At 66.1% G+C, this 115343-nt stretch carries 107 protein-coding genes, 1 tRNA gene and 1 pseudogene (1 of these 109 cut by a window edge); 61 read left to right on the top strand and 48 right to left on the bottom strand.

Features of this window, described 5'->3' with window-relative positions:
• Positions 1–47 precede the first annotated feature (47 nt).
• Positions 48–1100 carry an NAD(P)-dependent alcohol dehydrogenase gene (locus CFB24_RS12455; protein ID WP_088520935.1) on the top strand — a complete coding sequence of 351 codons (1053 nt, stop codon included), beginning with the start codon at positions 48–50 and terminating at the stop codon, positions 1098–1100.
• Here the strand turns inward: CFB24_RS12455 and gor are convergent.
• The 5 genes from gor to CFB24_RS12430 all read right to left on the bottom strand — a co-directional run bounded on the left by gor (position 1097) and on the right by CFB24_RS12430 (position 6169).
• Positions 1097–2473, bottom strand: a complete 1377-nt coding sequence (gene gor / locus CFB24_RS12450) for a glutathione-disulfide reductase (RefSeq protein WP_088520934.1) — start codon at positions 2471–2473, stop codon at positions 1097–1099. The genes CFB24_RS12455 and gor overlap by 4 nt on opposite strands.
• Positions 2474–2959, bottom strand: coding sequence for a DUF2059 domain-containing protein (locus CFB24_RS12445; RefSeq protein ID WP_088520933.1), 486 nt, complete (start codon positions 2957–2959; stop codon positions 2474–2476).
• A 3-nt stretch (positions 2960–2962) separates the two neighbouring features.
• Complete coding sequence (gene rpiA / locus CFB24_RS12440) at positions 2963–3676, bottom strand: ribose-5-phosphate isomerase RpiA (RefSeq protein WP_170068146.1); 714 nt, start codon at positions 3674–3676, stop codon at positions 2963–2965.
• Positions 3677–3740: 64 nt separating this feature from the next.
• Positions 3741–5633 (bottom strand): ABCB family ABC transporter ATP-binding protein/permease, encoded by a 1893-nt coding sequence (locus CFB24_RS12435; RefSeq protein WP_088520931.1) that lies wholly within the window; start codon positions 5631–5633, stop codon positions 3741–3743.
• 56 nt (positions 5634–5689) lie between these two features.
• Entirely contained in the window at positions 5690–6169 is a 480-nt protein-coding gene (locus tag CFB24_RS12430; RefSeq protein ID WP_088520930.1) for a hypothetical protein, read from the bottom strand.
• Positions 6170–6351: 182 nt separating this feature from the next.
• On the opposite strand from CFB24_RS12430, the gene CFB24_RS12425 reads away from it, so the two are divergent.
• Entirely contained in the window at positions 6352–6870 is a 519-nt protein-coding gene (locus CFB24_RS12425) for a GNAT family N-acetyltransferase (RefSeq protein ID WP_088520929.1), read from the top strand.
• A 73-nt stretch (positions 6871–6943) separates the two neighbouring features.
• The gene (gene ppa / locus CFB24_RS12420) at positions 6944–7480 is read left to right on the top strand and encodes an inorganic diphosphatase (protein WP_088520928.1); all 537 of its coding nucleotides are present in this window, start codon (positions 6944–6946) and stop codon (positions 7478–7480) included.
• Between the two features lie 53 nt (positions 7481–7533).
• On the opposite strand, the gene glk is transcribed toward ppa, so the two are convergent.
• Positions 7534–8502, bottom strand: a complete 969-nt coding sequence (gene glk, locus CFB24_RS12415) for a glucokinase (protein WP_244593160.1) — start codon at positions 8500–8502, stop codon at positions 7534–7536.
• 158 nt (positions 8503–8660) lie between these two features.
• On the opposite strand from glk, the gene CFB24_RS12410 reads away from it, so the two are divergent.
• The 3 genes from CFB24_RS12410 to leuB all read left to right on the top strand — a co-directional run bounded on the left by CFB24_RS12410 (position 8661) and on the right by leuB (position 13542).
• Complete coding sequence (locus tag CFB24_RS12410; protein ID WP_088521021.1) at positions 8661–10376, top strand: SulP family inorganic anion transporter; 1716 nt, start codon at positions 8661–8663, stop codon at positions 10374–10376.
• Positions 10377–10775: 399 nt separating this feature from the next.
• Positions 10776–12293 (top strand): porin, encoded by a 1518-nt coding sequence (locus CFB24_RS12405; RefSeq protein WP_088520927.1) that lies wholly within the window; start codon positions 10776–10778, stop codon positions 12291–12293.
• Positions 12294–12435: 142 nt separating this feature from the next.
• Positions 12436–13542, top strand: a complete 1107-nt coding sequence (leuB, locus tag CFB24_RS12400; protein WP_088521020.1) for a 3-isopropylmalate dehydrogenase — start codon at positions 12436–12438, stop codon at positions 13540–13542.
• 30 nt (positions 13543–13572) lie between these two features.
• Here the strand turns inward: leuB and CFB24_RS12395 are convergent, their stop codons facing one another.
• On the bottom strand, positions 13573–14214 hold the full coding sequence (locus tag CFB24_RS12395) for a GyrI-like domain-containing protein (RefSeq protein ID WP_088520926.1): 642 nt from the start codon (positions 14212–14214) through the stop codon (positions 13573–13575).
• Between the two features lie 103 nt (positions 14215–14317).
• Between CFB24_RS12395 and dapF the strand changes: the two genes are divergently transcribed.
• From dapF to trmB, 17 genes are all read left to right on the top strand, one after another.
• On the top strand, positions 14318–15202 hold the full coding sequence (gene dapF, locus CFB24_RS12390; RefSeq protein ID WP_088520925.1) for a diaminopimelate epimerase: 885 nt from the start codon (positions 14318–14320) through the stop codon (positions 15200–15202).
• Entirely contained in the window at positions 15195–16433 is a 1239-nt protein-coding gene (gene mtaB, locus CFB24_RS12385) for a tRNA (N(6)-L-threonylcarbamoyladenosine(37)-C(2))-methylthiotransferase MtaB (RefSeq protein ID WP_088520924.1), read from the top strand. Before dapF ends, mtaB begins: the two co-directional genes overlap by 8 nt.
• 92 nt (positions 16434–16525) lie before the next feature.
• Positions 16526–17629, top strand: a complete 1104-nt coding sequence (locus CFB24_RS12380) for a hypothetical protein (RefSeq protein ID WP_088520923.1) — start codon at positions 16526–16528, stop codon at positions 17627–17629.
• A gap of 63 nt (positions 17630–17692) precedes the next feature.
• Positions 17693–17962 (top strand): hypothetical protein, encoded by a 270-nt coding sequence (locus CFB24_RS12375; protein WP_088520922.1) that lies wholly within the window; start codon positions 17693–17695, stop codon positions 17960–17962.
• 204 nt (positions 17963–18166) lie between these two features.
• Positions 18167–19201 carry a tryptophan--tRNA ligase gene (gene trpS / locus CFB24_RS12370; protein WP_088520921.1) on the top strand — a complete coding sequence of 345 codons (1035 nt, stop codon included), beginning with the start codon at positions 18167–18169 and terminating at the stop codon, positions 19199–19201.
• Positions 19202–19303: 102 nt separating this feature from the next.
• Positions 19304–19864 carry a NifU family protein gene (locus CFB24_RS12365; protein WP_088520920.1) on the top strand — a complete coding sequence of 187 codons (561 nt, stop codon included), beginning with the start codon at positions 19304–19306 and terminating at the stop codon, positions 19862–19864.
• Between the two features lie 17 nt (positions 19865–19881).
• Positions 19882–20574, top strand: a complete 693-nt coding sequence (gene tsaB, locus CFB24_RS12360) for a tRNA (adenosine(37)-N6)-threonylcarbamoyltransferase complex dimerization subunit type 1 TsaB (protein ID WP_088520919.1) — start codon at positions 19882–19884, stop codon at positions 20572–20574.
• Positions 20575–20585: 11 nt separating this feature from the next.
• Complete coding sequence (rimI, locus tag CFB24_RS12355; RefSeq protein WP_088521019.1) at positions 20586–21086, top strand: ribosomal protein S18-alanine N-acetyltransferase; 501 nt, start codon at positions 20586–20588, stop codon at positions 21084–21086.
• Between the two features lie 48 nt (positions 21087–21134).
• Positions 21135–21917 (top strand): lysophospholipid acyltransferase family protein, encoded by a 783-nt coding sequence (locus tag CFB24_RS12350; protein ID WP_088520918.1) that lies wholly within the window; start codon positions 21135–21137, stop codon positions 21915–21917.
• 93 nt (positions 21918–22010) lie between these two features.
• Entirely contained in the window at positions 22011–23420 is a 1410-nt protein-coding gene (gene miaB / locus CFB24_RS12345) for a tRNA (N6-isopentenyl adenosine(37)-C2)-methylthiotransferase MiaB (protein ID WP_275936868.1), read from the top strand.
• A 1-nt stretch (position 23421) separates the two neighbouring features.
• Entirely contained in the window at positions 23422–24444 is a 1023-nt protein-coding gene (locus CFB24_RS12340; RefSeq protein ID WP_088520916.1) for a PhoH family protein, read from the top strand.
• The gene (gene ybeY / locus CFB24_RS12335; protein ID WP_088520915.1) at positions 24441–24929 is read left to right on the top strand and encodes an rRNA maturation RNase YbeY; all 489 of its coding nucleotides are present in this window, start codon (positions 24441–24443) and stop codon (positions 24927–24929) included. Before CFB24_RS12340 ends, ybeY begins: the two co-directional genes overlap by 4 nt.
• Before the next feature lie 2 nt (positions 24930–24931).
• A complete protein-coding gene (locus tag CFB24_RS12330) occupies positions 24932–26011 on the top strand; it encodes a hemolysin family protein (protein WP_088520914.1) in 1080 nt (359 codons plus the stop codon).
• Positions 26012–26081: 70 nt separating this feature from the next.
• Complete coding sequence (lnt, locus tag CFB24_RS12325) at positions 26082–27650, top strand: apolipoprotein N-acyltransferase (protein ID WP_088520913.1); 1569 nt, start codon at positions 26082–26084, stop codon at positions 27648–27650.
• A gap of 55 nt (positions 27651–27705) precedes the next feature.
• The gene (locus CFB24_RS12320) at positions 27706–28116 is read left to right on the top strand and encodes a helix-turn-helix domain-containing protein (protein WP_111390637.1); all 411 of its coding nucleotides are present in this window, start codon (positions 27706–27708) and stop codon (positions 28114–28116) included.
• Positions 28117–28264: 148 nt separating this feature from the next.
• Positions 28265–29461, top strand: coding sequence for a methionine adenosyltransferase (gene metK, locus CFB24_RS12315; protein WP_088520911.1), 1197 nt, complete (start codon positions 28265–28267; stop codon positions 29459–29461).
• Between the two features lie 15 nt (positions 29462–29476).
• Positions 29477–30169: a tRNA (guanine(46)-N(7))-methyltransferase TrmB gene (gene trmB / locus CFB24_RS12310; RefSeq protein ID WP_088520910.1), complete on the top strand. Its 693-nt coding sequence runs from the start codon at positions 29477–29479 to the stop codon at positions 30167–30169.
• On the opposite strand, the gene CFB24_RS12305 is transcribed toward trmB, so the two are convergent.
• Entirely contained in the window at positions 30156–30938 is a 783-nt protein-coding gene (locus CFB24_RS12305) for a M48 family metallopeptidase (protein ID WP_088520909.1), read from the bottom strand. The genes trmB and CFB24_RS12305 overlap by 14 nt on opposite strands.
• A 21-nt stretch (positions 30939–30959) precedes the next feature.
• Positions 30960–31805, bottom strand: coding sequence for a bifunctional DNA-formamidopyrimidine glycosylase/DNA-(apurinic or apyrimidinic site) lyase (mutM, locus tag CFB24_RS12300; RefSeq protein ID WP_088520908.1), 846 nt, complete (start codon positions 31803–31805; stop codon positions 30960–30962).
• A gap of 87 nt (positions 31806–31892) precedes the next feature.
• Between mutM and ubiE the strand changes: the two genes are divergently transcribed.
• From ubiE to CFB24_RS12220, 16 genes are all read left to right on the top strand, one after another.
• Positions 31893–32672 (top strand): bifunctional demethylmenaquinone methyltransferase/2-methoxy-6-polyprenyl-1,4-benzoquinol methylase UbiE, encoded by a 780-nt coding sequence (gene ubiE, locus CFB24_RS12295; RefSeq protein ID WP_088520907.1) that lies wholly within the window; start codon positions 31893–31895, stop codon positions 32670–32672.
• Between the two features lie 7 nt (positions 32673–32679).
• Positions 32680–34239, top strand: coding sequence for a 2-polyprenylphenol 6-hydroxylase (ubiB, locus tag CFB24_RS12290; RefSeq protein WP_088520906.1), 1560 nt, complete (start codon positions 32680–32682; stop codon positions 34237–34239).
• Between the two features lie 7 nt (positions 34240–34246).
• A complete protein-coding gene (coaBC, locus tag CFB24_RS12285) occupies positions 34247–35479 on the top strand; it encodes a bifunctional phosphopantothenoylcysteine decarboxylase/phosphopantothenate--cysteine ligase CoaBC (protein ID WP_088520905.1) in 1233 nt (410 codons plus the stop codon).
• On the top strand, positions 35469–35915 hold the full coding sequence (gene dut, locus CFB24_RS12280) for a dUTP diphosphatase (RefSeq protein ID WP_425332081.1): 447 nt from the start codon (positions 35469–35471) through the stop codon (positions 35913–35915). The genes coaBC and dut overlap by 11 nt, the downstream gene beginning before the upstream one ends.
• A gap of 78 nt (positions 35916–35993) precedes the next feature.
• Complete coding sequence (cysK, locus tag CFB24_RS12275; protein ID WP_088520903.1) at positions 35994–36959, top strand: cysteine synthase A; 966 nt, start codon at positions 35994–35996, stop codon at positions 36957–36959.
• Positions 36960–37027: 68 nt separating this feature from the next.
• On the top strand, positions 37028–37801 hold the full coding sequence (locus CFB24_RS12270) for an enoyl-CoA hydratase (RefSeq protein WP_088520902.1): 774 nt from the start codon (positions 37028–37030) through the stop codon (positions 37799–37801).
• Positions 37802–37937: 136 nt separating this feature from the next.
• Positions 37938–38210, top strand: a complete 273-nt coding sequence (gene rpsT, locus CFB24_RS12265) for a 30S ribosomal protein S20 (protein WP_088520901.1) — start codon at positions 37938–37940, stop codon at positions 38208–38210.
• A gap of 277 nt (positions 38211–38487) precedes the next feature.
• Positions 38488–40209: a 30S ribosomal protein S1 gene (gene rpsA / locus CFB24_RS12260; protein WP_088520900.1), complete on the top strand. Its 1722-nt coding sequence runs from the start codon at positions 38488–38490 to the stop codon at positions 40207–40209.
• A gap of 142 nt (positions 40210–40351) precedes the next feature.
• The gene (gene sppA / locus CFB24_RS12255) at positions 40352–41320 is read left to right on the top strand and encodes a signal peptide peptidase SppA (protein ID WP_088520899.1); all 969 of its coding nucleotides are present in this window, start codon (positions 40352–40354) and stop codon (positions 41318–41320) included.
• A gap of 39 nt (positions 41321–41359) precedes the next feature.
• Entirely contained in the window at positions 41360–41650 is a 291-nt protein-coding gene (gene ihfB / locus CFB24_RS12250) for an integration host factor subunit beta (protein WP_088520898.1), read from the top strand.
• A gap of 24 nt (positions 41651–41674) precedes the next feature.
• Entirely contained in the window at positions 41675–42028 is a 354-nt protein-coding gene (locus CFB24_RS12245) for a lipopolysaccharide assembly protein LapA domain-containing protein (protein ID WP_088520897.1), read from the top strand.
• Positions 42029–42035: 7 nt separating this feature from the next.
• Entirely contained in the window at positions 42036–42710 is a 675-nt protein-coding gene (locus CFB24_RS12240; protein ID WP_088520896.1) for a phosphoribosylanthranilate isomerase, read from the top strand.
• A 29-nt stretch (positions 42711–42739) separates the two neighbouring features.
• Complete coding sequence (gene trpB / locus CFB24_RS12235; RefSeq protein ID WP_088520895.1) at positions 42740–43957, top strand: tryptophan synthase subunit beta; 1218 nt, start codon at positions 42740–42742, stop codon at positions 43955–43957.
• A gap of 61 nt (positions 43958–44018) precedes the next feature.
• Positions 44019–44846, top strand: coding sequence for a tryptophan synthase subunit alpha (gene trpA, locus CFB24_RS12230; RefSeq protein WP_088520894.1), 828 nt, complete (start codon positions 44019–44021; stop codon positions 44844–44846).
• 15 nt (positions 44847–44861) lie between these two features.
• Positions 44862–45722, top strand: a complete 861-nt coding sequence (accD, locus tag CFB24_RS12225) for an acetyl-CoA carboxylase, carboxyltransferase subunit beta (protein ID WP_088520893.1) — start codon at positions 44862–44864, stop codon at positions 45720–45722.
• Positions 45722–47038 (top strand): bifunctional folylpolyglutamate synthase/dihydrofolate synthase, encoded by a 1317-nt coding sequence (locus CFB24_RS12220; RefSeq protein ID WP_088520892.1) that lies wholly within the window; start codon positions 45722–45724, stop codon positions 47036–47038. The genes accD and CFB24_RS12220 overlap by 1 nt, the downstream gene beginning before the upstream one ends.
• Before the next feature lie 10 nt (positions 47039–47048).
• Here the strand turns inward: CFB24_RS12220 and CFB24_RS12215 are convergent, their stop codons facing one another.
• Entirely contained in the window at positions 47049–47513 is a 465-nt protein-coding gene (locus tag CFB24_RS12215) for a cyclic nucleotide-binding domain-containing protein (protein WP_088520891.1), read from the bottom strand.
• A 57-nt stretch (positions 47514–47570) separates the two neighbouring features.
• Entirely contained in the window at positions 47571–48257 is a 687-nt protein-coding gene (locus tag CFB24_RS12210) for a response regulator transcription factor (protein WP_088520890.1), read from the bottom strand.
• Here CFB24_RS12210 and CFB24_RS12205 point away from each other — a divergent pair.
• A pseudogene (locus CFB24_RS12205) lies at positions 48181–48867 on the top strand (L,D-transpeptidase family protein); the annotation flags it as partial. The gene CFB24_RS12210 and the pseudogene CFB24_RS12205 sit on opposite strands and share 77 nt — an antisense overlap.
• A gap of 62 nt (positions 48868–48929) precedes the next feature.
• Here CFB24_RS12205 and CFB24_RS12200 read toward each other — a convergent pair.
• On the bottom strand, positions 48930–49625 hold the full coding sequence (locus CFB24_RS12200; RefSeq protein WP_244593159.1) for a YggS family pyridoxal phosphate-dependent enzyme: 696 nt from the start codon (positions 49623–49625) through the stop codon (positions 48930–48932).
• A 178-nt stretch (positions 49626–49803) separates the two neighbouring features.
• Between CFB24_RS12200 and leuS the strand changes: the two genes are divergently transcribed.
• The 3 genes from leuS to holA are packed head-to-tail and all read left to right on the top strand — an operon-like array spanning position 49804 to position 53959.
• Positions 49804–52413 (top strand): leucine--tRNA ligase, encoded by a 2610-nt coding sequence (gene leuS / locus CFB24_RS12195; protein WP_088520889.1) that lies wholly within the window; start codon positions 49804–49806, stop codon positions 52411–52413.
• The gene (gene lptE, locus CFB24_RS12190; protein WP_088520888.1) at positions 52400–52933 is read left to right on the top strand and encodes an LPS assembly lipoprotein LptE; all 534 of its coding nucleotides are present in this window, start codon (positions 52400–52402) and stop codon (positions 52931–52933) included. The genes leuS and lptE overlap by 14 nt, the downstream gene beginning before the upstream one ends.
• A gap of 6 nt (positions 52934–52939) precedes the next feature.
• Positions 52940–53959, top strand: coding sequence for a DNA polymerase III subunit delta (gene holA, locus CFB24_RS12185; protein WP_088520887.1), 1020 nt, complete (start codon positions 52940–52942; stop codon positions 53957–53959).
• 6 nt (positions 53960–53965) lie between these two features.
• Here the strand turns inward: holA and CFB24_RS12180 are convergent, their stop codons facing one another.
• The 6 genes from CFB24_RS12180 to CFB24_RS12155 form a co-directional block, all read right to left on the bottom strand.
• Positions 53966–54556 carry an ActR/PrrA/RegA family redox response regulator transcription factor gene (locus CFB24_RS12180; protein WP_088520886.1) on the bottom strand — a complete coding sequence of 197 codons (591 nt, stop codon included), beginning with the start codon at positions 54554–54556 and terminating at the stop codon, positions 53966–53968.
• A 98-nt stretch (positions 54557–54654) separates the two neighbouring features.
• Complete coding sequence (locus tag CFB24_RS12175) at positions 54655–55956, bottom strand: ActS/PrrB/RegB family redox-sensitive histidine kinase (protein ID WP_088520885.1); 1302 nt, start codon at positions 55954–55956, stop codon at positions 54655–54657.
• Between the two features lie 60 nt (positions 55957–56016).
• Positions 56017–57828: a translational GTPase TypA gene (gene typA, locus CFB24_RS12170; RefSeq protein ID WP_088520884.1), complete on the bottom strand. Its 1812-nt coding sequence runs from the start codon at positions 57826–57828 to the stop codon at positions 56017–56019.
• Positions 57829–57994: 166 nt separating this feature from the next.
• Complete coding sequence (locus CFB24_RS12165; RefSeq protein ID WP_158255191.1) at positions 57995–59293, bottom strand: type 2 periplasmic-binding domain-containing protein; 1299 nt, start codon at positions 59291–59293, stop codon at positions 57995–57997.
• Between the two features lie 62 nt (positions 59294–59355).
• Positions 59356–60585, bottom strand: coding sequence for an argininosuccinate synthase (locus CFB24_RS12160; RefSeq protein WP_088520882.1), 1230 nt, complete (start codon positions 60583–60585; stop codon positions 59356–59358).
• Positions 60586–60663: 78 nt separating this feature from the next.
• Positions 60664–62949 (bottom strand): NADP-dependent malic enzyme, encoded by a 2286-nt coding sequence (locus CFB24_RS12155; RefSeq protein WP_088520881.1) that lies wholly within the window; start codon positions 62947–62949, stop codon positions 60664–60666.
• Between the two features lie 185 nt (positions 62950–63134).
• On the opposite strand from CFB24_RS12155, the gene mutS reads away from it, so the two are divergent.
• The 3 genes from mutS (at position 63135) to CFB24_RS12140 (ending at position 69263) form a co-directional block, all read left to right on the top strand.
• Positions 63135–65873 carry a DNA mismatch repair protein MutS gene (gene mutS / locus CFB24_RS12150; protein ID WP_425332082.1) on the top strand — a complete coding sequence of 913 codons (2739 nt, stop codon included), beginning with the start codon at positions 63135–63137 and terminating at the stop codon, positions 65871–65873.
• A 59-nt stretch (positions 65874–65932) separates the two neighbouring features.
• Positions 65933–67471: a YifB family Mg chelatase-like AAA ATPase gene (locus CFB24_RS12145; RefSeq protein WP_088520880.1), complete on the top strand. Its 1539-nt coding sequence runs from the start codon at positions 65933–65935 to the stop codon at positions 67469–67471.
• A gap of 70 nt (positions 67472–67541) precedes the next feature.
• Positions 67542–69263, top strand: coding sequence for an ATP-binding protein (locus CFB24_RS12140; protein ID WP_088520879.1), 1722 nt, complete (start codon positions 67542–67544; stop codon positions 69261–69263).
• On the opposite strand, the gene cmk is transcribed toward CFB24_RS12140, so the two are convergent.
• From cmk to ccmA, 7 genes are all read right to left on the bottom strand, one after another.
• Entirely contained in the window at positions 69250–69879 is a 630-nt protein-coding gene (gene cmk / locus CFB24_RS12135; protein WP_088520878.1) for a (d)CMP kinase, read from the bottom strand. The two genes, CFB24_RS12140 and cmk, sit on opposite strands and share 14 nt — an antisense overlap.
• Positions 69876–71219, bottom strand: coding sequence for a 3-phosphoshikimate 1-carboxyvinyltransferase (gene aroA, locus CFB24_RS12130; RefSeq protein ID WP_088520877.1), 1344 nt, complete (start codon positions 71217–71219; stop codon positions 69876–69878). The genes cmk and aroA overlap by 4 nt, the downstream gene beginning before the upstream one ends.
• Positions 71220–71221: 2 nt before the next feature.
• Complete coding sequence (locus CFB24_RS12125) at positions 71222–71821, bottom strand: DsbE family thiol:disulfide interchange protein (RefSeq protein ID WP_244593158.1); 600 nt, start codon at positions 71819–71821, stop codon at positions 71222–71224.
• On the bottom strand, positions 71818–71961 hold the full coding sequence (gene ccmD / locus CFB24_RS12120; protein WP_088521015.1) for a heme exporter protein CcmD: 144 nt from the start codon (positions 71959–71961) through the stop codon (positions 71818–71820). The genes CFB24_RS12125 and ccmD overlap by 4 nt, the downstream gene beginning before the upstream one ends.
• A complete protein-coding gene (locus CFB24_RS12115) occupies positions 71958–72701 on the bottom strand; it encodes a heme ABC transporter permease (RefSeq protein ID WP_088520876.1) in 744 nt (247 codons plus the stop codon). Before CFB24_RS12115 ends, ccmD begins: the two co-directional genes overlap by 4 nt.
• 61 nt (positions 72702–72762) lie before the next feature.
• Positions 72763–73434 (bottom strand): heme exporter protein CcmB, encoded by a 672-nt coding sequence (gene ccmB / locus CFB24_RS12110; protein ID WP_088521014.1) that lies wholly within the window; start codon positions 73432–73434, stop codon positions 72763–72765.
• Complete coding sequence (gene ccmA, locus CFB24_RS12105; RefSeq protein WP_244593157.1) at positions 73434–74093, bottom strand: heme ABC exporter ATP-binding protein CcmA; 660 nt, start codon at positions 74091–74093, stop codon at positions 73434–73436. The genes ccmB and ccmA overlap by 1 nt, the downstream gene beginning before the upstream one ends.
• A gap of 146 nt (positions 74094–74239) precedes the next feature.
• On the opposite strand from ccmA, the gene acnA reads away from it, so the two are divergent.
• Positions 74240–76966 (top strand): aconitate hydratase AcnA, encoded by a 2727-nt coding sequence (acnA, locus tag CFB24_RS12100; RefSeq protein ID WP_088520875.1) that lies wholly within the window; start codon positions 74240–74242, stop codon positions 76964–76966.
• A gap of 71 nt (positions 76967–77037) precedes the next feature.
• Here acnA and mepA read toward each other — a convergent pair whose 3' ends face one another.
• Positions 77038–77922: a penicillin-insensitive murein endopeptidase gene (mepA, locus tag CFB24_RS12095; RefSeq protein WP_338064175.1), complete on the bottom strand. Its 885-nt coding sequence runs from the start codon at positions 77920–77922 to the stop codon at positions 77038–77040.
• 173 nt (positions 77923–78095) lie between these two features.
• Here mepA and CFB24_RS12090 point away from each other — a divergent pair, with 173 nt between their 5' ends.
• Positions 78096–78656 carry a L,D-transpeptidase gene (locus CFB24_RS12090; protein ID WP_338064174.1) on the top strand — a complete coding sequence of 187 codons (561 nt, stop codon included), beginning with the start codon at positions 78096–78098 and terminating at the stop codon, positions 78654–78656.
• Positions 78657–78659: 3 nt separating this feature from the next.
• Here the strand turns inward: CFB24_RS12090 and CFB24_RS12085 are convergent, their stop codons facing one another.
• The 9 genes from CFB24_RS12085 to hisB all read right to left on the bottom strand — a co-directional run bounded on the left by CFB24_RS12085 (position 78660) and on the right by hisB (position 84647).
• Entirely contained in the window at positions 78660–78932 is a 273-nt protein-coding gene (locus tag CFB24_RS12085; RefSeq protein WP_088520873.1) for a SemiSWEET family sugar transporter, read from the bottom strand.
• An 82-nt stretch (positions 78933–79014) separates the two neighbouring features.
• The gene (gene hrcA / locus CFB24_RS12080; protein ID WP_088520872.1) at positions 79015–80106 is read right to left on the bottom strand and encodes a heat-inducible transcriptional repressor HrcA; all 1092 of its coding nucleotides are present in this window, start codon (positions 80104–80106) and stop codon (positions 79015–79017) included.
• A gap of 23 nt (positions 80107–80129) precedes the next feature.
• The gene (gene coaA / locus CFB24_RS12075) at positions 80130–81104 is read right to left on the bottom strand and encodes a type I pantothenate kinase (RefSeq protein WP_088520871.1); all 975 of its coding nucleotides are present in this window, start codon (positions 81102–81104) and stop codon (positions 80130–80132) included.
• 31 nt (positions 81105–81135) lie between these two features.
• On the bottom strand, positions 81136–81468 hold the full coding sequence (locus CFB24_RS12070) for a phosphoribosyl-ATP diphosphatase (protein ID WP_088520870.1): 333 nt from the start codon (positions 81466–81468) through the stop codon (positions 81136–81138).
• Positions 81465–82247: an imidazole glycerol phosphate synthase subunit HisF gene (gene hisF, locus CFB24_RS12065; RefSeq protein WP_088520869.1), complete on the bottom strand. Its 783-nt coding sequence runs from the start codon at positions 82245–82247 to the stop codon at positions 81465–81467. The genes CFB24_RS12070 and hisF overlap by 4 nt, the downstream gene beginning before the upstream one ends.
• Before the next feature lie 11 nt (positions 82248–82258).
• Complete coding sequence (gene hisA / locus CFB24_RS12060) at positions 82259–82999, bottom strand: 1-(5-phosphoribosyl)-5-[(5-phosphoribosylamino)methylideneamino]imidazole-4-carboxamide isomerase (RefSeq protein ID WP_088521011.1); 741 nt, start codon at positions 82997–82999, stop codon at positions 82259–82261.
• Positions 82996–83646 carry an imidazole glycerol phosphate synthase subunit HisH gene (gene hisH / locus CFB24_RS12055; protein WP_088520868.1) on the bottom strand — a complete coding sequence of 217 codons (651 nt, stop codon included), beginning with the start codon at positions 83644–83646 and terminating at the stop codon, positions 82996–82998. The genes hisA and hisH overlap by 4 nt, the downstream gene beginning before the upstream one ends.
• Entirely contained in the window at positions 83643–84041 is a 399-nt protein-coding gene (locus tag CFB24_RS12050; RefSeq protein WP_088520867.1) for a DUF2628 domain-containing protein, read from the bottom strand. The genes hisH and CFB24_RS12050 overlap by 4 nt, the downstream gene beginning before the upstream one ends.
• A 15-nt stretch (positions 84042–84056) precedes the next feature.
• Positions 84057–84647: an imidazoleglycerol-phosphate dehydratase HisB gene (hisB, locus tag CFB24_RS12045; RefSeq protein ID WP_088520866.1), complete on the bottom strand. Its 591-nt coding sequence runs from the start codon at positions 84645–84647 to the stop codon at positions 84057–84059.
• Between the two features lie 160 nt (positions 84648–84807).
• On the opposite strand from hisB, the gene hslV reads away from it, so the two are divergent.
• Positions 84808–85374 carry an ATP-dependent protease subunit HslV gene (hslV, locus tag CFB24_RS12040; protein WP_088520865.1) on the top strand — a complete coding sequence of 189 codons (567 nt, stop codon included), beginning with the start codon at positions 84808–84810 and terminating at the stop codon, positions 85372–85374.
• Between the two features lie 16 nt (positions 85375–85390).
• Positions 85391–86692 carry an ATP-dependent protease ATPase subunit HslU gene (gene hslU / locus CFB24_RS12035; protein WP_088520864.1) on the top strand — a complete coding sequence of 434 codons (1302 nt, stop codon included), beginning with the start codon at positions 85391–85393 and terminating at the stop codon, positions 86690–86692.
• 33 nt (positions 86693–86725) lie between these two features.
• Here hslU and efp read toward each other — a convergent pair whose 3' ends face one another.
• Positions 86726–87295 carry an elongation factor P gene (gene efp / locus CFB24_RS12030; RefSeq protein WP_088520863.1) on the bottom strand — a complete coding sequence of 190 codons (570 nt, stop codon included), beginning with the start codon at positions 87293–87295 and terminating at the stop codon, positions 86726–86728.
• A gap of 146 nt (positions 87296–87441) precedes the next feature.
• Between efp and epmA the strand changes: the two genes are divergently transcribed.
• From epmA to CFB24_RS12010, 4 genes are read left to right on the top strand one after another with little or no spacing between them, the layout of a single operon-like run.
• On the top strand, positions 87442–88473 hold the full coding sequence (epmA, locus tag CFB24_RS12025; protein ID WP_088520862.1) for an EF-P lysine aminoacylase EpmA: 1032 nt from the start codon (positions 87442–87444) through the stop codon (positions 88471–88473).
• Complete coding sequence (locus CFB24_RS12020) at positions 88470–89540, top strand: lysine-2,3-aminomutase-like protein (protein ID WP_088520861.1); 1071 nt, start codon at positions 88470–88472, stop codon at positions 89538–89540. The genes epmA and CFB24_RS12020 overlap by 4 nt, the downstream gene beginning before the upstream one ends.
• Positions 89541–89559: 19 nt before the next feature.
• Complete coding sequence (locus CFB24_RS12015) at positions 89560–92082, top strand: DUF3772 domain-containing protein (RefSeq protein WP_141098436.1); 2523 nt, start codon at positions 89560–89562, stop codon at positions 92080–92082.
• A gap of 24 nt (positions 92083–92106) precedes the next feature.
• Positions 92107–92622, top strand: coding sequence for a CAP domain-containing protein (locus CFB24_RS12010; RefSeq protein WP_088521010.1), 516 nt, complete (start codon positions 92107–92109; stop codon positions 92620–92622).
• A 72-nt stretch (positions 92623–92694) separates the two neighbouring features.
• On the opposite strand, the gene CFB24_RS12005 is transcribed toward CFB24_RS12010, so the two are convergent.
• The 5 genes from CFB24_RS12005 to CFB24_RS11985 form a co-directional block, all read right to left on the bottom strand.
• Complete coding sequence (locus CFB24_RS12005; RefSeq protein WP_088520859.1) at positions 92695–93453, bottom strand: glutamine amidotransferase; 759 nt, start codon at positions 93451–93453, stop codon at positions 92695–92697.
• Positions 93450–94292 carry an SDR family NAD(P)-dependent oxidoreductase gene (locus CFB24_RS12000; RefSeq protein ID WP_088520858.1) on the bottom strand — a complete coding sequence of 281 codons (843 nt, stop codon included), beginning with the start codon at positions 94290–94292 and terminating at the stop codon, positions 93450–93452. Before CFB24_RS12000 ends, CFB24_RS12005 begins: the two co-directional genes overlap by 4 nt.
• A complete protein-coding gene (locus tag CFB24_RS11995) occupies positions 94289–94798 on the bottom strand; it encodes a tellurite resistance TerB family protein (RefSeq protein WP_088520857.1) in 510 nt (169 codons plus the stop codon). Before CFB24_RS11995 ends, CFB24_RS12000 begins: the two co-directional genes overlap by 4 nt.
• A 187-nt stretch (positions 94799–94985) precedes the next feature.
• Positions 94986–95762 (bottom strand): hypothetical protein, encoded by a 777-nt coding sequence (locus CFB24_RS11990; RefSeq protein WP_244593156.1) that lies wholly within the window; start codon positions 95760–95762, stop codon positions 94986–94988.
• A 6-nt stretch (positions 95763–95768) separates the two neighbouring features.
• The gene (locus CFB24_RS11985) at positions 95769–96497 is read right to left on the bottom strand and encodes a P-loop NTPase family protein (RefSeq protein ID WP_088520856.1); all 729 of its coding nucleotides are present in this window, start codon (positions 96495–96497) and stop codon (positions 95769–95771) included.
• Between the two features lie 226 nt (positions 96498–96723).
• Between CFB24_RS11985 and CFB24_RS11980 the strand changes: the two genes are divergently transcribed.
• The 3 genes from CFB24_RS11980 (at position 96724) to CFB24_RS11970 (ending at position 100364) form a co-directional block, all read left to right on the top strand.
• Positions 96724–98337, top strand: coding sequence for an AMP-binding protein (locus CFB24_RS11980; protein WP_088521008.1), 1614 nt, complete (start codon positions 96724–96726; stop codon positions 98335–98337).
• Positions 98338–98386: 49 nt separating this feature from the next.
• Positions 98387–99019, top strand: a complete 633-nt coding sequence (locus CFB24_RS11975; RefSeq protein WP_088520855.1) for a hypothetical protein — start codon at positions 98387–98389, stop codon at positions 99017–99019.
• A gap of 409 nt (positions 99020–99428) precedes the next feature.
• Positions 99429–100364: an alpha/beta fold hydrolase gene (locus tag CFB24_RS11970; protein WP_088520854.1), complete on the top strand. Its 936-nt coding sequence runs from the start codon at positions 99429–99431 to the stop codon at positions 100362–100364.
• On the opposite strand, the gene CFB24_RS11965 is transcribed toward CFB24_RS11970, so the two are convergent.
• From CFB24_RS11965 to CFB24_RS11950, 4 genes are all read right to left on the bottom strand, one after another.
• Complete coding sequence (locus CFB24_RS11965) at positions 100336–101646, bottom strand: ABC transporter ATP-binding protein (RefSeq protein WP_088520853.1); 1311 nt, start codon at positions 101644–101646, stop codon at positions 100336–100338. The genes CFB24_RS11970 and CFB24_RS11965 overlap by 29 nt on opposite strands.
• A 10-nt stretch (positions 101647–101656) precedes the next feature.
• The gene (locus CFB24_RS11960; protein ID WP_088520852.1) at positions 101657–103396 is read right to left on the bottom strand and encodes an ABC transporter permease; all 1740 of its coding nucleotides are present in this window, start codon (positions 103394–103396) and stop codon (positions 101657–101659) included.
• A 163-nt stretch (positions 103397–103559) separates the two neighbouring features.
• Positions 103560–106721: a helicase-related protein gene (locus tag CFB24_RS11955; RefSeq protein ID WP_088520851.1), complete on the bottom strand. Its 3162-nt coding sequence runs from the start codon at positions 106719–106721 to the stop codon at positions 103560–103562.
• Positions 106722–107300: 579 nt separating this feature from the next.
• Complete coding sequence (locus CFB24_RS11950; RefSeq protein WP_158255190.1) at positions 107301–108107, bottom strand: DUF3108 domain-containing protein; 807 nt, start codon at positions 108105–108107, stop codon at positions 107301–107303.
• A gap of 209 nt (positions 108108–108316) precedes the next feature.
• On the opposite strand from CFB24_RS11950, the gene CFB24_RS11945 reads away from it, so the two are divergent.
• Positions 108317–108393: transfer RNA gene (locus tag CFB24_RS11945), tRNA-Pro, on the top strand.
• Between the two features lie 330 nt (positions 108394–108723).
• Positions 108724–109017: a 50S ribosomal protein L28 gene (rpmB, locus tag CFB24_RS11940; RefSeq protein WP_088520849.1), complete on the top strand. Its 294-nt coding sequence runs from the start codon at positions 108724–108726 to the stop codon at positions 109015–109017.
• Positions 109018–109086: 69 nt separating this feature from the next.
• Here rpmB and CFB24_RS11935 read toward each other — a convergent pair whose 3' ends face one another.
• Both CFB24_RS11935 and CFB24_RS11930 read right to left on the bottom strand, forming a co-directional pair.
• A complete protein-coding gene (locus tag CFB24_RS11935) occupies positions 109087–109749 on the bottom strand; it encodes a L,D-transpeptidase (protein WP_244593155.1) in 663 nt (220 codons plus the stop codon).
• A 78-nt stretch (positions 109750–109827) separates the two neighbouring features.
• Entirely contained in the window at positions 109828–111291 is a 1464-nt protein-coding gene (locus CFB24_RS11930) for a lipopolysaccharide biosynthesis protein (protein WP_088520848.1), read from the bottom strand.
• A gap of 181 nt (positions 111292–111472) precedes the next feature.
• Here CFB24_RS11930 and CFB24_RS11925 point away from each other — a divergent pair, with 181 nt between their 5' ends.
• The gene (locus tag CFB24_RS11925) at positions 111473–112678 is read left to right on the top strand and encodes an O-succinylhomoserine sulfhydrylase (protein WP_088520847.1); all 1206 of its coding nucleotides are present in this window, start codon (positions 111473–111475) and stop codon (positions 112676–112678) included.
• 27 nt (positions 112679–112705) lie between these two features.
• Here the strand turns inward: CFB24_RS11925 and CFB24_RS11920 are convergent, their stop codons facing one another.
• Positions 112706–113083, bottom strand: coding sequence for a DUF2147 domain-containing protein (locus CFB24_RS11920; RefSeq protein WP_176440438.1), 378 nt, complete (start codon positions 113081–113083; stop codon positions 112706–112708).
• Positions 113084–113291: 208 nt separating this feature from the next.
• Here CFB24_RS11920 and CFB24_RS11915 point away from each other — a divergent pair, with 208 nt between their 5' ends.
• Positions 113292–115343 carry the 5' portion of a bifunctional acetate--CoA ligase family protein/GNAT family N-acetyltransferase gene (locus tag CFB24_RS11915; RefSeq protein ID WP_088520846.1) on the top strand. 669 nt of this gene lie beyond the right edge of the window, so the window shows 2052 of its 2721 coding nt (coding positions 1–2052); the start codon lies at positions 113292–113294; its stop codon lies beyond the right edge, outside the window.

Here is a 115343-nt window from a genome sequence, read left to right as displayed (position 1 = left end):
CCAAGCCGGTCCCCAAGAGGGGCCGGCGGCGCGACTGAGGAGCATCCATGACCGATATACTCGGCTTCGCCGCCCAGGGCCGCAAGCAGCCGCTGGGTCCGTGGCGATTCGCCCGCCGCGCCCTGCGCGCCGACGACGTGCAGATCGACATCAAATATTGCGGCGTCTGCCATTCCGACCTGCACCAGATCGACGACGACTGGGGCATCGCGTTCTATCCGCTCGTGCCCGGCCACGAGATCATCGGAATCGTCTCGGCGGTCGGGCCGAAAGCGGTGCGCTTCAAGGTCGGCGACCGCGTCGGCGTCGGCTGCATGGTCGACTCGTGCCAGGCCTGCGACCCCTGCGCCAAGGGGCTGGAGCAATATTGCGAATCGCTTCCCGTTTACACCTATGCCGCCCGCGACCGGCATGACGGGTCGCCGACCTATGGCGGCTATTCCGAAAAGATCGTGGTGACCGAAAAATTCGTGGTGCGCGTGCCGGAAACGCTCGATCTCGCCGGCGCCGCGCCGCTGCTGTGCGCGGGCGTCACCACCTGGTCGCCGCTGCGGCATTGGAAGGTCGGGCCGGGCAGCCGCGTCGGGGTGATCGGCTTGGGCGGTCTCGGCCATATGGCGCTGAAGCTCGCCAAGGCGCTTGGAGCCGAGGCGACGCTGTTCACCCGCTCGCCCGGCAAGGAGGCCGACGCCCGCCGCCTCGGCGCGGAACAGGTGGTTCTGTCCACCGATCCCGCGCAGATGAAGGCTGTGGCCAACAGGTTCGATCTGATCATCGACACCGTGCCCAACGACCACGACGTCAACCCCTATCTGCCGACGCTGGCGCTGGACGGAACGCTGGTTCTCGTCGGCTTCGTCGGGCAGGGCAAGGATGCGCTCAGCACGGTGCCGCTGGTGTTCGGCCGGCGCTCGGTGGCCGGCTCGATCATCGGCGGCATCCGCGAAACCCAGGAAATGCTCGATTTCTGCGGCAAGCACGGCATCCACGCCGATATCGAGACGATCCGGATGCAGGACATCAACGACGCCTACCAGCGCATGACGAAAAGCGACGTCAAATATCGCTTCGTCATCGATATGGCGTCGCTGGCCGCTTAACGGGTGTAGCGCGCGCTCCGCGTCCGCAGGGTGACCAACTCTTCGGCCGCGGAGGGATGCAGCGCCATGGTCGCGTCGAAATCGGCTTTTTTCGCGCCGAGACGCAGCGAAATCGCCAGGGTCTGCGCCATTTCGCCGGCGTCCTCGCCCAAAATGTGGACGCCGAGCACGCGGTCGCTGTCGCCATCGACCACGATTTTCATGCGGGTGCGCCCCGCGCCGCCGGAAATGGTCGCCTTCATCGGCCGGAACGCCGTCTGGTAAATATCGACAATGGCGTATTTTTCCCGCGCCTCGGCTTCGGTCAGGCCGACCGTGCCGATTTCCGGCGTGGTGAACACGGCGGTCGGAATGAACGCGTAATCGACGCTCTGCACGCCGCCGCCGAATAGCCGGTCCGCCAGCAGATGGCCTTCGCGGATCGCCACCGGGGTCAGGTTGATGCGATGGGTGACGTCCCCGACGGCGTGGATCGAGGGTACATTGGTGGCGCTTTCGTCATTGACGCGGATCGCGCCGTTCCACTCCAGTTCGACGCCGGCCTGTTCCAGCCCGAGTCCGGCTGTGTGGGGCGCGCGTCCCGTGGCCACCAGAACCTGGTCGGCGACAAGCCCCTCGCCGTTGGACAATTTCACGCCCAAGCCCTTGGCGGTCTTTTCGATCGCCGTCGGCAGCACGCCGGCCAATTGCCGCACGCCCGCCGCCGTCAGTTCTTCGCTCAAACCCTCGCGCATAAAATCGTCAAAGCCGCGCAAAATGCGGTCGGCGCGGAACAGCAGCGTCACGTCCGCGCCGAGGCGGGCGAAAATGCTGGCGAATTCCACCGCGATATAGCCGCTGCCGACAATGACGAGTTTTTGCGGGAAATCCGGCAGGTCGAACACCTCGTTGGAGGAGATGGCGTGTTCGATTCCCGGAATTTCCGGGTGCATCTGCGGCGCGCCGCCGGTCGCCACCAGAATATGCCGGGCGGTCAGGCGGCGGCCGGAACCGACCAGCCGGATTTCGTTCGGCCCGGCGACCTCCGCGCGCTCCTGAACGATCTCCACGCTGGATTTGGCGAGATTGGCCGCATAGAGCCCGGACAAGCGGGTAATCTCGGCTTCCTTGGCGGCGACCAGCTTGCGCCAGTCGAATTCCGGCTTGCCCGGCAGGCGCCAGCCAAAGCTTTCGGCCGCAGCGAAATCGCCGGCGAAGCGCGAGGCGTAGACATAGAGTTTTTTCGGCACGCAGCCGCGAATGACGCAGGTTCCGCCAATGCGGAATTCCTCGGCCACCATCACCTTGGCGCCATGGTTGGCGGCGATGCGCGCGGCGCGCACGCCGCCCGAGCCGGCGCCGATGACGAACAGATCGACGTCATATCCAGTCATCTAGAAATCCTTGCCTTTGGCGCGCAGCTTTTCGCGCAATCGGGTCATCAGGCTGACCGAAGCCGCGCCGCGCCATTGCGACACCGCCAGACCGAGATCGCCCAGCAGCGCCGGTTGCGCCGCCACATAGGCCTTGCCCGACGCGCCGCCGAAGAACACGGCGCAATCGGCGAGTTCGCGCCGCGACAGTTTTTGCGCGTAGAGCGCGGCGGCCCGCGTCGTCATCGCATCGGTCTCGGCGTCGAAATCCGGCTGCATTTCGGACAAAGCCGTCTGCAGATCCTTGGCGAGTTCCGGGCGGGTTGTGGCGCCGCGCGCCATGTCGGCGCGCATGGCGTCGGTCAGCGCGCGGAACGAGCGCGCGAGGCCGGAGCTTTCGACCACCAACCGCGCCAGCCGCAGCGAATCCGCTTCAGGCGCCGCGTCTTCGGCGTGGACAGGGAGGGCGAGCGCGAGCGCCAGCAGCGCGGCGAACAGGGGGCGCATGGGTCAGGCCGAGAGATCGCCCAACACGCGAATCCCCGCAGCGTCGGCGATGATCACGGCCGTGGCCAGACCGATGAACAGCCCGTGCTCGACCACGCCGGGAATGGCGTTGAGGGCCAAAGCGAGTCCGTCGGCGTCGGGAATGACGCCGAAATCGCAATCGAAAATGGCGTTGCCGCCATCGGTGAGGAAACGCCCGCCGTCCGCCGTCTTGCGCAGCACGATCGGGCCGGCGCAGCCGGTCGCCTTGGCCGCGGCCTCGATTTTGCGGGCGGTCGCGGTGAGGCCGAACAGGTCGGCTTCGACCGGCAGCTTGAACTTGCCGAGCAACTTCACCTCTTTCGAGGCGTCGGTGATCACCACCATGCGTTTTGACGACGAAGCCACAATCTTTTCGCGTAAAAGCGCGCCGCCGCCGCCCTTGACCAGTCGCAGCGCCGGATCGAATTCGTCGGCGCCGTCCACGGTGAGGTCGAGCTCCGGAGTCTCGTCGAGCGTCGACAGCTTGATGTTCCAACCCTGCGCCTGCAGGCGGGTGCGTTCGGACGTGGGCACGCAGACCACATCGAGTCCGTCGCGGACCTTTTCGCCGACGCAATCGACGAAATGGGCGGCGGTGGAGCCGGTGCCGAGGCCGAGCTTCATGCCCGGCTTCACCAGGGCGGCGGCGCGCTCGGCGGCCAATCGTTTCAATTGTTCGACGGGAGAAAGGGACAAGGCGCGAACCTCCAATTTTGAAACTAGGCCTAAAGGCTCGCGCCGGGAAAGGCAATCGGGCGGCTCACAGCTCCGAGGCGCCGAACAGCAGTTCGTCGTCGCCCTTCTTTTCGCGCGGCGTCTCCGTCTCCAACTCGGCGTGGGCCGCCGCCTGCTGTTCCGCGCGCTGGCGGTTCCACAGCGCCGCATAGACGCCGCCCTGCGCCAGCAGGGTCGCGTGGTCGCCGCGCTCGACAATGGCCCCCTGGTCGATCACCAGGATTTCGTCGGCCTTGACGATGGTGGACAGGCGGTGGGCGATGACGATGGTGGCGCCCTTGCGCGGCAGATCCTCCAGCGTCTCCTGGATTTCGCGCTCGGTCAGCGTGTCGAGCGCGCTGGTGGCTTCGTCGAGCACGAGAATGGACGGGTTCTTCAGCAGGGTGCGGGCGATGGCGACGCGCTGCTTCTCCCCGCCCGACAGTTTTAGGCCGCGCTCGCCGACCTGGGCCTCATAGCCGCCGGGCGCCAGCTCGACGAATTTGTCGATCCGCGCCAGGGCGGCGGCGGCGCGCATCTCCTCCTCGCTCGCTTCGGGGCGGCCGTAGAGGATGTTGTAGCGGATGGTGTCGTTGAACAGCACATTGTCCTGCGCCGCCATGCCGAGACAGGCGCGCAAGGATTCGAGCGAGACTTTGGAAATGTCCTGCCCGTCGATGAGGATGCGGCCCCGCTGCGGCTGGTAAAACCGGAAGATCAGCCGGGAGATCGTGGATTTGCCGGCGCCGGAGGGGCCGACGAGCGCCAGCGTCTTGCCGGCGGGCGCCTCAAAACTCAGGCCGCGCAGGATCGGGCGCGCCGGGTCATAGGCGAAATGCACGTCGTCGAACCGCAGCGATCCCGCGCGCACGACCAGGGCGGGCGCATCCGGCGCCTCGGCGATCTCGTTCGGCTGTTTCAGAATGTCGAACATCATGGAAATGTCGATCAGCGCCTGCTTGATCTCGCGATAGACCATGCCCATGAAGTTGAGCGGCTGGTAAAGCTGGATCATCATGGCGTTGAGCAGCACGAAATCGCCGACGCTGTTGCGGCCCTGCTGGATGCCCGACACGCACAGCGCCATCAGGGTGGCCATGCCGAGGGTGAAGATCAGCGTCTGGCCGAAATTCAGCACGTTGAGCGAGATGTAGCTCTTGACGCTGTTGCGCTCGTAGCGGGCCATGGTGCGGTCGTAGCGCGCCGCTTCGCGCTTTTCGGCGCCGAAATATTTGACCGTCTCGTAATTGAGCAGCGAGTCGATGGCCTTGGCGTTGGCGTCGGAATCGCTCTCGTTCATCGAGCGGCGGATCGAAATGCGCCAGTTGGTGGCCACGAACGTATAGGCGAGATAGGCGACGATGGTGACGAGGACGATGGCGGCGTAGCGCGCGTCGAACTGGAACAGCAGCACGCCGAACACCAGCGCCAGTTCGAAAATCGTGGGAACGCCGGTCAGCATCACCATGCGGGTCAGCGTTTCGATGGCGTTGCGGCCGCGCTCCAGCACGCGGGTGAGGGCGCCGGTCTTGCGTTCGAGATGGAAGCGCAGCGGCAGGGCGTGAAGATGCACGAACACGTCGAGCGCCAGCCGCCGCACCGCATTCATCGCGACTTCGGCGAACAGCGCGTCGCGCGCCTGGGTGAAGCCGGCCATGGCGATGCGCAGCCCGCCATAAAGGAAAGTGAGCGCGATCGGGCCGGCGAAAATCTCCGTCGCGGGCGGGGCGCCCTTGGCCAGTTCGGTCAGCGCGTCCGTCGCCCATTTGAAGGCGTAAGGCATGGCGATGGTCGCCAGCTTGGCCAGAATCAGCAAGATGAAAGAGATGAAAATACGGATTTTGAGGTCGCCGCGCCCGTTGGGCCAGACATAGGGCGTAAGCTCTCGAAGCACGGACCACAGACGGTCCGGCCCGCGACCGGAATCATGTTCGTTCAAGGCGGCACCAGTTTGTTTCTGCCTGGATATAGGAGCCAGGGGGGCGGCGGCAAGCTTCAGACGTGCAATCCCGCCGCTTCGCCTCGCTCGGGCACGCGTTTCGCCCGGGGCTTGCGCCGACCGAAATCGCCGTTGAAGGCGGACTTCCAGATCGCCAGCGCCTCGTCCTCGCTGGCGGCGGTGATGAATTGCGGCGTCGTCGACGGCAGACCCTTGCGGTCGAAACAGGCGACCATGAACACGGCGAGATGGTGGGCGTTGCTGGATTTCGCCTGTTTCAACAGGTCTCCGGCGTCGCAGATCGCGTCCTGCAACTGGGTCAGCTCCTCGCGGGTCTCGGGCGCGGCGGCCTCGATCGCCTCCGCCCACAGGCGCAGGCCGGCCGCCTGATAGAGGTCGCCGGCGAGTTTTCGCGCGCGCGCCAACGAAAGGGCGAGGGTCAATTTGCCGGAGCGGCGCTTCTTCTGTTTGCCGAGAGGAGATACGCTGGAGGCCGCGCCGGCTTTGGGCGCTTGCGCCTTAATCTTTTTGGGCATGCGAAGACAAACTCGTGAGAAGGGCGATTTTGGCCATTTTACGGAAAAATCTGCTCCGCAACATGACCTGCGTCTAAGCTTTCGTTGATTCCTCGGCGAGCCGCCGGTTGGCGCGCGCGCAATGAGGGTTTCGCGCCGAACCGGCTTGCCAGCCTCCGGCGCTTGGTCGTAACATCCTTATCATGTCGCAGGCGCTCATAACGATCAGACGCGCAATCCCCGGCGATGCGGATCACATCGCCGCCGTCCATGACGCGGCGTGGCGCGAGGCCTATCGTGGCGTGATCCCGGGAGAGGAGCTGGAGCGGCTGATCGCCCGGCGCGGCCCGACGTGGTGGCGGCGCGCCGTTTTGCAGGGCAGCCGTCTGCTGGTTCTGTCCATGCACGGGCGAGTCGGCGGCTATGTTTCCTACGGGCGCAACCGGGCGCCGTCGCTGGACTATGACGGCGAAATTTTCGAGCTTTATCTCGCCCCCGAATATCAAGGGCTTGGCTTTGGCCGGCGGCTGTTTCTGGCTGGCCGTCAGGATCTCGCCGTCAATGGGCTCGACCGGACGCTGGTGTGGTCGCTGGCGGACAATGCCCGCGCGCTCGATTTTTATCGCAGGCTTGGCGGTCGGGAGATTCGCCGCGCGAGCGAACTTTTCGCCGGCCTGCGGCTCGGACGCGTCGCCTTCGGGTTCGAGAGCCCTTGCGGGTAGTAGCGTAAAGTTCCGGTTGCGATCGTCGAGTGAATGACTAAACAGGGGCTCAGGATAAATATCGGAGAGTCCCATGCGTCTCGACGCCATTAGCATCGGCAGAAATCCCCCGGAAGACGTCAATGTCGTGATCGAAGTTCCGATTGGCGGGGAGCCGATCAAATATGAAATGGACAAGCCGTCGGGCGCGCTGATGGTGGACCGCTTCCTCTATACGCCCATGCGCTACCCCGGCAATTACGGCTTCATTCCGCACACCTTGTCCGAGGACGGCGACCCCTGCGACGTGCTGGTCGCCAACACCCGCCCGCTCATTCCCGGCGCCGTCATCAATGTCCGCCCGATCGGCGTGCTGAAGATGACCGACGAGGCCGGCGGCGACGAGAAAATCCTCGCCGTGCCCAGCCCCAAGCTCACCAAGCGCTACGAGCGGGTGAAGAATTACACCGATCTGCCGGAGATCACCTGGAAGCAGATCGAGCATTTCTTCACCCACTACAAGGATCTGGAACCCGGCAAGTGGGTCAAGTTCGCCGGCTGGGGCGACGCCGACGAGGCGCGCCGCATCATTCTCGAAGCCGTCGATCGCGCCAAGACCGAAAAGAAGTAAAGTCAGCCGTCTGACTTGATGTAAGGGCGCGGCGCGAACGGCCGCGCCCTTTTTCATGGCGTGAAGGCGGCGGCGGCCCCGAACAGCCCGGGTTGCGGATGGGTGATCATCCAGACGGGAATGTTGCTCATCGTCTCGCGATACCGCCCTTTGGCGCGAAACCTGTCGGCGAATCCGAACGCGGTCAGCATGGGCGCGAAGCGCGGCGCCAGCCCCCCGGCGAGGATGACGGCTTCGGCGCCATGGACCAGCGCGAGGTCGCCCGCGACGGCGCCGAGGCAGAGGCAGAATTTCTGCAAGGCGGCGCGCGCGATTTCGTCGGCGCCGGAAATGGCCGCCGCCCACAGCGCCGGATCGGCCGGCCGCTGCGCGGGGGCGCCCGGCATGGCCGAAAAGATTTCGGCGAGGCCCGGCCCCGACAGCACGCGCTCGATCGAGACGCGGCCGAATTTTTCGCGCAGCCGCGCCAGCAGCCCATCTTCAAAGGCGTCATGCGGGGCGAAGTCGATGTGGCCGCCCTCGGTTTCGACCACCCGGTAAGCGTCGCCGTCGCGGATCAGCTGGGCGACGCCGAGGCCGGTGCCCGGACCCAGGATCGAACTCACGCCAGCGTGCGGCGGCGGGCGGTTCGGCCCGCAAATATGGGTGAAATCGCGCGGATCGGCCTTGGCGGCGGCATGGCCGACGGCGCCGAAATCGTTGAGCAGGCGCACCTCGTCGAGGCCGATCTCCCCGGCGAGACTCGCCGGGCGCAGCGTCCAGGGATTGTTGGTGAATTTCAGCTTTTCGCCGCGAATCGGGCAGGCGAGGGCGAAGCTGCCGCGCCGCGGCCGCACGTCGAGCTTCGCGACGAAGGCGCCAAAGGCCGCGCCGAGATCGGGATAATCCGCCGTTCGCAACACCATGGGCTCGCCGAGTTCCGGCCGGATGTCGCGTCCGACCCGCGCCAGCGCGAAGCGGGCGTGGGTGCCGCCAATATCGGCGACGGCGATGATCTCTTGGTTGGGACCGTTGGCGATCACGCAAAATCCTCCCTTGGGCTGACGTCATGCTAACGCAAATCGCCGGCGATGGACGCCCCCGACGAACATTCTTCCGCGCCGCGGGCAAAACGCGCGCCAGACGGCCGGCTCTTTCCTTCGCGCGCGCCATCGGACAGATTGGCCCGACGGAGGCGCGCATGAGCGGCACACAGGCGAGCGGGCGGTCATTTGTTGCTTTGCGCGGCGGCGCCCGGTCGTGGCGCGCCGATCTGCTGGCGGGACTGACCCTCGCCGCCATCGCCGCGCCCGAGCAAATGGCCACGGCCCGCATGGGCGGCTTCGCGCCCTCGATCGGGTTCCTGGCGTTTATCGCGGGCGCGCTGGGCTTCGCCCTGTTCGGCGCCAGCCGCCGGATGTCCGTGGGCGCGGATTCCACGATCACGCCGATCTTCGCGGCTTCGCTGGCGACGGTGGCGGCGGCTGGGTCGGCGCAATATGCCGCGCTGGCGGTCCTGCTGGCGCTGTTCGTCGGGGCGATGATGATCGCCGCCGGCCTGTTCCGGGCCGGATGGGTGGCGAACCTGTTGTCGATTCCGGTGATGACCGGCTTTCTCGCCGGCGTCGCCGTCCATATCGTGCTGTCGCAGACGCCGGCTCTGCTCGGCCTTCCCTCTGGCGTCGCGGTTTTCAGCCATCTCGCCGACATCCGGCCGGATTCCGCGCTGATCGGCCTGGGCGCGCTCGCGGCCATTCTGGCCATGGAGAAATGCGGGCCGAAGGGCGTCGCGCCCTTGCTCGCCATGACCGGCGCCGCCGCCGTTTCCGTCGGCTTCGGCCTGGAGGCGCGCGGCCTGCCGGTGATCGGCCCGTTCTCCGCCATCGCGCCGGTTCAGCCGATCGGCGCCGTCAGCCTCGACGATCTTTCGCGCGTCGCGGGCCTCGCGGTTCTCCTCACTTTGCTTGTCATGACGCAGGGCGCCGCCGTGAGCCGCGCCTATGCGGAGGAGGGCGAGAGCAACGGAATCGACCGCGATTTCATTGGCCTGGGCGCCGGCAGCGTGCTCGCCGGGCTGATCGGCGCCTTTCCCGTCAACGCCAGCCCGCCGCGCACGGCGATCGTCGCGGAAAGCGGCGGCCGCAGCCAATGGGCGGGGCTTACGGCCGCCGCCGTCACGGCGCTGGTCGCCGCCTTTGGGGAACCGGCGCTGCGCCATGTGCCCGAAGCGGCGCTGGCCGCCATTCTGTTCTATATCGCCGGGCGTCTGATCCGCCTTGAGGCGATGCGCGACATTTTCCACCGCTCGCCGGCCGAATTTCTGCTGATTCCGGCGACGGCGGCGGCGATGACGCTGCTTCCGGCGCAAATCGGCGTGGCCCTGGCGATCATCCTGTCGCTGATCAATGGCGCCTGGGCCACGACCCGCGCCGACCTGCGGATTTTCGAGCGTCTGCCGGGCGAAACCGTGTGGTGGCCCCGCGGCCTCGTCAGCGCGGGCGAAACCCTGGCGGGCGTGGCCGTGGTCGGGTTCCAGGCGCCGCTGTCCTTTCTGAACGCCGACCAGTTCCGCGCGCAATTGCTGGAGGTCGCGGGGCGGCCTCCGACGCGGCTGATCGTGCTGGAAGCCGCCGCCATCGTCTCCATTGACTATACAGCCGCGCGGGCGCTCGCCCTGGCGATCGACGAGTGCCATGCGCGCGGCTGCGATTTCGCCATCGCCCGGCTCGAATCCGTGCGCGCCGAGGCCGCGCTGCGCGCCTCCGGCGTGATGGAGGCGCTGGCCCGCCATGACGGCGGCGGCCAAAGGCGTATTTTTCACAGCGTTGACGAGGCCTTGCGTCAACTGGCCGGCTCCGCGGAACGGGACGCGGTCGATCACGGCGAGGGCAAGGCGCCGGGAGACGCGGCGCCATGACGGCGTGAGAGGCTCGAGCGTCCCGGCCGCGCTTTGCGTCGCCCCGGACCGGAGAAGAACTTTACCTTCAAGACGTGATTCGTGGCATAGCATGACATTTTTATGAATAAATTCAGATGCGGCGCCGCATTATGTTGTCGCAACGGTTCGACTATAGTTACATGCCGGTCTCGCGCCCCGGTTTAGCTATTGCATAAAAGCAACACCCGCTGCCTTTCGCCCCTGATCCCTCCTATTTCCCGAGTCCCCTGATTGCAAAAAGCATGGGCGCAATTTATCGGTTTATTAGGGGTGGGCGGAAAATTTCCGTCTGGTCGAATTTTTGGGCGCTGTGGCTGCGGCGCAGGGGGATGGGACGGATTGCGTCGCGCGAGCGTCCCAAAAAGATTGGAGACGGAGATGAAAAGCAAATTTATGACCGCGGTGGCGATCGCCGCGCTCGTGACCGCGGCCGGCGCCGTGTCCGCCGAGGCGAAGACGAAGAAGGTCAAGCACGCCAAGGCTCCGGCCCCGGTCGCCGCTCCCGTCGTCAAGGGCCCGGCCGTGGAAGGCCCGAGCCGTCTCGACGCGTTCGTGACCACCGGCGACGCGCTGGCGTTCCTCACCGACTCGCGCGACATCAGCTGGAACGGCGTCACCATCTTCGGCGCGCTCGACTTCGGCGCCGGCTGGATGGCCCACGCCACCGATCTGGAAAAGACCGTGCCGCAGGGCCAAGCTTATCTCGGCTCGCGCAACAACCAGCACAACAGCGGCTTCCGCTTCATGCCGGGCGGCCTCGGCTATAACCAGGTCGGCATCAAGGGCGCCTGGACCATCGCGGAAGGCACGAAGTTCATCTTCAACGCCACCACCAACTTCGATCCCTACACCCTGTCGCTGCTGGACGGCCCGCGCTCGCTGCAGCGCGCCGCCGGCAAGTATCAGAACGCCTATCCCTATTTCGACTCCGACTCGTCGCGCGGCGGCCAGCCCTTCAACAACGAACTCTACGCCGGTTTCAAGAACGACACCTTCGGTCAGCTGACCTTCGGCCGTCACACCAACATGGTGGCTGAAAGCACCGGCAACTTCGATCCGCTGAAGAACGCCGTGGCCCTGTCGCTGATCGGCTTCTCCGGCAGTCTCGCCTCGGGCGGCACCACCGAAGCCGGCAAGCTCGACAACAGCTTGAAGTACAAGGTCGCCTACGGCCCGGTTTACGGCGGCGCCATGGTGACGCTGGCCGATTCGCAGGGCGTCGCCAGCCAGGGCGTCTCCTACGGCTTCAACCTGGGCGGCACCTACGCCGGCTTCGCCTTGGACGGCGCCTACCAGCACACCACCGACGCCATCGCGCTCGGCGCCATTCCGAACGCTTCTGGTACGGTCAACGGCGTGTCCGTCGCGAACGCGACCGCCGCCGCCAACGGCTGGCTGGTCGGCACGCTGTCTGACAACGACGCCTTCTCGATCGGCACCAAATACACCTGGACGCAGTGGACCGGCTTCTTCGGCTATGAGAACATCAGCCAGACGAACGCCACGGATCGCAAGGCGGTCAGCTCGACCACGTCGTACTATGATGGCAACGACTATCGTTACTTCATCACCACGGCCAATCCGTTCCCGCACACCAAGCACATCGACCTGTTCTGGGGCGGCGTCAGCTACGCTTACAGCGACAAGCTGACCCTGACCGGCGCGTATTATCACGCCGAGCAGAACGCTTATGGCACGACGAAGTGCTCCACGCCGACCAACGGCAACTGCTCGGGCAACTACGACGTCGCCAGCTTCCTGACCCAGTACGCCTTCAACAAGCGCATGCAGGTTTACGGCGGCGTGTCCTACAGCGCGGCGACCGGCGGCTTCGGCGCGAACTGGAACGAGCGCGTCAACTGGAACCCGATGGTCGGCTTCCGCATGACCTTCTGATCTCGCGCAAGCGATATCGAGAGAATTGGTCCCGCAGGCTCCGGCCTGCGGGATTTTTGTTGGCCGGTTGCGCCGGGCGATTCTTGCCAAGCTGGGCGCGCGGGTTTAGCAAGGCCGCAAATCCCGCAAAATGAGGCTGATGATGGCGAGCTACAATATTCTCCTGCTTCCCGGCGACGGCATCGGGCCGGAAGTGACGGCGGAAGTCGAAAAGGTCGCCAAGGTCGTTTCCGACGCCGGTCTCGCGAAATTCGAGTTCGAAAAGGGCCTGGTCGGCGGTTCGGCTTATGACGCCCATGGCAAGGCCATTTCCGAGGCCGACATGGCGCGCGCGCAGGCCGCCGACGCCGTGCTGCTCGCCGCCGTGGGCGGCCCCAAATGGGCCAATGTGCCCTATGACGTGCGCCCCGAAGCGGGCCTGCTGCGCTTGCGCAAGGATTTGGGCCTGTTCGCCAATCTGCGCCCGGCCCTGTGCTATCCCGCGCTCGCCGAAGCCTCCTCGCTCAAGCAGGAGCTGGTCGAGGGCCTCGACATCATGATCGTGCGCGAACTGACCGGCGGCGTGTATTTCGGCGAGCCCAAGGAAATCACCAACCTGCCGAACGGGCAGAAGCGCGCCGTCGACACCCAGGTTTACGAGACCTACGAGGTCGAGCGCATCGCGGCGGTGGCGTTTGAACTGGCGCGCAAGCGCAACAACAAGGTCACGTCGTCCGAAAAGCACAATGTGATGAAGTCCGGCGTGTTGTGGAAGGAAGTCGTCACCGACGTCCACGCCAAATCCTTCCCCGACGTGCAGCTCGAACACATGCTGGCGGACGCCCTGGGCATGCAGCTGGTGCGCCGGCCCAAGCAGTTCGACGTGATCGTCACCGACAATCTGTTCGGCGATCTGCTGTCGGACGTCGCCTCCATGCTTACGGGCTCGCTGGGCATGTTGCCGTCCGCCTCGCTCGGCGCGGCCGACGCCAATGGCAAGCGCAAGGCGATGTATGAGCCGGTGCATGGCTCGGCGCCGGATATCGCCGGCAAGGGCATCGCCAACCCGATCGCGATGATCGGCTCGTTCGGCATGGCGCTGCGCTATTCGTTCGGCCTGATCGAAGCCGCCGACCTGATCGACAAGGCCATCGCCGACGTGCTCGCGGCGGGTCTGCGCACCGCCGACATCAAGGGCGACGCGCCGTCGAGCGTTTCGACCTCGGCGATGGGCGACGCCATCGCCAACGCGCTCAAGAAGGCGCTCTGACTTTACGGGCGGCGCGAAAGCGCCGCCTGCTCATTTGATAAAGACGTAGATATCGACCTTGAGCGCCTGGTCGCTGGCGTCCTTGCCTTCGACCCGGTAGTCCTCAAGGTAGATATTGGTGGCCTCCAGACCCTTCTCGTCGAGATAGGCGGTGATGGCGTCATAGGTGGTGTCGATGTCGTCGTAGCTGCCGGTGTGCGCGAACTTGATCGCCTTGCCGGCGGGCGTGGCGGCGAGCACCGCGCCGTTGATCAGCTCCGGCTTGGCGCCCGACGGGGCTTCGACCGGCAGCAGCGCGTCGAACTTGAACCCGGCGTCGTCGGTCTCGGTGAAGGCGGCCATGGCGTGGTCGACGGGTTTCAGGCCGGCTTTTTGCGCAGAGGCGCGCAATTTTTCCAGGGCCTCCCGGATTTTGGCGTAGCCGTCCTCCCAATTCGCCGAACTGTGCAGCACGAGGGCGGGCCGCGCCGCGATATCGGCGGGCTTGAGCGATTCGTCGGTGGGAACGGCGGGGGGCGGCTCGGTGACCGTGGGTTTGGCCGGCGTGGAAGCGCTGGAAGGCGGCGGCGCCGGCGGCGTTTGCGTTTCCGCGCTGCTGGAAGCGGACGCGACGGCCAGCGCCAGGGCGCCGAACAGCGGCGCGCCGCAATAACCCCAAAGGCCGTTCTTCATGGCAAGCTCCAAAGGAAAAATCCTGACGGCGCCAGGACGCGGTGGCCCCGCGTCGGCTTTTCTCTTATATACGGCCTAAACCGGACATGAATGGCGGGCAAGCATGGACGACAGGCGCTCCAACGCTTTTGCGGAAAATCCTTTGGTCGGGCGCGCGGTTCATAAAATGAACGGCGCCGGCAACGCCATTCTCGTGCTGGACCTGCGCGGCGCCGGCTTTTTGCCCCGCCCCGAGGACGCCCGCGCCCTCGCGCGCGCGCCGGGCCTCGGCTATGACCAGATGATGGTGCTGGGTGACGCGGCCGACGCCGGCGAAGCCGCGTTCATGACCATTTTCAATCAGGACGGCTCGCTGTCCGCCGCCTGCGGCAATGGCACGCGCTGCGTCGCGCATTATCTCGCCGAGCAGACCGGCGCGACCGAATTGCGGCTCGCCACCTCGGCCGGCAAGCTGTTCGTGCGTCGCGAGGGACCGCTGGCCTATATGGTCGACATGGGCGCGCCGCGCCTCGATTGGCGCGACATCCCGCTGGCGCGCGAGGCGGACACCGCTTGCGTCGATCTCGCCGCTTTCGGCCTGCCGCCCGCCTCGTGTGTAAGTATGGGCAATCCCCACGCCATTTTCTTCGTGGAGCGGATCGAGGATTTCGATCTGGCGGCGATCGGCCCCAGGCTCGAACACGACCCGATGTTTCCGCAGCGGGCCAATATCTCGCTCGCCCAGTCGCTTGCGCCCGACCATATCCGCCTACAAGTGTGGGAGCGGGGAACCGGCCTGACGCTCGCCTGCGGCACGGCGGCTTGCGCCACGGGCGTCGCCGCCGCGCGCGCCGGACGCGCCGGACGGCGGGTGAAGATTTCGCTTCCCGGCGGCGACTTGCTGATCCATTGGCGCGAGGCCGACGATCACGTCGAAATGACCGGGCCGGTGCAGGTCGAGTTCAGCCAGACGCTCGACGCGGCGATCTTTTCGGGGCGCGATGACTGAGCGGCCCGAGGTCGTCACCTTCGGCTGCCGCCTCAACATGGTCGAGTCCGAGGTCATGCGCGATCTCGCCGGGCAGGGGCGCGAACAGAATCTGGTGATCGTCAACACCTGCGCCGTCACCGCCGAGGCGACGCGGCAGGCGCGGCAGGCCATCCGCCGCATCGCCCGCGAAAAGCCCGACGCCCGCATTGTCGTCACCGGCTGCGCCGCGCAAATCGCGCCGGAAACGTTTTCCGCCATGCCGGAAGTGGCGCATGTGCTCGGCAATGCCGAAAAGACCGTCGCCACCACCTGGGACCATTTCGCAACCCGCGAAAATGTCGGCGCCATTGCGCAGGCGCGGCGCGGCAATGCGCCGGCGCCGCTGCTGTCGGCGCTCGAAGGCCATACGCGCGCGTTTCTCGCCGTGCAGAACGGCTGCGATCATTCCTGCACCTTTTGCGTCATTCCGCAGGGGCGGGGACCGTCGCGCTCGGTGGCCGAGGACGACGTCGTCGCGCAGGCGCGCCGCTTTGTCGAGACCGGGCACAAGGAACTGGTGCTGACCGGGGTCGATCTGACCTCCTGGGGCGGCGATCTCGCGGGGGCGCCCAGGCTGGGCCGGCTGGTGCGGCGGCTGTTGCGCGAAGTGTCGGGCCTGCCGCGCCTGCGGCTGTCCTCGATCGACTGCATCGAGGCCGACGACGATCTGCTCGCGGCCTTCGCCGGTGAGGAGCGTCTCACGCCCTATCTGCACCTGTCGCTGCAATCGGGCGACGATCTCGTTCTGAAACAGATGAAGCGCCGGCACAGCCGCGCCGAAGCCGTGGATTTTTGCGCGCGGTTGCGGGAGTTGCGCCCGGATATGGCGTTCGGCGCCGATCTGATCGCGGGTTTTCCGACCGAGACCGAGGCGGCGGCGGCGCGCAGCCGCGCCCTGGTCGAGGACTGCGGCCTGGCCTTCCTCCACGTCTTCCCGTTTTCCGCGCGGCCGGGCACGCCGGCGGCGCGGATGAAGCCGGTTCCGTCCAGTGCGGTCAAGGCGCGGGCCGCCGCCCTGCGCGAAGCCGGCGATCTGGCCCTCGCGCGCCATCTCGGCCGGCAGGTCGGCCGACGGGTTCAGATCCTCGCCGAGCGCGGCGGCATGGGGCGGGCCGCCGATTTCACCCCGGCGAAAACGCCGGGCGTGGCGCCCGGCCATCTGTTCGCCGCCGAAGTCGTCGGCGTCTCCGCCGGTTCGCTCGACATTTAATCCGATTCATCATGAATCCAGAAGCTCCGCGCCCGGTAACGGCATTTCCGGCCCTTTGAGGCAAATTGTCCGGGTTTCGGAGCGCGAAGGACATGGCGGACAGCACGACATTTGGCGGCGGCGGCGGAGACATTCCGCTCTTTGTCGCGGAAAAGCCGCGCCGGCGCGAGCGCGCCCATATCGACACGCTTCGCGCGCGGGTGCGCGAACTCGGGTTGGACATCAAGAGCAACTGGAGCGAGGCGGGACGGCCGCCGGAGCCGCAGGCGGTTCGGGCTGAGCGGACAGCCCGCAAGCCCGCGTCCGCCGAATGGGTTGACCGGCTCGCCAGCGAACATCGCGAAGACATCGCCGCCCAAGCGCGGGGCGCGCCCGCTCCGGCGCCGGTGGAGGATGAGGCGGTTCATCCGCTGGCGTCGGGCGCCTATGCGGCGGGGCGGGCCGCTTTCGCGCTCGACGGCGCGCTCAGGCCGCCGGCCGTCCTGCTGTCGGGCTTGCTGTCGTCCTATGGCGGCCTCGCGCTCAAAGGCCTGCTCGGCGCGCTGCTGCTGCTGGCGGGGCAGGGCCTGTTGCGCGACTGGCCGAAACCGGCCGAGCCGGCGTCGCCGCGGGTGCGGCCCGTCGCCTGGGTCGAGATCGCCAAGCCCTATCCGCTGTTCGATCTGTCCGCGCCGCTGTTCGGCCATGCGCCGCCGCTTTACAGCGCCCGCCGTCACGCCGCCGGCGGCGGCCGCGAGGACGTGCTGACCTTCGGCCAGTTCGGCGGCGTCAAGCCGTTCCTGCGCTTGGGCGTCTATCGTCACGGGACCGAGGATGTCGCCGCCTCTCCCTATTTTGTCGATATGGCGCGCCGCGCCTCGGTCCTCGGGCTGGGCGTCTCCGAAGTCGAGCTGCCGCAGGCCTTGCCGACGCGATTCGGCGATCTCGAATCGGGGGGGCTGGAGCTGTCCGGGCCGGAGGGCGTGAGGCGGGCGAATTGCCGGGGCTTCCGCCTGGAGATCGCGACGCCGGCCTTGACCATGGGCGGGTTCATGTGCGGCGCCGGCGAGGACGCTCTCAGCCCCGCCGATCTCGTTTGCGCCGTCGATCGGCTCGATCTGGTCTCCGCCGGTCAGGATCGCGCGCTCGCCGATTTCTTCGGCGCGGCGAGCGGCCGGAAAAGCCGCGCCTGCGCCGATTCGCCCCGAAGAAAGTAGCCGGCGCCGCTATCGCGGACCCGTTTCAGGCGTTAGACTCGCGCCAATCAGCAGGAGTATCCCATGCGCAGAAAATCCTTTTTCATCCTGGCGATCGCCGTCGCTGGCCTGGGGGCCTGCTCCGCCGTCGCCCAGAGCCACGAAATCCAGGTGCGCAAGCACCGCAGTTTCCTGGAGTCGGGCAATGTCGTCCCGGTCGGGACGGAAAACCGCTATGTCGTCGACAGCGCCCGGCTGAATTATGGCGCCCCCGGCGGCGCGGCGCGGCGCGACGAATTTCATCAGGGGCTGCTGCCCCAGCCGGGCGAACCCATCGGCGAATCGCCGCGCTGAGGATTTGCTCAAGCGATTCGCGCGGGAGATCCGGCGGTTAAGCGGAGCGGCGCGCGCCGCTCCGGGCCGCGCGGCATATCCGCGCAGCGCGGGGCGCGCGACGGGCGTTTCCGGCTGACAAAAACCGGCCGCGCGCGATCGCCCCTTGCCAGTCGGGTCTTCGACGGCCATAAGACCGCAAGTTTCAGATTGTGCGGTCCTGTCATGGCGAACTTCCCCGAACGCGTGTTTTCCGGCATCCAGCCGACTGGTAATTTGCATCTCGGCAATTATCTCGGGGCCATCGTCAAGTTTGTCGCGCTGCAGCAGACGCATGAATGCCTGTTTTGCGTGGTCGATCTGCATGCGATCACCATGCCGCAGGCGCCCGGCGAACTGCGCGAGGCGATTCGCCGCATCGCCGCCGCCTATATCGCGTCGGGGGTCGATCCCGTCAAAAACATCATCTTCAACCAGAGCCAGGTCTCCGAACATTCGGAGCTGGCCTGGGTGTTCAATTGCGTCGCCCGCATGGGCTGGCTCAACCGCATGACGCAGTTCAAGGACAAGGCGGGCAAGGACCGGGAGAACGTCTCCATCGGCCTGTTCGCCTATCCGACGCTGATGGCGGCCGACATTCTGCTCTATCGCGCCACCCATGTGCCGGTGGGCGAGGACCAGAAGCAGCATGTCGAGCTGACCCGCGACATCGCGCAGAAATTCAACAACGATTACGCCGAATCGATCGCGGCCCAGGGCCATAACGGCGGCTTCTTCCCGCTGCCGGAGCCGCTGATCCAGGGGCCGGCGGCCCGCGTGATGAGCCTGCGCGACGGCACGAAGAAAATGTCGAAATCCGATCCGTCGGAATTTTCGCGCATCAGCCTCGCCGACGACGCCGACGCCATCAACCAGAAGATCCGCAAGGCCAAGACCGATCCGGAGCCGCTGCCGACCGAACTGGAAGGCTTGAAGGGGCGCCCGGAAGCGGAAAACCTGATCGGCATTTATTCGGCATTGTCCGGCGTCGCGGCGGAAAAGGTGCTGCTGGAGTTCGGCGGCGCGCAGTTTTCGTCGTTCAAACAGGCGCTGGCCGATCTCGCCATCCACAAGCTCGGCCCGATCGGCGCGGAAATGCGCCGGCTGGAGGGCGACCCCGGCTATATCGACCAGGTGCTGCGCGAAGGCGGCGCGCGCGCGAAAGCCATCGCGCAGCCGATCATGAACCAGGTCAAGGATATTGTGGGGCTTTTGCGCTGAGGGGGCGGGGGAACGAAGTTTTCCCTTCCCTTGCCTCGCTTTGACCCTATCTTAACAGCATCCCGTCGCCGGCCTTGAACCGGCTGATTCCGGAGGCCCGATATGTTCATCCAAACCGAAGCCACGCCCAATCCCGCCACTTTGAAGTTTCTCCCCGGCGCGTCCGTCGCGCAGGAGGGCGTGTGGGATTTGCGTTCGCCGGACGAGGCCGGCGTGTCTCCGCTCGCCCAGGCGCTGTTTTCCATCGAAGGCGTCAGCGGCGTGTTCCTGGGGTCGGACTTCATCTCGGTCACCAAATCCGAGGGGGATTGGCAGAACCTCAAGCCGGCGATTCTCGGCGCGATCATGGAGCACTTCCTGTCGGGACGGCCGGTGTTGTCGGCCGAGGCCGGCGCGTCGGGCCAGACGTCGGCGGAGCAATTCGCCCCCGAGGACGCCGAGACGGTCGAGGCCATCAAGGATCTGCTGGAAACGCGCGTGCGACCGGCCGTCGCCGGCGATGGCGGCGACATCGTGTTTCGCGGCTTTAAGGACGGCGTCGTCTATTTGCAGATGAAGGGCGCCTGCTCGGGCTGCCCGTCGTCGACGGCGACCTTGAAACGCGGCATTCAAAACCTGATCTGTCATTTTCTTCCTCAGGTCAAATCTGTCGAAGAAGTCTGAGGTTCGGTTTCCGACTCATGCGCATATTGGCGATAGACACATCGCTGCCGGCGGTCTCCGTCGGCGTCTTCGACAGCGAGACGCCGCAGGCGTTGGTTCGCGAAACCGTTCCGATGCAGAAGGGCCACGCCGAGGCCCTGATGCCGATGATCGAGCGCGTCGCCGCGCAGGTCGACGGCGGTTTCGCGTCGCTTGACCGGGTCGCGGCGACCGTCGGACCCGGCTCGTTCACCGGCATTCGCATCGGGGTGGCGGCGGCGCGCGGCATCGCCCTGGCCTGTGGCGTTGAGGCGGTCGGCGTCTCGGCCCTCACCGCGCTGGCCGCGCCGCTGCTGTTTTCCGACGAGGCGCAGATCGTCGCGGCGGCGATCGACGCCCTGCACGGCAATGTCTATTTCTCCGCCTACGCCGCGCGGGGCCGCGTTCTGGCCTCGCCGCGAATCGTTGGCATCGCCGACGCCTGCCGCCTGCTCGGCGCCGGCCAGGTCGTCGCCGTCGGCAGCGGCGCCGAGGCGTTGCGCGAGGCGGCGAAGGAACTGGGCCAGGATCTGGCCGTCGCCGAGCGGGATCCCTGGCCGGATATCGCCGCCGTCGCCAAACTGGGGATCGCCGCCGATCCGCAGACCGCGCCGGCGCGGCCGCTCTATCTCAAGGCGCCCGACGTCACGCGGTCCACAAAACCTTCGGTTCTCGCGCGCGCGGCCCCATGAAGATCCCGGAAATGAAGATCCCGGACCTGAAAATCCCGGAACTGTTGCGGCGCAAGCCGGATTTCGGCCTTCCGCGTCTGCTCAAGGTCGGGGACGCCGCCGATTGCTCCGCCCTTCACGCCACCGGCTTCGCCCATTCCTGGAGCGCCAGCGAATTCGAGGCCTTGTTGAGCGATCCCGCCTGCCTGAGCGTGGGCGTGGACGCCAAATGGGGGCTTGCGGGCTATCTGATGTCGCGCGTCGCCAGCGACGAAGCCGAAGTGCTGACCGTCGTCGTCGCGCCGGCCTTGCGCCGGTTCGGCTGCGCCCAGCGCCTGCTGCTGGACCATTTGTCGCGGCTGGCGGCGCGGGGCGTCGCCATGGTGTTTCTCGAGGTGGACGCCGAGAATGAAGCGGCGCTGTCGCTCTACCGCCGCAACGGTTTTGAGGAGGTCGGCCGGCGCAAGGCCTATTATGCGCGGGCCGACGGCGCCCGGGCCGACGCGCTGGTGATGCGCAGAAACCTGGGCTGAACCGGGCGGGCGTCATAAAACTGTAATGATCCCCGCCTAACGGGCGCTATGGCTTACTTTCGCGCTTGTCTGCTGATCCTCGCCCTCGTCGCTTTCTATGTCATCGGCACGCCGCTGCAACGATTGGCGCGCCGCCGCGGCTGGAGGCTCGCCGCGCGCATCCCGCCGTTTTTCGCGAAAACCATGTGCTTCCTGCTTGGGTTGCGCGTGGTGTTCGAGGGCGCGCCGCTCGGCCCGAAGCCGCGCATGATCGTGTCCAATCATGTGTCCTGGAGCGACATTCTGGTGTTCGCCAGCCGCGAGACGCCCTGTTTCGTCGCCAAGAGCGAAGTGGCCGACTGGCCCATTCTCGGCGCCTTCGCCCGCGTGCAGGACACGATTTTCGTCAAGCGGGAGAGCCGGTCGGACGTCGCCCGCGTCAACGCCGCCATGGCCGCAAAGATGAAGGCGGGCGAGGATGTTCTGCTTTACGGCGAGGGCACCTCCAGCGACGGCGCCGACGTGCTGGCGTTCAAGCCGTCGCTTTTCGCGTCCGCGCGCGATCTGCTGCGGCTCTATCCCGAGGTCGCCGCCGTGACCGTGCAGCCCGCCGCCATCGCCTATGTCGCCGCGCGCGGCAAGATTTTGAACGCGGAGGAGCGGCGCGCGCTCGCCTGGTATGGCGACGCGGATCTGGCGCCGCATATCTGGACCCTGCTCAAGCACGCGCCGGTCGAGTGCCGCGTGCGTTTTGGCGAGGCGCTCGACTATCGCGCCGAGGCCGACCGCAAGGCGGTGGCGCTGGAGACCGAGGCGCGCGTCCGGCGTCTGGCGGCGTCGATGGCGTCCTGAAAGCCCGGCAACAATTTGCGCCGCGCTTCTTATCGAAAAAAGCGAAATCGGCTATAAGACGGAGAGGCTCTCTTCCGAGGACGTTCCAAGATTTTGAAACCTGCATCCGATGGCGCCGATCCCGCCGCGAACGAGGCGACCGCGCCGAAGAAACTGTTCATCAAATCTTTCGGCTGCCAGATGAACGTCTACGACGCGACGCGCATGGCCGACGTCCTGGCGCCCGAGGGGTATCAGGAAACCGCGCAACCGGAAGAGGCGGACCTTATCGTCCTGAACACGTGCCACATCCGCGAACGGGCCGCCGAAAAGGTGTTTTCGGAGCTGGGCAAGCTGCGTCAGCTCAAGCAGGAGCGCGCCGGTCTGGGGCAGGAGACGCGCATCGCCGTGGCGGGATGCGTGGCGCAGGCGGAAGGCGCGGAGATTCTGCGCAAGCAGCGCGCGGTCGATCTGGTGGTCGGGCCGCAGAATTATCACCGCCTGCCCGATCTGGTGCGCCAGAGTTTTAACGCCCCGGTCGTGGACACCGATTTTCCGGTCGAGGACAAGTTCGATCATCTGACGTCGCCGAGCGAGGCGAAAATCCGCGAGCGCGGCGTGGCCGCCTTTCTCACCGTGCAGGAAGGTTGCGACAAGTTCTGCACCTTCTGCGTTGTGCCTTATACGCGGGGCGCCGAGGTTTCGCGCCCGGTCGCCAGGATCGTCGCGGAGGCGGAGGTTCTGGCCCGCGCCGGGGTGCGCGAGATCACCCTGCTCGGGCAGAATGTCGACGCTTATCATGGGCTTGGAGAAGACGGCGAGAACTGGACGCTGGCGCGGCTGCTGCGGCGGCTGGCGCGGATCGAGGGCGTGGCGCGGCTGCGCTTCACCACCAGCCATCCCAATGACATGACCGACGACCTGATCGAGGCCTTCGCCGATCTGCCGGCGCTGATGCCGTTCCTGCACCTGCCGGTGCAGTCGGGTTCGGATGCGATCCTGCAGGCGATGAACCGCCGGCACAGCGCCGAGGACTATGTCCGGCTGATCGAGAAAATCCGCAAGGCGCGCCCCGATCTGGCGCTGTCGTCGGACTTCATCGTCGGTTTTCCCGGCGAGACCGAGGCCGATGTTCAGGCCACGCTCGATCTGATCGCCGAGGTCGGGTTCGCTTCCACCTTCTCGTTCAAATATTCGCCCCGGCCGGGCACGCCGGGGGCCGAACTCGCCGATCAGGTCGACGAGGCCGTCAAGACCGAGCGGCTCTATCGCTTGCAGGCGCTGGTCGAGGCGCAGCGGCAGGCGTTCAACGCCGCCATGGTCGGCCGGGTCACGCCCGTCCTGTTCGAGAAGCTCGGGCGCCACGCGGGCCAGGTCGCCGGAAAATCGCCTTATCTGCAGCCGGTGCAGGTCGAGGGCGGGGCCGGGCTGATCGGGCGGGAGGCGCCGGTCGAAATCGTCCGCTGCGGCTCGAATTCCCTGTTCGGCCGTTTGGCCGCGCCTGAAACCGTGGGGGCGGCCTGACATGCCCGCGCCTTCCGATCGGCTCGCCGAATCCGAACAGACGCTGTCGCTCGACGACAATCGCACGGCCTCGATGGTGTTCGGCCATTACGACCAAAATCTCGCCCGCATCGAGCGGCGGTTGAACGTCTCGCTCAACGCCAATGGCAATCACGTCGTCATCAAGGGCGCGCCGGACGCGATCGGCCGCGCGCAGCGCGTGCTGCAAATCCTGTTCGACCGGGCGCGGGCGGGGCAGCCGGCGACGCTCGGCGACGTCGATGGCGCCATCGAGGAATGCGCCTTGCAAGGCAGCCTGTTTCCCGGCGAAGCGCCGGCGTCGCGCTCCAATTTCGAGCAGGTTTCGACCCGCAAGAAGGGGGTGCGCGCCCGCACCGCTTCGCAGGATTTCTATCTGCGCGAGCTGAAGCGGCGCGAACTGGTGTTCGCCGCCGGACCCGCCGGCACCGGCAAAACCTGGCTGGCGGTGGGCCATGCGGTGTCCCTGCTGGAGCAGGGCGTCGTCGAGCGCCTGATCCTGTCGCGCCCCGCCGTCGAGGCGGGCGAGCGGCTGGGATTTCTGCCCGGCGACCTGCGCGAAAAGGTCGATCCCTATCTGCGGCCGATCTACGACGCGCTGCAGGATTTCATGGATCCGCGCATGGTCGAGCGCGGCATGCAGACCGGCATGATCGAGGTGGCGCCGCTCGCCTTCATGCGCGGGCGCACCCTGTCCAACGCCTGCGTCCTGCTGGACGAGGCGCAAAACGCCACGACCATGCAGATGAAAATGTTCCTGACCCGTCTGGGCGAGGGCTCGCGGATGATCGTCACCGGCGATCCCAGCCAGACCGATCTGCCCACCGGGCAGAAATCCGGCCTGAGCGAGGCGATCCATCTCCTGTCGGGCCTGGAAGGCGTCGGCCATGTGACCTTCACCGAGGCCGACGTGGTGCGGCATGATCTGGTGCGGCGCATCGTCGCGGCCTACGAATCCTCCGAGCGGAAGCCGCCCAATCGCGGCGGCAAGGATGCGCCGGCATGAACCTGTCGATAGAAACCAGCGTGGAATGCGAGAGCTGGCGTGAGGTCGCCGATCTCGACGGCCTGATCCGGCAATGTCTCGACGCCGTTCTCTCCGAAACCGGCGATGAGTTGCGCGAGGGCGCCGAAGTCAGCCTGCTGCTCTGCGACGACGCCCGCATCCGCGTGCTGAACGCGCAGTTCCGGGGCATGGACAAGCCGACCAACGTGCTGTCCTTTCCGGGGCCGGAGCCGCTCGAAACCGCGCATGGGATTGGCGACATCGCCATCGCCTACGAGACGGTGGCGCGCGAGGCCGCGGAGCAGGGCAAGCCGCTGCAGCACCATCTGCGTCACATGGTCGTCCACGGTTTTCTGCATCTGCTGGGCTACGACCACGAGACCGACGAGGAAGCCGAGGCGATGGAGGCCGACGAGACGCGCGCGCTCGCGCGCATGGGCGTCGCCGATCCCTATCGTGAACTTTCAACCCCCGAGGGGCATTGATCATGGCCGCGCCGGAACGCGACAGTGACGAATCCAATGTGGTCGAGCGAAGTTCGAGCCGGGGCAGCATCGTCGAGCGCCTGCGGGCGATGTTCGGCCTGTCCGGCGCCTCGATCCGCGACGATATCGAGGATGCGTTGGACGACGACGCGATCTCGGAGGACTTCAGCCCCTACGAACGGGAGATGCTGAAAAACGTCCTGGCGCTGCACGATCTCAAGGTCAGCGACGTCATGGTGCCGCGCGCCGATATTGTCGCGATCTCCATCGAATCCCGCCTGAGCGACGCGCTGGCGACCTTCCGCACCGCCGGCCATTCGCGTTTGCCGGTGCATGGCGAAACGCTGGACGACCCGCGCGGCATGGTCCACATCCGCGATTTCGTCGATTACGTCGCCTCGTCGGCCGAAAAGGCGCTGGCCTCGCCAGGGGGGCCGGCGCAGGACGGGCAGGTCCAGGACGGGAAAGAGCGGGACGGGCAGGCCCAGAACAGGAAAGAGCACGCCGGGAAAGTCGGGGCGCTTTCGCCGAAAGGGCCGCAATTCGTGCGCGTCGATCTTTCGGTCCGGCTGGAGACCGCGGGCATCCTGCGTCCCGTCCTCTACGCGCCGCCGTCGATGCCCGCGCTCGACCTTCTGGTCAAGATGCAGGCCACGCGCACCCATATGGCGCTGGTCATCGACGAATATGGCGGCACCGACGGGCTGGTGTCGATCGAGGACATTGTCGAGATGATCGTCGGCGACATCGAGGACGAGCACGATCTCGACGAGAACCCGAAGATCGAGGCGGTCGCGCCCGGCGTCTTCATCGCCGACGCCCGCGTCGGGCTGGAAGACGCGGCGGAGGTCACCGGCCTCGATCTCACCGGCTACGGCGAAAAGGAGGAGGTCGACACGATCGGCGGCCTCGCGACGGCTTTCGCCGGCCGGGTTCCGATTCGCGGCGAAGTGGTGGCCTGTCCGGACAAGACGTTCGAATTCGACATTCTCGACGCCGACCCGCGCCGGTTGAAAAAACTCAAGATTCGCGTCAGCGCGGTCGAGACGGTTCGCAGCCGGGGCGCCGACGACGAAACGTAAGCTATTTTGCCAACCGCCGCGCTTTTTGCATTAGTGTCGAAATCGATTCGGCCCTCGCTCAAGGCGCGCAATGCTTACTTTTTCGCAAAAGGTGATGCTGTCCGACGGGTGGTCCCGGCGGCTGATCGCGTTTTTCAGCGGCGCCGTCGGCGTGCTGGCGCTGGCGCCTATCGGATTCTTTCCCGCCTTCTTCGTTCCCATGACGGCGGCGGTCTGGCTGATCGACGGGTCCGCCGGCGAAAATCGCTGGGCGAGCTTACGCCGCGCCGCGGCGGCCGGCTGGTGGCTGGGGTTCGGCTATTTCGTCGCGGGCCTGTGGTGGCTGGGCGTCGCCTTTCTGGCCGAGGCCGATCGCTTCGCCTGGGCCTTGCCGCTGGGCGTGCTCGGCCTGCCCGCGGGCCTCGCGTTCTTCACCGCCCTGGGTTTCGCGCTGGCGCGCCTGTTGTGGTCGCCCGGCGCGGCGCGGGTGTTCGCGCTGGCGGCGGGCCTGACCGTGGCCGAATGGCTGCGCGGCCATATCCTGACCGGCTTTCCCTGGAACGATTTCGGCATGGCGTTGGGCGACAATCCGCTGTTCGCGCAATTCGCCTCGGTCGGCGGGCTCTACAGCCTGACCGTGCTGTCCGTCCTGCTGTTCGCTGCGCCGGCGCTGCTCGGCAAGGGCGGGCGCGGCCGCAAGGCGGTCGCTTTGTCGCTGGCGGGCTTTGTCGCTTTGGCGCTGTTCGGCGCCGCGCGCCTGCAGGGCAAGGTCGAGACGGTGAAGGGCGTCAAGCTGCGGGTGGTGCAGGCCAATGTCGCCAATGACGAGTTTCGCGCCGACCGCAGGAGCGAATTGCTCGACCGCTATCTGAAACTGTCGGACCGCTCGACCTCGCCGCAAACCACCGGGCTGACCGACGTCACCCATGTGTTCTGGTCGGAATCCGTCTTCCCCTTCCTGCTGGCGCAGGACCCGGCCGCGCTGTCGGCCATCGCGGCGCGCATGCAGACCGCCATCCTGTTCACCGGCGCCGCGCGGGCCGAGATCGAGGCGAGGCGGCCGCATTATTTCAATTCCTTGGCCGTCATCCAGAAGGGCGAGATCAAGGAATGGTTCGACAAGATGCATCTCACGCCTTTTGGCGAATACATGCCTTTGGCGGGGGCGCTGGCGCGGCTGGGCCTCAGCCCGTTCGCCTGGAGCCCGGGGACGTTCGACGCCGGCGAATATTCGCGCGTGCTGACGGCGCCGGGATTGCCGGCGGTTTTCCCTTTAATTTGCTATGAATCCATATTCCCGGAGGAAGTCGCCGCACGTTTATCCGATCTCAACGCGCGTCCTGGATTGATCCTGAACGTCACGAACGATGGCTGGTTTGGCGTGACTTCGGGTCCTTATCAGCATTTGTCACAGGCGCGGCTGCGCGCGATCGAGCAAGGTCTGCCAATGGTGCGTTCCGCCAATACGGGGGTCTCGGCGATTATTGATCCCTATGGACGTCTCCTCGCCTCGACTTCGTTGGGAACGGAAGCGGTGCTCGATGGAAGCTTGCCGAAGGCGCTGCCCGCGACTTTTTACTCGCAACATTGGCGTCTTGCGCCTGCCATTGCATGGTTAATTGTTTTGGCCGCTGCTTTGATTCGCCCACGGAACATTTGACTTTAGGTAAACTATTATTGCAAATAGGCGCGAAACGATAGGACGGAAGACAGCCGTGACCAAAGTCCCTAATCCCATCGATCGTCATGTCGGCGCGCGCGTGCGCATGCGCCGGATGATGATCGGCATGAGCCAGGAAAAATTGGGCGAGGCCTTGGGTCTGACGTTCCAGCAAGTGCAGAAATACGAAAAAGGCACCAACCGGATCAGCGCCAGCCGCCTGCAGCAGATTTCCGAAACCTTGAGCATCCCGCTCGCCTATTTCTTCAAGGGCGCGCCGGTCTCCGAAGGCGCAGGAAACGCCGGCTTCGCCGAAGCCAGTCCCGATGAGGGGTTCGCCAGCGATTTCGTGATGACCGCGGAGGGCCTGAGCCTCAACCGCGCCTTCGCCCGAATCACCGACGCGAAAGTTCGCAAGCGGATCGTCGATCTCATCGTCACGCTGGCCGAAGGCGGCGGGGCCTGAGCTTTAACTGCCGTGTTCGTTTTATCGAACGAAAACGCGACAAAGGCTTGACGAAAAGAACGCGCCGCCTGTAGGTTCCCTCCCACAACAGCGACGAGTTCATCGACGGCCGGTCCTGGACCGCTCGTCCCGATCAAGGAGATGCCTTGTGGCGCGCAGCGATTATCTGTTCACGAGCGAATCCGTTTCTGAAGGACATCCCGACAAGGTCGCGGATCGCATTTCCGACGAAATTGTAGACCTTTTCTACCGCGAAGGCGCCAAGGCCGGCATCGATCCCTATCAGATCCGCGTCGCCGCCGAGACGCTGGTGACCACCAACCGCGTCGTCATCGCCGGCGAAGTGCGCGGCCCCGCGCTGTCGCACGCGCAGATCGAGCAGGTCGCCCGCGAGGCGATCAAGGACATCGGTTACGAGCAGGACGGCTTCCACTGGAAGAACGCGGAGGTCGAAATCCTCCTGCACGCCCAGTCCGCCGACATCGCCCAGGGCGTTGACGCGGCCGGCAACAAGGACGAGGGCGCGGGCGACCAGGGCATCATGTTCGGTTACGCCACCAACGAAACCGAAGCGCTGATGCCGGCGCCGATCTATTATTCGCACAAGATTCTGGAAGTGCTGGCCAAGGCCCGCAAGAGCAAGGACGGCGAAGCCGCCAAGCTCGGCCCCGACGCCAAGAGCCAGGTGACCGTGAAATATGTCGGCGGCAAGCCGGTCGGCGTCACCCAGATCGTGCTGTCGACCCAGCATGTCGATGAGACGCTGACTTCGGAAGATGTCCGCCGCATCGTCGAGCCCTATATCGTGGCCACTCTGCCCAAGGGATGGATCACCGACGCCACCGTCTGGCACGTCAACCCGACCGGCAAGTTCGTGATCGGCGGCCCGGACGGCGACACCGGCCTCACCGGCCGTAAAATCATCGTGGACACTTACGGCGGCGCGGCCCCGCATGGCGGCGGCGCCTTCTCCGGCAAGGATCCGACCAAGGTGGACCGCTCCGCCGCTTATGCGGCGCGCTATCTCGCCAAGAACGTGGTCGCGGCCGGTCTGGCGGATCGCGTCACGATCCAGCTGTCCTATGCGATCGGCGTCGCCGAGCCGCTGTCGATCTATGTCGACGCCCACGGCACCGCCAAGGTCGACGAGGCCAAGCTGGAAGAGGTGCTGTTCAAGATCGTGCGCCTGTCGCCGCGCGGCATTCGCGAGCATCTCCAGCTCAACAAGCCGATCTATGCGCGCACCTCCGCCTACGGCCACTTCGGCCGCCAGCCCGACGCCGAGGGCGGCTTTTCCTGGGAAAAGACCGATCTCGTCGAAAAGCTCAAGGCGCATTTCGCCTGACATCCCGAGTGTAGCGTGAGCGAGACGATCGGACGCCGCGAGTCCGCATTCTTTGGGCGCCGCAAGGGAAAAGCCTTGCGCGCCCATCAAGCGGGCCTGATGGAAACCCTGCTGCCGACCGTTCAGGTCGATCTGTCGGCGCCGCTGTCCGATCCCGCCGCGCTGTTTCCCGGTCATCCCGCCGACCTCCGTCTGGAAGTCGGCTTCGGCGGCGGCGAGCATCTCGCCGCCGACGCGTCCGCGCATCCCGAGCGCGGCTATTTCGGCTGCGAGCCTTTCGTCAACGGCGTGGCCAAGCTGATGGCCCAGGTCGAGACGCGCGATCTGCGCAACATCCGCGTCCATCCCGGCGACGCCGGCGAGTTGATCGACGCGCTGCCGGACGCGAGCCTGTCGGGCGTCTGCATCCTTTATCCCGATCCCTGGCCGAAACGGCGCCATCGCGAGCGGCGCTTCGTGTCCGACCAGATGCTGAGTCGTCTCGCCCGCGTCATGCGCAGCGGCGCCGAGCTGCGTTTCGCCTCGGACATTGACGATTACGTCGGCTGGACGCTGGCCCGCGCGCTGCGCTCGCCGGATTTCCTCTGGCCGGCGACCGCCGAATCCGACTGGCTGACGCCTTATCCCGACTGGCCCGGCACCCGCTATGAAGCCAAGGCGCTGCGCGAGGGGCGGCGTCCCGTCTATCTCACCTTCATTCGTCGCTGACGCCGCGCCCTTTGCGCCCGTAGCGGTGCAGTTGCGCGCCATAGAGTTTCAGCCACGCTTCCGCCTTGGCGGTGGCGGGGCAGAGGGTTTTGGTCAGGCCCCAGAAATCGTCGGAATGGTTGTGGTGGCGCAGATGCGCCATTTCATGCGCGACCAGATAATCCAGCACGAACGGCGGCGCCAGGATCAGCCGCCAGGAGAAATTCAGCGCGCCCCGCGCCGAACAGGAGCCCCACCGGCTCGTCGTATCCTTCAAACTGATGGAAATCGGCGCGCGCCCGACAGCCGCGACATGGCCGCGCGCCGCCGCCTCGATCTCGCGGCGGGCTTCGCGCCGGAAGAAATCGGTGATTCGCCGCTCGAAATGCGCGGCCTCGCCGCTGGCGCAAATGGCCGGAGGCTGGCGCGCCGCGTCGATCCAGACGGGACCTCCGCCACGGGCGGGCCGCGCCTCCGGGCAATGCGCCAGCTGATGCGGCGCGCCCCGGAACGGGATCACCGCGTCCGGAACGAAAGCCTGACAGTCGGGCAGCCGCGCCAGCCTGTGCGCGATCCATTCGGCGTGGCGCTGGGCGAATTCTTCGGCGTCGCGCAAGTTGGCGCGCGCCGGCAGGGTCAGCACGACGTCCTGGGTGGCCGCGCGCACGCGCAGGGTGAAGCGCCGCGCCGAGTCGAGGCGCTTGAGCGCGACGCGAAAGCGCCGCTCCTCGTGCACCACGAACAGCTCGTCGACGGGTCTGGCGCGTAATCCGAATTTCAGGTTCAGCATGGCCGCGAAGCAGTCCGATTCTCAACTCTGGCAGCTTGAACAATAAAAGGTCGAGCGTCCATTTTGCGCGCGCCGAATGATGATCCCGCGACAGGCGGGGCTGGAGCAAGCTTGTCCTTCACGGTCATAGACCCGAAAATTGTGTTGAAAATATCCCAGCGCGCCGTCGGCCTGGCGATGGTCGCGCAGGGAGGATCCGCCGGCCTCGATCGCCTCGGCCAGCAAGGCGCGCACGGTCCGGGCGAGCTTTTCCGCCGCCGCGCCCAGATCGCCGGCGGCGCGCAGCGGCGACAGGCCGGCGCGATGCAGCGCCTCGCAGACATAAATGTTGCCGAGGCCGGCGATATTGCGCTGGTCGAGCAGAGCCGCTTTCAGCGAAGTCGCCTTGCCGGCGAACAGCCGCGCCAGCGTCTCGCCGTTGAAATCGTTCGATAACGGCTCGACGCCAAGCCCCGCGAAAAACGGGTGATCCGCCAGCGTGTCGGTCGTCGCCAGCGTCATGAAGCCGAAACGCCGGGGATCGTTATAAGTGAGCTGGCCGGTTTCGAGCGAGATGACGACGTGGTCATGCGCCGGAATTTTGCCGCGCGGGAATTTGAACGTCCCGATCGGGCCGGCCTCCATCCGAAACGAACCGCTCATCCCCAGATGCGCGATCAAAACCTGCTCGTCGTCGAGCACGGCCTGCAGATATTTGGCGCGGCGGTTGAGAGCGACAATTCGCCGCCCCTGCAAACGTCCGGCGAAATTGTCGGGAAAGGGAAACCTCAAGTCCTTGCGGCGCAACTCGACCTGCAGGATTCGGGAGCCGACCAGAAACGGCGCCAGCCCCCGGCGCACCGTTTCGACTTCCGGCAGTTCAGGCATTGCTATCCCTTCAGTTTACGCGACAAACAGAATAAATAGCCAGTGAGCGAAGGGCGCGCTATGGTCCCGCGCGCAGAAGAGGTTCCAATGATTGACGTCAAATCGTCCGGCAGCGAGACGCAGGATCACACCCATTTCGGATTTTCCGAGGTTCCCCTCAACGAGAAGCAGGGGATGGTCGACGACGTCTTTCACAAAGTGGCGCAGCGCTACGACATCATGAACGATCTGATGTCGGGCGGCCTGCATCGCGTCTGGAAGGACATTTTCGTTTCCCGCGTGCATCCGTCCAAGACCGGGCCGTTCAACCATCTCGACGTGGCCGGCGGCACCGGCGACATCGCCTTCCGCGTGGTTCAGGCCGGCGGCCCCAAGACCAAGGTGACCGTGCTCGACATCAACGGCGACATGCTCGGCGTCGGCCGCGAGCGCGCCCAGAAGAAGGGCCTGGCGAAAAACCTGGAATTCGTCGAGGCCAATGCGGAATCGCTGCCGTTCGAGGACGGCCAGTACGACGCCTACACCATCGCCTTCGGCATCCGCAACGTGCCGCGCATCGAGCGGGCGCTGGCCGAGGCTTACCGCGTGCTCAAGCGCGGCGGCAAGTTCATGTGCCTGGAGTTTTCGCAGGTCGAGGCGCCGGCGCTGGCCAAGATTTACGAATCCTATTCCTTCTCGGTGATTCCGCAGATCGGCCGCATGGTCACCGGCGACGGCGAACCCTACCGTTATCTGGTCGAATCGATCCGGCAGTTCCCGGCGGCGGAGGATTTCGCGGCCATGATCGAGAACGCCGGCTTCCAGCGCGTGTCCTTCACGCGGTTGACCGGCGGCATTGTCGCGATCCATTCCGGCTGGAAGCTTTGAGGTTTTAGTGATTTCCTCGATCGGCCATGTGATCCGGCTCGCGCGCGCCGGATGGATTCTCGCGCGCGAGGGCGTGTTTTCCGGCGTCGAAACCGCCGGTCTGCCGCTGGAAATGCGGGTCCCGCTGTTTCTCGCCGGGCTGATCGCCCGACGCGGCGGCGGTCTGCAACGGATCGCGCCGGCCATCGCCCGGCTCGGGCCGTCCTATGTCAAGCTGGGCCAGACGCTGGCGACCCGGCCCGACGTGGTCGGCGTCGCGGTGGCGCGCGAACTGGAAGCCTTGCAGGACCGCATGGCGCCGTTCCCGCGCGAGGTCGCGGTCGGGGTGATCGAAAAGGCGTTTTCCCGGCCGATCGGCGAGATTTTCGCTGAATTCAGCGAGCCGGTGGCGGCGGCTTCCGTCGCCCAAGTGCATCGGGCCAAGATCGTCGCGGACGGCAAGGAGCGCTGGGTCGCGGTCAAGGTGCTGCGGCCTCGCATCGAGCGGCGTTTCCGGCGCGACCTCGGCGACATGTTCTTCGCCGCGCGGCTTGTGCAGAAATATTCGGCGGAGGCGCGCCGGCTGAAACCCGTCGAAGTCGTCGAGACGCTGGCGCGCTCGATGAAAATGGAGATGGATTTTCGGCTGGAGGCCGCCGCCGCCTCGGAATATTCCGACAACACCCAGGGCGACGCCGACTTTTTGGTCCCGGCGGTCGATTGGAACCTTTCCGCACGCGAAGTCCTCACGCTGCAATGGATCGACGGCACGCCGCTGTCCGACGTCGAGGCCCTGCGCCGCTCCGGCGTCGATCTGCCCGGTCTCGGGCGGACCATCATCCAGTCGTTCCTACGCCATGCCGTGCGCGACGGCTTTTTCCACGCCGACATGCATCAGGGCAATCTGTTCCTGACGCGCGAGGGCCGGCTCGCCGCCGTGGATTTCGGCATTATGGGCCGGCTCGGCGTCAAGGAGCGCCGGTTCCTGGCCGAAATCCTGTATGGGTTCATCACCCGCGACTACCAGCGCGTCGCCGAAGTGCATTTCGAGGCCGGCTATGTGCCGCCGTCCTATCGGGTCGCCGATTTCGCCCAGGCGATTCGCGCCGTGGGCGAGCCGATCCATTCGCGCCGCGCCGATGAAATCTCGATGGCCAAGCTGCTGTCGCTGCTGTTCGAGATCACCGCTCTGTTCGACATGCAGACCCGCACCGAACTGGTGATGCTGCAAAAGACCATGGTGGTGGTGGAAGGCGTGGCGCGGTCGCTCGATCCGCAGCTCGACATGTGGTCCACCGCCGAGCCGGTGGTGCGCAGCTGGATCGAGGAGAATCTCGGGCCGCTGGCCAAGATTTCCGACGCGGGGCAGGGGATCGCCTCGATGGCGCATCTGGTGTCGCAGGCGCCGGCGATCCTGTCGCGCGGCGCGCGCATTTCCGAACAGTTGGAAAGCTGGACCGCCGAGGGCCTGACCCTGGCGCAGCCCACCGTCGAGGCCTTGGCGCGGGCCAACGCTGCGAGGAACCGTTTCTGGCGCTACGGTTTCGCTTTTTTGCTGCTGCTGCTCGTCGTCCATATCTGGCGCTGAGGTTGTCATGAACGCTCCCGGCAAGGCGCCGTCCATCCTGCTCATCGTCGGTGGCGGCATCGCCGCCTACAAGAGTCTGGAGTTGATCCGGCTGATGCGCGGCGTCGGCATGGCGGTGCGCGTCGTGCTAACCAAGGCGGGCGCGCAATTCGTCACGCCGCTGTCGCTGGCGAGCCTGAGCGGGAACAAGGTTTATGACGACCTGTTCTCGCTGACCGACGAGACCGAAATGGGCCATATCGAGCTGAGCCGGCAGGCCGACGCCATCGTCATCGCGCCCGCCACCGCCGATCTGCTCGCCAAGGCGGCCAACGGCCTCGCCAACGATCTCGCCTCGACCCTGCTGCTGGCCGCCGACAAGGCGGCGCTCGCCGCCCCCACGATGAACTGGCGGATGTGGACCCATCCGGCGACGCGGCGCAATGTCGAGACCCTGCAAGGCTATGGCATGACCTTTGTCGGGCCGAACGAGGGCGCGATGGCTTGCGGCGAAACCGGCCCCGGCCGGATGGCCGAGCCGGAGGAGATTTTCGCGGCGCTCCGAGCCAAACTTGCGGGCGTCCCGCAAGTTTTGGCGGGCCGCAAGGTCGTCATCACCGCCGGTCCCACGCATGAACCGATCGACCCCGTGCGCTACATCGCCAACCGCTCCTCGGGCAAGCAGGGCTACGCGCTCGCCGAGGCCGCGCGCGACGCCGGGGCCGAGGTGGTTTTGGTGTCCGGGCCGGTGAACTTGCCCGCGCCGCCGGGGGTGCGCGTCATGTCGGTCGAAACCGCGCGCGAAATGGCCGAGGCTGTCGAGGCCGCGTTGCCCTGCGATATTTTCATCGCCGCCGCCGCCGTGGCGGACTGGCGGGCGCAGAGTGACGCCGCGCAGAAAATCAAGAAGGGGTCCGATGGCCCGCCCATGCTGGCCCTGGTGGAAAACCCGGACATTCTGGCCGGCGTCGCGCGGCGCGTCGCCCAGCGTCCGCCCCTCGTGGTCGGCTTCGCGGCCGAAACCGAGCATGTGCTCGACCACGCCCGCGTAAAACTGGCGAAAAAGGGCTGCGACCTGATCGTCGCCAATGATGTCGGGGCGGGATCTGAGGTCATGGGCGGCGCCGAGAATTCGGTCGTGCTGGTGAGCCGCGATGGCGAGCAGGCGTGGCCGCGTCTGCCGAAATCCGAGGTGGCGCGCCGCCTGATCGCCCATATCGCGGGCTTGCGTCCGGACGGGGAGACTGCGCGTGGAGCTTAAGATCAAACGCCTGCCGCATGGCGCCGACTTGCCCCTGCCGGCCTACCAGACCGCCGGGGCCGCCGGCTTCGACCTGCGCGCCGCCGTGCCGGCCGATGCGCCGCACATCCTTCCGCCGGGCGGCCGCGCGCTGATTCCGACTGGCCTCGCCATGGAGATCGCGCCCGGCTACGAGGCGCAGACGCGGCCGCGTTCGGGGCTGGCGCTGAAACACGGGGTCACCGTGCTCAACGCCCCCGGCACCATCGACAGCGATTATCGCGGCGAGGTCGGCGTCATCCTGATCAATCATGGCCGCGACCCCTTTGAAATCCGGCGCGGCGAACGCATCGCCCAGATAGTGGTGGCGCCGGCCCCCCAGGCGCGGCTGATCGAGGTCGATCAGCTTTCATCCACGGCGCGCGACGCCGGCGGGTTCGGCTCGACCGGCGTCTGACGCGGGGGCGAGGCTCAAGACTGTAATCGACATATTTTGTCAGCTTTGATAGCCTGCCGCCCAACTGGAGGAACAGCGATGTCCGAAGTGGTCAAGAAGCCGGGGCGGGGCCGGATTTACGATTCCATCACGCAGACGATCGGCGACACGCCGCTGGTGCGGTTCGACCGCATCGCGGCCGAGCGCGGCGTCAAGGCCAAGCTGCTGGCCAAGCTTGAGTTTTTCAATCCGATCGCCTCGGTGAAGGACCGCATCGGCGTGGCCATGATCGACGCGCTGGAGGCCGAGGGCCGCATCGCGCCCGGCAAATCCGTGCTGATCGAGCCGACCTCCGGCAACACCGGCATCGCGCTGGCCTTTGTCGCGGCGGCGCGCGGCTACAAGCTGCAACTGGTCATGCCGGAATCCATGTCGATCGAGCGGCGCAAGATGCTGGCCCTGCTCGGCGCGGAGCTGGTGCTGACGCCGGCGGCGCAGGGCATGAAGGGCGCCATCGCCAAGGCGGCGGAGCTGGTCGCCTCGACGCCCGGCGGGATCACGCCGGCGCAATTCGAGAACCCCGCCAATCCCGACATTCACCGCCGCACCACGGCGGAGGAAATCTGGAACGACACCGACGGCGGCGTCGACATGGTCATTTCCGGCGTCGGCACGGGCGGCACCATCACCGGCATCGGCGCGGTGTTGCGGGCGCGCAAGCCCGGCCTGAAAATGATCGCGGTGGAGCCGGTGGAATCCCCGGTTCTTTCGGGCGGGCAGCCGGGGCCGCACAAGATTCAGGGCATTGGCGCGGGATTCGTGCCGCCGGTGCTCGACCGCGGCGTGATCGACGAGGTCGTGACCATCGACAGCGCCGCCGCGCTGGAGACGGCGCGGCAGGTCGCGCGGATCGAGGGCGTGCCCGTCGGCATTTCCTCCGGCGCGGCGGTGGCGGCGGCCTTGCAGGTCGGCGCCCGGCCGAGTTCCGAGGGCAAGAACATCGTGATCATCATCCCGTCCTTCGCCGAGCGTTACCTTTCGACGGCCCTGTTCGACGGCGTGTGACCGTCGTCCCTGTTGCAATCCCTCCCGGCTGCTATAAGCCTGCGCGCAGCAAGCCGGGAGAGCGATCCATGAGCTACGAAAACATCATTGTCGAAGTCCACGGCGCCGTCGGCCTGATCCGCCTCAACCGCCCGAAGGCGCTGAACGCGCTCAACACCGCGCTGATCCGCGAGTTGAACCTGGCCTTGGGGGCGTTCTCCGAAGACCCGCAGATCGGCGCGCTCGTGCTGACAGGCTCCGAAAAAGTGTTCGCGGCGGGCGCGGACATCAAGGAGCTGCAAACCCTCACCTATATGGACGCCTATCTGGGCGACGCCATCCGCACCTGGGAGCGGCTGTCCTATTTTCGCAAGCCGGCCATCGCGGCGGTGGCGGGTTTCGCGCTCGGCGGCGGCTGCGAGCTGGCGATGATGTGCGATTTCATCCTGGCGGCGGAAAACGCCAAATTCGGCCAGCCCGAAATCAAGCTGGGCATCCTGCCCGGCGCGGGCGGCACCCAGCGGCTCGCCCGGTTCGTCGGCAAGGCCAAGGCGATGGAATTGTGCCTGACCGGCCGGATGATGGACGCGCAGGAAGCCGAGCGCTGCGGCCTGGTCTCCCGGATCGTCCCGTCCGAATCCTTGCTGGAGGAGGCGCTGCGGACCGCGAAGGCCATCGCCTCCATGTCGCTGCCGATCGCCATGCAGATCAAGGATTGCATCAATTCGGCCTATGAGACGACCATGACCGAAGGCGTGAAGTTCGAGCGCCGCAATTTTCACGCGGCCTTCGCGACGCAAGATCAGAAAGAGGGCATGGCCGCCTTCATCGAGAAACGCCCGGCCAAATTCGTCAATCGCTGAGGCGCCTGACGATTCTGGCGTTGACGACTTGGCGCTTTCCTGCATATAAGCGTCCACTCTCGGCGCCAGTAATCGGCGCCGTCATGGTTTTACGCGCGGCCCCCTGGATTGGGCATGCGTTTGTCCGGGGAACACAATGGCCAATACCAAATCGGCTAAAAAGGCCGTCCGTCAGATCGACCGCCGCACCGCGGTGAACCGTCAGCGTCGCAGCAAGATGCGCACCTTCCTGCGCAAGGTCGAGGAAGCCATTTCCTCCGGCGACCAGACCGCCGCCAAGACCGCGCTCGCCGTCGCCGAGCCGATCCTGATGCGCGCCGCCCAGAAGGGCATCGTTCACAAGAATACGGCGTCGCGCAAGGTTTCGCGCCTCAGCGCCCGCGTCAAGGCGCTCGGCGCGACCGCCTGAGCCTTCGCGACCGCGTCGCGCCCAAAACCCCGGCCCCGCCGGGGTTTATTTTTAAGCGGCGCCCCGCCGTTCACATCTGCAAGACCGCGCCGCAAGCGCCTTGTGGAAAAGCCGCACCTTTGTTAAGGAACGGTACAACCCGCTTTCTGTTCGCTGGCCCGCGCCGGCCGCCCTTCAGGACGGGACGCATCCCTCGGGATGCGCGCTCGCGGACGAAAGCAAACGCAACACCAACCTTATTCCGGCGCGCGCCCGAAAGGGCATTTCAGGAGAAAGTATGTCCTCTGCCAACAACACGGGTATGAACCCGTCCCGCGACGATTTTGCCGCCCTGCTCGCCGAATCCTACGGCGAGAGCGAAGCCTTCGAAGGCTCGGTGGTCAAGGGACGTGTGGTCGCCATTGAAAAGGACGTCGCGGTCATCGACATCGGTCTGAAGACCGAAGGACGCGTCGCCCTCAAGGAATTTACCGGCCATGGCCGCGATCCGGCCCCCGGCGTCGGCGATGAAGTCGAAGTTTATCTGGAGCGCGTCGAGAATGCGCTCGGCGAAGCGGTGATCTCCCGTGAGAAGGCCCGCCGCGAAGAGAGCTGGGTCAAGCTCGAAAAGGCCTTCGAGGCCAACGAAAAGGTTGACGGCGTCATCTTCAACCAGGTCAAGGGCGGCTTCACCGTCGATCTCGACGGCGCCGTGGCCTTCCTGCCGCGCTCGCAGGTCGATATCCGCCCGATCCGCGACGTCACCCCGCTGCTGGGCGTGCCGCAGCCGTTCCAGATCCTGAAAATGGATCGCCGCCGCGGCAATATCGTCGTGTCGCGCCGCACCGTGCTCGAAGAGAGCCGCGCCGAGCAGCGTCATGAGATCGTCGCCAACCTCGAAGAAGGTCTGGTGATCGACGGCGTCGTCAAGAACATCACCGATTACGGCGCGTTCGTGGATCTCGGCGGCATCGACGGCCTGCTGCATGTCACCGACATCGCCTGGCGTCGCGTCAACCATCCGTCCGAAGTGCTCAACATCGGTCAGACGGTCAAGGTCAAGATCATCAAGATCAACCACGAGACCCACCGCATCTCCCTGGGCATGAAGCAGCTTCAGGACGATCCGTGGCAGGGCATCGAGGCCAAGTACCCGATCAACGCCCGCTTCCATGGCCGCGTGACCAACATCACCGACTACGGCGCGTTCGTCGAGCTGGAGCCGGGCATCGAAGGCCTGATCCACGTCTCCGAAATGTCCTGGACCAAGAAGAACGTCCATCCCGGCAAGATCGTCTCGACCAGCCAGGAAGTCGACGTGCAGGTGCTGGAAGTCGATTCCGTCAAGCGCCGCATTTCGCTGGGCCTCAAGCAGACCCTGCAGAACCCCTGGGAAGCCTTCGCCGAGAAGCACCCGGTCGGCTCTGACGTCGAGGGCGAGGTCAAGAACAAGACCGAATTCGGTCTGTTCATCGGTCTCGACGGCGACGTCGACGGCATGGTCCACCTGTCCGACCTCGACTGGAACCGTCCGGGCGAGCAGGCCATCGAAGACTACAAGAAGGGCGAGGTCGTCCGCGCCCGCGTTCTCGACGTCGATGTCGAAAAGGAGCGCATCTCGCTCGGCATCAAGCAGCTTGGCGGCGACCCCTTCGCTTCCGCGCCGGTCGGCGAGGAAGGCGAAGTCAAGAAGGGCGCTGTCGTGACCTGCGAAATCCTTGAGGTCAAGGAAGGCGGTCTTGAAGTCAAGATCATCGGCACCGACCTCCAGGCCTTCATCAAGCGCAACGAACTCGCGCGCGATCGCGCCGACCAGCGCCCCGAGCGCTTCGCCGTCGGCGAGAAGGTCGACTCCCGCGTCACCCTGTTCGACCGCAAGGCGCGCAAGATCTCCGTGTCGATCAAGGCGCTGGAAGTGGCCGAGGAGAAGGAGGCCATCGCGCAATATGGCTCCGCCGACTCGGGCGCTTCGCTCGGCGACATTCTCGGCGCCGCGCTCAAGGCTCGCGAAGGCAAGTAATTCCGCCTCTCGCGTGACAGATTTGGCCCCGTGCGCGTCCTGCGCACGGGGCTTTTTCATGCCGTTCGAACGGGTTGGCGCGGCCGACGCATTGAGCTTTGCCGATCGAACGCCTAAATGGGGACGGCAAGGGAGTTCCGCCATGAGCCAGACGACGCCTGTCGAAACCGTTCTCGATCGCCGGCAGTTGCGCCGCAAATTGACGCGCTGGCGCCTCGCCGCGCTGGCCCTCGCCGTCGTCGCGCTGCTGGTCGCCGCCGGCCGCTTCGCCGGGGACGCCGGCCATTTGGCGCCCCATATCGCCCGGCTCGAAATCAACGGCCTGATCACCGGCGACCGCGACACGCTGAAGCTGATCAAGTCGATCGACGAGTCGAGCGCGACCGCCGTTCTGGTTCAGGTCTCAAGCCCCGGCGGCACGGTAACCGGCTCGGAACATATTTATGACGAGCTGCGCCGCCTCGCGCAGAAGAAGCCGGTGGTGGCGGTGGTCGACACCATGGCGGCCTCCGGCGGATATATTGTCGCGCTCGGCGCCGATCATATCGTGGCCGACGGCAATTCGCTGATCGGCTCGATTGGCGTGCTGTTCCAGATCCCCAATGTCGCCAAATTGCTCGATACGATCGGGGTCAAGGTCGAGACGATCAAGTCCTCGCCGCTCAAGGCGGCTCCCAACGGGCTGGAGCCGACCAGCGAGGCGGCCAAGGCCGCCGTCGACGCCCTGGTGGCCGACAGCTATTCCTGGTTCAAGTCCGTCGTGAAGGAGCGTCGCGGCCTCGACGACGCCCAATTGGCCGCCGTGTCCGACGGCCGGGTCTTCACCGGGCGCCAGGGCAAGGATTTGAAACTGATCGACGAATTCGGCGGCGAGCGCGAAGCTCTGGCCTGGTTGGAGCGCGAGCGCGGAATCGCCAAGGGGCTGCCCGTAAAGGAATGGAAGAAGAACGCCGTCGGCAAGCCGTTCAATCTGTTCAGCGCGGCGGGGGCGCTGTTAGGCGCCGCCGGAGTGGAGCCGTTGGAGCGGTTCGCGTCGCAGATGGAGAATGTGCAGGGACAAGCAACACTTGACGGGCTATTGGCGATTTGGCACGTTGGCCGAGACCAATAGCGATGATCGCGCGATCTGGTTGTTATCGGGATAACTTCCGTGATTAAATCCGAACTTGTTCAACGCATTGCCGACCGCAATCCTCATTTATATCTTCGCGATGTCGAAAATATCGTCAACGCGATTCTGGACGAAGTGACCGACGCGCTCGCCCGCGGCGACCGGGTTGAATTGCGCGGTTTCGGGGCCTTTTCCGTGAAAAAGAGGGACGCCCGGATCGGGCGGAACCCCCGAACCGGCGACCATGTTGAAGTCGACGAGAAGTTCGTGCCGTTTTTCAAGACCGGCAAGGAACTGCGCGAGCGGCTGAACGATTCGTCGGAAGCCTGATGCTGCTGAGTTGGAGAATTGGCGATGCGTGCGGTCTTGCGTTTCCTTATCCTCGCGCCCTTCGCTGTGTTGCTGCTGGGGTTTTCGCTGGCGAACCGGAGTCCGGTCCCCGTTTCCACAGATCCGTTCAACCTGCCTGACCTTCCGTTGCCCACCTTCGCCGTCCCGCTCTACCTTCTGGTGGTCGGCGCGATGATGGTGGGCGTGGTGCTCGGCGGGTCGTCGACCTGGGTGCGGCAGGGGCGGCACCGCAAGGCGGCGCGGGAAGCCTCGCGCAAGTGGGCGGCGTTGCGGGCCGAGAACGAAGCCCTGCGCAACCAGATGACTCCGGCCGCGCCGGGAACGCCCGCTCTGCCGGTCTCCCGCCCGAAAAACTGACGTCGCCATGCCGCTGACCGTCAAGATTTGCGGCGTGACGACGCATGAAGCTCTCGCCGCCGCGCTCGATGCGGGCGCGGATATGATCGGCTTTGTGTTTTTCCCGAAAAGCCCGCGCCATCTGTCGCTGGCGGCTGCGGGCGAAGTGTCGCGGCGGGTCGAGGGCAGGGCGCAGACAGTGGCGTTGCTGGTCAATCCTGAGGACGGGCAGATCGACGCGGTGGTGCGGGCGATGCGGCCGGATTGGCTGCAATTGCACGGCGCGGAGACGCCCGATCGCGTCGCCGACATCCGCAAGACCTTTGGCGTCCCGATTCTCAAGGCTTTCGGCGTGGCCGATTCCGACGATCTCGCGGGTGCGGAAACTTATCGGGGCGTGGCCGACCGGCTGTTGCTCGACGCCAAGCCGCCGAAAAACGGCCTCTTGCCCGGTGGCAACGGCCTGGCCTTCGATTGGACGCTGGTCAGGGATTTTTCGCCGGGCGCGCCCTGGATGCTTTCGGGCGGATTGACGCCGGACAATGTCGGCGAGGCCGTCCGTCTGACCGGGACGCCGGGCGTGGACGTCTCGTCCGGGGTCGAGGATGGTCCGGGCCAAAAATCCCTCGCCAAGATCCGGGCGTTCGTCGCCGCGGCGCGGCTTGCGCAAGATCAGCTTGGCCTGGCGACCGGAAGCGTTTAAGACAGCCGCTTCCAATCGAGCAGAGTCCCATGACCGTTCTTGCATCCAATTCGCTGCGGCAAGGCCCCGATGCGCGGGGGCATTTTGGCATATTCGGCGGCCGCTTCGTCGCGGAAACGCTGATGCCCCTGATCCTGTCCCTGGAGGAGGCCTACGAGGCCGCGCGGCGCGATCCGGCCTATCATGCCGAACTGCGGGGCCTGCTCACCCATTATGTCGGTCGGCCCAGCCCGCTGTATTTCGCGGAACGGATGACCGAGCATCTCGGCGGCGCCAAAATCTATTTCAAGCGCGAGGAGCTCAACCACACCGGCGCGCACAAGATCAATAACGTGCTCGGCCAGATCCTGCTGGCCCGCCGCATGGGCAAGTCGCGCATCATCGCCGAGACCGGCGCGGGACAGCACGGCGTCGCCACCGCCACCGCCTGCGCGCGCTTCGGCCTGGAATGTATCGTCTATATGGGCGCCGTCGATGTCGAGCGGCAAAAGCCCAACGTGTTCCGCATGAACATGCTCGGGGCCAAGGTGGTCCCGGTCCAGTCGGGCGCCCGCACGCTGAAGGACGCCATGAACGAGGCGCTGCGCGACTGGGTGACCAATGTCGACAACACGTTCTATTGCATCGGCACCGCCGCCGGCCCGCATCCTTACCCGGCGATGGTGCGCGATTTCCAATGCGTGATCGGCGACGAAACCAAGCAGCAGATGCTGGAGCTTGAGGGGCGTCTGCCCGACAGCGCCTTCGCCTGCATCGGCGGCGGCTCCAACGCCATCGGCCTGTTCCATCCCTTCCTCGACGACGCCAGCGTCGCGCTTTACGGCGTCGAGGCGGCCGGGCATGGCCTGGAGGTCGAGAACGGCCATGCGGCGTCGCTGGCCGGCGGCCGTCCCGGCGTGCTGCACGGCAACCGCACCTATCTGCTGATGGACGACGACGGCCAGATTCTCGAGGGCCATTCGATCTCCGCCGGCCTCGACTATCCCGGCATCGGTCCCGAACATTCCTGGCTGAAGGAAACGGGGCGCGTGACCTATCTGTCGGCGACCGACAAGGAGGCGCTCGCCGCCTTCCAGTTGTGCGCGCGGCTCGAGGGGATCATTCCCGCGCTGGAGCCGGCCCACGCCCTGGCCAGGATCATCGAGATCGCGCCGAAAATGCCCAGGGACCATCTGATGGTGCTCGGTCTGTCCGGACGCGGCGACAAGGATCTGTTCCAGGTGGCGGACCATCTCGGGGGCATGTGAACCGCCGCTGCGTCACACCGTCCATTTGCAAGGCTTCCGCACTGTGCTAACCGGCAAGGCCATGACTTCTCGCATCGACAAAAGATTTGCGCAGTGCCGCGCGGAAAAACGCGCCGCGCTCGTCACGTTCATCATGGCCGGCGATCCCGACGCCGCGCTGTCGCTGGATATTCTCAAGGCCCTGCCGAAGTCCGGCGCCGACATTATCGAGGTCGGCATGCCGTTTTCCGACCCGATGGCCGACGGTCCCGCCATCCAGGCCGCCGGCCTGCGGGCGATGCGCGCCGGCATGACGCTCAAGGGCGTGTTGGCGCAGGTGGAGGCGTTTCGCCGCGACGACGCCGACACGCCGATCGTGCTGATGGGCTATTACAATCCGATCTACGTCTACGGCGTCGATCGCTTCCTCGCCGATGCGAAAGCCGCCGGGGTGGACGGGCTGATCGTGGTCGATCTGCCGCCCGAGGAAGACGTGGAATTGTGCCTTCCGGCGCTGCGCGCCGGCGTGAGCTTCATCCGGCTGGCGACGCCGACGACGGACGACCGTCGTCTGCCCGCCGTGCTCGCGAACACGTCGGGCTTTGTCTATTACGTGTCCGTCACCGGGGTGACGGGCCAGAAGCGGCCCGATTATTCCAAGGTCGCCACGGCGGTGCGGCGGATCAAGGCCCATACGGATCTTCCGGTCGCGGTCGGGTTCGGCGTCAAGGACGCGGCGGCGGCGGCGGAAATCGGCGCCAACGCCGATGCGGTCGTGGTCGGCTCCGCCATCATCGACGCGCTGGCGCGCACGCTCGACGCGGACAATCGCGGCGGCCCGGCCGCGGTCGCGGCGGTCAGCAAACTGGTGAACGAACTCGCCGCCGGCGTGGCCTCGGCGCGGCGCTGAGCAGGAGACGATGTCATGAACTGGATTTCCAACGTCGTTCCTCCGAAGATCCGCTCGATCCTCAAGCGTGAAACGCCGGAAAACCTCTGGGTCAAATGCCCCGAGAGCGGCGAACTGGTGTTCCACAAGGATCTGGAAGCCAATCTCTTCGTGGTGCCCGGTTCGGGCTATCACATGCGCATTCCCGCCAAGGCGCGCCTCGACGCCCTGTTCGACGACGGCCTCTACGAGAGCCTGCCCTTGCCGGAGGCGCCGGCCGATCCGCTCAAATTCCGCGACGTCAAACGCTATACGGATCGCATCAAGGACTACCGGCTGAAAACCGGCTCCTATGACGCCATCAGGCTCGCCGCCGGCGCCGTGCAGGGCCTGGAGATGACCGTCGCGGTTCAGGACTTCGACTTTCTCGGGGGATCGCTGGGCATGGCGGCCGGCGAGGCCATCGTCTCCGGCATGATGCGGGCGGTCGAGCACAAGACGCCGTTCGTGATTTTCACCGCCTCGGGCGGCGCGCGCATGCAGGAGGGCATGTTCTCGCTGATGCAGATGCCCCGCACCACCGTGGCGGTGCAGCGGCTCAAGCAGGCCAAGCTGCCGTATATTGTCGTGCTGACCAATCCGACCACGGGCGGCGTCACCGCCTCCTACGCCATGCTGGGCGACCTGCATCTGGCCGAGCCCGGCGCGGTGATCGGCTTCGCCGGCGCCCGCGTGATCGAGCAGACCATTCGCGAGCGCCTGCCGGAAGGGTTCCAGCGCTCCGAATACCTGCTCAAGCATGGCATGGTCGACATGGTCGTGCCGCGTTCGGAGATGCGGGAGACGCTCGCCCGCGTCTGCCGCCTGTTGTTGAAGGTTCCCGCCGAAGCGGCCTGATGTCTCCAACGGATCCGATTCTCGCGCGCCTGCTCGATCTGCATCCCAAGAAGATCGATCTGGCGCTCGATCGCATGCACCGTTTGCTCGCCGCCCTCGGCGATCCGCAGCGGCGGCTGCCGGCGGTCATCCATGTCGCCGGCACCAACGGCAAGGGCTCGACCGTCGCTTTCATGCGGGCGACGCTCGAAGCGGCGGGCCTGGGCGTTCATGTCTATACCTCGCCCCATCTGGTGCGCTTCAACGAGCGCATCCGGCTGGCGGATCGCGCGGGAGGGAGACTTGTCTCCGACGCGGTCTTGAGCGCGGCGTTCGACGCGGTGGAGACCGCCAACGCCGGGGCGCCCATCACCTTTTTCGAAGCGACCACGGCGGCCGCTTTCAAGCTGTTCTCCGAGCATCCCGCCGACGTGCTGCTGCTGGAGGTCGGGCTGGGCGGGCGCCTTGACGCCACCAATGTGATCGACGCGCCGGCCTGCGCGGTGATCACGCCGATCTCGCGGGATCATGTCGAATTCCTCGGCGACAGCCTGGAGGCGATCGCGCGGGAAAAGGCGGGCATTCTCAAGCGCGGCGCGCCGGCGGTGTTTTCCGCGCAGGACGCGGCCGCGCAGGCGGCGCTGGAGCAGGAGGCGGCGCGCCTGGGCGTGCGGCCCCGCATTTTCGGCCAGGACTATCTGTCGCGCCGCGAGGGCGGCCGGCTGATCTATGAGGACGCGTCGGGCCTGCTCGACCTGCCCTTGCCGCGCCTGCCGGGCGCGCATCAGACGGTCAACGCCGGCGCCGCCCTGGCCGCCGTGCGCGCCGTCTTCCCCGACCTCGCGCCGCAGGCTTTCGAGCAGGGGATGACCCGCGCCGAATGGCCGGCGCGGCTGCAAAATCTCGGCGGCGGCCGCCTCGCCGGTCTCTTGCCGAGGGGCGCCGAGATCTGGCTCGACGGCGGTCACAACGAGGCGGGCGCCAAGGCGTTGGCGCAGGCGATGGCGGAACGGGCCGCCGTGCTGCCGCTGCCGCTCGTGCTGATCTATGGCGCGCTCAAGACCAAGAGCCCCGAAGCGTTCTTGCGGCAATTCGCCGGACTCGCCGCGCAGGTTCTCGTCGTTCCGCTCCATGGCGACCAGGCGTCCTGGCCGCCGGAGGAGATTGTGGCGGTCGCGGGCCGGATCGGGCTGGCCGCGCGAACCGAACCCGACGCCGTCGGCGCCCTGCGCAGTCTGGCGAGGGATGAGCGCGCGCCGCCGCTGCGCGTGCTGATCGCCGGGTCGCTTTATCTGAGCGGAGACGTGCTGGCGGCCAACGCCACGCCGCCGGTCTGACCGGGGCCGATCAGCTTGCGCGCCGTGTCGTCAGGCCGCGCCGATACCCTTCAAGCTCCTCGCCGAGCGCAGTGATCTTGGTCAGCATGTCCTTGCGCAGGCGTTCCGCGCTGGCCGGATATTCCTCCAGCGCCCGCAGGAATATGGCGCGGGAAATCCGCAGCACCGACGAGCTTTGCCGCGCGATGGCGGTGAATGGCCGCTTGGTGGGGACGAGCAAGGCGGTTTCGCCGAGCAGGTCGCCATCCTTGACCATTCGGAAGCCGGAATCGGCGCCTTCGACGCCATCGAGCGTCACGGTTCCCGTCAACAGCAGATAGCCGCAATCGGCGATGTCGCCCTGCCGGAACAGGATGTCGCCCGCGCGCAATTGGCGGGTTTCCGCCGCGAAGGCGATCAAACGCAGGGCGCCGGGATCGAGCTTGGCGAAAATGGGCAGGCGGGTGAGGATGTCGATGATGTCGTCTGCGGACATGGGAGACCTATCGGGCCAAAAGCGCGGTCCAAGTATGCTGTCTTGAACTACACGGTTTCAGAACGAGAGGCGATACCCTCCGACGTCGGTGACGAGAATCTTGGCGTTGGTCGGATCGACTTCGATCTTCTGCCGCAGGCGGTAGATATGGGTTTCCAGCGTGTGGGTGGTGACATTGGCGTTATAGCCCCACACCTCCCGCAGCAGTTCGTCGCGCGAGACGACGCCGCCCTTGGCGCGGTTGAGATATTGCAGGATCGCCGTCTCCTTTTCGGTCAGCTTCAGTTTCGCGCCGCTCTTGGCCACCAGCAGTTTCGAGCCGGGGTGAAACGTGTAGGAGGCGATCTGGAAGCTCGCGTCGTCGCTGAACTCGTGCTGGCGCATATGCGCCCGGATGCGCGCCAACAGGATCGAGAAGCGGAACGGCTTGCTGACGTAATCATTGGCGCCGGAATCGAGGCCGCGCACGACGTCATGTTCGGAATCCTGACCCGTCAGCAGGATCACCGGCTTCTGGAAGCCGGCGGCGCGCAATTGCTTGATGACGTCGCGCCCGTCGCCGTCGGGCAGGCCGATGTCCATGATGATGAGGTCGATCGGATGTTCCTTGATGACCGCGAGGCCCGACTTCACATCCGAGGCCTCAAAAGCCTGGAACTCGCTGTGAATGCTGAGCTGTTCGAGGAGGGAGAGCCGCAGATGCGCGTCATCGTCAACGATCAAGATCGAACGGACTTGCGACATGAAAAATCCTGTGTTCGGCTTGGATCAAGCTGCACCTACGGGCGAACCTGTGATCTTGAAAAAATCTACGCTTTCATCTGGGCCTCGTCAAAACCGCGCGCCAGAGCGGAACGCCAGTTCTCCACGAAAATTCCGCTCCGTTTTTGTCCGGAGGCTTCCCGGACCGCCCGGCGCTCCGCCGCGCGGCCTGTTGCGAATCGGCGCGACCGAGGTTCCCTGCGCGCTCGGCCGCGGCGGCGTCGGCGTGAAACGCCGCGAGGGCGACGGCGTGACGCCGCTCGGCCGCTTCGCTTTGCTCGGCTGGCTGCGGCGGCCCGACCGCTGGCCCCTTGGCTGGGCGGGCGCCCGCCCGCTGGCGCCGGGCGACGGCTGGTGCGACGACCCCGCCGCGCGCGCCTACAATCGGCCGATTCGCTTGCCGACGCCGGACGGCGCCGAGCGGCTGTGGCGCGACGATGGACTCTACGACGTCATCGGCGTGGTGGATTACAATCTGAAGCCGCGCGTGCGCGGGCGCGGCAGCGCGATCTTTTTTCATCTCGCCCATGACGATCTGCGGCCCACCGCCGGCTGCGTCGCCGTGCGGCCGCAGGACATGCGCCGCCTTCAGGCCCGCCTGCAGGCGAGCCTGCTCGGGCCGGTCGTCCTGGTGATCGGTGCGGGCGGGCGGCCTCAACGCGAACCGAAAATGGCTGAGCCGACGCGGACATGGGTGGCGCCGAGCTGGATCGCCTGTTCGAAATCGGCGCTCATGCCCATCGAGAGCTTTTGCAGCCCGAGATCGTGGGCGAGCCGATGCAGCAGCGCGAAATGCGGCGCCACCGGCCGATCGAACGGCGGGATGCACATCAGGCCTTCGATCTTCAGCCCGAGATCGTGACGGCAGGCGTTGACCAGCGCGGGCAGGTCCTCGACGGACACGCCGGCCTTCTGGCTCTCCGCGCCGGTGTTGACCTGAATGAAGCAGGGGACGACCTTGTTTTTCTTCTGGCATTGCTCGGCGATCGCAGCGGCGATCTTCAGCCGGTCCACGGTCTGGATCACGTCGAACAGATCCACCGCCTGCTCGGCCTTATTGGATTGCAGCGGACCGATCAGGTGCAGTTCGACATCCGGGAATTGTTCGCGCAAAGCGGGCCATTTGCCGGCCGCCTCCTGCACGCGGTTTTCGCCGAACACCCGCTGGCCCGCGCGCAGGGCGGGCAGAATCGCCTCGGCCTCGAACGTCTTGGAGACGCAGACCAGATCGACCTCGGCGGGATCGCGGCCGAAATCCGCGCAGGCCCGCGCGATGGCGTGGCGCACCTGTTCCAGATTGCCGGAAACCTGCTTGCCGGGGACCTCATCCGCCGTCACGTTCTCACCCACTTCCGGCTCCTTTTCGCTGTCGCTTGCGTTGCGGGACCCTAGGCGGAAGTCGCGCCGGCGCCAATCCGTTCCACGCCGTCGCGTCGCCGCAGGCTCGCAGCCAAATCCATTGACCCGCGCGGCGAAATCATGCTCATTGCCCGCAGCCTGGAATCCCCGTTTAAAGAGCCGAAGTTCGATGCGCCCTGACCGTTACAATCCCCACGAATCCGAGCCGAAATGGCAAAAGGCGTGGTCGGAGAAACAAACTTTTCTCACGCGCAACGACGATGACCGGCCGAAATATTATGTGTTGGAAATGTTCCCCTATCCGTCGGGGCGCATCCACATGGGCCATGTCCGAAACTACGCCATGGGCGATGTCGTCGCCCGCGTCATGCGCGCGCGCGGCCATAACGTGCTGCACCCGATGGGATGGGACGCGTTCGGCATGCCCGCCGAAAACGCCGCGCGCCTGAACCGCTCGCATCCCGGCGTATGGACCTACGCCAATATCGCGACCATGCGGAAGCAGTTGCAGAGCATGGGCCTGTCGATCGACTGGTCGCGCGAGGTCGCCACCTGCGACCCCAGCTATTACCGCCACCAGCAGGCCATGTTCCTGGACATGCTCGACAAGGGCCTGATCTATCGCAAGAACGCCAAGGTCAACTGGGACCCGGTCGATCAGACCGTGCTGGCCAATGAGCAGGTGATCGACGGACGCGGCTGGCGCTCCGGCGCGCTGGTCGAGCAGCGCGAACTGACGCAATGGTTCTTCAAGATCACCGAATTCGCCGAGGATCTGCTGACCTCGCTCGACACGCTCGACCGCTGGCCGGAAAAAGTCCGGCTGATGCAGAAGAACTGGATCGGCCGCTCCGAAGGCGCGCTGGTCAAGTTCGACGTCGCCGGCCCGCAGGCGGTCAAGACGCTCGAAGTGTTCACCACCCGCCCCGACACCCTGTTTGGCGCGCGCTTCCTGGCTTTGTCACCCGACCATCCGTTCGCCGCCGAACTGGCGCGGACGAATCCGGCCTTGCAGGAGTTCATCGAGGAATGCCGCCGCATCGGCACCTCCAGCGCCGCGCTGGAGACGGCGGAAAAGAAGGGTTTTGACACCGGCGTCCGGGTCAAGCATCCGTTCGATGGGGAATGGACCCTGCCGGTCTATGTCGCCAATTTCGTGCTGATGGATTACGGCACCGGCGCGATTTTCGGCTGTCCCGCCCATGACCAGCGCGACCTCGATTTCGCCCGCAAATATGATCTGGGCTGGACCATTGTGGTGCGTCCCGAGGACGCCGATCCCCAATTCGTCGTGGACGAGATCGCCTATGACGGCGACGGCCGCATGGTCAATTCGCGCTTCCTCGATGGCATGACCCCCGCCGAGGCGCGCGAGGAGGTGGTGCGCCGCCTCGAAACCGAAACGGTGGACGGCGCGCCGCGCGCCAAGCGCAAGGTCAATTTCAAGCTGCGCGACTGGGGCATTTCGCGCCAGCGTTATTGGGGCTGCCCGATCCCGATCATTCATTGCGAGGCCTGCGGCGTCGTGCCGGCGCCGCGCGAAACCCTGCCGATCGAGCTGCCGCCGGACGTCACCTTCGACCAGCCCGGCAATCCGCTCGACCGCCATCCCAGCTGGCGCAATACGACCTGCCCGAAATGCGGCAAGCCGGCTGTGCGCGAAACCGACACGATGGACACGTTCGTCGATTCGTCCTGGTATTTCGCGCGCTTCACCGATCCGTGGAACGCCAACGCCCCGACCGACAAGGCGGTGGTGGATCGCTGGCTGCCGGTCGATCAATATATCGGCGGCATCGAGCACGCGATCCTGCATCTTCTGTATGCCCGCTTCTTCACCCGCGCCATGCGCGCCACCGGCCATGTCGGCCTGAGCGAGCCGTTCGCCGGCCTGTTCACCCAGGGCATGGTGGTGCACGAGACCTACAAATCGGCCGATGGCGCGTGGATGTCGCCGTCGGAAATCCGCTTCGACGCGGAAGGGCCGGCGCGCCGCGCCTTCGCTTTGGACGACGGGCGGCCGGTCGAGATCGGCGCCATCGAGAAAATGTCGAAGTCCAAGCGCAACACGGTCGATCCCGACGACATCATCGCCACCTATGGCGCCGACACCGCGCGCTGGTTCATGCTGTCCGATTCGCCGCCCGACCGCGACGTGATCTGGACCGAGGACGGCGTTCAGGCCGCCGGCAAGTTCGTGCAGCGGCTGTGGCGCCTGATCGGCGAGATCGCCGACATGTCCGAGGGCGTGGCGGAGGTTTCCGCCTATGGCGACAAGGCGAACGCGATTCGCAAGGTCGCCCACGCGACCCTGGCCAAGGCGGAGGAGGATCTCGCCCGTCTCCGCTTCAACCGCTGCGTCGCCCATATCTACGATCTCGCCAACCAGCTGGGATCGCTGCTGGCGAATGTCGAGGAGACGCCGGAAAACGACGTGCGCTGCGCCTTCCGCGAGGCGGGGAAAATCCTGGTTCACCTGTTCGCGCCGATGATGCCGCATCTGGGCGAGGAATGCTGGGCGGAGCTGGGCGGCGACAAGTTGGTGGCGGAAACGCCCTGGCCGGTCGCGGATCGTTCTCTTATCGTCGAGGATGTGATAACTCTGCCTGTGCAGGTGAACGGCAAGAAGCGCACCGAACTGACGATTGGCCGCGACGCCAGCCCGTCGGAGATCGAGGCCGCGACACTGGCGCTGGAGGCCATCCAGCGCGCCTGCGAGGGACGGAAGCCGAAGAAGATCATCGTCATCCCGCAGAGGATCATCAATGTCGTCGTCTAATCGCGCAAATGCCCGGAGAGCGGTCGCCCTGACCGCGATTCTGGGCGCCTCTCTGCTGCTTGGCGGATGCGTCCAGCCGCTCTACATGTCGAGCGCGGTCGGCGGCGGCGCGGTCGGCGACGAATTGCAGACGATCAAGGTGGAGCCGATCCCCGACCGTCTCGGGCATTATTTGACGAACGAGCTGATCTCGCAGTTGAACGGCTCCGGCTCCAACGTCCCGCCCAAATATCGGCTGGTCGTCACGCTGAACGAACGGGTATCGACCCCGACCGTCAACACATTCACCGGACAGGCCGAGGCCGGCGCCATCACCGTGGACGCCTCCTACCAGCTGTTCCCGGTGGCGGGCGGGACCGACAAGCCGATGGCGAGCGGCAGCGTGTCGCAATTCGTCGCTTACGACCGGACATCGCAGCGGCTGAGCAACGTGCGCGCCGCGCGCGACGCCGAAATCCGCAATGCGCGGACCATCGCGGAGCAAATCCGCACCCGGGTCGCGATCGCCCTGACGAAGTGATTCGCCATGGTCGCGATCACCAACAGCGAGGCTGACGATTTCGTCGCCGCGCCGCCGGCGCGCTATTTCATCCTGCTGCTGTTCGGCTCCGATCGCGGCCTGGTGGCCGAGCGGCTGGCGCTGGCCAGCCGTCATTTCATGGGCGAGGCGCGGGGCCAGAAAATTCAGCTGTCGGGCGACGCCGTCGCCGCCGAGCCGTTGGTTCTGGTCGACGAAGCCAATTCCATCGACATGTTCGACCGCGCCCAGCGCGTGATCTGCGTCAGCGTCGGCGGCAAGTCGATTCTGCCCGCGCTGGAGATGATCGCCAAGGCGCCGCCGCAGAATTGCCTGATCCTGCTGGAGGCCGGCGATCTCCGCCGCGACGCGCCGCTGCGCAAATGGGTGGAGGCGCAGGCCTTCGCCGCCTCCATCGAATGCCGCCCGGACGAGCCGCGCAGCCTGCTGCGGCTGGTCGAGAAGGAACTGGCGGCGGCGGGACGCGAGATCGAGCCGAGCGCGCGCGACGCCCTGCTGGGCGTGCTCGGCGAGGATCGCATCGCCACCCGCAACGAGATCGAAAAGCTGCTGCTGTTCACCCATGGCCAGGACGAGATCCGTCTCTCCGACGTTCAGGCGATCTGCTACGATCCGAACCTGTCGCAAATGGATGCGGTGATCGACGGTTTCTTTTCGCGGGAACGGTCGGCCATGCTCGACCTGCTGCTCGGCGCGCATCTCTCCGGCGCCGATCCGACCGCGCTGCTGCTGGCGATGATGCGCCATGTGCTGGCCATGCACCGCAGCTTCGGCCTCAACAACGTCAATGACGCGCTGCAGACGTTTTTGCGCGGGACCGGCGGCTACAGCCGCAAGGCCGAACTGACGCGTCAGCTGAAAAGCGTCGCGCCCGGCGAGGCGCTCGAATTGATCCGGACGTTGCAGGGGTTCACGCAAGCGACGCGGCAAAGCCCGACGCTTTTCAATCAGCGTCTGGTCCGGCTGTTGCTGTCGCGATCCAACCGGCGCGACCGCGCGGCGCGGTGAGCCTGTTTATCTGGGCGCGCGTTTCGCCAGAATGCGCTGCAGGGTGCGGCGGTGCATGTTCAGGCGCCGCGCCGTCTCCGAGACATTGCGGTCGCACAGTTCGAAGATGCGCTGGATATGCTCCCAGCGCACGCGCTCGGCCGACATCGGATTGGCCGGCGCTTCGCCCGCCGAATTGGAGGTGGAATTGATCAGGGCCGAGAAAATCTCGTCGCCGTCGGTCGGCTTGGCGAGATAGTCGAATGCGCCCAGCTTGACGGCCAGCACGGCGGAGGAAATATTGCCGTAGCCGGTCAGGATCACCCCGCGCGCCTCGGGCCGCCGCGTCTTCAACTCGCCGATGACGTCGAGGCCGTTGCCGTCCCCGAGGCGCATGTCGATGATGGCGAAGGCGGGCGGCGCCGATTGCACGGCGCTCATGCCTTCGGCGACCGTTTCGGCGCAAGTGACCACGAAGCCTCGCGCTGTCATCGCTTTCGCCAGACGGTTGAGGAAGGGCTTGTCATCGTCGACAATCAGGAGCGTCTTGTCTTTTTCAAACAGAAGCGCTGCTTCGCTGACCTCGGTTTTATTCACGGTGTCCACGGCTTCCGTCATTCCTTTTTCAGACGAAGGCATTCGATACGTCACCCTTGACCTAAAATCAAACACATTGCCCAAACTGTGATCGAACAAAGAAATTGATTTATGTCAAGCTAAACACTTGGTTGTTCGAACCGGGCCCGGCTCCATTCCAGGGCGACGCGCGCCCCGCCATTGCGGGCGTTCGAGAAGGAAACGCTGGCGCCGGACCGCTCCAGCAGCGTCTTGGCGATGAACACGCCCAGACCCAGGCCGGCTCTGTCCTTGATGTTGCCGCCGCGCGCCGAACTGCGCACCAGATAGGGCTCGCCGAGCTGATCGATCAGATCGACGGGGAAGCCCGGGCCATCGTCGGTGATGGCGATCTTCACTTTTTCGTGATCCCAGCTCGCGTCGATCGTCACGGCGGCGCGGGCGAAATCCGTCGCATTGTCAATGAAGTTGCCGATGCCGTAGATCACCGTCGGGCTGCAGTCGGAGCGGGGTTCGTCGCCCTCGCCCGCCAACGCGATCTTGATCGCCGCCGCGCCCTGCTGATAGGGCGAGGCGATCTGCTCCAGCAGCAGGCTCAGCTTGGTCCGCGTGAACGGTTCGTTGTCGTCTTCTTCGAGCGAGGTCAGCTTGCCGAGAATGTCGCGGCAGCGGCGCGCCTCCTGCTCCAGCAGACCGAGATCCTCCTTGATCTCCTGCGGGACATCGGCGCGCTTCAGCTCATGGGTGACGAGCGAAATGGTCGCCAGCGGCGTGCCGAGTTCATGCGCCGCCGCCGCCGCCAGCCCGTCGAGCCGGGAGAGATGGTTCTCGCGTTCCAGAACCAGCTCGGCGGCGGCCAGCGCCTGGCTCAGGGTGCGATATTCGTTGGCGACGCGCGAGACATAGACCGAGATGAACAGGCTGGACACGATGATCGCGGCCCACAGCCCGTCCTGATACAGCTGCGGCAGCGAAAAGCTGACGCCGCCGTGCCAGGGCAGCGGGCGGTGCGCGAGGCACAGCAAGGTCACGCAGATGGCCGAGGCCAGCACCACGCTGATGATGTGCTTGAACCGCAGCGACACCGCCGAAATGGTCACCGGCGCCAGGATCAGGATCGCGAAGGGATTTTCCAGTCCGCCGGTGACATAGAGCAGGGCGCTCAACTGAATCACGTCGAAGATCAGAAATCCCGCCGCGCTGAACTCGGACAGCCGCAAGTGCCGGGGCGCGAACAGCGTCGCCAGCAGGTTGGCGGCCGCCAGCACGCCCACCAGGCTCAGGCAGGCGGTGACGTCGAGCGAGAAGCCCAGCACGAAGGCGGTGACGAGGATCGTCGCCGCCTGCCCGGCGACGGCGAGCCAACGCAATTTGACCAGCGTATCCATACGGATATGACGCGCATTCTGGCCGAATTGGACGCCATCGCTCGGAAGTTGCATCCTCGCCCCTCCGAAGTTGAAACCGCGCAATATTCTACGAGGCATTGCCGAACCCAGGGTTTAATCCTTGGCGCGCACCGCGCGCTTGCGATCATTGGGGTCGAGAAAGACTTTGCGCAAGCGGATTGATTTCGGCGTGACCTCGACGAGTTCGTCGTCTTCGATATAGGCCAGCGATTTCTCCAGCGTCATCCGGATCGGCGGCGTCAGCTTGACCGCGTCGTCCTTGCCGGCGGCGCGGACGTTGGTCAGCTTCTTGCCCTTGAGAACGTTCACCTCAAGATCGTTTTCGCGGGTGTGCTGGCCGATGATCATGCCGCCATAGACCTTCCAGCCCGGCTCGATCATCATCGGGCCGCGATCCTCGAGGTTCCACATGGCGTAGGCGACGGCTTCGCCGGCGTCGTTGGAGATCAGCACGCCGTTGCGCCGGCCCTGAATGTCGCCCTTGTAGGGCGCATAGGAATGGAACAGGCGGTTCATGATCGCGGTGCCGCGCGTGTCGGTCAAAAGCTCGCCCTGATAGCCGATCAGGCCGCGCGTCGGGGCATGGAACACCAGACGCAGGCGGTTGCCGCCGGAGGGGCGCATTTCCACCATATCCGCCTTGCGCTCGGACATTTTCTGCACGACGACGCCGGAAAATTCCTCGTCGACGTCGATCACCACTTCCTCGACCGGTTCGAGGCGGGTTCCGTTCTCGTCTTTCTGGAACACGACGCGCGGGCGGGAAATGCCCAGCTCGAAGCCTTCGCGGCGCATGTTCTCGATCAGGATCGCCAGCTGCAATTCGCCGCGGCCGGACACGACGAAGGAGTCGGAGCCGGGGGAGTCCTCGACGCGCAGCGCCACATTGCCCTCGGCCTCCTTCATCAGGCGGTCGCGGATGACGCGGCTGGTGACCTTGTCGCCCTCGGTGCCGGCGAGCGGGGAATCGTTGACGAGGAAGGTCATCGACAGCGTCGGCGGGTCGATCGGCTGGGCCTGCAGCGGCTCGGTCACTTCCGGCGCGACCAGCGTATCGGCGACGTTGAATTTCGCCAGACCGGCGATGGCGACGATGTCGCCGGCGTCGGCTTCCTCGATCGGCTGGCGCTCGATGCCGCGGAAGGCGAGAATTTTCGAGACGCGCCCGCTTTCAACCAGATTGCCCTGGCGGTCGAGAACCTTGACGGCCTGGTTGGTCTTGACGGCGCCGGAAAAGATGCGGCCGGTGATGATGCGGCCAAGGTAAGGATTGGCCTCGATCAGCGTGCCGAGCATGCGCAAAGCGCCGTCTTCGACCGGCGGCGGCGAAACGTGCCTCAGCACGAGGTCGAACAGCGGGCCCATGCCCTCTTGCGGGCCGGCGGGATCGTCGGCCATCCAGCCGTTCTTGCCGGACCCGTAGAGGATCGGAAAATCGAGCTGTTCGTCGGTGGCGTCGAGCGCGGCGAACAGGTCGAACACCTCGTTGATGACCTCGCTGGCGCGGGCGTCGGGCTTGTCGACCTTGTTGATGGCCACGATCGGCTTCAGGCCGATCTTCAGCGCCTTGCCCACCACGAATTTGGTCTGCGGCATCGGCCCTTCGGCGGCGTCCACCAGCACGATGGCGCCGTCCACCATCGACAGGATGCGCTCGACCTCGCCGCCGAAATCGGCGTGCCCGGGGGTGTCGACGATGTTGATGCGCGTGTCTTTCCACACCACCGAGGTCGCCTTGGCGAGAATGGTGATGCCGCGTTCCTTTTCGATGTCGTTCGAATCCATCACGCGCTCGGCGACGCGCTGGTTCTCTCGGAAGGCGCCGGACTGGCGAAGCAATTGATCGACCAGCGTGGTCTTGCCATGGTCGACGTGGGCGATGATGGCGATGTTGCGGAGATTCATGGGCGCCTTGATGTGTGGTCGATCTTGAAAAGCGGCCGCGCGCGCCGCGCCGCCGCGATGTCATTCTCGCCAATGATGACGCGGCGATGACGAAGGGCGGCGGTGAAGCGAGGCGGGAAGTCGCGCCTGCTCTAACTGAAAAACCCGACAATTGCAAAAGCGCGCTTCATGAGCGTGCGGCCGCGTCCGCGACGGCGCGGCGGCGGTCCTTGATCGCCAGGCGCGCCTGTTCCACCGCCAGGGTCAGGCCCGCGAGTTGATGCCCGTCCAGTTTGGGGATTTGTCCGCTCGCCAGCGTGTTCGTCAGGATTTCGTCGATTTGCAGTTCGAGTTGGCGCAAGGCGTCCATGTCCTGGGCTTCGCGCGCCGTCTTGAGAATTCCCAGCGCCTGTTCCAGCAAATGGTCGAATTGTTCGTAGCCGCGCACCGTCGTGCGGCTGAGCAGGGTGGCGCCGAGCGAGGCCATAAGGCTGACGGCCATGGCGCCAAGGTAGATCGCGTCGCTGTAGCGGTCGAGAAAGCTTTCCTCCTCGTCGTCGATGAAGGCGGCGGCGCCCGGATGGGTCGGCAGCGCCTCGTCCTTGTCGGTTTCCGGCGTTTCGATGGCGTTGGCCACGCGCGCTTTCGCGGCCACGGCGGCGCGATGCGCCAGCGTCTGCCGCACCAGTTCGCCCACCACGGTGTTGGCGAGGTCGTTGGACGCCACCAGCCGCAGCGTCACCCCGATCGTGTCGACATTTTCCGGCGGCAGCGAGGGGCCGCCGCCAAAGGCGCCGCGCAGCAGCGCGGTCGCCTCAAGCCCCCGGTCCTTCTTGGCCATGGCCGCCGCGTCGCCAATGGCGAGAAAGGACGGAACCCCCTCGCGCGCCAGCGCGCGCACCACTTGCAGCATATGCGGGGAGTCGAAACGCCCCAGCGCCACAACGGCGTCGATCTCCCCCTTGGCGAGCCGATCGGAGAGTTCGGCGGGTTCGACCGTCTTGCGGGGCAGCGTTTGCGCGGGGAGGGCGAATTGCTGCTCCACGGCGTCGAGCAGAGCGCCCGCGCCTTCGTCGCCGGCCTCCACCGCAACGGAAACCACGCGTTTGCCATTGAGATCCGCGACGCTGGCGACGCCGGAGCCGCGGGGCGCGACAACGACGAGGATCTGATGTTCGAGGATCAGCGCCGTCGCCGCATTGGGCGGCGGCGTGGCGTCCGACCGGATCACGGCGAGATCGACGCCGCCGTCCTCAATCGCCTTCGCCGCCGCGCGCATGTCCGCGACGGGAATCACGCGCAGGCGCATGTCGGTATGGTCGCGCGTGAATTCCTGATTCAGCGCGGCGAGCAGCTTTTGCGACTCGCCGCCTTTCGCCACAGCGACGCGCAGGACGGTCGGCCGCTCGATGAAATAGAGGCCGAACACCGTCAGAGCGATCAGCAAGGCGCCGATCGAGACCGCCAGCGAAAGAGAGCGCCGCATCTTCCGTCCCATGAAAGGCGAACGCGTCCAGCGCGGGATTCAAACGCCGGCGCTGAGGAAAATCAGGACGTTTTCCGGTCCCGCTTCGCCAAGGTCCGCAATCGTAGCGCGTTGAGCTTGATGAAGCCAGCGGCGTCGCGATGGTCATAGGCGACAGCCCCTTCCTCGAACGTGACCAGCTCCTGATCGTAGAGCGACCAGGGGCTCTCGCGGCCGACCACGGTGGCGCTGCCCTTGTAGAGCTTGACGCGCACGCGGCCCGTCACTTTCTCCTGGCTCTTGTCGATCATCGCCTGCAACATCTCGCGCTCCGGCGAGAACCAGAAGCCGTTATAGATCAGCTCTGCGTATTTCGGCATCAGCTCATCCTTGAGATGCGCCGCGCCGCGGTCGAGCGTGATCGATTCCATGCCGCGATGGGCGAAATAGAGGATGGTGCCGCCGGGGGTCTCGTACATGCCGCGCGACTTCATGCCGACGAAGCGGTTTTCCACCAGATCGAGGCGGCCGATGCCGTTGTCGCGGCCGAGCGCGTTCAGGCGGGTCAGCAACTGGGCCGGGGACAGCTTCTCGCCGTCGATGCCGACCGCGTCGCCCTTCTCGAACTCGACCCAGATATAGGTCGGCTTGTCCGGCGCGTCTTCCGGCGACACCGTGCGGGAATAGACGTAATCGGGGGTCTCCTGCGCCGGATCCTCCAGCACCTTGCCCTCGGACGAGGTGTGCAGCAGGTTGGCGTCGGTCGAGAACGGCGATTCGCCGCGCTTGTCCTTGGCGATCGGAATCTGGTGCTTTTCGGCGAATTCGATCAGCGCGGTGCGCGAGGCGAGGTTCCATTCGCGCCAGGGCGCGATCACGTTGATGTCCGGCTCCAGCGCATAATAGGAAAGCTCGAAGCGCACCTGGTCGTTGCCCTTGCCGGTCGCGCCGTGGCAGACGGCGTCGGCGCCGACTTTGCGCGCGATTTCGATCTGGCGCTTGGAGATCAGCGGGCGGGCGATCGAGGTGCCCAGCAGGTACAGGCCCTCATATTGCGCATTGGCGCGGAACATCGGGAAGACATAGTCGCGCACGAATTCTTCGCGCAGATCCTCGATGAAAATGTTTTCCGGCTTGATGCCGAGCAGTTCGGCCTTCTTGCGCGCCGGCTCCAGCTCCTCGCCCTGGCCGAGATCGGCGGTGAAGGTCACGACTTCGCAGCCATAGGTGGTCTGCAGCCATTTGAGGATGATGGAGGTGTCGAGGCCGCCGGAATAGGCGAGGACGACCTTCTTGATCTCTTTCTTGGACATTTTGCACTCGCGGAAAATTTGGGCGCGACTATAGGCGCGCCGCCGTGCGGCGCAACCTTTCTCGGCGATTTTTCGGCGTCAGATTTCCGCGTTGAAGGCGGCCAGCGCCGCCGCATTGACGATCTCGGAATCCTTGCCGCCCAGTTGCACGATCTGCACCGATTTGTCCAAGCCGACCAGCATCGGCCCGATCACCATGGCGCCGCCCAGCTCCACCAGCATTTTGGTGGAGATCGACGCGGCGTGGAACGCCGGCATGATCAGCACATTGGCGGTGTCGGTGAGGCGGCAGAACGGATAGAGCGACATCGCCTCCTTGTTCAGCGCCACATCGGCCGCCATTTCGCCGTCATATTCGAAATCGACATGACGCTGGTCGAGGATGTGGACGGCCTCCTTCACGCGCAAGGTGCGGTGGCCCGGCGGATGGCCGAAATTGGAGAAGGCCAGCATGGCCACGCGCGGCTCGTAGCCGAGACGCCGGGCGAAGCCGGCGGCCTCGATGGCGATCTCCGCGAGATCGAGGGCCTCCGGCATTTCGGTGATGGCGGTGTCGGCGACGATGATCGGCCGGCCGCGCGCCAGAACCAGCGACACGCCAATCAGCCGGTGGCCGGGCTTCTGGTCAATGACGCGCGAGACTTCCTCCAGCGTGCTGGAGAAATTGCGGGTCACGCCGGTCACCATGGCGTCGGCGTCGCCGGCGGCGACCATCGAAGCCGCGTAATGGTTGCGGTCGTTGTTGATCAGGCGCTGGCAGTCGCGGAACAGCAGGCCCTTGCGCTGCAGCCGCTCGTAGAGCATCTGCGCATAAGCGGCGTTGCGGTGGGAAATGCGGGCGTTGTGGATTTCGATCAGCTTGTCGTCGAGTTCGACGCCGATGCGCTGCGCCACTTCGGCGATCAGATCCTCGCGCCCGACCAGAATCGCCGTGCCGAGGCCCTGGTTGACATAGGCGCTGGCGGCGCGGATGACCTGCTCCTCCTCGCCTTCGGCGAACACCACGCGCTTGGGATTGCGCTTCACCCGGTCGATGATGCCCTGCATCACGCCGGCGACGGGGTCGCGGCGGGCGGAGAGCTGCGCCCGGTAGGCGCCCATATCGACCAGGGGATGGCGGGCGACGCCCGATTCCATGGCGGCGCGCGCCACGGCGGACGGCACCACCGAGATCAGGCGGGGATCGAACGGGGCGGGAATCAGATATTCGCGGCCAAAGCGCGGGCGCGCGCCCTGATAGGCGCGGGCGACGTCGTCGGGCACGTCCTCGCGGGCAAGCTGCGCCAGCGCATGAACCGCAGCGATCTTCATTTCCATGTTGATCGTGCTGGCGCGCACGTCGAGCGCGCCGCGGAAAATATAGGGGAAGCCGAGGACGTTATTGACCTGGTTGGGATAGTCCGACCGCCCGGTGGCGACGATGGCGTCGGGCCGCACGGCATGGGCGTCCTCCGGCGCGATTTCCGGGTCGGGATTGGCCATGGCGAAAATGATGGGATCGGGCGCCATGGTCTTGACCATTTCGGGCGTCAGCGCGCCCTTGGCCGACAGGCCGAAGAAAATGTCGGCGCCGGCGACCGCCTCGGCCAAAGTGCGCTTGTCGGTGGCGACCGCATGGGCCGATTTCCACTGGTTCATGCCGTCGACGCGGCCGCGATAGACCACGCCCTTGGTGTCGCACAAAGTGACGTTCTCGGGGGCGAAGCCCATGGCCTTGATGAGATCGAGGCAGGCGATGCCCGCCGCGCCGGCGCCGTTGCACACCAGCTTGGTCTTCTTGATGTCGCGGCCGGTGAGATAGATGGCGTTGATCATGCCGGCGGCGGCGATGATCGCGGTGCCGTGCTGGTCGTCGTGGAACACGGGAATGTCCATCAGTTCCCGCAGCCGCTCCTCGATGATGAAACATTCCGGCGCCTTGATGTCCTCAAGGTTGATGCCGCCGAACGAGGGGCCGAGATAGCGCACGGAATTGATGAATTCCTCGACGTCCTCGGTGCCCACTTCGAGATCGATCGAATCGACGTCGGCGAACCGCTTGAACAGCACCGCCTTGCCTTCCATCACCGGCTTGGACGCGAGCGCGCCGAGATTGCCCAGGCCCAGAATGGCCGTGCCATTGGTGATGACCGCGACCAGATTGCCCTTGATGGTGTAGTCATAGGCGCGCGAGGGATCCTCGGCGATGGCCTTGACGGGGACCGCGACGCCCGGCGAATAGGCCAGCGACAGGTCGCGCTGGGTCGCCATCGGCTTGGTCGGCGCAATCTGAAACTTCCCAGGCCGCCCCTTGGAGTGGAACTGCAACGCTTCCTGATCGGTAAAGGTCGGGCGTTTCGGGCGGACGGGCTTGGTGTCGGACATTCTTCGATCTCTGTTGGTGGACGCGCGGACCTTAGCCGCGCGCCGCGAAATGACAAGCCGTCGTTTGGATAAGGATCTAAAGTTGGGTCGCCGGGCCGGTCGGGGCTGAAATTTCGTTGGAAAAGCCGTTTCGCGCCTGATTACGTCCGTCGGCTTTGCTAGTTTCCCCGGCGAGAGGGGGGCTTATGCCGCGCAACAGTGAAAATGCAAATCCAACCGGCGAGGACCTCGACGGCGGCAAGGCCAAAGGCGCGGACTCGCGGGTCACGCCGATGATGGCGCAATATCTCGACATCAAGCGCGGCCATCCCGATTGCCTGCTGTTCTACCGCATGGGCGATTTTTACGAATTGTTCTTCGAGGACGCCCGGAAAGCCTCGGAGACCCTGGGCATCGTGCTGACCAAGCGCGGCAAGCATCTGGGCGAGGACATTCCCATGTGCGGCGTGCCGATCGAACGGTCGGACGATTATCTGCACAAGCTGATCGCCTGCGGCCATCGCGTCGCCGTGTGCGAGCAGACCGAGGACCCGGCCGAGGCGCGCAAACGCGGCGGCAAGTCGGTCGTCCAGCGCGCGGTCGTCCGTCTGGTCACGCCGGGCACCCTGACCGAGGAGCGGCTGCTGGAGCCGGGGCGCGCCAACCTGCTGGTCGCCCTGGTGCGGCAAAGGGACAAGGCCGACGCCGCGCTGTTCGGCCTCGCCGCCGTCGATATTTCGACCGGCGCCTTCGATGTTTACGTCACCGAAACCGGCGCGCTCGGCGCGCTGCTGGCGCGGCTGGAGCCGCGCGAGATCGTCGCGGCCGAAACGCTGCTGGCCGATTCCGTCCTGCGCGCGCGGCTGGAGGAGGGCGGCGCCGCGATCACCCCGCTGAACGAAAAGGCGTTTTTCGGCCGGGCGGCGGAGAAGAAGCTGCTGGATTATTACGGTCTGGGCACGCTCGACGGCCTCGGGCCGCTGAGCCATCTGGAGATCGACGCCGCCGGCCTGTGCCTCGCCTATATCGAGCGCACCCAGTTCGCGTCAAAACCCCGGCTCAACCGGCCCAGCCGCGTCGAAACCCGCGCCGCCATGGAGATCGACGCCGCCACCCGCGTCAATCTCGAACTGGCGCGCAGCCAGTCGGGCCAGCGCCAGGGAACCCTGCTGTGGGCGCTGGACCGCACGGTCAGTTCGGCCGGGGCGCGCACCCTGGCGGAATGGCTCGCCGCGCCGCTGCGCGACATTGAAAAAATCGCCCTGCGCCAGGACGCAGCGGCGTTTTTCCTCGACGATCCGCTGTTGCGCGCCGACCTGCGCCGCGACCTGCGGGCGGCGCCGGACATGACCCGCGCTTTGGGGCGGCTCGCGCTCGATCGCGGCGGCCCGCGCGATCTGGCGGCGCTGCGCGACGGCCTGTTCGCGGCGAGACAATGCGGCGTGGCGCTGGCGCAAAAAGATCCGCCGTTCCTGCTGGCCAAGGCCGCCGAATTTTTAGCGGAGATCGACACCGCCTTGCCGCAGCGCCTCGCCGTGGCGTTGGGCGAGGATCTGCCGCTCGACCGCCGCGCCGGCAATTTTGTCGCCGCCGGCTATGACCAGCCGCTCGACGACGCCCGCGCCCTGCGCGACGAAAGCCGCCGCGTGATCGCCTCCATGCAGGGCATGTATTGCGAGAAAGCGGAAACCCGTGCGCTAAAAATCAAGCACAACAATTTTCTGGGCTATTTCATCGAGGTCAATCAGGCGCAGGGCGAAAAGCTGCTCAAACCGCCGTTCAACGCCGAATTCATCCACCGGCAGACCATGGCCGACGCCATGCGCTTTTCGACGGCGGAACTGTCGCAGCTCGAAAGCCGCATCACCAACGCCGCCGACGAGGCGCTGGCGATCGAGGCGCGCATTTTCTCGGAGCTGGTCGCCGCCGCGCTCGGCCAGTCGGCCGAGCTGGAGGCGACGGCTGCGGCGCTGGCGGCGCTCGACGTGCTGACCGCCTTGGCCGAAACCGCCGCCGACGCCGGCTGGATTCGGCCCCGTGTTGACAACAGTCTCGCCTTTCAGATCGAGGCGGGGCGCCATCCGGTGGTCGAAGCGGCGCTCAAGGCGCGCGGCGAGCCGTTCGTGCCCAACGATTGCGATCTCGGCGGGGCGCTTGGCGGCAAAAACAAGGACAGCGGCGGCAAGCTCGCGGTGATCACCGGCCCGAACATGGCGGGTAAATCGACCTTCCTGCGCCAGAACGCGCTGATCGCCATTCTCGCGCAGATCGGCTCGTTCGTGCCGGCCAAGAGCGCCCATATCGGCGTGGTGGACCGGCTGTTCTCCCGCGTCGGCGCCTCCGACGATCTCGCGCGCGGGCGGTCGACCTTCATGGTCGAAATGGTGGAAACCGCCGCCATCCTCAATCAGGCGACGGAAAAATCGCTGGTCATTCTCGACGAGATCGGGCGCGGCACCGCCACCTATGACGGCCTGTCGATCGCCTGGGCGGTGATGGAGCATCTGCACGAAACCAACCGCTCCCGCGCTTTGTTCGCCACCCATTTCCACGAACTCACCCATTTGCGGCAGAAACTGCCGCGCCTCGTCAATCTGTGCATGCGCGTCTCTGATTGGCGCGGCGAGGTCGTCTTCCTGCATGAGGTCGCGCAGGGCGCCGCCGACCGCTCCTATGGCGTGCAGGTGGCCAGTCTGGCGGGATTGCCGGTCGCCGTGGTCGAACGCGCCCGCCAAATCCTCGGGGAGCTGGAGCTGAACGATTTGCGCACGCCGGTCGAGCGTCTGGTGGCCGATCTGCCGCTGTTCGCGCCGGCGCCGCCGCCCCCGCCGGCAAAACGCGGCGACGCGCTGCGCGAAGCTTTGGCGGCGCTCGACCCCGATGACATGACGCCGCGCCAGGCGCTGGAGGCTTTGTTCGCGCTCAAGCGCGCCGCCGAAAGCTGAGGCTAGGCGTGGACAACCAGGTGTCGTAACGTTAACCTGTTGCACGCAGGAGGCGCCCCATGGTCGTTCGCGTTGCGACGGTTGCTTTTGAAGGGATCGAGGCGCGGCCGGTCGACGTCCAGGTGATGATTTCGAACGGCTCCGTTGTGTTCAACGTGGTCGGCCTCGGCGACAAGGCGGTGGCCGAATCGCGCGAGCGCGTCCGCTCCGCGCTGGTCGCCTCGGGCCTGTCGCTGCCGGCCAAGCGGATCACGGTCAATCTCGCGCCGGCCGACCTGCCCAAGGAGGGCAGCCATTACGACCTGCCCATCGCCCTGGGGGTGATGGTGGCGATGGGCGCCTTGCCGTCCGACGCGCTCGAAGGTTTCACCGTGCTGGGCGAACTGGCGCTTGACGGCGCCATCGCCCCGGTGTCGGGCGTGCTGCCGGCGGCGGTCGCCGCGAGCGCGCGGGGCATGGGCCTGATCTGCCCCGCCGAATGCGGCCCCGAGGCGGCCTGGGCCTCGGAGGACATGGCGGTGATCGCGCCGCGCAATCTGATCCAGATCGCCAATCATTTTCGCGGAACGCAAGTGCTGTCGCGGCCTCGTCCCGCTGTGAAGGCGTTCACTGGCGATCCGCTGGATCTGCGCGACATCAAGGGCCAGGAAAGCGCCAAGCGCGCGCTGGAGATCGCCGCCGCCGGCGGGCACAATCTGCTGTTCAACGGGCCGCCCGGCGCCGGCAAGAGCATGTTGGCGGCGCGGCTGCCCTCGATCCTGCCGCCGCTGGCGCCGGGCGAATTGCTGGAAGTGTCGATGATCCATTCGGTCGCCGGCAATCTGGCGGGTGGCCAGCTCACCGATCGCCGGCCGTTCCGCGCGCCGCACCATTCCGCCTCGATGGCGGCGCTGGTCGGCGGCGGCCCGCACGCCAAGCCGGGCGAGGCGTCGCTGGCGCATCACGGCGTGCTGTTCCTCGACGAACTGCCGGAATTCCAGGCCCCGGCGCTCGACGCGCTGCGCCAGCCGCTCGAAAGCGGCGAGATCGCCATTTCCCGCGCCAACCGGCGCTGCACCTATCCGGCGCGCTTCCAGCTGATCGCGGCGATGAATCCCTGCCGCTGCGGGCTCGCCAACGAACCCGGCCACCGCTGCCAGAAGGGCGCGCCGCAACGCTGCGCCCAGCTCTATCAGAACCGCATTTCCGGCCCGTTTCTCGACCGCATCGACCTGCATCTCGAAGTTCCGGCGATCCGGGCGTCGGATCTGATCCTGCCGCCGCCCGTGGAAGGCTCGGCGGAGGCGGCGGCGCGGGTGGCGCAGGCGCGCGACATCCAGCGCGCCCGCTACCGGGCGCTCGGCCACGACGCCGTGGCCTGCAACGCCATGGCGACGGCGGCGATCATCGAACAGACCATCCGGCTCGACGATTCCGGCAGCAAATTGATCCGCGAGGCGTCGGAGCGCCTGCGCCTGTCGGCGCGCGGCTTTCACCGCGTGCTCAAGCTCGCGCGCACCATCGCCGACCTGCAGGGCGCGCCCGACGTTTTGCGCGCCCATCTCGCCGAAGCTTTGTCGTATCGCCCGCTAGCGGATCGGACCTCGGCGGCGGCGTAAGGCAATTTTCAGGAAAACAGCGCTATGTCGGGGAGTGCGGCGCCGAGGGGCGTCGCCCCTGGCGAAGCCCATGGTTGCCCTGACCGCGCTCATCATCTTCCTCGCCCTGGCCTGCGTCGCCGTTTATTTGGCGCGCGAGCTGCGGCGGCTCGCCTTTCGCCTTGCGGATGCGGAGCAGCGGCTCGAAACCAGCCAGGACGAAATCTGGGAATTGAAGTCGGCGGCGGCGGCGCGCGAAAAGGCCGAAGCGGCGAGCGAGGCCAAGTCGCGGTTTTTGGCCACCGTCAGCCATGAGTTCAGGACGCCGCTCAACGGCATTCTCGGTCTGGCCGAATTGCTGGCGGCCACGCCGCTGAACGCCGAGCAGGGGTCGTATCTCGCCGCCATCCGCGCCTCGGGCGACGCTTTGTCGTCGCTCATCAATGAAATCCTCGATTTTTCGCGGCTGGAGGCGGGCAAGCTCGAACTGAACCCGACCGAGTTCGATCTGCCCGCGCTGATCGAGGGCGCGGTGGAGCTGCTGTCGCCGCGCGCGCAGGGCAAGGGTCTGGAGATTTGCAGCTTCGTCGCCAAGGATTTGCCCCGGCTGGCGGTCGGCGATTCCGGGCGCTTGCGGCAGGTTCTCATCAATCTCATCGGCAACGCCGTGAAATTCACCGACGCCGGCGGCGTCGCGGTCGAGGTGGCGCCGGCGGGCGAGGGCCGGGTGCGTTTTTCGGTGTTCGACACCGGCGCGGGCATCGCCGAATCGCGGCGGCGCGCGATTTTTCACGATTTCGAGCAGGGCGACGGCTCCGCCACCCGCCGCCACGAAGGCACCGGGCTGGGCCTGGCCATTTCCCGCCGCATCGTCGAGCATATGGGCGGCAAGCTCTGGCTTGAAAGCTCGGGGCCGGGCGGCTCGCAGTTCTGTTTCGAAATTCCCCTGCCGGGCGTCGCGGCGTCTGCGCGCGAGAGCGAGCCGCGTCTGGCCGGGCGGCGTATTGTCATTGTCGGCGACGCGCCGTTCGGATGCGATTATCTCGCCCGGCGCCTGACCGATTCCGGCGCCCATGCGCAGGTGGCGCGCGACAAGGCCGAGGCGGCGGCGCGGCTGGAGGCGGAGGCGTTGTTCGCGCCCGACTTTATGCTGGTCGATTGCTCTCTGGGCGAACAGGCCATTGGCGGTCTGGCGCAGCTCGCCCGCAGCTTCCCGCGCTGCAAGAGCGTGCTGCTGTTCTCGCCGTTCGAGCGGCGGGCGTTCGGCGAGGCCATGCTGAACGCCTTCGACGGCTGGCTGGTCAAGCCGGTGCGGCTGGAATCGGTCGGCGCCAAACTGTTCTACTGCACCAGCCGCAAGGATGCGGCGCAAAGCCCGGAACGCGCCGACCGGCCCGCGCCCGACCTCACGGGACGCCGCGTGCTGCTGGCGGAGGACAATGACGTCAACGCCCTGCTGGTCGAGCGGCAGCTGGGCAAGCTCGGCGCGACGGTGGCGCGGGCGCGCGACGGCGCCGAAGCCGTTCGGCTCGCCGAGCAAAGTTTCGCCGAGGGCAGCGCCCCGTTCACGGCGATTCTGATGGATTTGCGCATGCCGCAGCTCGACGGCTTGTCGGCGGCCCGCGCCATTCGCGCGAACGAGCAGGCGCGGGGGCGCGCGCCGGTTCCGATCGTCGCTTTGACCGCCAATGCGTTCGACGACGACCGCGAGGCCGCGCTGCGCGCGGGCATGCAGGCGTTTCTCACCAAGCCGGTCGATCTGACGGCGCTGGTGCAGACGCTCAACGAGGTCGAGCCGGTCAGGCCCGGATGATCGCCGCTTCGGTGATCGCCAGCGCCGCCGCCAGCGCGCCTTCGACGTTCAAATCCGTGGTGTCCAGGATTTTCGCGTCGGGGGCCGGCTTCAACGGCGCATCCGCGCGGGCGCTGTCGCGGGCGTCGCGTTTTTTGATGTCGTCGAGAATGGCGTGATAATCCACGGCTTCGCCGCGCCCGCGCAATTCCAGCGCGCGGCGCTGGGCGCGCGCCTCGGCGCTGGCGGTGACGAAGATTTTCACCGTGGCATGGGGCGCGATCACCGTGCCGATGTCGCGTCCATCCAGCACGGCGCCCTGCGGCCGTTGCGCGAAGGCGCGCTGCATGTCGATCAGCGCGGCGCGCACCTCGGGAATGGCGGCGACCACCGAGGCGGCCTCGCCCATTTCGCGGCCGCGCAGGCGGTCCTCCTCGAAATCGGTCAGCGCCAGCCCGCGCGCGGCGGCCACCGCCTTGGCCACGTCGTCGAGCCGCGCGTCCCCGTCCATCAGGGTGCGGGCGGTGGCGCGATAGAGCAGGCCGGTGTCGAGATGCGGCAGGCCGTAATGGGCGGCCAGCTTGCGGGCCAGGGTGCCCTTGCCGGAGGCGGCGGGGCCGTCGAGCGCAATAATCATGAGAAGCAGTCCGCGCCGAGCTGCGCGAGCAACGGCTTGAATGTGGGAAAAGAGGTGGCGATCATGGTTTCGTCGTCAACGCTCACCGGCTTTTGCGCGGCGAGGCCCATGACCAGGAAGCTCATGGCGAGGCGATGGTCGAGATGGGTTTCGACCAGACCGCCGCCGGGGCAGGCGCCGGCGCCCCCCTCGACGATGAGATCGTCGCCTTCAATGACCACGGCGACGCCATTGGCGCGCAGGCCGGCCGCCGTGGCGGCGAGCCGGTCGGATTCCTTGACCCGCAATTCCTGCAAGCCGTTCATGTGGGTCACGCCCTTGGCGAAGGCGGCGACCACGGCCAGAATGATATATTCGTCGATCATCGCGGGGGCGCGATCCGCCGGCACGACGACGCCGGTCAGCGCGCTATGGCGCACGCGCAGGTCGGCGACCTGCTCGCCGCCTTCCTCGCGGGTTTCGAGCACTTCGATATCCGCGCCCATCTCCTTGAGCGTGGCGACGAAACCGTTGCGCAGCGGATTGGTCATCACGCCTTCGACCACCACGTCGGAGCCCTCGACCAGCAAAGCGGCGGCGATCAGAAAGGCGGCGGAGGACGGGTCGGCCGGAACGGCGATCGGCTTCGGCGTCAATTCGGGGCGGCCTTCCAGCGCGATCTTGCGGCCATGTTCGCCGAACGGTTCCGAAGTGAGCGTCGCGCCGAAATAGGCCAGCATCTTTTCGGTGTGATCGCGGCTGGCCTCGGTCTCGATGACCGTCGTGCGGCCCAGCGCGTTCAGGCCCGCCAGCAGCACCGCCGACTTGATCTGCGCCGAGGCGACCGGCGTGCGATATTCAATGGGGGCGGGATCGGGCGTTCCCTTGAGCAGGATCGGGCAGCGGCCGCCTTCCCCCTGCTCCAGAACCTCGGCGCCCATCAGCGCCAGCGGATCGAGAATGCGGCGCATCGGCCGCTTGCGCAGCGAGGCGTCGCCGTCAAAGCGCGCGGTGATCCCGTGGCCGCCGACAACGCCCATCATCAGCCGCGAGCCCGTGCCGGCGTTGCCGAAATCCAGCGTCTCGGCGGGCGCCAGCAGGGCGCCCAGGCCGACGCCGCGCACGGTCCATTGGCCGTCGCCGACGCGCTCCACCCTGGCGCCGAGCTGGGCGCAGGCGCGGCCGGTGTTCAGCACGTCCTCGCCTTCGAGCAGACCGGAAATCCGCGTCTCCCCGGCCGAGAGCAGGCCGAGCAGGAAGGCGCGGTGGGAAATGCTCTTGTCGCCCGGCGGGCGGACGCGCCCTTGCAACGGGCCGCAGGCGCGGGCGGTCAGCGGTTTCGGCGGGAGGGCGTGGGACATGGTCAGCGCAGGGTCTTCTCGATTTCAGGCAGCACTTTTTCGCGCAAAGCCTGTTCCGTCATCGGGCCGGTGTATTTGTAGGCGATGGTGCCGTCGCCGCGGACGACAAAGGTTTCGGGCACGCCGGTCAGGCCCCAGTCGATGGCGGCGCGGCCCTTGAGGTCCATGCCGATGGCCGCATAGGGGTCGCCTTCGGTCGACAGGAATTTCAAGGCGTTGGCCGGTTCGTCCTTGTAGGCGATTCCGACGAGGCGGACGTCGTTGATCTTCAACATCGGGTCTTCCAGCAGCAGCCGCAGGCTGGGATGCTCGACGCGGCAGGGGCCGCACCAGGACGCGAACAGATTGACGACCGTGGTGTGGCCCTGGCGCAGATCGGCGTCGGACAGGCCGGGCTTGCCGCTGCCCGGCAAGGCCTCAAGCGTGAAGGCCGGCGCCGGCCGCCCGATCAGCGGCGAGGGCAACACCGAGGCGTCGCGGCCCTCTCGCATCTGGAACATGTAGAGAAACAGGCCGGCGAGCAGGACGAAGCCGACCAGGGGCAGGGCGGCCAGCACGCCGCCTTTTTTAGGTTGTTCGATTTTTTTGGGCGTTTCGGTCACGGCTTGATCTCCCGGCCGTCGAATCGGGCGAGTTTGCGCTTGAGGTCGCGATAGTCGGCGACGATCTTCACGATCATCGCGCCGACGACAATCGCCGCGAACGCATAGGCGGCGAAAATGAAGCCGGAATAGTCCTTCACGCCGTCGCCTCCGCTTGTTCCTCGGCATGGGCCGCGTCAATGCTCAGGCGGCGCAGCCTGCGGCGCAGGATTTCATTGCGGATCGCCATGAGATGCAGGGTGAAAAATAGAAAAGTGAATCCCACCGCCATGATCAGCAAGGGCCACAGCATCGAGCCGGCGATGGCGGGGCCGCCGAGCTTGAACACCGAGGCCGGCTGGTGCAGCGTGTTCCACCAATCCACCGAGAATTTGATGATGGGGATGTTGACCACGCCGACCAGCGTCAGGATCGCGGCGGCGCGGGCGGCTTGCGCCGGCTCCTCGATCGTCCGCCACAGGCCGATCAGGCCGAGATAGATCAGGAACAGCACGAGCACCGAGGTCAGGCGCGCGTCCCACACCCACCACGTCCCCCACATCGGCTTGCCCCACAGCGAACCCGTCACCAGGCACAGCAGGGTGAAGGCCGCGCCGAGCGGGGCGGCGGCCTTTTGCGCGGCGTCGGCGAGCGGGTGGCGCCAGACGATGGTGCCGAGCGCCGCCGAGGTCATGATGACGTAGCACATCATCGCCAGCCAGGCCGAGGGCACGTGCAGATACATGATCTTGACCGACGATCCCTGCTGGTAGTCGTCGGGCGCGACGAAGAACGTCAGATAAAGCCCGGCGATCAGCAGCAGCGCCGTCGTCGCGGCGAGCCAGGGAATCAGCCTTGCGGCCAGCGCGAGGAAATGGGTCGGATTGGCGTATTTGAGCATCGCGGACCTATCGATAACAGGCGATTGATTAGGCGGGCGCGTTGACAAAAGCAATCTCTGTCTAGGCGTCGCGGGCGCGTAACGCCGCCGCAGCCGCAAACGGCGCTCCGGCCAGCGCGGCCAGCGACAGGCCGCACAGGATCAGCATGGGAATGTGGAACGGCACGGTTCCGCCGCTGGCCGCCGCCGCGCCGGAGACGCCGAAGATCAGCACGGGCGTGGCCAGCGGCAGGATCAGCACCGCCATCAGCAAGCCGCCGCGCCGCAGGCCGGCGGTCAGCGCCGCGCCAATGGCGCCGAGCATGGTCAGCGCCGGCGTGCCCGCGAGCAGCGACAGCGCGATGCCGCCGAGCGAGGCCGGCTCCATCGCCAGCGTCAGGCCGAGCAGCGGCGACGCCAGGATCAGCGGCAGCGCGGTGGCGATCCAATGCGCGGCGCATTTGACCACGACGATCAATTCCAGCGGCGTGGAAGCGGTGAGCAGCAGATCGAGCGAGCCGTCGTCGGCGTCGGCCTGGAACAGCCGGTCGAGGCCGAGCAGCGTCGCCAGCAGCGCGGCGATCCACAGAATCGCCGGGCCGATGCGCGACAGCAGGTTGAGGTCCGGGCCGATGGCGAACGGCGTGAGGCTGACGAGGATGAGGAAGAACACCAGCCCCATCGCGCCGCCGCCGCCGACGGAGCGCGCGATGCGAAGCTCGCGCCAGAACAATGCGGAGAGAGAAGATTGCATCATGCGTTTCCAAGGGCGCCGGCGGCGGTGGCGCTCAATTCGAGCACGGCGGCGTCCACCAGTCCGAGCGGCGCGTGAGTCGCGGCGATGATCATGCCGCCGCCGGCGCGATGGCGCGCGAAAGCTTCGGCGAGAACCTGTTGCGAGGCGACGTCGAGCGCGGTCGCCGGTTCGTCGAGAATCCATAACGGGCGCGGCGCCACGAACAGCCGCGCCAGCGCGACGCGGCGCTTTTGTCCGGCCGACAGATAGGCGACGGGAAAATCCGCGAGGCGCTTGAGGCCGACCTGTTGCAGGGCTTCCAGCGGCGACACGCTGGCGCCGGTCGCGGTCCCCGACAGCATGCGCGACCAGAACGCCAGATTTTCCACCGCCGTCAGCGCCGATTTCAGGCCGTCGGCATGGCCGACATAGTGGCACAATTCCGGCAGCGGCGCTTCCGACGCCTCGCCCTCGTGAATTAGTTCGCCGCCGCTGAACGGCAGGAAACCGGCGATGGCGCGCAACAGAGTCGATTTGCCGGCGCCGTTGCGTCCGAGCGCCACCAGAGCGCCGCCCGCCTGCAAATCGAACGAGATATTCTTGACGATGGCGCGTCCGCCGCGATCGACGCCAACGCCGCGCGCGATCAGAGAGGTAAGTGCAACTGATTGAGTCAACGAGGCGAATTCCTCTCTGGCGCAGGCCGCGCGCGCCCTGTTTCACCCAGGTCACCCGCAACTTTTGTTTGTGTAGCGCGGTCAAGCCGATTTATCTATAAGCCTTCTCGATCATCTTTATCCCTCTTTATCGGGACCCCGCAGCGATGGCATCTCTCGACAGCTTCAAATGCCGCAAGACCCTCAAGGTTGGCGCGAAAACCTATCATTACTATTCGCTTAAGGCGGCGGAGAAGAACGGTCTCGAAGGCATTTCCAAGCTGCCGTATTCGATGAAGGTTCTGCTGGAAAATCTTCTGCGCCATGAGGACGGCCGCTCCGTCACCAGGGACGACATTCTCGGCGTCGCCGAATGGCTCGCCAACAAGGGCAAGGTCGAGAAGGAAATCGCCTTCCGCCCGGCGCGCGTGCTGATGCAGGATTTCACCGGCGTGCCCGCCGTGGTCGATCTCGCCGCCATGCGCGACGGCATCGAGGCGCTTGGCGGCGATCCCGAAAAGATCAATCCGCTGGTGCCGGTCGATCTCGTCATCGACCATTCCGTGATCGTCGACAATTTCGGCACCAAGAGCGCGCTGAAGCAAAACGTCGATCTCGAATATTCCCGCAACGGCGAGCGCTACACGTTTTTGAAATGGGGCCAGGGCGCGTTCTCGAACTTCTCCGTCGTGCCTCCGGGCACCGGCATCTGCCATCAGGTCAATACGGAATATCTCGCCCAGACCGTCTGGACCCGTAAGGAAAAATACCAGCCGGCGCGCGGCAAGGCCGTGAATGTCGAGGTCGCCTATCCCGACACCGTGGTCGGCACCGATTCGCACACCACCATGGTCAACGGCCTGTCGGTGCTGGGCTGGGGCGTCGGCGGCATCGAGGCGGAAGCCGCCATGCTGGGCCAGCCGCAATCCATGCTGCTGCCCGAAGTGATCGGCTTCAAGCTGATCGGCAAGCTGAAGGAAGGCGTCACCGCCACCGACCTCGTGCTGACCGTCACGCAGATGCTGCGTAAAAAAGGCGTGGTCGGCAAGTTCGTCGAATTCTTCGGCCCCGGCCTCGAAAACCTGTCGCTGGCGGATCGCGCCACCATCGCCAATATGGGCCCGGAATATGGCGCGACCTGCGGCTTCTTCCCGATCGACGCCGAAACCATCGATTATCTCGACAAGACCGGCCGCAAGCCGGCCCGCGTGCAGCTGGTCGAAAAATACGCCCGCGCCCAGGGCCTGTTCCGCACCCGCGCCTCGGGCGAGCCGGTGTTCTCCGACACGCTGGAGCTCGATCTCGCGTCCGTCGTGCCCTCGCTCGCCGGCCCGAAGCGCCCGGAAGGCCGCATCGCGCTCGACAGCATCGCGCCCGGCTTCTCCGCCGCCATGGAGACCGAGTACAAGAAGGCCGCCTCGCTCGCCGAGCGCTACAAGGTCGAGGGCGAGAATTTCGACATCGGCCATGGCGATGTGGTGATCGCCGCCATCACCTCCTGCACCAACACGTCCAATCCCAGCGTGCTGATCGCCGCCGGCCTGCTGGCGCGCAACGCCGTCGCGCTCGGCCTGACCGTCAAGCCGTGGGTGAAGACGTCGCTGGCGCCGGGATCGCAGGTGGTCGCCGAATATCTCGCCAAGGCGGGCCTGCAGAAGTCGCTCGACAAGCTCGGCTTCAACCTGGTCGGCTTCGGCTGCACCACCTGCATCGGCAATTCCGGCCCGCTGCCGGAAAAGATCTCCAAGTCGATCAACGCCAATGGCGTGGTCGCCGCCGCCGTGCTCTCGGGCAACCGCAATTTTGAGGGCCGCGTCTCTCCGGACGTGCAGGCGAACTATCTGGCCTCGCCGCCGCTGGTCGTCGCCTATGCGCTGGCCGGTTCGGTGCAGAAGGATCTGACCAAGGAGCCGCTCGGCCACACCAAGAAGGGCGAGCCGGTGTTCCTGCGCGACATCTGGCCGACCTCCAAGGAAATCCAGGAGTTCGTCCGCAAGAACGTCACCAAGTCGCTGTTCAAGGCGAAATACGCCGACGTGTTCAAGGGCGACGCCAACTGGCGCAAGGTCAAGGCGCCGCAGAGCCAGACCTATGTCTGGGACAACAAGTCGACCTATGTGCAGAACCCGCCCTATTTCAAGGGCATCGCCATGGAGCCGAAGCCGGTCAAGGACATCGAGGGCGCGCGCATCCTCGCTTTGTTCGGCGACAAGATCACCACCGACCATATTTCCCCGGCCGGTTCGATCAAGGCGGCCTCGCCCGCCGGCAAGTATCTGCAGGCCAACAAGGTCAAGCCGGAGGACTTCAACCAGTACGGCACCCGGCGCGGCAATCATGAAGTGATGATGCGCGGCACCTTCGCCAATATCCGCATCAAGAACTTCATGCTGGCCGGCGAAGACGGCGCCGTGCCCGAAGGCGGCAATACCAAATTCTTCCCCGGCGGCGAGGTCATGCCTATCTACGACGCCGCGATGAAATACGCCAAGTCGAAGACGCCGCTGGTGGTGTTCGCCGGCGTCGAATATGGCAACGGCTCCTCGCGCGACTGGGCGGCGAAGGGCACCAATCTTCTGGGCGTCCGCGCGGTGATCGCGGAAAGCTTCGAGCGCATCCACCGCTCCAACCTGGTCGGCATGGGCGTGCTGCCCTTGACCTTCGAGGATGGCGTGACCTGGAAGTCGCTCGGCCTCAAGGGCGACGAAACCGTCTCCATCCTGGGCCTCACCGAACTTCAGCCGCGGCAAAAGCTTGAGGCGGAAATCACCTATGCCGACGGCGCGGTGAAGAAGGTCATGCTGAACAACCGCATCCTGACCCTCGACGAAATCGAGTATTACAAGAACGGCGGCATCCTGCACTACGTGCTGCGCCAGCTCGCCGTGGCGTGATTTCGCAAGTGTAAAGCAAAGCCGCCGGACGAGGCCTCGTCCGGCGGCTTTTTCATGCGCGCGGCGCGATGTCAGTCGGAGATCAGCACCTGCCGGCATTCCGTCGGCAGCGACGACAGGGTCAGCGGCGGCCGCGGCTTGGCGTTGGGGTTGGGCCGGGGATGCAACACCCCGGGCCGGAACCAATAGGCCAGCGATTCGTCGCAGCCCTCGCCGGGCGGGACGGGATCCTGATCCTTGCAGAGATCCGCGCCGTCGGGGCAGGCGATGCGGACGTGAAAATGGTAATTGTGCCCGTAATAGGGGCGCACCTTGTTCAGCCAGGAGCGGTCGCCGTTCGCCTCGCGGCACAAAGCCTTCTTGATGGCGGCGTTGACGAAAATGCGCTCCACCGCGGGATCGCGCGCCGCCGCCCGGATGATCGCCAGTTGCCCCGGCCCCCAGACGGACCTGTCGACCTCCAGGCCATCGGGACGGACCATGTTCGTCGCCGACATTTCCTCGCGCTCGCGCCGGCTGAGATTGCGGTCGGGCATCGGCGTCAGCCAGATGTCGGCGTCGAGGCCGATTTGATGCGACGCATGTCCGGTGATCATTGGGCCGCCGCGCGGCTGCGACATGTCGCCGACGAGAATGCCGGGCCAGCCCGCCTCCTCCGGCGCCCGCGCCGACAGGCTTTCGAGGAAGCGGATCAGATTGGGATGGCCCCAGAAGCGGTTGCGTGAAATCCGCATCACCTGCCACGTCTCGCCATTGACCGGCAGCGCCTTCGCGCCCGCCAGGCAGCCGCGCGAGTAAAACCCGATGGCCCGCGCGGAAAGGTCGGCGGGTTCGGTGGCCCTTCCGAACAATTCCTTGGCCGGGGTGCCGGGATCGTCGGGGCGGGCGAGCGGCGGCAGCGGCTTGGGGTCCACCGAACCGACTTCCTGCGCAACGCCGGGCGAGGCCGCAAGCAAAGGCGCGGCCCCCAGCAGCGCCAACCGGCAAATACGCAAGAAAGACAGAGGGTTTGCCCTTGCAAGAGCCTGCGAAATCAATTCGTAAACCTTTACATCAATTAGAACTTTACCGGCAAAGCTCATGCTGCGATCCTCTTCGTCGGTGAATTTTCAAGTCCGAGGGGGCTGTCGTGAGGTTTTTCCTTCGTCTGGTGGCGCTGATTGCAGCGCTGGTCGTCGCGCCGATGGCGGCGCAGGCCCGAGTCGACATTTCCGTGGATTTGTCCTCTCAGCGCATGACCGTCGCCTCCGACACAGGCGCGACCTATTCCTGGCCCATTTCCTCGGCGCGCTCCGGCTATGTCACGCCGCGCGGCACGTACCATCCCACCAGCCTTCAGACGATGCACCGGTCGAAGAAATATCACAATTCGCCGATGCCTCATTCGATTTTCTTCAATGGCGGCTACGCCATTCACGGCACCTACGCCGTCCGCGCTTTGGGCCGTCCGGCCTCGCATGGCTGCATCCGCATTTCCCCCGCCAACGCCGCCACGCTGTTCGCGCTGGTGCGCGCGGAAGGCGCGGAGATCCACATTCATGGCGACGCGCCCGTCCGTCATTTCGCCCATGCCGGCCATCGCGTGGTGAAGGTCGCGCATCACCGCCCGCGCGCCAATACCGCGCTCGGCTATGCGCCGCGCCATAACGAGCGGATCCAGCGCATCTTCACCACCGTCATCCCGGAGTGAGGATCAGTCGGAGGCCGGGCGGTCGTAGCGCAATTTCAGTCCGATGATCAGCAGGTTGAGCAGCACCGTGATGATGTTGAAGATCACGATGGACATCGACTGGATCAGCACGCCGTAAGCCAGCCACAGGCTGCAGCCGGTGACGAAGACGATCTGCGTCAGCAGCGAAATCGAGCGGGCGTCCCGGCTGCGCAGGATCTTGACGGCTTGCGGGGTCCAGCACAGCGTGGTCAGGGTGCCCGCGCTGAAGCCGACGATTTCCGTGACCAGATCCACAAGCCGCTCCCTGGGTCGATGAGGCGGCTTCGCCGCGCCTGTGTCTTGCGATAACCCTCCCCGCGCGGCGCGGCAAGAGCAGCTAGGGGCCGCCGAACAGACGGGCGATCACCCGCGCGGTGTAATCGACCATGGGCACGACGCGGGCGTAATTGAGCCGGGTCGGGCCGATGACGCCGAGAACGCCGACGATCCGGCGCTGGGAATCATGGAAGGGCGCCGCGACCATCGACGACCCCGACAGCGAGAACAGCTTGTTCTCCGAGCCGATGAAAATGCGCACGCCCTCGCCGTCCTCGGCGCGCGCCAGCAGGTCGATCACGTCGCTCTTGGTTTCGAGATCGTCGAACAACAGTTTGATGCGCTCGATGTCGGCCATGGCGCTGACGTCTTCGAGCAGGTTGGCCTGGCCGCGCACGATGAGGTTTTGCGCCGCGCCCGTCGTCGGCCCGGCCCAGATGGCGAGGCCGACCGCGACCAGCTTGGCGGTGAGCGTATCGAGCTCGGACTGGGCCGCGGCGCGCGAGGTTTCGATCTCGCCGCGCACCTGGGCGAGGGTGCGGCCCTTGACCCGGGCGTTGAGATAATTGGCCGCTTCGACCAGCGCCGATTGCGGCAGATCCGGCGGCACCGGCAGCACCCGGTTTTCCACCGAGCCGTCCTCGGACACCAGGATCGCCAACGCCTTGTCCGGCTCCAGCCGGACAAATTCGATCTGCTTGAGCCGGTTGTTCTCCTTGGAGGTCAGCACCACCGCGGCGCCGCGCGAAAGGCCCGACAGCAGGCTGCCGGCTTCCGCCAGCGCCTCGTCAATGCTGCGCGCGCGCGAGGCCGTGTGGATTTGCGCCTCGATCTGGACGCGGTCGGCGTCGGTGAGGTCGCCGATCTGCAGCAGCGAATCGACGAAAAAGCGCAGGCCGAGTTCGGTCGGCAGCCGCCCCGCGCTGGTGTGGGGCGAAAAGATCAGCCCCAGGCTTTCCAGATCCTGCATGACGTTGCGGATGGAGGCGGCCGACAGCGTCATCGGCAGGATGCGCGACAATTGCCGGGAGCCGACCGGCTCGCCATTGGCCAGATAGACTTCGACGATGTTGCGGAAAATTTCGCGCGACCGCTCGTTCAATCGCGACAGGGCGCCGGGACTGGATAGGGGGAAATCTGAACCTGCCGACATCCGAATCCTTCAATTCGCGGGGCTCAAAGTTTTCGGAGCGCAACCTCTTCGATACGGTGGCTGGGCCCCTTGGTCAGAATCAAGCTCGCCCGCGCCCGCGTCGGCAAGATGTTTTCGTGCAGATTCCGCAAGTTTATGCGGTTCCAGATGTCCACGGCGATGGCCTCCGCCTCCTCGTCGCTGATGTCGGAATAACGCGTGAAATAGGAACGGGGATCGCGGAACATGGTCGAGCGCAGCCGCATGAAGCGCTGAATGTACCATTTCTTCAGCAGGGTTTCATCCGAATGCAGATAGACGGAGAAATCGAAGAAATCCGAGATGAACGGCGTTTCCTTGCCGTCGCGCGGCGGACGGCTCGGCAGCAGAACGTTAACGCCCTCGACGATCAGAATGTCCGGCCGGTCGACAGAAATCACCTCGTCGGGCACGATGTCATAGGTCAGATGCGAATAGACGGGCGCCTCGACATGGCTTTCGCCGGCCTTGACCGACGACAGGAAGCGCAGCAGCCGGGCGGTGTCGTAGCTTTCCGGGAACCCCTTGCGGTCCATCAGGCGCCGCCGCTTGAGCTGGGAATTGGGCAGCAGGAAGCCGTCGGTGGTGATCAAATCCACTTTCGGGGTGTTGGGCCAGCGCGACAGCAGCGCCTGCAGCACGCGCGCGGTGGTCGATTTGCCCACGGCGACCGAGCCGGCGACCCCGATAATATACGGCACCTTGCCCTCGGCGCCGAGAAAGCGCTGGGTGGCCTTGAACAGGCCTTGCGTCGCCGCGACATAGAGCGCCAGCAGGCGCGACAGCGGCAGATAGATCGCCACCACCTCGTCCATCGAAATGGGGTCGTTGATCGACTGCAGCCGGTTGAGGTCGTCGATGGTCAGCGTCATCGGCGTGTCGGCGCGCAGGCCGGCCCATTCCTGGCGGGTGAACCGGCGGAAGGGAGAAAGGCTGGGACGCGGTTCTACCGGCGCTTCCGCGCGGATGTCTCTGACCATCTGGACCACGCCCATTCTCCGTCTCCGACGTTCACGCTCCCTGGCTGGCGCGGGAGGCCTTTTCCTGGTGGCCCGATTGCTGGGTGCGACGGGCGAGTTCCTGGATCACATCCTGCAACGGAACGCCGCCGTCTTGAAGCAAGACCAATAGATGATACAGCACATCGGCGGCCTCCATCTTGAGCCCGACCTTGTCGCGCGCGACGGCGGCGATCACCGCTTCTACGGCTTCCTCGCCGAATTTCTTGGCGACGCGGGTCACGCCGGCCTCGAGCAGCGATTTTGTGTAGGATTTATCGGCGGAAGACTGGGAGCGGCTGGCGATCAGCGCGGCGAGGTCGTCGAGAGTGAAATCTTTGGTCATGAGGCGGTCTGGGTTTGAGGATCGAGCCGCATCGGCAGGCCGGCCTTCGCCATATAAGACTTGGCCTCGCCGATGGTGAATTCGCCGAAATGGAAGATCGAGGCGGCGAGCACCGCGCTGGCGTGACCCTGGCGGATGCCTTCGACCAGATGGTCGAGCGTGCCGACGCCGCCGGAGGCGATCACCGGAATGGACACGGCGTCGGCGATGGTGCGGGTCAGCTCAAGGTCGAAGCCCGATTTCGCGCCGTCGCGGTCCATCGAGGTCAACAGGATTTCGCCGGCGCCGAGCGCGGTCACTTCCTGCGCATAGGCCACGGCGTCAATGCCGGTGGGGCGGCGGCCGCCGTGCGTGAAAATTTCCCATTTGCCGGGGCCGACCTGCTTGGCGTCGATGGCGACGACAATGCACTGGCTGCCGAATTTTTCCGCGCCCTGGCGGACGAAATCGCGGTTGTGAACCGCCGCCGTCATGATGGAAGCCTTGTCGGCGCCGGCCAGCAGCAGGTTGCGGATGTCGTCGATGGTGCGGACGCCGCCGCCGACGGTCAGCGGCATGAAGCAGGCCTCCGCGGTGCGGCGGACCACGTCGAGCAGCACGCCGCGCTCCTCATGGCTGGCGGTGATGTCGAGGAAGCACAATTCGTCGGCGCCGGCGGCGTCATAGGCGACGGCGCATTCGACGGGATCGCCGGCGTCGCGCAGATCGACGAAATTGACCCCCTTGACCACGCGTCCGTCCTTGACGTCGAGGCAGGGGATGACACGGGCCTTGAGCACTGCGCCTCTCCTTATGCGACCTTGCGGGATTTGATCAGGTCGAGCGCCTGCTGCGGGTCGAGCCGGCCGTCGTAGAGCGCGCGTCCGGTGATGGCGCCGGCGAGTTTGGCGCAATCGGGCTGCAGCAGCCGCTCGATGTCGGCGATCGAGGCGAGGCCGCCCGAGGCGATCACCGGAATTTTCAGCGCCTCGGCCAAAGCCAGCGTGGCCTCGATGTTCAAACCCTTCAGCACGCCGTCACGCGAAATGTCGGTGTAGATGATGGCGGCGACGCCGGCGTCCTCGAACCGTTTGCCCAGTTCGACGGCGGTCAGCTCCGAGGACTTGGCCCAGCCGTCCACGGCGACCAGGCCGTCGCGGGCGTCCACGCCCACCGCGATCTGGCCGGGGTGCAGCCGCGAGGCCTCGCGCACGAAAGCAGGGTCTCGCACGGCGGCGGTGCCGATGATGACGCGGGCGACGCCCTTGTTCAGCCAGCCATCGACCGTGCGCATGTCGCGGATGCCGCCGCCGAGCTGGACCGGCATTTTCTTCAGCCGCGCCAGAATGGCGTCGACCGCATCGCCGTTCATCGGCTTTCCGGCGAAGGCGCCGTCGAGATCGACGACATGGAGATATTCAAAGCCCTGCTGTTCGAAACGCTCGGCTTGCGCGGCGGGGTCGTCGTTGAACACGGTGGCCTGCGTCATGTCGCCATGGATCAGGCGCACGCACTGGCCGCCCTTCAGATCGATTGCCGGAAACAGAATCACGGGCGCCACCTCAGGAAATTGGAAATCAGCCGCAGACCCATGGTCTGGCTCTTTTCAGGATGGAATTGCAGGCCGACGATATTGTCGCGCCCGATCATGGCGGTCAGGGGCTCGCCGTAATCGGTGGTGGCCAGCACATGCGCGGGATCTTTGGCGCGGAAATAATAGGAATGCACGAAATAGGCGTGCAGGCCGGCTTCGCCGGTCGGAATGTCAGCGAGCAAGGGATGATCGCCGTTGGGCGTCAAACTGTTCCAGCCCATATGCGGAATTTTCAGCGCCGGGTTGTTCGGCTCGATCGGGGCGACCTCGCCGCCGATCCAGCCGAGGCCGGGGGTGACGCCATGCTCCAGCCCCCGGTCGGCCAGCAATTGCATGCCGACGCAAATGCCGAGAAACGGCGTCGCGCGCTTTTGCACGCATTCGGTGAGCGCCTCGAACATGCCGTCGGTCGCCAGCAGGCCGCGCCGGCAATCCGCGAAAGCGCCGACGCCGGGCAGCACGACGCGGTCGGCCGAACGCAGCGCGTCGGGATCGCGGACCACGCGAATGGCGTTGTCGAGCCCGGATTCGCGGGCGGCGCGTTCGAACGCCTTGAGGGCCGAATGAAGGTTGCCCGAGCCATAATCGATAATGGCGACGCTCACGGCCGCTGCTCCTGCGCGTTCATGTTGAGAAATCGATCGAAATAGATACGTTCGGCGTCGCCGGCGGTTTCGCCAAGGCTCAGGCCCTGCAACAGCAGGCCTTTCCGCGCCAGCGCCTCCTCGCGGGCCCGGTCGGCCTCCAGGCCGAAGCCCAGCGCGCCCAGGGTGTAAACCAGCGTCGCCACGGCGCCGTCGAGCCGCAGCGCGGCGGCGAGGGCTGCGACAACCACCGCCCACAGCGCCCACAGGCCCAACATGCGCCACAGGCGATGCCGGATCGCCCAGACCGGGGTCAGCAGGAAGGCCAGGCGGTCGAAACCCTGGCGGACGAAAACCGCGCCTTCGGCGGCGCTTTCTCGCGCGCCCGCCGGCTGGAAAACGGAATACAGAAACAATGGCGTTTCGCTCGTTCAGAGCGCTCCCTTCGTCGAGGGAATTTTATCGGCCTGCCGCGCGTCAATGGCAACCGCCCGGCCGATCGCCCGCGCGACGCCCTTGAAGCAGGATTCGGCGATATGGTGGTTGTTGACGCCGTAAAGCGTCTCGATGTGCAGGGTGATTCCGGCGTTCAGGGCGAAAGCCTGGAAGAACTCGCGCACCAGTTCGGTGTCGAATTCGCCGATCTTGGCGGCGCCGAACGCGGTCTTGAACACCAGGAACGGGCGTCCCGAAATGTCCAGCGCCACGCGCGTCAGCGTCTCGTCCATGGGAATCAGCGCGTCGGCGTAGCGGACGATGCCGCGCAATTCGCCCAGCGCCTTGCGCAACGCCTGGCCCAGCGCGATGCCGACGTCCTCGACGGTGTGATGCTGGTCGATATGCAGGTCGCCCTTGGCCGAGATTTCGAGATCCATCAGCGAATGGCGGGCGAGCTGGTCGAGCATGTGGTCGAAGAAGCCGACGCCGGTCGAAATCGCGCTCAAGCCGGCTCCGTCCACGCAAATCCGCACGGAAATCTCCGTTTCCTTGGTTTTGCGCGTGATTTCAGCTTGTCGCGTCATTGGGACTCCAGCTCCAGCGGAAATTTCTCTTTAGCAAATGGACGGCGCGGGCGCCACTGTGTTGGACAGGGCTTGCAAGCCTTGTTCCCGCGCAATAGATGCGCAGGGGAAAGCGCGGCCCAGACAACGGAAGTCCCCTTGGCGCCGCAATGGAGAGCCCATGGCGGACGACACTTCCTCCTCGATGCACGCCACCACCATCGTCATGGTGCGCAAGAACGGAAAGACGGTGATCGCCGGCGACGGGCAGGTCAGTCTGGGCCAGACCATCATCAAGGGCAACGCCCGAAAAGTGCGCCGGCTCGGCAAGGGCCAGGTGATCATCGGCTTCGCCGGCGCCACGGCGGACGCCTTCACCCTGTGCGAGCGGCTTGAGGCCAAGCTTGAGCAATATGCCGGACAATTGCTGCGCGCCTGCGTCGAACTGGCCAAGGACTGGCGCACCGACCGCTATTTGCGCAAGCTCGAAGCCATGATGCTGGTGGCCGACAAGACCAGCGCGCTGGTGCTGACCGGCGCCGGCGACGTGCTGGAGCCGGAGCCGCAGGACGGCGGCTTCGTGGCGGGCATCGGCTCGGGCGGCAATTACGCGCTGGCCGCCGGGCGGGCGCTGCTCGACACCGATCTCGACGCGGAAACCATCGCGCGCCGCGCCCTGCTGATCGCCGCCGACATTTGCGTTTACACCAACACCAATCTCGTGGTCGAAAGCCTCGATTCGCTCTGACCGACAGGACGAAGCCATGTCCGAATTATCCCCCCGCGAGATCGTTTCCGAACTCGACCGTTTCATCGTCGGCCAGAAGGACGCCAAGCGCGCCGTGGCGATCGCCCTGCGCAACCGCTGGCGGCGGCTGCAGCTCGAAGGCATCATGCGCGAAGAGGTGCTGCCGAAGAACATTCTGATGATCGGCCCGACCGGCTGCGGCAAGACCGAAATCGCGCGCCGGCTGGCGCGGCTGGCCAATGCGCCGTTCCTCAAGGTCGAGGCCACCAAATTCACAGAGGTCGGCTATGTCGGCCGCGACGTCGAGCAGATCGTGCGCGATCTCGTGGAGATCGGCATTTCGCTGGTCAAGGAGGGCAAGCGGCGCGACGTCGCCGCGCGCGCGCAGCTCGCCGCCGAGGACCGCATCCTCGCCGCGCTGGTCGGCGCCAACGCCAGTTCCGCCACTCGCGACGCGTTCCGGAAAAAACTGCGCGACGGCGAGATGGAGGACAAGGACATCGAAATCGAGCTGACGCCGGCGTCCAATCCGGGCCTGCCGATGTTCGATCTGCCCAACCTGCCGGGCGCGTCCGTCGGCGCGATCAACCTCGGCGATATCTTTGGCAAGACGGCTCAGCCGAAAAAGCAGCGCATGAAGGTCAAGGACGCCTATGCGCCGCTGCAGGCGGAGGAAAGCGAGAAACTGCTCGACCACGAGCAGATCGTGCGCACCGCTTTGCGCGAGGTCGAGAACAGCGGCATCGTTTTCCTGGATGAGATCGACAAGATTTGCGCCCGCGACGGCCGCGGCGCCGACGTCTCGCGCGAGGGCGTGCAGCGCGACCTGCTGCCGCTGATCGAGGGCACCACGGTGGCGACCAAGCATGGCGCGGTCAAGACCGACCACGTCCTGTTCATCGCCTCCGGCGCCTTCCATGTGGCCAAGCCGTCCGACCTGCTGCCGGAATTGCAGGGCCGCCTGCCGATCCGCGTCGAATTGTCCTCGCTCGACGAAGACGATTTCAAGCGCATCCTGACCCAGCCCGAGGCCAGTCTGGTCAAGCAATACCGCGCCTTGATGGAGACCGAGGGGGTCAATCTCGAATTCACCGACGACGCCATCGACGCGCTGGCGCGGATCGCCGTTCAGGTCAATTCCAGCGTGGAGAACATCGGCGCCCGCCGGTTGCAGACGGTGCTGGAGCGCGTGCTCGACGACGTCAGCTTTTCGGCCAGCGACAATTCCGGCCAGACCGTGACGGTGGACGGGGCCTATGTCGAAGCCCGCGTCGGCGATCTCGCGGCCAATGTCGATCTCAGCCGCTACATTCTTTGAAAGAAGGCTGGGGCTGCGGCCCCAGCCGCAACCTCAGTCCTTGGCGCGCTCGACATAGGTGTTGTCCTCGGTGAGGACGACGATGCGGGTGCCCACGCCGATATGCGGCGGCACCATCACGCGCAGGCCGTTGTCCATCTTGGCCGGCTTGTAGGACGACGACGCGGTCTGGCCCTTCACCACCGGCTCGGTCTCGATCACTTCCAGCGTCACGCGCGCCGGCAGCTGGATCGCGACGGCGACGCCGTTGAAGATCGACAGGATGCACTTCATGCCTTCCTGCAGATAGGCCGACTGCTCGCCGATCACGTCCTGCGGCACGATGACCTGCTCGTAATTGTCGTCGTTCATGAAGGTGAAGCCGTCGCCGTCGGCGTACAGATACGAGAAGTTCATGTCCTCGACATGGGCGCGCTCGACCTGTTCGGTGGTCTTGTAGCGCACGGAGGTCTTGTTGCCGTCGGACAGGCGGCGCATGTCGATCTGGGTGGTCGGCGTGCCCTTGCCCGGGAAGAAGCTTTCGGCGCTCAGCACGACATAGAGGTTGCCGTCCTCGTGCTCGATGATGTTGCCCTTGCGGACATTGCTGGCGATGATCCTCACGTTGCGACTTCCTTGGCGAGCGACGGTTTGCGTGCGGTTGATGCAACCGGCCGTCGGGTCTATGGACCTTTTGAAAAGAGCGGCGTCACCTATAAACAACCCGCGTCGCAAAGCAATCGTTTGTCGCAAACCCCGAGGTTTTCGCAATGCGCCGGCAAAACCCCTTCTGGGGCGAGGATTTTCACGCGGGGCGGCGGACGCGCCTGTTGCAGCGGGCGCGCATCGTCGCGGCCCTGCGCGGCTTTTTCGCCGCGCGCGATTTTGTCGAGATCGAGCCGTCCGCTTTGCAGGTTTCCCCAGGCAACGAAACCCATATCGCCGGGTTCGCCACGCAGTTTTCCGCCCCCGGCGGCGTCTCGCAACAGCTTTATCTGCATTCCTCGCCGGAATTCGACTGCAAGAAACTGCTGGCGGCGGGGGAGCGGCGGATTTTCGCGCTCGCCCATGTGTTCCGCAACGGCGAGCGGACCAAACTGCACCATCCCGAATTCACCATGCTGGAATGGTATCGCGCCGGCGCCAGCTATAGGACGCTGATCGACGATTGCGCCGCGATCCTGCAAACCGCCGCCGAGGCTGTGGGCGTAAAAACGTTCGGTTTTGGCGGCAAGAGCCTCGATCCGTTCGCCGAGCCGGAGGTGGTGTCGGTGACCGAGGCTTTCGCGCGTTTCGCCGGGATCGACCTCGTGTCCGTGCTCGACGATCGCGACGCCCTGGCGGCGGAGGCGTTGCGGCTTGGCCTGCGCGTCGCGCCCGACGATCACTGGTCCGATCTGTTCAGCAAGATCCTGTCGGACAAGATCGAGCCGAACCTCGGCGAGGGCCGCGTCGCCGCGCTGATCGACTATCCCGCCAGCGAGGCGGCGCTGGCGCGGCGCAAGCCGTGCGATCCGCGCTTCGCCGAGCGGTTCGAGCTTTACGGCTGCGGCGTCGAGCTGGCCAACGCGTTTGGCGAATTGATCGACCCCGCCGAGCAGCGCCGCCGCTTCGCCGCCGACATGGCCGAACGCCGCCGCATCTATGGCGAGGCCTATCCGCTCGATGAGGACTTTTTGCAGGCGCTGGCGTTCATGCCGCCGTCGAGCGGCGCCGCGCTCGGGCTCGACCGTCTGGTGATGCTGGCGACGCGGGCCGAAACCATCGACCAGGTGATCTGGGCGCCGGTGGCGAGGGTATGAATGTGTCGCAGCGGACGATGACGACGGTCGAGGAACTGGTCGAGGCCGGTCTGATCGACCGCGCGGATGCGCCGGCGCTGGCCGAGGTCGCGGCGCGCTACAGCGTCGCCGTGCCGCCGGCCGCCGCGCGCCTGATCGGCCGTCCCGACGACCCGATCGGCCGCCAATTCCTGCCGCGCCCGGAAGAATTGCGCGACTTGCCGGAGGAAAACGCCGATCCGATCGGCGACCATTCGCATGAGCCTGTCAGGGGGCTGATTCACCGTTATCCCGACCGCGTGCTGATCAAGCTCGCCAGCGTCTGCCCGGTCTATTGCCGGTTCTGCTTTCGCCGCGCCAGCGTCGGGGCGGGGACCGAGGGCGTGCTCGACGCCGCCGCGCTCGACGCCGCGCTCGCCTATCTCGCCGGGCATGACGAGGTGTGGGAGGTCATTCTCACCGGCGGCGATCCGCTGGCGGTTTCGCCGCGCCGTCTGGCGGATGTGTCGCGCCGTCTCGCCGCATTGCCCCATGTCAAAATCCTGCGGGCGCATTCGCGCGTGCCCGTGCTGACGCCGGAACGGGTCACGCCGGAGCTGATCGCCGCGCTGACCGACAGCGGCAAGACCGTCTATGTCGCCATCCACGCCAATCATCCCCGCGAATTGACGCCGGAGGCGCGCGCCGCCTGCGCCCGGCTGAGCGAGGCGGGCGTGGCGCTGGTGAGCCAGAGCGTGCTGCTGCGCGGGGTCAACGACGATGTGGAGACGCTGGCGGCGCTGATGCGCGCCTTTGTCGAAACGCGGATCAAGCCCTATTACCTGCACCATGGCGATCTCGCGCCGGGCACGTCGCATTTCCGGCTGCCGCTCGCCGAGGGCCAGGCGCTTGTGCGCGGCCTGCTCGGCCGTGTATCAGGCCTCTGTCAGCCGGCTTATGTGGTCGATATTCCCGGCGGCCATGGCAAGTCGCCGGCGGGGCCGGCTTATTTTCATCGCGAGGCTCAGGGTTGGTCGGTCGAAGATTGGCGGGGAATCCGTCATGATTACGTCGATTCGGTTGGGCAAAGCGGAAGCCCGCAGACCTGACGCCAAAAGGATTTTCGCCGTGACCCGATGGCTTGCCGCCCTATTGTTGCTGTTTTCGCTCGCCGCGCCCGCGCTGGCCGCCGAACCCCGGTCGACGGCCCGGTCCGCGCCGCCGGCCCAGGCGCAGGCGCAGGCGGATGACGCTCCGGCCGAAGCGCCGGCCGCCAACGCGCCCCCTTCGGAGCGGCTGGACGCGGCCAAGGCGGGGCTGGACAAGATCACCGCCGCGCTCGCCGCCGAAAACGTCGCCGATCCCGATCTGCTGAAATGGCGCGGCGAGATCGACCCGATCCTCAATCAGGTGCTCGGCGTCGCCGCCGAGGTCGCGCCCAAGCAGGCCGCCACCAAGCTCAGGCTGGAGCAGCTTGGCCCGCCGCCGGACAAGGACGCCGCCGATCAGGCGCCCGAAGATCCCAAGATCGCGCAGGACCGTAAGGAGCAGCTCAAGCAGCAGGCGAGTTTCGACGATCTGGCCAAGCGCGCCAAGCTGCTGCAGGTGCAGGCCGAACAGCTCGCCGCCCAGATCGGCGAGCGCCGCCGCGCCCTGTTCACCAGTTCGGTGTTCCAGGCCAGCCAGAGCATTGTCGCGCCGGCGCTGTGGGTCGACGTGGCGCAGGAGGCCCCGCGCGACTTCGCCTCGACCCGGGCGGTTTTCGCCGAATTGCTCCGCCAGCTGCAATATAACGTGACCGGCTCGAAGGCGGCGATGGCCGCGGGCCTGCTGGCGCTGATCGTGTTCAGCGCCGCCTGGGCCGTGGTGGCGATTTTGCGCCTGCTGCCCAAGGCCAAGCCGCAGCGCGAATTGAACGCGCTGCGCCTGAGCGTCGCCGCGCTGTGGAGCGGGCTGGCCGTGATGGTCCCGCCGCTCGGCGCGCTCGGCGCCCTGTTCGCGCTGGTCAACTGGCTCGGGGTGTCCGATCCGCAATTGCAGAATCTCGGCTTCACAATGGTCGGGCTGGCCGCGCGGCTCGCCGTGACGGCGGGCATGATCACGGCGGTGCTCGCGCCCTATCGCGGCTTCTGGCGTCCGATCGATTTGTCCGACCGCGTCGCGCGCCGCCTCTCCCGGCTGATCCTCACCCTGATGGGCGTGGCCTGCGTCGGGCGCATCATCGAAGTGCTGGCGGAGACGGTCGGCGCCTCGCTGCAGGTGTCGGTGGCCGCGCGCGGCCTGTTCGCCCTGCTGGTCGGGCTGATCCTGGCGCGCGGGCTCTACGGCATCATCATGTCGCCCGACGCCAAGGGCGAGGACGGGGCGCGCCCGGCCAACATCGTCGACGAATCCCCGTTCTGGGCGCCGATCCGGCTGCTGACCTGGCTCGCCACTTTCGCCATTCTCGGCGCCGCCGTCTCCGGCTATGTCGCGCTCTCCGCCTTTCTGGTCAATCAGATGGCCTGGATGGCCTTCGTCGGCGCCCTGCTGTTCCTGCTGCTCAAGCTCAGCGACGGCGCGCTGGAGCAGGCGTTCCGCCCGACCTCGCGCATGAGCCGCAGCCTGACGGCCACCATCGGCGTGGGCCGCGAGAGCCTGCAACAGATCGGCGTGCTGCTGTCGGGCCTGATCACGGTGGCGCTGGCGGCGGCGGCGGTGATGCTGGTGCTGGCGCCCTGGGGCATCCAGTCGCATGACATGATCGGCGCGGCGCAATCCTTGTTCTTCGGCGTCAAGCTCGGGGACATGTCGATCTCGCTGTGGAGCGTGGTGCTGGCGCTGGTGTTCTTCGCCGTGGGCTACGGCCTCACCGGCGCCGTGCGCAACTGGCTGGAAAACCGCTATCTGCCGCTGACCCAGCTCGACCAGGGCCTGCGCGACGCCATTTCCGCCAGCGTCGGCTATCTCGGCGTCGGCCTGTCGCTGGGGCTGGCTTTGTCCTATGTCGGCTTCAGCCTGGAGAAGCTGGCGCTGGTCGCCGGCGCCCTCTCCGTCGGTATCGGTCTCGGCCTGCAGGGCGTGGTCGCCAATTTCGTCTCCGGCCTGATCATCATGTGGGAGCGCGCCATCCGCGTCGGCGATCTCGTGGTGGTCGGCGGCGAAACCGGCACGGTGCGGCGCATCAACATCCGCGCCACCGAGATCCAGACCGCCGACCGCGCCACCACCATCGTGCCCAACGGCAATATGATCACCGGCGTGGTGAAGAATTTCGTGCGGCTCGACCGCGTCGGCCGCGTCGTCATCCCGGTTCAGGCCAATTGGGACGCCGATCCGGAAAAAGTGCGCCAGCTGCTGGTGGACACCGCGCGCGCGCATGACGAGGTGGTGGGTTTTCCCGCGCCCTTCGCTTTGTTCGTCCGCTTCGGCCCCATGCTGGAATTCGAGCTTTACTGCTTCGTCGAGGACGTCGACCGCGCCGCGCGGGTGCGGAGCGACCTGCATTTCGCCATTTTCCGCGCCTTCGCCGAGGCCGGGCTCAAGATGACGCCGCCGGCCTCGTCGGTTCCGCTCGACGTGGCCGCGCTCGAGCCTTATTTGCGGGCGCTGGCGCCGCCGGCTTTTTCGCGCGCCGCCGTCCAAGACATAGTCAAAGACACAAAAAATTAACGCCTTCGTCGCAAAGCCATGGTCATGACCCGAAACCTCCCCGCCCTCGTCGCGTTGCTGGCGCTCGCCGGCTGCGCCGCCGAAACCTTTCCCGAAAATCCCGCGCCGACGCCGCCGACGTCGCCAGGATTTTACGCCTCCATGGCTTCGCCCGGCGCCAAAATCGACGCGCAGGGCGCGGCGGAGATGATCTCGCTCTATCGCCGCAATCACGGGCTGGAGACGGTCGCCGTCGATTCCGGCCTGATGGAGGAGGCGCGGCGGCAGGCCGAGGCCATGGCCGCCGCCGACAAGCTCAGCCATGAGGTGCGGGGCACGCTGACCGACCGGCTCAACCACGCCGGCTACGCCAAATCCAGGGCGGTGGAAAACGTCTCCGCCGGCTATCACACGGTGGCGGAAGCGTTTTCGGGCTGGCGCGATTCCCCGCCGCATAACGCCAACATGCTGGCGCGCGGCATGACGCGCATGGGCATCGCGGCGGTTTATAATCCGCGCTCGAAATATCACGTGTTCTGGACGCTGGTGATGGCGAATTAAATCAGCGCGGGGCGCGCTTTCGCCGAGCCGTGAGCGGCCGGCGGGCGCCCCTGTCTGGGCCTGAATTAAATATTATTCGGCCGGGGCGATGCGGCCGTCGAATTCGGGCGCGCCGAGCCAGCGTTTCAAAAACTCGACGGTCCAGCGCGCGATGGAGCGGTCGTGCTGGAACCAGCCGTCGATATGGCGCTGGCGGCTCTGCACGCCCGGATGATCGATGCGGTCGAGCGAGGTGATGGTCCAGCGGCAGATCATTTCATAGGTGACGTCGGGATGAAATTGCAGCCCGAACGCCTTGTCGCCGACCTTGATCGCCTGCGCCTGGAAATCCTCGCCCTCCGCCAGCAGAACCGCGCCCTTGGGGCAGTCGAACCCCTCGCGGTGCCATTGATAGACCCGGGTGGGAAAGGGCGAGTCGCACAGGCAATGGCCGTGTTCGGTCGGATGGATCGGGTAATAGCCGACTTCGACCTTGCCCTCGGGATGGGCGTCCACCTTCTGGCCGAGCTGGCGCGCCAGCAGTTGCGCGCCGAGGCAGATGCCGAGGAACGGCTTGTTTTCCTTCAGCGGCGCCGCCAGCCAGTCGATCTCGCGCTTGAGCCAGTCTTCCTCGTCATTGGCGCTCATCGGGCCGCCGAAGAACACCGCGCCGGAATGATCGCCCAGATGTCGCGGCAGCGGGTCGCCGAAGCGGGGGCGGCGGATGTCGAGCGGCGCGCCGAGTTCGCGCAGCAGCCGCCCGATGCGCCCGGAGGTCGAATGTTCGCCATGCAGAACGATGAGAACCGGTTTGTAACGCTGAACGGACAACGGATCCCTGGCGCAGGTCATTCCGCGCCCTCCTTCTTGCGGCGCAATTGCAGCGCCGCGACATTCTTCAGCAAAAAGCTTTTCGGCGTGAGCGCGGCGGCCCAGACCATGATCTTGGTGAGAAGGCCGGGAATCTCCACGCGCTTGCCGGCCATCATCGCGTCATAGCCGGCCTGGGCGACAGCGGGCGCCGGGACATAGGCCAGCTTGACGAAACCCATCTTGTCGCCGAACCCCGCGCGCTCGCCAAAGCCCGTGGGCACCGGGCCGGGGCACAAAGCGGTGACGCTGACGCCGTACGGCGCCAGCTCCAGCGCCAGCGCTTCGCTGAACGACAGCACATAGGCTTTGCTGGCGTAATAGATGGCCATGCCCGGGCCAGGCATGAAGGCGGCGACCGAGGCGACGTTGAGCATCCGGCCCCGGTTGGCGATCAGCGGTTTGGCGAAACGCAGGCTCAATTCCGTCAGCGCGCGGATGTTGAGGTCGATGACGCCGAGCTGGACGGCGAGGTCGCTTTCGGCCGCTTCGCCGAGCAGGCCATAGCCGGCGTTGTTGACGAGAATCTCCGGCTCCGCGCCGGCTTCGGCCAGCAAACGCTCCAGCGCCGCCGGCGCCTCGGGCGCGGCGAGATCGCAGGCGAAAACCAGCGGGCGCGGCGCGGTCCGGCCGGGATAGCGGGCGATTTCGTCGGCGAGCGCGTCGAGCGCGGTCCGGTTGCGGGCGACCAGCGCGAGATTGTGTCCCTTCAGCGCGGCGACGCGGGCCAGTTCCGCGCCGATGCCGCCGGAGGCGCCGGTGATCAGCATGACTTTTCGCAAGACGCTTGTGGTGGGGTCGCTTGGGGTCGGGTCGGTCATGGCTTGCTCTCTCTGAGATCGTCCCATGGCGCGGGCGCCCGCGGGTCGAGGCCGCAATCGCCGCGCACCTTCTGCCGCAGGGCGATGCGGTCGCGCGAGGGCACGGCGAGCAGTTCCGACACGCGCCAGATGACGTTTTCCTCGAATTCGGCCAGATCGCCGTCGGCATAGGCGACGGTCCACATCATTTCGACCAGCCGGCGCCGTTCCGGCAGGCTCATGGCGTCCTTCAGGGCCGAGGTGAAGCTATAAAGATCCACCGCCTCGCGGTCGCTGCGGCGGCCGGCGTCGAGCAGTTTCTGCGCCTCGTCGTCGCTGACATCGAACCGCTGTTGCAGCAGCAGCAGCAGCGCGCGGCGTTCGGAGTCCGAAAAAACGCCGTCGATTTCAGCGACATGGACCAGAAGCGCGGCCGACGCGACCCGCAGGTCCTTGTCGTCGAACGCGCGTTCCACCGCCGTCCCGCTCGTCAGCTCCTCGACAAATTGCCTGATCAGCTCGAACAATGTCTCGCCGCTCCTTGGGACCGATCCGCATCAATTCTGGCCGTCACATGATGACCAAAGCATTAACCATGCCGCCGGCCTTGAGGGCAATCAGCGATTTCGGAGGGGTTTTCCCGCAAAAAAGCAAATTTGTCCCTGAGCTGGCGCATGAATCCCTCCGCCGGCCGTGGTTTTCAGGTGACGCGGGTTAGATCAGCCAGCTGGCGTCTTCCAGCGCGCGCCGCATTTCGAAGGCGCGGAACTGGGCGAAGATCGGCGTGAGCCAGGCTTTGAGTCCGGCGCGCACCACCAGCGACATCTCCGAGGGCGGATCGAGCAGGAAATAAGACAGCGACAGGTCGAGCGGCTGCAGCGCGCGGCCGACCAGGGCGTCGAGCGCGCCGATCTTCAGCCGCCGGTGCGGCGGATAGAGCGCGAGCTTGTCCTGCAGCTGCGGGCCGAACGGCGCCGCGCCTTCATTATAGGTCAGCAGGGTTTCGACCGTCGGCAGCGCCTGGGCGAGCTGATAGGCGGCCGAAGGCGAGGCTTGCGAGGGATCGGCGTGGAACAGGATCACCGGCTCCACATTCTGGCTGCGCGCCTCCTCGACGAAGCCAATGTCCTGGATCAGCGTGAAAAACCGGTCGTAGGAGCGGCTCCAGAGGTCGATGATCTTGGCTTCGCCGTCCGGCACCAGCAGGCGGTCGATCACGTCGATCTGCCCCTGGGTCGAATTCAGGTCGACATTGCGCGCCCGCCCGGAAAAACGCTGGGCGTAATCGGGTTCGTGCGGATCGGCGTCGAATCCGACGAAGCCCCGCCGCGAGGCCAGGAAATAGTCCGACAGAAGCCGCGCCGTCGTGCTGACGCCGACGCGCCCGTGCGGGGCGCAGCAAATGAACACATAGCTTCGCGGAGGCGGCCGCGCCTCTTCGGCGTCGTCGGGCGGGTCGCCGGGCCCGCGTCCGTCGCGCCCGGGCAGCATGTCACCTCAGGTCCTTTGCGCGAGAATGTCGAGCAGCCGCACCCGCCGCAATTCTTCGGCGATCTTGTTCTGCCACGTCCGCACATAGCCGCGCAGCACGAAGGAGGAATTGGCCGGATCGCCTTCCGCCGTCTTGTTGGCGACGAAGGTCGAGAAGGGCACGCCGGCGATTTCCACCTGCTCGTAGGCCATTTCGTCGAGCTTGGGGATGACGATCTCGCCCGCCGGGTTCACCCGCTCGAAATATCTGCGATTGGTGACCGGGTCCCATTCAAAGAAAGTGGTGGCGTTGATGTGGTTTTTCACCAGGAAATAATTGGCGCCTTCGATGAAGGGCGCGGTCTCCGCGATTTCGTCCAGCGAGGCGATCGACGGCCCCAGCACATGCAGCAGGGTGAAGGTGAAGTCGTTGGACTTGACCGCTTCGAGAAAGCCCACGTCGCGCAAGGCCCGCAGCGTGGCGCTGAGGGCGCCGGCGCGCGTGTCGATGACGCTGACCTTGATCTGCGCCGAATTCAGCGTGTCCAGGATGCGCATCTGGTCGGACGTCTGGGTGATGTCCACCACTTCGGCGATCGGCCCGTGGAAGCGCTTCAGCGTGCCGCGCGGAAACTCCGTGTCGAAGGCGCGGGTGAGAATGTTGTTGGCGGCGAGATAATCGAGCAAGGCGCGCGATACGGTCGTCTTGCCGACGCCGCCCTTGTCGGCGCCCACCAGAATGACGGCTGGCTTCATGTTGTGTCCGGCTCCAGGCGTAAGCGGTTCCTCCGGCGCAACCGGTTTGGTTTTGGGAGGACTTTTGCGTTGTGCGGCGGCCCCTGTGGGGAGGGTGCGCCGCTTGTCAGAATTGCGCGCCATGCCGCTTTATAGCATCGACAGAGAGGAATTGTGAAAAGGTGAAGACAAAGTTTAAAAATATGGTTTACGTGCAACAGTATCATCGTTGGCGCGGGGCGCAATCATGAACAGCTATGACGCCTATCTGGCGAACACTCAAAGTTTCGCCTGGGCGATTCCGAGCCTCTACAATATGGGCGTCGATGTCTGCGACCGCTGGGCCGCCGTCGAGCCCGACCGCCCCGCGATCATCGAAATCGATTGCGACGACCGCGCGCGTCCCTTCAGCTATGGCGCGCTGCGCGCGCAATCCAACCGCATCGCCGGGGCGCTGCGCCGGCGCGGAATCGGCCGGGGCGACGTCGTGGCGTTGCTGCTGCCGCAATCGCGCCATGTCGCGGCCGCCCATATCGCCATCTACAAGCTCGGCGCGGTGGCGCTGCCGCTCGCCAGCCTGTTCGGACCCGACGCGCTCGCCTATCGCCTGAGCGATTCCCAGGCGCGGGCGCTGATCTGCGACGCGCCCGGTCTGGCCAAGGTCGACTCGATCCGGGGCAAGCTGCCCGATCTTCAGGCCGTCCTGTGCCTCGACGGCGCAGCCCCCGGCGCGGACGATTTTTTCGCCGCCCTCGCCGGCGAGTCCGAGGATTTCGCCCCGGTGGAGACGCTGGCGGACGATCCCGCCTTGATGATCTACACCTCCGGCACCACCGGGCTGGCCAAGGGGGCGCTGCACGCCCATCGCATTCTGCTCGGCCATCTGCCGGGCGTGCAAATGCCGCATGACAATTTTCCCCAGCCCGGCGACCTCATGTGGACGCCGGCGGATTGGGCCTGGGCCGGCGGCCTGCTCAACGTGCTGCTGCCCTCGCTGCATTTCGGCGTGGCGGTGGTGGCGCGGCATTTCCGCAAATTCGACCCCGAGGCCGCCTTCGCGCTGATGGCCAAGCACGAAATCCGCAATTCCTACATTCCGCCCACGGCCTTGCGCATGTTGCGCTCCGTGCCGAACCCCCGCGCGAAATATGGGTTCCCGCTGCGCACGGTCAACACCGGCGGCGAATCGCTGGGCGCGGAGACGTTTCACTGGGGCCGCGAGCAATTGGGCCTGACCATCAACGAATCCTACGGCCAGACCGAAGTGAACCTGGTGCTGGCCTCCTCCGCGCTGTGGGGCGTCAACCGCGCCGGCGCCATCGGCAAGCCGGTTCCCGGCCACGATGTGGCGGTGATTCGGCCCGACGGTTCGATCTGCGACGACGACGAAACCGGCGAAATCGCCATCCGCAGCCCGAACCCCGTGATGTTCCTGCACTATTGGAAGCGGCCCGAGGCGACGGCGGAAAAATTTCTGGGCGACTGGATGCTGACCGGCGACCGCGCCCGGCGCGACCGCGACGGCTATGTCTTCTTCCTCGGCCGCGACGACGACGTGATTTCCTCCGCCGGCTATCGCATCGGCCCCAACGAGATCGAGGACGGCTTGCTGCGCCATCCCGCCGTGGCCAATGCGGCGGCGGTGGGCAAGCCCGACGCGCTGCGCGGCGAGATCGTCAAGGCGTTCATCGTGCTCAAACCGGGATTTTCGCCCTCGCCGGAACTGGCGCGGGAGATTCAGCTGCACGCCAAGACCCGGCTGTCCGCCCACGAATATCCGCGCGAGATCGAATTCACGCCGGAGCTGCCGCTGACCACCAGCGGCAAGATCATCCGGCGCCTTTTGCGCGAACGGGCGTAAAAAGCGCCGCTGGCGCGTTCTGGAATAAAGTTCTGGTTTGGACGGACAGATGCGAATCGTGGGGGTGATCGGCTTCGGCCTGTCGAGCGGCGTGGCGCTTGCCACGGGTTTTTCGCAGGCGGCGGAGCCGCCGCGGCCGTTTTATCCGCAGCCCTATCCGGGCTATCAGCCGCAAATCCCGCCGCCCCCGCCGCCGCCGAGGATCGAGATTCCCCGTGCGCCGGCCCCGTCCAGGCCGACGCCGCCGCCCGTCATTTCGCCGTCTTTGGGCGGTCGCGGCGGCGGAGGCAGCGGGATTCTGCCGGGCGGCATGACGATGACCGCGACCAAGCTGCTGCACGAAGATCGCGACCGCGACGCCGCGCCGTCCAAGGCGGCGATCGACCGTCCCCGGCAGGCGGCGGACCAGTTGGCGGCCTGCTGGTCGCCGCCGCCGCCGCCGCCCGGCGAAACCGTGGAGATCACCATGCGGTTTTCGTTCAACCGCCACGGCGGAATCGTCGGTTCCCCGCGCATCACCTATGTGAAGGCGCCGGGCGCCGACCCCGAGGCGGTGCGCGAGTCGCTGCGGGCGGCGATCAAGACCTGTTCGCCGCTGCGCTTCAGCAAGAGCATGGCGGCGAGCGCGCCCGGCTATCCCATTTCCATCCGGTTCATCGGGCGGCGAGCGGAGCGCGACTGACGAAATTTCTATTTTTGGTTGTGTCGAACGCGGCCAAAACCGCGAAAAACGCGGGGATTTCCGTGAAATTCGCGCAAATTTCGGCTGAAAACCGTCGATTTTCGCACGGACAACCCAGGGGTTGCGCACGACATCCGGCGCCCCGTCGCGGCGGGGGCGGGCGGCGCTCGGCTTGATTTGCGTGGAATGTCAGGTGGTTACGGGCGGATGTCGCGCCGGCCTCGTTTCACGTGGAACATAGGATGAACAAGATATTGCGGCTGCGGCGTTTTCACTTTTACCCGGCTGTGGCGCGCCTGCCGCCGTTTTCGGGGCTTGACCGGAGCGCGGCGGGTCAACATCTCTTGCTGGGCGGCTGGGAACGGCGTGCGAAATGGGGGCGGGATTTGGCGAGCACGGGGACAGGATCATGATCGCGCCGCTTCTCGCCGTCGCCGGCGTCGCCGCCACGCTGCTGCTGTATTCGCCGGACAAGCCGCGCGCCGAACTGGAGGCGGCCTATCCCGGCCAATATCTCGCGGTCGACGGCGTGCGGCTGCGGCTGCGCGACACCGGGCCGCGCAACGCCCCCGCGCTCATCCTGCTGCATGGGTTCGGGTCGAGCCTCGACACCTGGGAGCCCTGGGCGCAGGCGCTGTCGGCGCGCTATCGCGTCATCCGCTTCGACCTGCCGGGATTCGGCCTGACCGGCCCCGATCCGACCGGCGATTATTCCGACGCGCGCGAAATCAAAATTCTGGTCGATCTGATGGACCAGCTCGGCGTTTCCCGCGCCGCGCTGATCGGCAATTCGCTGGGCGGGCGCATCGCCTGGAATTTTTCCGCGCAACATCCAGAGCGGGTGACGCGGATGGTGTTGATCTCGCCGGACGGCTTCGCCAGCCCGGAGTTTCCCTATGAAAAGGCGCCGGAAACGCCGCTGGCGATGCGGGCGCTGCCCTATGTCACGCCCAAGCCGCTGCTGCGCGAGACTTTGGTTGCGGCTTACGCGCGCCCCGATGCGCTGAGCGAGGCGACGCTGACGCGCTATCACGATCTCATGCTGGCGCCCGGCGTGCGCGAGGCGATTCTGGAGCGGATGGAGCAGGTGCGGCTGCACGACCCGGCCCCGACGCTGGCGCGAATCAAAATTCCGACGCTGCTGCTGTGGGGCGAGAAGGACGCGATGATCCCGATTCGCAACGCCGACGATTATCTGCGCGACCTGCCCAACGCGACGCTGGTGCGCCTGCCCAATCTCGGCCATGTGCCGTTCGAGGAGGACCCGGCGGGCTCGCTCGCGCCGGTTCAGGCGTTTCTGGCCGGAAAAGCGGCGGTCACTCGCCGCCCGGATTCTCCAGACTGAACATCTGCGAACCCTCGTCGAAGGCGAACAGCTCGCCATAGCGGCCCCAGGTGATCACGCCCTTGAGCGTGTCGCCGGCTCGCTCCTCCGACATATAGTCCTCCAGCTCGCTCTGGAAGCGGGTGGCCGGCGCGATGTGCGACGGGCGTTCGTCGAGCACGCGGCGGATGCGCGCGGCCAGCGGCACATAGGCGAGCAGGTGGTCGCTGAACATTTTCTTGCGCGCGTCCACGTCGGCGTCGGAGAATTTCAGGCCGGCGAGCGTGAGCTTGATGTCGCCCTCGACCACTTCGGCGAACCGCAGCAATTGCAGGGTTTCGGCCACCGGGAACAGGTCGTCGATCTCCATGTTCAGGCTGTCGGCCAGCGCCGGCAGGTCGGCCTTGCCATTATACGGCGGGGCCGCGACTTCCTCGATCATGCCGGCGAGCGAATTGGTGGAGACATGCGGCAGCGACATGCCCAGGCCCAGGCCGGGGAAGACGCCGTCGCGCTCGGGGGCGGCGCGCTTGGTCATCAGGGCGTAGATCTTGTCCACCAATTGGCGGAATTCCGGGTCGAGCCGGTTGCGCGGATGCGGCAGGTCCACCTTGATTTCGGCGGCGATGCGGCCGGGATTGGACGACAGCACCACGATGCGGTCGCACATCAGCACGGCTTCCTCGATATTGTGGGTGACCATCAGGATGCTGCGGGTGGGCATGCGTCCCTCGACCCAGAGGTCGAGCAGGTCGGTGCGCAGCGTCTCGGCGGTCAGCACGTCGAGCGCGGAAAACGGCTCGTCCATCAGCAGAATATTGGGCTCCACCACCAAGCCGCGCGCAAAACCGACGCGCTGGCGCATGCCGCCGGAAAGCTCCTTCGGGAAGGCCGATTCGAAACCGTCGAGGCCGATCGTGTCGATGGCGGCCAGCGCCCGGCGGCGCGCCTCCTCGGCCGGAACGCCCTTGGTGCGCAGGCCGATCTCCACATTGTCGAGCACCGACAGCCACGGGAACAAAGCGAAGCTCTGGAACACCATGGCGACGCCCTGGACCGGGCCGGCGATCGGCGCGCCGAGATAGGAAACGTCGCCCTTGGAGGGCGTCACCAGCCCGGCGACGATGCGCAGCAGCGTGGACTTGCCGCAGCCCGACCGGCCCAGCAGGCCGACGATCTCGCCCGATTTCAGCGTCAGCGAGACATTGTCGAGCACCAGCGAATCGCGCTCGCCCGACCCTTTGGTGTAGGTCTGGCTGACGTTCTTGAGTTCGAGCAGGGCGCCTTCGGGACGGTCGAGCATGGCGAACTCCTCAATTGATGCGCAGCTTGCGTTCGCCAAGCGCGAACAAAGGCCGCCACAGCAGGCGGTTGAACAGGATAACGAAAATCGACATGACGGCGACGCCGAGCACGATTTTTGAATAATCGCCGGCTTCCGTCGCCTGGGCGATATAGGCGCCGATGCCATGGGCTGCGACCTTGTCGTCGCCCCATTTGACATATTCGGCGACGATGGCCGCGTTCCACGACCCGCCCGAGGCGGTGAGCGCCCCGGTGACGTAATAGGGAAACACGCCGGGCAGGATCACGTCCTTCCACCAATATTTGCCCTTGATGCCGTAATTGACCACGGCTTCGCGCAGGTCGTTCGGGAACGCCATGGCGCCGCCGATGACGTTGAACACGATGTACCATTGCGTGCCGAACACGATCAGGCCGGACAGCCAGATGTCCGGATTGAGCGAGAATTTCACCACCAGCACGACCGCGATGGGGAACACGACATTGGCCGGGAAGGCCGCAAGAAACTGCGCCAGCGGCTGGATTTTTTCGGCGAGACGCGGGCGCAGGCCGATGTAAATGCTCACGGGAACCCAGAACAGACTGGCGAGCACGATCAGCACGAACACCCGAATCATCGTGTAGAGCGTCAAGACCACGGTCTCGCGCAGGTCGGCGAGCGCGAGCTTTTCCGAGACAAAGCCATAGACCTGATACAGCGAGTAGCCGAGCAGGGCCGCTATGACGACGAACCAGACGGCGTCGAACAGCCGCGACACCAAATGGTCGGGCCAGCGCATGCGAGTGGCGCGCCCGCGCGGCGGCTCCAGCCGCATCAGGGCGATCCGGTCGAGCATGCGCGCGGGGACGGTCACCAGCGCCCGCAGGAAGCGTGTGCGCAGGAACAGCTGGCGCACCCAGCTTTCCTCCTGCACCTGTCCCGCCGACAATTCGACCCGGAATTTCGCGGCGAAGGCGACGATCGGGCGGAACAGGAACTGGTCATAGGCGAGGATGACCAGAATGACCGCCAGCACGGCGGCGAGCACGGCGTCGATGCGCTTGGCGTCGATGGCCAGCGCCAGATAGGAGCCGATGCCCGGCAGTTTGATCGTGGTGTCGCCCACCGAAATGGCTTCCGACGCCACCACGAAAAACCAGCCGCCGGACATGGACATCATCATGTTCCAGATCAGCGAGGGCATGGCGAAGGGGGCTTCGAGCTGCCAGAATTTCTGCCATGGCGAGAAATGATAGCCGACAGCCACCTCCTCCAGGTCGCGCGGCACGGTGCGCAGCGACTGGTAGAAGGAAAACGCCATGTTCCAGGCCTGGCTGGTGAAAATGGCGAAGATCGCCGCCAGCTCGGCCCCGAGCGTCGAGCCGGGGAACAGGCCGAGGAAGAACGTGACGGTGAAGGAAAGAAAGCCGAGGATCGGCACGGACTGCAGCACGTCGAGCAGCGGAATCAGCACCATTTCGGCGCGGCGGCTTTTGGCGGCGATGGTCGCGTAAACAAAGGTGAAGACCAGCGAGGCCGCCATGGCCGCGGACATCCGCAGCGTCGTGCGCAGGGCGTAATAGGGCAGGTTGGAATAGTCGAGCGACAGGTCGGCGGTCACCGGCGCGGTCAGCGGCGCGGTCATGCCCGCCGAGCCCTTGGCGACGCCGATGAAGACGGCGATCACCAGCGCCAAGGAAATGAAATCCCATTGATTGGGCAAGGCCCGCCGTCCGAGCGACGAAAAGGCGACGAAGCGAGAAATCATGCTCGGACCACCGTCTGAACGGATGCGAATCGGTGTGGGGAGATCCCCTTGTCGTGGGATGACGAACGATCGTTACAGAATCGTGAAGGCGCCGCGACATTTCGCCACGACGCCCCGGTGTTTGTCCCGTCGGATGAGTCGAGACCGGCCGAGGCCGGGCGGGCTATTTGTTGCCCTTGGCCTCGAGTTCCGCCTTGAGCGCCGCGAGCTTGGCGAAGGGCGAATCCGGATCGGCCTTTTTCTCGCGCGGCGGGCGCTTTTCGGCCTGATGCGGACGGTCGCCGGGCTTGGATTCGTCGCGTCGCTTGCCGTCGAACTTGCCTTCGAATCGGCGCTTGCCTTCAAAGCGCGGCTTGCCGCCCTCGGGGCGGTCGCGGCGCGGCGCGCCGCCTTCGGCCGGCGCTTCGCCGCCCGCTGATTCGGGGCGCGGGCCGCCGGGACCGCGACGCGGGCCGCCGTGACGACGCTGTTCGCCGCCAGCAGGGCGCCGGCCGTGATGGTGGGGACGGTGCGGTCTCCACACCTCGGTCAGCGTCGGCTCGGCCGGCGTTTCCGGCTCGGCCGCGGCTTCGTCGGCGGGCGTTTCGCTCTCGGCGGCGGTTTCAGGCGCCGCGGTTTCCGTGGTCGCGGCGGGCTCGCCTTCCGCTTCCGGGGCCGGAGCCTCGGGCGCCGCTTCGGTTTCGGTCGAGGCGGTTTCGGCGGGAATTTCGCTTTCGGCGGCGACCTCCGGCGCGCTGGCGGGTTCGGCCCCCTGCGCGTCCTCGGTCGCTTCGGTTTCGGTCGCGCCGGCCTCGGCCGTAACGGCTTGCGTCTCGGTCTCCGGAGCGGAAACCTTGACCGGCTCGGTGCTGGCCTTGGGCAGCAGCGGCACGGTGATGGCCGGTCCCGGGCGCTGTTCGCTGGCGTAGCCGAGCGATTTCAGGATGCCGGAGAAAGCTTCGCCGGAACAGCCGGCCAGCGAAGTCATCGCCACGGTGACGACGAAACCGTCGCCGTCGGCCGCGCCGGCGGGCGCGTCGCCCGGCGTGACGCCGGGCCGATAGGCGATGGCCGGGCGAATCAGGTCGGCGAGCCGCTCCAGAATATCGACGCGCACGGCGCGCTCGCCGCAGACGCGGAAGCCGGCGGCGCGATAGAGACCGCGATTGATCTGCGCGTCGGCGGCGAAGGAGGTGCGGCCGGAGGCGGCGAGATGGGCGACCTCGTCAATGCCCCTCACGGTTTCGAGACCGCCGTGCTGCAGCGCCCAGAGCTGCGCGGCCAGCGCGCGCGGGGCCGGCTTCAGCAGGGCCGGCAGGTAAAGATGATAAGCGCCGAAGCGCACGCCGAACTTGCGCAGGGCGGCCCGGGCCTCCTGCGAGATCGTCTTCATTTCCTCAGCGACGCGGGAGCGTTCCAGCACGCCCAGGGCCTCGCCGATCTGGAAGGCGATGCCGCGCGCGACCCCTTCGAGGCCGTCGCCGATTTCGAGGTCTTCCAGCGGCCCCAGCAATTTTTTCACATGCTGCGCCAGCCAGAGGTCGAGGCGGGCCTGGACCTGCTCCAGCTGCGCTCCGCTCAACAATTCGTCGGCGATGAGTTTGACGCGCGGCTTGAGCAGGTGGTCGCCGCCGCCGATGCGGCCGACCGGCTCGCCCAGCCAGCGGATCAGGCCGTCATTGGCCAGCACGAACGCGTCGTCCACGGCCTCGTGGACGCGGCGGGCGCGCGCCTCGATCTCGGCCGCCAGCGCCTTTTGCGCGGCGGCGGTGAGCGTCTTGGCCTGCTCGCCGCCGGCTGCGGGGTCTGGCGTGAAACAGAATCCAAGGAGAGAGCCGACATGATGGCCCTCGACCATGACCTGACCCGTCGCGGTGATTTCGGCTTCCATCATTGTGTTCTCTCTCAGGCGGCGCATCAGGACGCTGGCGCGCCGATCGACAAATCTTTGGGTCAGGCGCGCATGCAAAGCGTCGGACAGATTGTCCTCTACCTGACGCGCGACGCCCTGCCAATGCTCTGGATCGTTTAACCAGTCATTTCGGTTGGCGATGAACGCGCAGGTTCGGACAATGCTTATTCTAGCTGAAAGCGCGTCAATGTCGCCATCCACGCGGTCGGCCGATGAAATTTGCCGGGCGATCCAGTCGTCGGGAATCCGCCCGGCGCGTACGACATAGGCGAAAACGCTGAGACACAAATCGGCGTGCGCGGCCGGCGAGGTCTTACGATAATCAGGGATCTGGCAGACTTCCCAAAGCCTTTCGATGTCGGCGCGCGTCTTGGCATGGCGACGAACTGTCGCATCTCGCATCGCCGCCTCCAGCGCGATCTGGTCCTCCGCCATCGGCGCTCGGGTGAGGCCGGGATGGTCGGGAGTCTGGTCGAGCGAGGCCACAAGCGATTCGAGCGACGAAAAATCCAGCGCAGCGTTGCGCCATTGCAACAATGTGACGGGGTCGAAAGCATGGGCCTCGATCATGCCCGCCAGTTCCTCGTCGAGCGGCGGGCATCGCCCCGTGGACCCGAACGAGCCGTCGCGGGTGTGGCGCCCGGCGCGCCCGGCGATCTGGCCGAATTCGGCCGGGGTGAGTCGGCGGAACTGATAGCCGTCGAATTTCCGGTCCGAGGCGAAGGCGACGTGATCGACATCAAGGTTCAGCCCCATGCCGATGGCGTCGGTGGCGACGATATAATCGACCTCGCCATTCTGGTAGAGCTCGATCTGGGCGTTGCGGGTGCGCGGGCTGAGCGCGCCCAGCACCACGGCCGCGCCGCCCTTCATGCGCCGCAGCCATTCGGCGATGGCGTAAACATCCTCGGCGCGAAACGTGACGATGGCGCTGCGGCGCGGCAGCCGCGCGATTTTCCGGTCGCCGGCGAACAGCAGTTGCGAAAAGCGCGGCCGCGATTGGATGCGAACGCCGGGCAGCAGTTTCTCCAGCACCTCCTGCATCGTGCCCGCGCCGATCAGCAGGGTCTCCTCGCTGCCGCGCCGATGCAGCAGGCGGTCGGTGAAGACATGGCCCCGATCGAACGAAGCGGCGAGCTGAATTTCGTCGATGGCGACAAAAGGCAGGCTCAGGTCGCGCGGCATGGCCTCGACGGTCGAGACCCAATAGCGCGCGCCGCGCGGCTTGATCTTCTCCTCGCCGGTGATCAGGGCGACCGCCTCCGGCCCCGCCTTCGCCACCACACGATTATAGACCTCGCGCGCCAGAAGGCGCAGCGGCAGTCCGATCATGCCCGCCTTGTGGCTCAACATACGCTCGATGGCGAAATGGGTCTTGCCGGTGTTGGTGGGGCCGAGGATCGCCGAGACGTTTTCGGACAGGCGGTTCACCATCGCGCCTCCGTAAACGAACCGGAAGCGGGTGGGCGGTGAGGCGGTCGGGGCGAGAAGGCCGCGCGGCGCCAGTAGGGAAAGCAAAATGCCATTGCTGTTTGGATGAACCCAAGCCGAAAGGAATGCAAGAGGCGCCCGCTGGCGTTGAACGTGCTTCGAATATGGTGCGCGCCGCGCGCATCTGCGACAATTCGCGCCACCCCTCCCGCGCCTTGGCTTGCGATGGATCAAACCGCGACGGTTTGGGCGCGGCTATAACGCTGACGTGACTTCACGTCGCAGATGCCCACTTTCATGGGCGTTTCCTCCCTGACTTGGACCGCTCCGCCCGGGCGGTCCCTTTTCTTTTTGGGGCGCCCCAATCTGGGACGATCTTCAACGCGCAAGTTGAACCTAGGGCGAACGAATCACGGTCGAATCGCTGACTGCCCCTGAGTCGGGTTTTGTTCTCCCGACATCTAGGCGTCGCTGCGTCTCATCATAACTAGATGTTGAATCGACGGCGCGCTTGCGCCGCGAGTCGCGCCGCGGGCGGTCGGACTCCAAATGCCTGTGCTGTCAATCTTTTGGCGAAAAGAATCAGGGTCCGACGCGCAATTCCGACGCCTCGACCACGATCGTGCCGACCTGAGTCATCAGCGAAACGCGATAGGGGATCGCCACATGGGCGCGGCCGATAGGCGCCAGCCAGACGTCCATCTGATCGTTCTGCGCCATGAATTGCGTGCCCTTGGCCGTGGTTTTGTGGCCGGCGATGGGGATGTAGCGCGCCTTGCAGACGGTGACCGGGCCGGAATAGCCCTTTTCCTTGATCTCCTTCACGCCGACGTAGGAGAGGGTCACATCGAAGCGCGTGTAGCCGTCATAGACGGGCACGCGCGACCGGCAGGCGCCGGGGCCGACGGGATTGCCGGGCGCCGGCAGGAGAAAGGCGGACAGGGGATCGAGAATGTCGCGCCGATGCGCGTCGGTCAGCGGCACGTGATCGGGGGTTTTGTCCTCTTCCCAGAAGGGAGAGTACTGTACCTGGCGCACCGTTCCCGAGGCGAGCGCCATGCGCAGCGTGCGGGTCTCGCGCGAATTGGATGCGGTGGTGGCGTAGGTCATCGGCGCGGGCGCGCCGCCCTCGAACTGGCCGGTCGAGGCCAACGCCATTTTCAGATTCGAGACCAGGCTGGCGACGCCGGTCAGCTTGACGTTGAGATCGACGCGGTAACGCTTGTCATCCAGGACGCTCGAGGCGTCGGCGACGCCGATCGGCAGCCCGATCAGCGAGACCCGGTAATGCGCATGCACGTTTTCGGCCCGGGCGACGCCGGCCCACAGCGTCAGGCCCAGGGAAAGGCCGAGACTGAGCGACTGAAAAGGCTGGCGGACAAGAGACATGCGAAGCGGATCCTGGCGGGCGCGGGGCTGAAGAGCCTTGAGAGGCATGATTCGCGCGGAATGTTAGTTAACATAATGACGTTGGCGTGGCCTTTGAAAATTCTTGAAGCTCAGACCGAGGAATTTGGTTTTCCCCTCTTGCTCCCGTCGCGACTCACCGCTATAGGGAGGGCCTCCAGGGCGCGACGGCAACTCGCTGTCGCAAATGTCGGAGTGTAGCGCAGCCTGGTAGCGCACCTCGTTCGGGACGAGGGGGTCGGAGGTTCGAATCCTCTCACTCCGACCATTTCTCAAAAGAATGGTTGACGGCGGCATTCGGCGATTTTCGCCGAAGCGCCTCGTCCCGTGTCTCGGCGCCGACCAGGTCTCGGCGTCCCGCCTTCGCGCCGATCCGGGCCTGCTCATTCAAAACGGCGCAGCGCGCTTTCGCCCTTGACCTTTCCCGGCCCCTCCCTTATGAACGCGCACCACTGAACCGTGCGCGTGGGAAGTTTCCCGCGCCGCTTTTGTTTTGACAAAAGCGCAAGCGGTTTTCACGAATTTCGGTCGAAAGACCAAACCGGGACAGGACGTCGCACGCGTCCGGCGCCGGCGAGTAACATTGAAAGGAACACCCATGTCCCGCCGTTGCGAATTGACCGGCAAGGCTGTCCAGACCGGCAATCTCGTCAGCCACTCGAATCGCAAGACCCGCACCCGGTTCCTGCCGAACCTGGTCAACGTCTCGCTGATCTCCGACTCCCTGCAGCGCTCGGTGCGCCTGCGCATCGCCGCCGCCGCCCTGCGCTCGGTCGAGCATCGCGGCGGCCTCGACGCCTTCTTGCTCAAGGCCCACGACGCCGAACTGTCGATGAACGCGCTCAAGCTGAAGCGCGAAATCGCCAAGAAGCTCGAAGCCGTCCAGGTCTAAGCTTTCCAGCGTCGAGAATGCAAAACGGGCCCGTCGGGCCCGTTTTTGTTTGCCTGCCATCCGCTTCGGTCAGAGCACGGTGACGTCCGCGCCGATCCTTACGCGTTCGTAGAGGTCGATCACGTCCTCGTTCATCATGCGGATGCAGCCGGACGACACGTTCTGGCCGATGGTCCAGGGCTCGTTGGTGCCGTGGATGCGGTAGAGCGACGAGCCGAGATAGAGCGCGCGGGCGCCGAGCGGATTGCCGGGGCCGCCCTCCATATGCGCCGGCAGGTCAGGCCGGCGCTGCATCATTTCCGCCGGGGGTGTCCAGTCCGGCCATTCCGCCTTGCGACTCACCGTCTTGTGGCCGCCCCATGCGAAGCCGGGGCGAGCGACGCCGATGCCGTAGCGCAGCGCCCGACCGGGGCCGGTCACCAGATAGAGATAATGATTGGGCGTATCGACCACGATCGAGCCGATTTTTTCGTCGCCCGAATAATCGACCTCGGTTCGTCGAAACGCGTCGGGAATGTCGCGGCCGGGTCGTAGCGCGGCTGGCTGCGCGTAAGGCGTCTCGACCGCAGGTCGCCTTGGCGCGAGGCGCGGTTGGGGCCTTTCGCGCATCTCGCCGCCGGTCACCAGAAATTCGATCAGGCCGCCGCCGAGATTTTGCGCATGGGAGGGGACGCTGTACAGCAGAAGACCCAGGCCGCAGAGCAGCGGCGGAAGAATATGAGACGTTCGCATCGTCGCAGGTCCCGAAAATCCACAATGCGCGATGATAAACCATAATGATTCAGGATGAGGATTTACCCGGTCTTGTGGTTATTCGAGTTCTAACGGTAAATTGATCTTTAACGGCGTGCTCCTGTGCAGAATTGGCAGGACCTTGGCCACAAAAGCCGTGCGCAGGCCGGCGAGATCGGTGAAACCGACCAGGGCGAGGTAGAATCCCCCGGCCGCCGTCATTTGCGCGATCATCTGCAGCAGGCCGGGATGGGCGTCGCGCCATGGCCCCGCCAGCGCCGCCATGCCGGCGACCGCCGCCAGGGTCCAGATCAGGTCGCGCGCTCCGGGCCATTGCGCCCGGTTGGCCCTGGCGAAGCCGACCAGAGTGACGAAACCCAGCGCCATGGCGAGGCTCTGGGCCAACGCCAGGCTGGAGGCGTCGCCGGTTTTCGGCAGCAGCAGGAAGATCAGCGGATCGGCGGCGCAGACCGCCAGCGCGGCCAGCACCACCGGCCGGGTCTTGCGGGCGATCTGGAACACGGCGTTGAGCGCGAACTGGCTCAACCCCAGGCAGAACAGGCCCGGCAGCATCAGGGTGAGGAAATGGCCGAACGCGCCGCGGTACGATTTCGGAACGATCAGAACCTCGATCGAGGGCAGGACGATCCAGATGCCGACGCAGGCCGGCGCCAGTATGGCGAAGACCATGGCCATGTTGCGCGCCACCTGTTCGCGCGCCTTGGCTTGACCGTGCAGGTCGTGGGCGCGCACCGCGATCTGGAACAGCAGCACGTCGAGCGCCGACCCGAGCGCCGACACTGCGCGCAGGCCGAGATCATAGGCCAGGGCGAAGCGTCCGGTTTCGGCGAAGCCGAAGAAACGCGCCGCGAGGTCGCGGTTCACCAGCGGGATGAGCTGGTAGAGCACGACGGAGGCGACAATGGGAACGGCATAGGCGGCATAGGGGCGCAGCAGACGACGATCGGCGCGCGCGAGGCCCGCGCCGGGATCGCGCAACCCCTTGTAAGAGAAAACCAACGCGCCCAGCAGCGCGATCATGCCGGCGGCGAGGGTCACGCGCGCCGAGCCGGTCATCCAGGCGCCCCCGGCCATCCCGATCACGGACAGGATGTTCTTGATGACGACGATCCGCATGTACAGGCGGTCGTCGAATCGGGCGCGGGCCGTCGCGGTCTCGTAGTCGAACAGGCCGTTGGCGATGGAGGCGGCCAGCGCCAGCGCCATCAGGTCGCGCGGCAGCGACAGCTCCGGGCCGAAAAAGGCGAACAGGGCCGCCAGCGGGACGAAGCCGAGGGTGAACGCCGCGAAGGCGGCGTTGAGCGTGGCGCGGACATGCGGTTTTCGCGCCCGCGCCCGCGCCGAATAGAAGCGGATCGCGCATTGCCGGATCCATTCGAAACCCAAGGCCTGCCCGAAGATCATCACGCCGATCCCCAGCGCGAAACGGCCATATTCTTCCGGCCCGAGGAAGCGCGCGACGATCAACCCCACGATCAGGTTGAAGATCGTGTTGATGAGGAAGGCGAAGACGACCCTCATGGCGGCGCGATGCTGGGTTTCATCGATTCGTTCTAGCCCGTCGTGGTCAAGAAAGTCTTGCCGGTGCTTTTACCGAGGTTTAAAAAGACTCTGTGGTCAATCTGAGCCCGACGGCTCGCTTCCTGGCCATTCAGCCCAGAGCTGTTCGCAAACCCGCCGCGTCGCGGCGCGAGGAATATTCATGTCCGCTTACGACCGTCCCGCTCCTGACGCCAAGACCCTCCGCCCGCGCACCCAGCTCGTTCATGGCGGAACCGCGCGCTCGGGCTTCGGCGAGACCTCCGAGGCGCTGTTCCTGACCCAGGGCTTCGTCTACAACAGCGCGGAACAGGCGGCGGCGCGCTTCACCGGCGAGGACGCCGGCTTTCAATACAGCCGATTCGGCAATCCCACCGTCGCCATGTTCGAGGAGCGCATGGCGCTGCTGGAAGGCGCGGAGGCCGCGCGCGCGACGGCGACCGGCATGGCGGCCGTGACCACGGCGCTGATGGGGCAGGTCAAGGCGGGCGATCACGTTATCGCCTCGCGCGCCCTGTTTGGCTCCTGCCTCTATGTCGTGCAGGAGTTGCTGCCGCGCTTCGGCGTCGAATCCACTTTGGTGGACGGCCACGATCTCGCGCAATGGAAGGCGGCGCTGCGGCCCAACACGAAGACCGCCTTTCTGGAAAGCCCGACCAATCCGTCCCTGAGCGTGCTCGACATCGCGGGCATCGCCCAAATCTTGCACGCCGGCGGCGCCACGCTGGTCGTGGACAATGTGTTCGCCACGCCGATGACGCAGAAGCCGCTGGAGTTGGGCGCCGATTGCGTCGTCTATTCCGCGACCAAGCACATCGACGGCCAGGGCCGCTGCCTCGGCGGCGTGATTCTCGGCTCCAAGGCCTTCATTGAAGAGCATATTCAGGTCTATCTGCGCCAGACCGGCCCGTCGCTGTCGCCCTTCAACGCCTGGGTGCTGCTGAAAAGCCTGGAAACCCTGCCGCTGCGCATCGCTCAGCAGCAAGAGAGCGCCGGACGCATCGCCGATTTTCTCGCGGGCGCCGCGAAGATCGCGCGGGTTTATTACCCCGGCCGCGCCGATCACCCGCAGGCCGAACTGGCCCGTCGCCAGATGAAGGGCGGCGCGACCATGGTGGCGCTTGAGGTGAAGGGTGGGCGCGAGGAGGCGTTCCGTTTCGCCAATGCGTTGGAAATCATCAAGATTTCCAACAATCTCGGCGACGCCAAGAGCCTGATCACCCATCCTTCGACCACGACCCACCAGCGCATGACCGAGGAGGCGCGCCTCGCCGCGGGCATCACTCAGGGCATGCTGCGGCTTTCGGTCGGGCTGGAGGATCCCGAAGATTTGATCGACGATCTGAAACGCGGGCTGGCGGCTGTCTGACGCAGGTTCAACCGCGTCGGCGACGCGTCAGCGCAGCCAGACCACGGTCTTGCAGATCAGGCCGCCCATCACGCAGCCGCTGGTTTTGAGTTTTTTGCCGCTCAGAACCATCTTGCCGGAATAGGTGCGGCCGTCCTCGGGATTGAACGCCTTGCCGGTCCAGGTGATCTGATCGGAGCGCACCATATCGAAAAAGACGCGCTGGCCGACTTTCGCGGCGCCGGCCGCGCTTTTCAGCCACGACACCGAGCCGCAGACCGCTCCGCCGCAGGGCGAGAACTCGACCTTGATGGCGCCGTCGTCGCGCGTCCACACGCCTTGCACATCCTCCGCCCAGGCCTGCGTCGCGCCCGATGCGGCGGCGACCAGCAGGAGCGCGGCGACTCCGTGGCGAACCTTGGTCAATCTTTGCTCCCCGTCGTGGCGCGAGCTTGAGTCGCGCTGTCGTGGCGCGCAATCCTGGCGCGGGACGATCAGTTTCCGCGCATTAAGCTTTGCCTTAAGCTTCGGCGCAAGCGGGAATTAACGCGTCGGGCGGCGTAAGCCAAGCGTCCAGGGCGCATTGGACGCGGATATAGTTTAGCATCGCGCGTGCGAGCAGGAGCGAATCGGGATGAGCACACGCCAGTTGGATCGGGCGTTACAGCCGAAATCTTTGGCCTTGGTCGGCGCCAGCGGACGGCCGGGCTCGCGTGGGCGCGGCGTGCTGGACAATATTGTCGCGAGCGGATTTTCCGGCGCGCTCCATCTGGTCAACCCCCATTTCGAGACGATCGACGGCCGCCCCTGCCATCGCAACCTCGCCGCAATTGGACAAATTCCCGATCTCGTGGTGATCGTCGCGCCCAAGAGCGAGGTCGCGGCTTATGTCAACGAGGCCGCCGATCTGGCGATCCCGGCGGTCATGGTGATGACCAAGGATCCGACGCCGGGGGCGGATTCGCTGTTCGAGAAGATGCGCGCCATCGCGCGCCATCGCGACATTCGCATTTTTGGCCCCAACTGCCGCCTGATCGCGCCGCGCGTGAAGCTCAACGCCTCGCTGTCGGCGCTGCCGGTCGCCTCGGGCGATCTCGCCGTGATTTCGCAATCCTACGCCGTGCTTTACGCGATCGTCGCCTGGGGCCACGCGCATCAGGTTGGTTTCTCCGGCATGGTCTCGCTTGGCGGCATGGCCGACGTCGATTTCGACGATCTGCTCGATTACTACGCGCTCGATCCGATGACCCGCGCCATCCTGCTCTATGTCGAGCATCTGGAGGACGCCCAGGGCTTCATGTCGGCCGCGCGCGCCGCCTCGCGCGTCAAGCCGGTGATCGTGGTGCGCTCCGGTCGACATGAGGCGTCGCGGCGCACCGGAACGCATGCCGGCAATCTCGCCACCGCCGACGCCATTTACGACGCCGCCTTCCGCCGCGCCGGCCTGCTGCGCGTGCCCAACATCGATTCGCTGTTCGACGCGGCGGAGGCGCTCGGACGCGTCAAGCCGTTCAACGGCGAGCGGCTGGCCGTCGTCACCAACGGGCGCGGCGTCGGCTATCTCGCCATCGACCAGTTGCTCGACCTCGACGGCAAGCTCGCCGATGTCTCGCCGGCGACGCGCGAGGCGCTCACGCCGCTGCTGCCGGACAGCTGGTCCGGCAATTCGCCGGTGGAGCTGTCGGGCGACACCCAGCCGGAGCAGTTCGGACAGGCGCTCGCCACCGTGTTGCAGGACCGCGCCAATGACGCCGTGCTGGTGCTTCACGCGCCCAATCTGCTGATCGACAGCCGCCAGATGGCGCTGGCCGCCGTGGAGGCGGTGAAGAAACACCGCCGCTCCTCCATCAATCCCAAGCCGGTCTTCGCGGTCTGGTACGGCGCCGACGAGGAGATCAACCATATTTTCGAGGACGCCCGCGTGCCGCATTACCAGCGCGGCGCGGTGACCGGCTTCATGCATATGGTGAACTGGCGCAAGGCGCGGGAGGCGCTGATGGCGGCGCCGCCGTCGCTGCCGGTGGATTTCGCGCCCAACACGGTCAAGGCCCGCGCGGTGATCGCGCAGGCCATTTCGCGCGGCCATGAATGGCTGGCGCCGGTCGAGATCAGCGCGCTGCTCGACGCCTATGACATTCCCATCGCGCCGGCGCGTCTCGCCCGTTCGCCGGAGGAGGCGGCGGAAGTGGCGCGTCTCGTGCTCGGCCGCTACGGCGGCTGCGTCGTGAAGATCATGTCGCGCGATATCGTCCACAAGTCCGATCTGGGCGGGGTCGCGCTCGATCAGCGCAGCATCGAGCAGGTGGTGGACACCACGCGCAAAATGCTGGATCGGGTCGCCGCCGAGGCGCCGGAGGCGCGGGTCGATGGCGTCACCATTCATCCCATGGTGCGCCGGCCCCATGCGCGCGAACTGGTGATGGGCGTCACCGACGACCCCACGTTTGGGCCGGTGATCGTGTTCGGCCGCGGCGGCAAGGCGGTGGAGGTCATCAACGACAAGGCGCTCGCCCTGCCGCCGCTTGATCTGTCGCTTGCGCGCGCGCTGATCGAGCAGACCCAGGTCGTCCGGGCGTTGCGCGATTATCGCGACGTTCCCGCCGCCAATATTGACGCCGTCGCGCTGCTGCTGGTGAAGATTTCGCAACTCACCGCCGACGTGCCGGAGATTCGCGAGCTGGAGCTC

It is taken from the genome of Rhodoblastus acidophilus (genome assembly GCF_900187365.1).
GTDB lineage: Bacteria > Pseudomonadota > Alphaproteobacteria > Rhizobiales > Beijerinckiaceae > Rhodoblastus > Rhodoblastus acidophilus.
The sequence above is the reverse complement of the archived record's forward strand: the minus strand, read 5'-3'. Positions and strand labels throughout refer to the sequence as shown.

Coding starts and splice junctions, on each gene's coding strand:
- CFB24_RS12455 (WP_088520935.1), top strand. CDS start 48: ATGACCGATATACTCGGCTTCGCCGCCCAGGGCCGCAAGCAGCCGCTG.
- gor (WP_088520934.1), bottom strand. CDS start 2,473: ATGACTGGATATGACGTCGATCTGTTCGTCATCGGCGCCGGCTCGGGC.
- CFB24_RS12445 (WP_088520933.1), bottom strand. CDS start 2,959: ATGCGCCCCCTGTTCGCCGCGCTGCTGGCGCTCGCGCTCGCCCTCCCT.
- CFB24_RS12430 (WP_088520930.1), bottom strand. CDS start 6,169: ATGCCCAAAAAGATTAAGGCGCAAGCGCCCAAAGCCGGCGCGGCCTCC.
- CFB24_RS12425 (WP_088520929.1), top strand. CDS start 6,352: ATGTCGCAGGCGCTCATAACGATCAGACGCGCAATCCCCGGCGATGCG.
- ppa (WP_088520928.1), top strand. CDS start 6,944: ATGCGTCTCGACGCCATTAGCATCGGCAGAAATCCCCCGGAAGACGTC.
- CFB24_RS12410 (WP_088521021.1), top strand. CDS start 8,661: ATGAGCGGCACACAGGCGAGCGGGCGGTCATTTGTTGCTTTGCGCGGC.
- CFB24_RS12405 (WP_088520927.1), top strand. CDS start 10,776: ATGAAAAGCAAATTTATGACCGCGGTGGCGATCGCCGCGCTCGTGACC.
- leuB (WP_088521020.1), top strand. CDS start 12,436: ATGGCGAGCTACAATATTCTCCTGCTTCCCGGCGACGGCATCGGGCCG.
- CFB24_RS12395 (WP_088520926.1), bottom strand. CDS start 14,214: ATGAAGAACGGCCTTTGGGGTTATTGCGGCGCGCCGCTGTTCGGCGCC.
- dapF (WP_088520925.1), top strand. CDS start 14,318: ATGGACGACAGGCGCTCCAACGCTTTTGCGGAAAATCCTTTGGTCGGG.
- mtaB (WP_088520924.1), top strand. CDS start 15,195: ATGACTGAGCGGCCCGAGGTCGTCACCTTCGGCTGCCGCCTCAACATG.
- CFB24_RS12380 (WP_088520923.1), top strand. CDS start 16,526: ATGGCGGACAGCACGACATTTGGCGGCGGCGGCGGAGACATTCCGCTC.
- CFB24_RS12375 (WP_088520922.1), top strand. CDS start 17,693: ATGCGCAGAAAATCCTTTTTCATCCTGGCGATCGCCGTCGCTGGCCTG.
- trpS (WP_088520921.1), top strand. CDS start 18,167: ATGGCGAACTTCCCCGAACGCGTGTTTTCCGGCATCCAGCCGACTGGT.
- CFB24_RS12365 (WP_088520920.1), top strand. CDS start 19,304: ATGTTCATCCAAACCGAAGCCACGCCCAATCCCGCCACTTTGAAGTTT.
- tsaB (WP_088520919.1), top strand. CDS start 19,882: ATGCGCATATTGGCGATAGACACATCGCTGCCGGCGGTCTCCGTCGGC.
- rimI (WP_088521019.1), top strand. CDS start 20,586: ATGAAGATCCCGGACCTGAAAATCCCGGAACTGTTGCGGCGCAAGCCG.
- CFB24_RS12350 (WP_088520918.1), top strand. CDS start 21,135: ATGGCTTACTTTCGCGCTTGTCTGCTGATCCTCGCCCTCGTCGCTTTC.
- CFB24_RS12340 (WP_088520916.1), top strand. CDS start 23,422: ATGCCCGCGCCTTCCGATCGGCTCGCCGAATCCGAACAGACGCTGTCG.
- ybeY (WP_088520915.1), top strand. CDS start 24,441: ATGAACCTGTCGATAGAAACCAGCGTGGAATGCGAGAGCTGGCGTGAG.
- CFB24_RS12330 (WP_088520914.1), top strand. CDS start 24,932: ATGGCCGCGCCGGAACGCGACAGTGACGAATCCAATGTGGTCGAGCGA.
- lnt (WP_088520913.1), top strand. CDS start 26,082: ATGCTTACTTTTTCGCAAAAGGTGATGCTGTCCGACGGGTGGTCCCGG.
- CFB24_RS12305 (WP_088520909.1), bottom strand. CDS start 30,938: ATGCTGAACCTGAAATTCGGATTACGCGCCAGACCCGTCGACGAGCTG.
- mutM (WP_088520908.1), bottom strand. CDS start 31,805: ATGCCTGAACTGCCGGAAGTCGAAACGGTGCGCCGGGGGCTGGCGCCG.
- ubiE (WP_088520907.1), top strand. CDS start 31,893: ATGATTGACGTCAAATCGTCCGGCAGCGAGACGCAGGATCACACCCAT.
- coaBC (WP_088520905.1), top strand. CDS start 34,247: ATGAACGCTCCCGGCAAGGCGCCGTCCATCCTGCTCATCGTCGGTGGC.
- cysK (WP_088520903.1), top strand. CDS start 35,994: ATGTCCGAAGTGGTCAAGAAGCCGGGGCGGGGCCGGATTTACGATTCC.
- CFB24_RS12270 (WP_088520902.1), top strand. CDS start 37,028: ATGAGCTACGAAAACATCATTGTCGAAGTCCACGGCGCCGTCGGCCTG.
- rpsT (WP_088520901.1), top strand. CDS start 37,938: ATGGCCAATACCAAATCGGCTAAAAAGGCCGTCCGTCAGATCGACCGC.
- rpsA (WP_088520900.1), top strand. CDS start 38,488: ATGTCCTCTGCCAACAACACGGGTATGAACCCGTCCCGCGACGATTTT.
- sppA (WP_088520899.1), top strand. CDS start 40,352: ATGAGCCAGACGACGCCTGTCGAAACCGTTCTCGATCGCCGGCAGTTG.
- CFB24_RS12245 (WP_088520897.1), top strand. CDS start 41,675: ATGCGTGCGGTCTTGCGTTTCCTTATCCTCGCGCCCTTCGCTGTGTTG.
- CFB24_RS12240 (WP_088520896.1), top strand. CDS start 42,036: ATGCCGCTGACCGTCAAGATTTGCGGCGTGACGACGCATGAAGCTCTC.
- trpB (WP_088520895.1), top strand. CDS start 42,740: ATGACCGTTCTTGCATCCAATTCGCTGCGGCAAGGCCCCGATGCGCGG.
- trpA (WP_088520894.1), top strand. CDS start 44,019: ATGACTTCTCGCATCGACAAAAGATTTGCGCAGTGCCGCGCGGAAAAA.
- accD (WP_088520893.1), top strand. CDS start 44,862: ATGAACTGGATTTCCAACGTCGTTCCTCCGAAGATCCGCTCGATCCTC.
- CFB24_RS12220 (WP_088520892.1), top strand. CDS start 45,722: ATGTCTCCAACGGATCCGATTCTCGCGCGCCTGCTCGATCTGCATCCC.
- CFB24_RS12215 (WP_088520891.1), bottom strand. CDS start 47,513: ATGTCCGCAGACGACATCATCGACATCCTCACCCGCCTGCCCATTTTC.
- CFB24_RS12210 (WP_088520890.1), bottom strand. CDS start 48,257: ATGTCGCAAGTCCGTTCGATCTTGATCGTTGACGATGACGCGCATCTG.
- leuS (WP_088520889.1), top strand. CDS start 49,804: ATGCGCCCTGACCGTTACAATCCCCACGAATCCGAGCCGAAATGGCAA.
- lptE (WP_088520888.1), top strand. CDS start 52,400: ATGTCGTCGTCTAATCGCGCAAATGCCCGGAGAGCGGTCGCCCTGACC.
- holA (WP_088520887.1), top strand. CDS start 52,940: ATGGTCGCGATCACCAACAGCGAGGCTGACGATTTCGTCGCCGCGCCG.
- CFB24_RS12180 (WP_088520886.1), bottom strand. CDS start 54,556: ATGACGGAAGCCGTGGACACCGTGAATAAAACCGAGGTCAGCGAAGCA.
- CFB24_RS12175 (WP_088520885.1), bottom strand. CDS start 55,956: ATGCAACTTCCGAGCGATGGCGTCCAATTCGGCCAGAATGCGCGTCAT.
- typA (WP_088520884.1), bottom strand. CDS start 57,828: ATGAATCTCCGCAACATCGCCATCATCGCCCACGTCGACCATGGCAAG.
- CFB24_RS12165 (WP_158255191.1), bottom strand. CDS start 59,293: ATGCGGCGCTCTCTTTCGCTGGCGGTCTCGATCGGCGCCTTGCTGATC.
- CFB24_RS12160 (WP_088520882.1), bottom strand. CDS start 60,585: ATGTCCAAGAAAGAGATCAAGAAGGTCGTCCTCGCCTATTCCGGCGGC.
- CFB24_RS12155 (WP_088520881.1), bottom strand. CDS start 62,949: ATGTCCGACACCAAGCCCGTCCGCCCGAAACGCCCGACCTTTACCGAT.
- mutS (WP_425332082.1), top strand. CDS start 63,135: ATGCCGCGCAACAGTGAAAATGCAAATCCAACCGGCGAGGACCTCGAC.
- CFB24_RS12145 (WP_088520880.1), top strand. CDS start 65,933: ATGGTCGTTCGCGTTGCGACGGTTGCTTTTGAAGGGATCGAGGCGCGG.
- CFB24_RS12140 (WP_088520879.1), top strand. CDS start 67,542: ATGGTTGCCCTGACCGCGCTCATCATCTTCCTCGCCCTGGCCTGCGTC.
- cmk (WP_088520878.1), bottom strand. CDS start 69,879: ATGATTATTGCGCTCGACGGCCCCGCCGCCTCCGGCAAGGGCACCCTG.
- aroA (WP_088520877.1), bottom strand. CDS start 71,219: ATGTCCCACGCCCTCCCGCCGAAACCGCTGACCGCCCGCGCCTGCGGC.
- CFB24_RS12115 (WP_088520876.1), bottom strand. CDS start 72,701: ATGCTCAAATACGCCAATCCGACCCATTTCCTCGCGCTGGCCGCAAGG.
- ccmB (WP_088521014.1), bottom strand. CDS start 73,434: ATGCAATCTTCTCTCTCCGCATTGTTCTGGCGCGAGCTTCGCATCGCG.
- acnA (WP_088520875.1), top strand. CDS start 74,240: ATGGCATCTCTCGACAGCTTCAAATGCCGCAAGACCCTCAAGGTTGGC.
- hrcA (WP_088520872.1), bottom strand. CDS start 80,106: ATGTCGGCAGGTTCAGATTTCCCCCTATCCAGTCCCGGCGCCCTGTCG.
- coaA (WP_088520871.1), bottom strand. CDS start 81,104: ATGGTCAGAGACATCCGCGCGGAAGCGCCGGTAGAACCGCGTCCCAGC.
- CFB24_RS12070 (WP_088520870.1), bottom strand. CDS start 81,468: ATGACCAAAGATTTCACTCTCGACGACCTCGCCGCGCTGATCGCCAGC.
- hisB (WP_088520866.1), bottom strand. CDS start 84,647: ATGACGCGACAAGCTGAAATCACGCGCAAAACCAAGGAAACGGAGATT.
- hslV (WP_088520865.1), top strand. CDS start 84,808: ATGGCGGACGACACTTCCTCCTCGATGCACGCCACCACCATCGTCATG.
- hslU (WP_088520864.1), top strand. CDS start 85,391: ATGTCCGAATTATCCCCCCGCGAGATCGTTTCCGAACTCGACCGTTTC.
- epmA (WP_088520862.1), top strand. CDS start 87,442: ATGCGCCGGCAAAACCCCTTCTGGGGCGAGGATTTTCACGCGGGGCGG.
- CFB24_RS12020 (WP_088520861.1), top strand. CDS start 88,470: ATGAATGTGTCGCAGCGGACGATGACGACGGTCGAGGAACTGGTCGAG.
- CFB24_RS12010 (WP_088521010.1), top strand. CDS start 92,107: ATGACCCGAAACCTCCCCGCCCTCGTCGCGTTGCTGGCGCTCGCCGGC.
- CFB24_RS12005 (WP_088520859.1), bottom strand. CDS start 93,453: ATGACCTGCGCCAGGGATCCGTTGTCCGTTCAGCGTTACAAACCGGTT.
- CFB24_RS12000 (WP_088520858.1), bottom strand. CDS start 94,292: ATGACCGACCCGACCCCAAGCGACCCCACCACAAGCGTCTTGCGAAAA.
- CFB24_RS11990 (WP_244593156.1), bottom strand. CDS start 95,762: ATGCTGCCCGGGCGCGACGGACGCGGGCCCGGCGACCCGCCCGACGAC.
- CFB24_RS11985 (WP_088520856.1), bottom strand. CDS start 96,497: ATGAAGCCAGCCGTCATTCTGGTGGGCGCCGACAAGGGCGGCGTCGGC.
- CFB24_RS11980 (WP_088521008.1), top strand. CDS start 96,724: ATGAACAGCTATGACGCCTATCTGGCGAACACTCAAAGTTTCGCCTGG.
- CFB24_RS11975 (WP_088520855.1), top strand. CDS start 98,387: ATGCGAATCGTGGGGGTGATCGGCTTCGGCCTGTCGAGCGGCGTGGCG.
- CFB24_RS11970 (WP_088520854.1), top strand. CDS start 99,429: ATGATCGCGCCGCTTCTCGCCGTCGCCGGCGTCGCCGCCACGCTGCTG.
- CFB24_RS11965 (WP_088520853.1), bottom strand. CDS start 101,646: ATGCTCGACCGTCCCGAAGGCGCCCTGCTCGAACTCAAGAACGTCAGC.
- CFB24_RS11960 (WP_088520852.1), bottom strand. CDS start 103,396: ATGATTTCTCGCTTCGTCGCCTTTTCGTCGCTCGGACGGCGGGCCTTG.
- CFB24_RS11955 (WP_088520851.1), bottom strand. CDS start 106,721: ATGGTGAACCGCCTGTCCGAAAACGTCTCGGCGATCCTCGGCCCCACC.
- CFB24_RS11950 (WP_158255190.1), bottom strand. CDS start 108,107: ATGTCTCTTGTCCGCCAGCCTTTTCAGTCGCTCAGTCTCGGCCTTTCC.
- rpmB (WP_088520849.1), top strand. CDS start 108,724: ATGTCCCGCCGTTGCGAATTGACCGGCAAGGCTGTCCAGACCGGCAAT.
- CFB24_RS11935 (WP_244593155.1), bottom strand. CDS start 109,749: ATGCGAACGTCTCATATTCTTCCGCCGCTGCTCTGCGGCCTGGGTCTT.
- CFB24_RS11930 (WP_088520848.1), bottom strand. CDS start 111,291: ATGAGGGTCGTCTTCGCCTTCCTCATCAACACGATCTTCAACCTGATC.
- CFB24_RS11925 (WP_088520847.1), top strand. CDS start 111,473: ATGTCCGCTTACGACCGTCCCGCTCCTGACGCCAAGACCCTCCGCCCG.